General features: G+C 73.5%; 106 protein-coding genes and 1 riboswitch (1 of these 107 running past the window's edge). Of the genes, 81 read left to right on the top strand and 25 right to left on the bottom strand.

Annotated features, from left to right (window positions below; translation table 11 throughout):
* From secF to V6U82_RS17995, 3 genes are all read left to right on the top strand, one after another.
* On the top strand, positions 1–599 hold the 3' portion of the coding sequence (gene secF / locus V6U82_RS18005; RefSeq protein ID WP_334462646.1) for a protein translocase subunit SecF. 589 nt of this gene lie to the left of the window's left edge; the window shows 599 of its 1,188 coding nt (coding positions 590–1,188); its start codon lies beyond the left edge, outside the window; it ends in the stop codon at positions 597–599.
* Positions 600–696: 97 nt separating this feature from the next.
* Positions 697–1,263 carry an adenine phosphoribosyltransferase gene (locus V6U82_RS18000; protein ID WP_128137386.1) on the top strand — a complete coding sequence of 189 codons (567 nt, stop codon included), beginning with the start codon at positions 697–699 and terminating at the stop codon, positions 1,261–1,263.
* Positions 1,264–1,513: 250 nt separating this feature from the next.
* Entirely contained in the window at positions 1,514–3,961 is a 2,448-nt protein-coding gene (locus tag V6U82_RS17995) for a RelA/SpoT family protein (protein ID WP_334462726.1), read from the top strand.
* Positions 3,962–4,033: 72 nt separating this feature from the next.
* On the opposite strand, the gene V6U82_RS17990 is transcribed toward V6U82_RS17995, so the two are convergent.
* Together V6U82_RS17990 and V6U82_RS17985 are read right to left on the bottom strand one after the other, a co-directional pair.
* Entirely contained in the window at positions 4,034–4,873 is an 840-nt protein-coding gene (locus tag V6U82_RS17990) for a peptidylprolyl isomerase (RefSeq protein ID WP_334462643.1), read from the bottom strand.
* Positions 4,874–4,966: 93 nt separating this feature from the next.
* Positions 4,967–5,836 carry a peptidylprolyl isomerase gene (locus V6U82_RS17985; protein ID WP_334462641.1) on the bottom strand — a complete coding sequence of 290 codons (870 nt, stop codon included), beginning with the start codon at positions 5,834–5,836 and terminating at the stop codon, positions 4,967–4,969.
* 235 nt (positions 5,837–6,071) lie between these two features.
* On the opposite strand from V6U82_RS17985, the gene V6U82_RS17980 reads away from it, so the two are divergent.
* The 3 genes from V6U82_RS17980 to V6U82_RS17970 are packed head-to-tail and all read left to right on the top strand — an operon-like array spanning position 6,072 to position 9,159.
* Complete coding sequence (locus V6U82_RS17980) at positions 6,072–6,791, top strand: MBL fold metallo-hydrolase (protein WP_128137384.1); 720 nt, start codon at positions 6,072–6,074, stop codon at positions 6,789–6,791.
* Between the two features lie 40 nt (positions 6,792–6,831).
* Positions 6,832–8,172: a histidine--tRNA ligase gene (hisS, locus tag V6U82_RS17975; protein ID WP_334462638.1), complete on the top strand. Its 1,341-nt coding sequence runs from the start codon at positions 6,832–6,834 to the stop codon at positions 8,170–8,172.
* 51 nt (positions 8,173–8,223) lie between these two features.
* Positions 8,224–9,159 (top strand): acyl-ACP desaturase, encoded by a 936-nt coding sequence (locus V6U82_RS17970; protein WP_334462636.1) that lies wholly within the window; start codon positions 8,224–8,226, stop codon positions 9,157–9,159.
* A gap of 134 nt (positions 9,160–9,293) precedes the next feature.
* On the opposite strand, the gene V6U82_RS17965 is transcribed toward V6U82_RS17970, so the two are convergent.
* A complete protein-coding gene (locus V6U82_RS17965; protein WP_334462635.1) occupies positions 9,294–9,794 on the bottom strand; it encodes a PaaI family thioesterase in 501 nt (166 codons plus the stop codon).
* Between the two features lie 56 nt (positions 9,795–9,850).
* Here V6U82_RS17965 and V6U82_RS17960 point away from each other — a divergent pair, with 56 nt between their 5' ends.
* Together V6U82_RS17960 and V6U82_RS17955 are read left to right on the top strand one after the other, a co-directional pair.
* Entirely contained in the window at positions 9,851–10,327 is a 477-nt protein-coding gene (locus V6U82_RS17960; protein WP_334462632.1) for a winged helix-turn-helix transcriptional regulator, read from the top strand.
* Positions 10,328–10,528: 201 nt separating this feature from the next.
* Complete coding sequence (locus V6U82_RS17955) at positions 10,529–11,578, top strand: S1 family peptidase (RefSeq protein WP_334462629.1); 1,050 nt, start codon at positions 10,529–10,531, stop codon at positions 11,576–11,578.
* A gap of 67 nt (positions 11,579–11,645) precedes the next feature.
* On the opposite strand, the gene V6U82_RS17950 is transcribed toward V6U82_RS17955, so the two are convergent.
* On the bottom strand, positions 11,646–12,344 hold the full coding sequence (locus V6U82_RS17950; protein ID WP_334462627.1) for a DUF998 domain-containing protein: 699 nt from the start codon (positions 12,342–12,344) through the stop codon (positions 11,646–11,648).
* A gap of 149 nt (positions 12,345–12,493) precedes the next feature.
* Here V6U82_RS17950 and aspS point away from each other — a divergent pair, with 149 nt between their 5' ends.
* The 4 genes from aspS (at position 12,494) to V6U82_RS17930 (ending at position 17,201) form a co-directional block, all read left to right on the top strand.
* Positions 12,494–14,299, top strand: coding sequence for an aspartate--tRNA ligase (gene aspS, locus V6U82_RS17945; protein WP_334462724.1), 1,806 nt, complete (start codon positions 12,494–12,496; stop codon positions 14,297–14,299).
* A gap of 64 nt (positions 14,300–14,363) precedes the next feature.
* The gene (locus V6U82_RS17940; RefSeq protein ID WP_334462625.1) at positions 14,364–15,173 is read left to right on the top strand and encodes an SDR family oxidoreductase; all 810 of its coding nucleotides are present in this window, start codon (positions 14,364–14,366) and stop codon (positions 15,171–15,173) included.
* A gap of 61 nt (positions 15,174–15,234) precedes the next feature.
* A complete protein-coding gene (locus V6U82_RS17935; RefSeq protein WP_013474882.1) occupies positions 15,235–15,858 on the top strand; it encodes an ArsR/SmtB family transcription factor in 624 nt (207 codons plus the stop codon).
* Positions 15,855–17,201, top strand: coding sequence for an MFS transporter (locus V6U82_RS17930; protein ID WP_334462621.1), 1,347 nt, complete (start codon positions 15,855–15,857; stop codon positions 17,199–17,201). Before V6U82_RS17935 ends, V6U82_RS17930 begins: the two co-directional genes overlap by 4 nt.
* Positions 17,202–17,312: 111 nt before the next feature.
* On the opposite strand, the gene V6U82_RS17925 is transcribed toward V6U82_RS17930, so the two are convergent.
* Positions 17,313–18,053 (bottom strand): GNAT family N-acetyltransferase, encoded by a 741-nt coding sequence (locus V6U82_RS17925; protein WP_334462619.1) that lies wholly within the window; start codon positions 18,051–18,053, stop codon positions 17,313–17,315.
* A 133-nt stretch (positions 18,054–18,186) separates the two neighbouring features.
* Between V6U82_RS17925 and V6U82_RS17920 the strand changes: the two genes are divergently transcribed.
* From V6U82_RS17920 to V6U82_RS17860, 13 genes are all read left to right on the top strand, one after another.
* A complete protein-coding gene (locus tag V6U82_RS17920; RefSeq protein ID WP_013285485.1) occupies positions 18,187–18,399 on the top strand; it encodes a hypothetical protein in 213 nt (70 codons plus the stop codon).
* A gap of 74 nt (positions 18,400–18,473) precedes the next feature.
* The gene (locus V6U82_RS17915; protein WP_334462612.1) at positions 18,474–19,964 is read left to right on the top strand and encodes a replication-associated recombination protein A; all 1,491 of its coding nucleotides are present in this window, start codon (positions 18,474–18,476) and stop codon (positions 19,962–19,964) included.
* 3,137 nt (positions 19,965–23,101) lie between these two features.
* Positions 23,102–23,752: a hypothetical protein gene (locus V6U82_RS17910; protein WP_334462722.1), complete on the top strand. Its 651-nt coding sequence runs from the start codon at positions 23,102–23,104 to the stop codon at positions 23,750–23,752.
* 146 nt (positions 23,753–23,898) lie between these two features.
* Complete coding sequence (locus V6U82_RS17905) at positions 23,899–24,360, top strand: DUF948 domain-containing protein (RefSeq protein WP_043324962.1); 462 nt, start codon at positions 23,899–23,901, stop codon at positions 24,358–24,360.
* A gap of 32 nt (positions 24,361–24,392) precedes the next feature.
* Entirely contained in the window at positions 24,393–24,698 is a 306-nt protein-coding gene (locus V6U82_RS17900) for a hypothetical protein (protein WP_013285491.1), read from the top strand.
* Positions 24,695–27,376: an alanine--tRNA ligase gene (gene alaS / locus V6U82_RS17895; protein WP_334462606.1), complete on the top strand. Its 2,682-nt coding sequence runs from the start codon at positions 24,695–24,697 to the stop codon at positions 27,374–27,376. Before V6U82_RS17900 ends, alaS begins: the two co-directional genes overlap by 4 nt.
* A 184-nt stretch (positions 27,377–27,560) precedes the next feature.
* Positions 27,561–28,022 carry a Holliday junction resolvase RuvX gene (gene ruvX, locus V6U82_RS17890; protein ID WP_334462604.1) on the top strand — a complete coding sequence of 154 codons (462 nt, stop codon included), beginning with the start codon at positions 27,561–27,563 and terminating at the stop codon, positions 28,020–28,022.
* Positions 28,019–29,218 carry an endolytic transglycosylase MltG gene (mltG, locus tag V6U82_RS17885; RefSeq protein ID WP_334462602.1) on the top strand — a complete coding sequence of 400 codons (1,200 nt, stop codon included), beginning with the start codon at positions 28,019–28,021 and terminating at the stop codon, positions 29,216–29,218. Before ruvX ends, mltG begins: the two co-directional genes overlap by 4 nt.
* The gene (locus tag V6U82_RS17880) at positions 29,218–30,042 is read left to right on the top strand and encodes a shikimate dehydrogenase (protein ID WP_334462600.1); all 825 of its coding nucleotides are present in this window, start codon (positions 29,218–29,220) and stop codon (positions 30,040–30,042) included. The genes mltG and V6U82_RS17880 overlap by 1 nt, the downstream gene beginning before the upstream one ends.
* 234 nt (positions 30,043–30,276) lie before the next feature.
* The gene (locus V6U82_RS17875) at positions 30,277–36,435 is read left to right on the top strand and encodes an RHS repeat-associated core domain-containing protein (RefSeq protein WP_334462599.1); all 6,159 of its coding nucleotides are present in this window, start codon (positions 30,277–30,279) and stop codon (positions 36,433–36,435) included.
* Between the two features lie 30 nt (positions 36,436–36,465).
* Positions 36,466–36,966: a hypothetical protein gene (locus V6U82_RS17870; protein ID WP_334462597.1), complete on the top strand. Its 501-nt coding sequence runs from the start codon at positions 36,466–36,468 to the stop codon at positions 36,964–36,966.
* A gap of 180 nt (positions 36,967–37,146) precedes the next feature.
* Positions 37,147–38,325, top strand: coding sequence for a chorismate synthase (gene aroC, locus V6U82_RS17865; RefSeq protein WP_128136462.1), 1,179 nt, complete (start codon positions 37,147–37,149; stop codon positions 38,323–38,325).
* Entirely contained in the window at positions 38,322–38,831 is a 510-nt protein-coding gene (locus V6U82_RS17860; protein WP_091424298.1) for a shikimate kinase, read from the top strand. The genes aroC and V6U82_RS17860 overlap by 4 nt, the downstream gene beginning before the upstream one ends.
* A gap of 235 nt (positions 38,832–39,066) precedes the next feature.
* On the opposite strand, the gene V6U82_RS17855 is transcribed toward V6U82_RS17860, so the two are convergent.
* Both V6U82_RS17855 and V6U82_RS17850 read right to left on the bottom strand, forming a co-directional pair.
* Positions 39,067–39,888, bottom strand: a complete 822-nt coding sequence (locus V6U82_RS17855; protein WP_128136461.1) for a cytochrome c oxidase assembly protein — start codon at positions 39,886–39,888, stop codon at positions 39,067–39,069.
* Entirely contained in the window at positions 39,885–40,427 is a 543-nt protein-coding gene (locus tag V6U82_RS17850; protein WP_334462594.1) for a DUF2243 domain-containing protein, read from the bottom strand. The genes V6U82_RS17855 and V6U82_RS17850 overlap by 4 nt, the downstream gene beginning before the upstream one ends.
* A gap of 92 nt (positions 40,428–40,519) precedes the next feature.
* On the opposite strand from V6U82_RS17850, the gene aroB reads away from it, so the two are divergent.
* From aroB to nusB, 4 genes are all read left to right on the top strand, one after another.
* Positions 40,520–41,596, top strand: coding sequence for a 3-dehydroquinate synthase (gene aroB / locus V6U82_RS17845; RefSeq protein ID WP_334462592.1), 1,077 nt, complete (start codon positions 40,520–40,522; stop codon positions 41,594–41,596).
* Complete coding sequence (gene aroQ / locus V6U82_RS17840) at positions 41,593–42,033, top strand: type II 3-dehydroquinate dehydratase (RefSeq protein ID WP_128136458.1); 441 nt, start codon at positions 41,593–41,595, stop codon at positions 42,031–42,033. The genes aroB and aroQ overlap by 4 nt, the downstream gene beginning before the upstream one ends.
* Before the next feature lie 112 nt (positions 42,034–42,145).
* A complete protein-coding gene (efp, locus tag V6U82_RS17835; RefSeq protein WP_013285503.1) occupies positions 42,146–42,703 on the top strand; it encodes an elongation factor P in 558 nt (185 codons plus the stop codon).
* 23 nt (positions 42,704–42,726) lie between these two features.
* Positions 42,727–43,137 carry a transcription antitermination factor NusB gene (gene nusB / locus V6U82_RS17830; protein WP_174361785.1) on the top strand — a complete coding sequence of 137 codons (411 nt, stop codon included), beginning with the start codon at positions 42,727–42,729 and terminating at the stop codon, positions 43,135–43,137.
* Between the two features lie 61 nt (positions 43,138–43,198).
* Here the strand turns inward: nusB and bldD are convergent, their stop codons facing one another.
* The gene (bldD, locus tag V6U82_RS17825) at positions 43,199–43,687 is read right to left on the bottom strand and encodes a transcriptional regulator BldD (protein ID WP_013285505.1); all 489 of its coding nucleotides are present in this window, start codon (positions 43,685–43,687) and stop codon (positions 43,199–43,201) included.
* A gap of 286 nt (positions 43,688–43,973) precedes the next feature.
* On the opposite strand from bldD, the gene pyrR reads away from it, so the two are divergent.
* The 20 genes from pyrR (at position 43,974) to V6U82_RS17725 (ending at position 68,324) form a co-directional block, all read left to right on the top strand.
* Entirely contained in the window at positions 43,974–44,555 is a 582-nt protein-coding gene (gene pyrR, locus V6U82_RS17820) for a bifunctional pyr operon transcriptional regulator/uracil phosphoribosyltransferase PyrR (protein ID WP_334462587.1), read from the top strand.
* Between the two features lie 58 nt (positions 44,556–44,613).
* Positions 44,614–45,540 (top strand): aspartate carbamoyltransferase catalytic subunit, encoded by a 927-nt coding sequence (locus tag V6U82_RS17815; RefSeq protein ID WP_091424316.1) that lies wholly within the window; start codon positions 44,614–44,616, stop codon positions 45,538–45,540.
* Complete coding sequence (locus V6U82_RS17810) at positions 45,537–46,814, top strand: dihydroorotase (RefSeq protein ID WP_334462583.1); 1,278 nt, start codon at positions 45,537–45,539, stop codon at positions 46,812–46,814. The genes V6U82_RS17815 and V6U82_RS17810 overlap by 4 nt, the downstream gene beginning before the upstream one ends.
* Complete coding sequence (gene carA, locus V6U82_RS17805) at positions 46,811–47,983, top strand: glutamine-hydrolyzing carbamoyl-phosphate synthase small subunit (RefSeq protein WP_334462580.1); 1,173 nt, start codon at positions 46,811–46,813, stop codon at positions 47,981–47,983. The genes V6U82_RS17810 and carA overlap by 4 nt, the downstream gene beginning before the upstream one ends.
* Positions 47,976–51,323: a carbamoyl-phosphate synthase large subunit gene (carB, locus tag V6U82_RS17800; protein WP_128136455.1), complete on the top strand. Its 3,348-nt coding sequence runs from the start codon at positions 47,976–47,978 to the stop codon at positions 51,321–51,323. Before carA ends, carB begins: the two co-directional genes overlap by 8 nt.
* A 112-nt stretch (positions 51,324–51,435) precedes the next feature.
* Complete coding sequence (locus tag V6U82_RS17795; protein WP_334462576.1) at positions 51,436–52,458, top strand: quinone-dependent dihydroorotate dehydrogenase; 1,023 nt, start codon at positions 51,436–51,438, stop codon at positions 52,456–52,458.
* 118 nt (positions 52,459–52,576) lie between these two features.
* Complete coding sequence (locus tag V6U82_RS17790) at positions 52,577–53,851, top strand: adenosylmethionine--8-amino-7-oxononanoate transaminase (protein ID WP_334462573.1); 1,275 nt, start codon at positions 52,577–52,579, stop codon at positions 53,849–53,851.
* A gap of 87 nt (positions 53,852–53,938) precedes the next feature.
* Positions 53,939–54,778, top strand: coding sequence for an orotidine-5'-phosphate decarboxylase (pyrF, locus tag V6U82_RS17785; protein WP_334462571.1), 840 nt, complete (start codon positions 53,939–53,941; stop codon positions 54,776–54,778).
* 175 nt (positions 54,779–54,953) lie between these two features.
* Positions 54,954–55,271 carry an integration host factor, actinobacterial type gene (gene mihF / locus V6U82_RS17780; protein ID WP_013285515.1) on the top strand — a complete coding sequence of 106 codons (318 nt, stop codon included), beginning with the start codon at positions 54,954–54,956 and terminating at the stop codon, positions 55,269–55,271.
* A gap of 25 nt (positions 55,272–55,296) precedes the next feature.
* The gene (locus tag V6U82_RS17775; protein ID WP_334462569.1) at positions 55,297–55,848 is read left to right on the top strand and encodes a guanylate kinase; all 552 of its coding nucleotides are present in this window, start codon (positions 55,297–55,299) and stop codon (positions 55,846–55,848) included.
* Between the two features lie 3 nt (positions 55,849–55,851).
* Positions 55,852–56,118 carry a DNA-directed RNA polymerase subunit omega gene (gene rpoZ / locus V6U82_RS17770; RefSeq protein ID WP_013285517.1) on the top strand — a complete coding sequence of 89 codons (267 nt, stop codon included), beginning with the start codon at positions 55,852–55,854 and terminating at the stop codon, positions 56,116–56,118.
* 14 nt (positions 56,119–56,132) lie between these two features.
* Positions 56,133–57,347 (top strand): bifunctional phosphopantothenoylcysteine decarboxylase/phosphopantothenate--cysteine ligase CoaBC, encoded by a 1,215-nt coding sequence (gene coaBC, locus V6U82_RS17765; protein WP_334462560.1) that lies wholly within the window; start codon positions 56,133–56,135, stop codon positions 57,345–57,347.
* 97 nt (positions 57,348–57,444) lie between these two features.
* Positions 57,445–58,635, top strand: coding sequence for a methionine adenosyltransferase (gene metK / locus V6U82_RS17760; RefSeq protein WP_334462557.1), 1,191 nt, complete (start codon positions 57,445–57,447; stop codon positions 58,633–58,635).
* Between the two features lie 59 nt (positions 58,636–58,694).
* A complete protein-coding gene (locus V6U82_RS17755; protein WP_334462555.1) occupies positions 58,695–60,686 on the top strand; it encodes a primosomal protein N' in 1,992 nt (663 codons plus the stop codon).
* A gap of 215 nt (positions 60,687–60,901) precedes the next feature.
* Entirely contained in the window at positions 60,902–61,882 is a 981-nt protein-coding gene (locus tag V6U82_RS17750) for an AAA family ATPase (RefSeq protein WP_120570499.1), read from the top strand.
* A gap of 94 nt (positions 61,883–61,976) precedes the next feature.
* Positions 61,977–63,239, top strand: a complete 1,263-nt coding sequence (locus tag V6U82_RS17745; RefSeq protein WP_334462551.1) for a cytochrome P450 — start codon at positions 61,977–61,979, stop codon at positions 63,237–63,239.
* Positions 63,240–63,281: 42 nt separating this feature from the next.
* Positions 63,282–63,842, top strand: coding sequence for a peptide deformylase (gene def, locus V6U82_RS17740; RefSeq protein ID WP_043324943.1), 561 nt, complete (start codon positions 63,282–63,284; stop codon positions 63,840–63,842).
* Between the two features lie 5 nt (positions 63,843–63,847).
* Positions 63,848–64,774 carry a methionyl-tRNA formyltransferase gene (gene fmt, locus V6U82_RS17735; RefSeq protein WP_334462718.1) on the top strand — a complete coding sequence of 309 codons (927 nt, stop codon included), beginning with the start codon at positions 63,848–63,850 and terminating at the stop codon, positions 64,772–64,774.
* Entirely contained in the window at positions 64,771–66,342 is a 1,572-nt protein-coding gene (locus V6U82_RS17730; protein WP_334462548.1) for an RsmB/NOP family class I SAM-dependent RNA methyltransferase, read from the top strand. The genes fmt and V6U82_RS17730 overlap by 4 nt, the downstream gene beginning before the upstream one ends.
* A 233-nt stretch (positions 66,343–66,575) precedes the next feature.
* Positions 66,576–68,324, top strand: coding sequence for a M28 family peptidase (locus tag V6U82_RS17725; RefSeq protein WP_334462546.1), 1,749 nt, complete (start codon positions 66,576–66,578; stop codon positions 68,322–68,324).
* Positions 68,325–68,367: 43 nt separating this feature from the next.
* Here V6U82_RS17725 and V6U82_RS17720 read toward each other — a convergent pair whose 3' ends face one another.
* Together V6U82_RS17720 and V6U82_RS17715 are read right to left on the bottom strand one after the other, a co-directional pair.
* Positions 68,368–69,258, bottom strand: coding sequence for a septum formation family protein (locus tag V6U82_RS17720; RefSeq protein WP_334462544.1), 891 nt, complete (start codon positions 69,256–69,258; stop codon positions 68,368–68,370).
* Between the two features lie 77 nt (positions 69,259–69,335).
* A complete protein-coding gene (locus V6U82_RS17715) occupies positions 69,336–70,223 on the bottom strand; it encodes a septum formation family protein (protein ID WP_128137821.1) in 888 nt (295 codons plus the stop codon).
* A gap of 261 nt (positions 70,224–70,484) precedes the next feature.
* Between V6U82_RS17715 and rpe the strand changes: the two genes are divergently transcribed.
* From rpe to argH, 25 genes are all read left to right on the top strand, one after another.
* A complete protein-coding gene (gene rpe / locus V6U82_RS17710; RefSeq protein ID WP_128137820.1) occupies positions 70,485–71,165 on the top strand; it encodes a ribulose-phosphate 3-epimerase in 681 nt (226 codons plus the stop codon).
* A gap of 1 nt (position 71,166) precedes the next feature.
* Positions 71,167–72,123, top strand: a complete 957-nt coding sequence (locus V6U82_RS17705) for a response regulator (RefSeq protein WP_091424366.1) — start codon at positions 71,167–71,169, stop codon at positions 72,121–72,123.
* Between the two features lie 74 nt (positions 72,124–72,197).
* A riboswitch (FMN riboswitch) is annotated at positions 72,198–72,370 on the top strand.
* A 169-nt stretch (positions 72,371–72,539) separates the two neighbouring features.
* Complete coding sequence (gene ribD / locus V6U82_RS17700; RefSeq protein WP_334462537.1) at positions 72,540–73,601, top strand: bifunctional diaminohydroxyphosphoribosylaminopyrimidine deaminase/5-amino-6-(5-phosphoribosylamino)uracil reductase RibD; 1,062 nt, start codon at positions 72,540–72,542, stop codon at positions 73,599–73,601.
* A 1-nt stretch (position 73,602) separates the two neighbouring features.
* Positions 73,603–74,214, top strand: a complete 612-nt coding sequence (locus V6U82_RS17695) for a riboflavin synthase (protein ID WP_334462535.1) — start codon at positions 73,603–73,605, stop codon at positions 74,212–74,214.
* Positions 74,214–74,909, top strand: coding sequence for a nicotinamide riboside transporter PnuC (pnuC, locus tag V6U82_RS17690; protein WP_334462533.1), 696 nt, complete (start codon positions 74,214–74,216; stop codon positions 74,907–74,909). Before V6U82_RS17695 ends, pnuC begins: the two co-directional genes overlap by 1 nt.
* Positions 74,906–76,171, top strand: a complete 1,266-nt coding sequence (locus V6U82_RS17685) for a bifunctional 3,4-dihydroxy-2-butanone-4-phosphate synthase/GTP cyclohydrolase II (protein ID WP_334462531.1) — start codon at positions 74,906–74,908, stop codon at positions 76,169–76,171. The genes pnuC and V6U82_RS17685 overlap by 4 nt, the downstream gene beginning before the upstream one ends.
* Before the next feature lie 4 nt (positions 76,172–76,175).
* Positions 76,176–76,673 carry a 6,7-dimethyl-8-ribityllumazine synthase gene (gene ribH / locus V6U82_RS17680; protein ID WP_334462528.1) on the top strand — a complete coding sequence of 166 codons (498 nt, stop codon included), beginning with the start codon at positions 76,176–76,178 and terminating at the stop codon, positions 76,671–76,673.
* A gap of 44 nt (positions 76,674–76,717) precedes the next feature.
* Positions 76,718–76,981 carry a phosphoribosyl-ATP diphosphatase gene (locus V6U82_RS17675; protein WP_013285536.1) on the top strand — a complete coding sequence of 88 codons (264 nt, stop codon included), beginning with the start codon at positions 76,718–76,720 and terminating at the stop codon, positions 76,979–76,981.
* A gap of 43 nt (positions 76,982–77,024) precedes the next feature.
* Positions 77,025–77,870, top strand: coding sequence for an ATP phosphoribosyltransferase (hisG, locus tag V6U82_RS17670; protein ID WP_334462526.1), 846 nt, complete (start codon positions 77,025–77,027; stop codon positions 77,868–77,870).
* Positions 77,867–78,829: a DMT family transporter gene (locus V6U82_RS17665; RefSeq protein WP_334462525.1), complete on the top strand. Its 963-nt coding sequence runs from the start codon at positions 77,867–77,869 to the stop codon at positions 78,827–78,829. Before hisG ends, V6U82_RS17665 begins: the two co-directional genes overlap by 4 nt.
* Positions 78,826–79,299: a PH domain-containing protein gene (locus V6U82_RS17660; RefSeq protein ID WP_181726749.1), complete on the top strand. Its 474-nt coding sequence runs from the start codon at positions 78,826–78,828 to the stop codon at positions 79,297–79,299. Before V6U82_RS17665 ends, V6U82_RS17660 begins: the two co-directional genes overlap by 4 nt.
* Before the next feature lie 325 nt (positions 79,300–79,624).
* On the top strand, positions 79,625–80,275 hold the full coding sequence (gene infC, locus V6U82_RS17655; protein ID WP_334462522.1) for a translation initiation factor IF-3: 651 nt from the start codon (positions 79,625–79,627) through the stop codon (positions 80,273–80,275).
* Between the two features lie 19 nt (positions 80,276–80,294).
* On the top strand, positions 80,295–80,489 hold the full coding sequence (gene rpmI, locus V6U82_RS17650) for a 50S ribosomal protein L35 (protein ID WP_007075851.1): 195 nt from the start codon (positions 80,295–80,297) through the stop codon (positions 80,487–80,489).
* Between the two features lie 32 nt (positions 80,490–80,521).
* Positions 80,522–80,914: a 50S ribosomal protein L20 gene (rplT, locus tag V6U82_RS17645; protein ID WP_043324928.1), complete on the top strand. Its 393-nt coding sequence runs from the start codon at positions 80,522–80,524 to the stop codon at positions 80,912–80,914.
* Between the two features lie 32 nt (positions 80,915–80,946).
* The gene (locus tag V6U82_RS17640) at positions 80,947–81,831 is read left to right on the top strand and encodes a TrmH family RNA methyltransferase (protein ID WP_334462513.1); all 885 of its coding nucleotides are present in this window, start codon (positions 80,947–80,949) and stop codon (positions 81,829–81,831) included.
* A gap of 168 nt (positions 81,832–81,999) precedes the next feature.
* A complete protein-coding gene (gene pheS, locus V6U82_RS17635) occupies positions 82,000–83,061 on the top strand; it encodes a phenylalanine--tRNA ligase subunit alpha (RefSeq protein ID WP_334462510.1) in 1,062 nt (353 codons plus the stop codon).
* 26 nt (positions 83,062–83,087) lie between these two features.
* A complete protein-coding gene (gene pheT, locus V6U82_RS17630) occupies positions 83,088–85,634 on the top strand; it encodes a phenylalanine--tRNA ligase subunit beta (protein ID WP_334462508.1) in 2,547 nt (848 codons plus the stop codon).
* A 154-nt stretch (positions 85,635–85,788) separates the two neighbouring features.
* A complete protein-coding gene (gene argC, locus V6U82_RS17625; RefSeq protein WP_334462504.1) occupies positions 85,789–86,790 on the top strand; it encodes an N-acetyl-gamma-glutamyl-phosphate reductase in 1,002 nt (333 codons plus the stop codon).
* Complete coding sequence (argJ, locus tag V6U82_RS17620) at positions 86,787–87,959, top strand: bifunctional glutamate N-acetyltransferase/amino-acid acetyltransferase ArgJ (RefSeq protein ID WP_334462502.1); 1,173 nt, start codon at positions 86,787–86,789, stop codon at positions 87,957–87,959. Before argC ends, argJ begins: the two co-directional genes overlap by 4 nt.
* Positions 87,960–88,016: 57 nt before the next feature.
* Entirely contained in the window at positions 88,017–88,904 is an 888-nt protein-coding gene (gene argB, locus V6U82_RS17615; RefSeq protein ID WP_334462499.1) for an acetylglutamate kinase, read from the top strand.
* Positions 88,901–90,181, top strand: coding sequence for an acetylornithine transaminase (locus V6U82_RS17610; protein WP_334462497.1), 1,281 nt, complete (start codon positions 88,901–88,903; stop codon positions 90,179–90,181). The genes argB and V6U82_RS17610 overlap by 4 nt, the downstream gene beginning before the upstream one ends.
* Positions 90,178–91,104, top strand: a complete 927-nt coding sequence (gene argF, locus V6U82_RS17605) for an ornithine carbamoyltransferase (RefSeq protein WP_334462495.1) — start codon at positions 90,178–90,180, stop codon at positions 91,102–91,104. The genes V6U82_RS17610 and argF overlap by 4 nt, the downstream gene beginning before the upstream one ends.
* Positions 91,101–91,613, top strand: coding sequence for an arginine repressor (locus V6U82_RS17600; RefSeq protein ID WP_334462493.1), 513 nt, complete (start codon positions 91,101–91,103; stop codon positions 91,611–91,613). The genes argF and V6U82_RS17600 overlap by 4 nt, the downstream gene beginning before the upstream one ends.
* Complete coding sequence (locus V6U82_RS17595; protein ID WP_334462490.1) at positions 91,610–92,815, top strand: argininosuccinate synthase; 1,206 nt, start codon at positions 91,610–91,612, stop codon at positions 92,813–92,815. Before V6U82_RS17600 ends, V6U82_RS17595 begins: the two co-directional genes overlap by 4 nt.
* Positions 92,816–92,829: 14 nt before the next feature.
* A complete protein-coding gene (gene argH / locus V6U82_RS17590) occupies positions 92,830–94,293 on the top strand; it encodes an argininosuccinate lyase (RefSeq protein ID WP_030271078.1) in 1,464 nt (487 codons plus the stop codon).
* Positions 94,294–94,528: 235 nt separating this feature from the next.
* On the opposite strand, the gene V6U82_RS17585 is transcribed toward argH, so the two are convergent.
* The 3 genes from V6U82_RS17585 to V6U82_RS17575 form a co-directional block, all read right to left on the bottom strand.
* Positions 94,529–94,882, bottom strand: a complete 354-nt coding sequence (locus tag V6U82_RS17585; RefSeq protein ID WP_120570476.1) for an MmcQ/YjbR family DNA-binding protein — start codon at positions 94,880–94,882, stop codon at positions 94,529–94,531.
* Positions 94,883–94,954: 72 nt separating this feature from the next.
* On the bottom strand, positions 94,955–95,380 hold the full coding sequence (locus V6U82_RS17580) for a hypothetical protein (RefSeq protein ID WP_013285554.1): 426 nt from the start codon (positions 95,378–95,380) through the stop codon (positions 94,955–94,957).
* 155 nt (positions 95,381–95,535) lie between these two features.
* Entirely contained in the window at positions 95,536–96,174 is a 639-nt protein-coding gene (locus tag V6U82_RS17575; protein ID WP_334462485.1) for a DNA-3-methyladenine glycosylase, read from the bottom strand.
* A gap of 138 nt (positions 96,175–96,312) precedes the next feature.
* Here V6U82_RS17575 and V6U82_RS17570 point away from each other — a divergent pair, with 138 nt between their 5' ends.
* Positions 96,313–97,413, top strand: a complete 1,101-nt coding sequence (locus V6U82_RS17570) for an LLM class flavin-dependent oxidoreductase (protein ID WP_334462484.1) — start codon at positions 96,313–96,315, stop codon at positions 97,411–97,413.
* Positions 97,410–98,036: a CE1759 family FMN reductase gene (locus V6U82_RS17565; protein ID WP_334462483.1), complete on the top strand. Its 627-nt coding sequence runs from the start codon at positions 97,410–97,412 to the stop codon at positions 98,034–98,036. The genes V6U82_RS17570 and V6U82_RS17565 overlap by 4 nt, the downstream gene beginning before the upstream one ends.
* Before the next feature lie 46 nt (positions 98,037–98,082).
* On the opposite strand, the gene V6U82_RS17560 is transcribed toward V6U82_RS17565, so the two are convergent.
* Together V6U82_RS17560 and V6U82_RS17555 are read right to left on the bottom strand one after the other, a co-directional pair.
* On the bottom strand, positions 98,083–98,967 hold the full coding sequence (locus V6U82_RS17560; RefSeq protein ID WP_334462482.1) for a universal stress protein: 885 nt from the start codon (positions 98,965–98,967) through the stop codon (positions 98,083–98,085).
* A gap of 70 nt (positions 98,968–99,037) precedes the next feature.
* Entirely contained in the window at positions 99,038–99,946 is a 909-nt protein-coding gene (locus V6U82_RS17555; RefSeq protein ID WP_334462480.1) for a universal stress protein, read from the bottom strand.
* Between the two features lie 157 nt (positions 99,947–100,103).
* Here V6U82_RS17555 and V6U82_RS17550 point away from each other — a divergent pair, with 157 nt between their 5' ends.
* Positions 100,104–100,574, top strand: a complete 471-nt coding sequence (locus tag V6U82_RS17550) for a cyclic nucleotide-binding domain-containing protein (RefSeq protein ID WP_120570470.1) — start codon at positions 100,104–100,106, stop codon at positions 100,572–100,574.
* 3 nt (positions 100,575–100,577) lie between these two features.
* Here the strand turns inward: V6U82_RS17550 and V6U82_RS17545 are convergent, their stop codons facing one another.
* From V6U82_RS17545 to ppdK, 6 genes are all read right to left on the bottom strand, one after another.
* Positions 100,578–100,862, bottom strand: a complete 285-nt coding sequence (locus V6U82_RS17545) for a hypothetical protein (RefSeq protein ID WP_334462476.1) — start codon at positions 100,860–100,862, stop codon at positions 100,578–100,580.
* A gap of 33 nt (positions 100,863–100,895) precedes the next feature.
* A complete protein-coding gene (pflA, locus tag V6U82_RS17540) occupies positions 100,896–101,678 on the bottom strand; it encodes a pyruvate formate-lyase-activating protein (RefSeq protein ID WP_334462474.1) in 783 nt (260 codons plus the stop codon).
* A complete protein-coding gene (gene pflB, locus V6U82_RS17535) occupies positions 101,675–103,918 on the bottom strand; it encodes a formate C-acetyltransferase (RefSeq protein WP_334462473.1) in 2,244 nt (747 codons plus the stop codon). The genes pflA and pflB overlap by 4 nt, the downstream gene beginning before the upstream one ends.
* Positions 103,919–103,982: 64 nt before the next feature.
* Positions 103,983–104,993, bottom strand: coding sequence for an alcohol dehydrogenase AdhP (gene adhP, locus V6U82_RS17530; RefSeq protein WP_334462472.1), 1,011 nt, complete (start codon positions 104,991–104,993; stop codon positions 103,983–103,985).
* 168 nt (positions 104,994–105,161) lie between these two features.
* Entirely contained in the window at positions 105,162–105,605 is a 444-nt protein-coding gene (locus tag V6U82_RS17525) for a hypothetical protein (RefSeq protein ID WP_334462470.1), read from the bottom strand.
* Positions 105,606–105,617: 12 nt separating this feature from the next.
* Positions 105,618–108,278 carry a pyruvate, phosphate dikinase gene (gene ppdK / locus V6U82_RS17520; RefSeq protein WP_334462468.1) on the bottom strand — a complete coding sequence of 887 codons (2,661 nt, stop codon included), beginning with the start codon at positions 108,276–108,278 and terminating at the stop codon, positions 105,618–105,620.
* 133 nt (positions 108,279–108,411) lie between these two features.
* On the opposite strand from ppdK, the gene V6U82_RS17515 reads away from it, so the two are divergent.
* The 3 genes from V6U82_RS17515 (at position 108,412) to V6U82_RS17505 (ending at position 111,052) form a co-directional block, all read left to right on the top strand.
* A complete protein-coding gene (locus tag V6U82_RS17515; protein WP_128139040.1) occupies positions 108,412–108,915 on the top strand; it encodes a GNAT family N-acetyltransferase in 504 nt (167 codons plus the stop codon).
* 9 nt (positions 108,916–108,924) lie between these two features.
* Entirely contained in the window at positions 108,925–109,551 is a 627-nt protein-coding gene (locus V6U82_RS17510) for a hypothetical protein (protein WP_334462465.1), read from the top strand.
* 145 nt (positions 109,552–109,696) lie between these two features.
* Positions 109,697–111,052, top strand: coding sequence for a hemolysin family protein (locus V6U82_RS17505; RefSeq protein ID WP_128136841.1), 1,356 nt, complete (start codon positions 109,697–109,699; stop codon positions 111,050–111,052).
* Between the two features lie 49 nt (positions 111,053–111,101).
* Here the strand turns inward: V6U82_RS17505 and V6U82_RS17500 are convergent, their stop codons facing one another.
* The 4 genes from V6U82_RS17500 to V6U82_RS17485 form a co-directional block, all read right to left on the bottom strand.
* Positions 111,102–111,419, bottom strand: a complete 318-nt coding sequence (locus V6U82_RS17500) for a PRC-barrel domain containing protein (RefSeq protein WP_334462463.1) — start codon at positions 111,417–111,419, stop codon at positions 111,102–111,104.
* Positions 111,406–111,786: a hypothetical protein gene (locus V6U82_RS17495; RefSeq protein WP_128136840.1), complete on the bottom strand. Its 381-nt coding sequence runs from the start codon at positions 111,784–111,786 to the stop codon at positions 111,406–111,408. The genes V6U82_RS17500 and V6U82_RS17495 overlap by 14 nt, the downstream gene beginning before the upstream one ends.
* Positions 111,783–113,009, bottom strand: coding sequence for an NRAMP family divalent metal transporter (locus tag V6U82_RS17490; RefSeq protein WP_334462461.1), 1,227 nt, complete (start codon positions 113,007–113,009; stop codon positions 111,783–111,785). The genes V6U82_RS17495 and V6U82_RS17490 overlap by 4 nt, the downstream gene beginning before the upstream one ends.
* A gap of 71 nt (positions 113,010–113,080) precedes the next feature.
* A complete protein-coding gene (locus tag V6U82_RS17485; RefSeq protein WP_175438812.1) occupies positions 113,081–113,464 on the bottom strand; it encodes a PaaI family thioesterase in 384 nt (127 codons plus the stop codon).
* A 108-nt stretch (positions 113,465–113,572) separates the two neighbouring features.
* On the opposite strand from V6U82_RS17485, the gene tyrS reads away from it, so the two are divergent.
* Entirely contained in the window at positions 113,573–114,856 is a 1,284-nt protein-coding gene (gene tyrS / locus V6U82_RS17480; RefSeq protein WP_128136846.1) for a tyrosine--tRNA ligase, read from the top strand.
* Positions 114,857–115,343: the final 487 nt, after the last annotated feature.

Here is a 115,343-nt window from a genome sequence, read left to right as displayed (position 1 = left end):
TCACCCCGTCGACGATCATCGGCTTCCTCACGATCCTGGGCTTCGCGCTCTACGACGTGGTGGTGGTCTTCGACAAGGTGCAGGAGAACACGCGCGGCATCACCGCGAACAACAACACGACCTACGGCGAGGCGTCCAACCTGGCGCTCAACCAGAGCCTCATGCGGTCGCTGAACACCTCGGTGGTGGCGCTGCTGCCGGTCGGCGGCCTGCTCTTCATCGGCGCCGGCCTGCTCGGCGCGGGCACACTGAAGGACCTCGGCCTGGTGCTGTTCGTCGGTATGGCGGTGGCGTTCCTGACCTCGATCCTGCTGGCCACGCCGCTGCTGGTGCTGCTGAAGAACATGGACCCGCGGATCAGCGCGCACAACAAGCGGGTGCTGTCCCGCCGGGCCGCGCTCGCCCGGGGCGAGATCACGCCGAAGGGCCCGCGTACCGCCGCGCCGGCCGCCGACGCGCCGATCGACCCCGAGGTGGCCGCGCTGGCCGGCGCCGCACCCAAGGTGGGCGCCCGGCCCGCGGGCAAGCGCCCCAGCGGCGCCCGCGGCGGCCGTCCCGCCGGGGGCGGCGGCAACCGCCCCGGCGGCAAGCGCCGCTGACCGCAGGGCCGGACGGAATCGGTCCGACGGCGTCCGTCATGCTGTTGTCACGGCATGACGGACGCCGTCGTCGTTTCGAGAGGACATGGGACGCACCGTGACGGAGACCCACACCGCAGGGGTACGCGGAGACAGCGGCCCGGAGGTCGCCCGGCTCGTCGCCAGCCGGCTGCTGGACGTGCCGGACTTCCCCAAGCCGGGTGTCGTGTTCAAGGACCTGATGCCGCTGTTCGCCGACGGTGAGGCGTTCCGGGCGGTGATCGACGGCATCATCGCGTACCACGGGCGGGACTCGTTCGACACTGTCGCCGGCATCGAGGCGCGCGGGTTCGTGCTGGCGGCGGCGGTCGCGTACGCCACCGGCGTCGGCGTGGTGCCGGTGCGCAAGGCCGGCAAGCTGCCCCGGGCCACCCACTCGGCCTCCTACGCGCTGGAGTACGGCGAGGCGACGCTGGAGGTGCACCAGGACGCCTTCACCGCGGGCCACCGGGTGCTGGTGCTCGACGACGTGCTCGCCACCGGCGGGACCGCCGAGGCCACGCTCGACCTGGTGGAACGGGCCGGCGGGACGGTGGCCGGGTTCACCGTGCTGCTGGAGCTGGGTTTCCTGGAGGGCCGTAAGCGGCTGGCCCAGCGCCCGGTCCATGCCCTGTTGACCGTTTGACCAGGCCGACCCGTCGGGCCGGTCGGCGCCGACCGTCCGGGGGAGCGGTGGCGTACCCTGCGTACGGGTAGCATTGCCCTCTGCCCGGCCCGGCCGAGATCTCCGGGGCGGCGAAGGCGCCGGGGCCCGGCCCCGGCGACCGCGTGGAACAACACCGGCCCCCCGGCCGGTTGAACCAGACGTCGGCCGGACGGCCGGCGCATCCCGGCGAGCGGTGAGGAGGCCGGTGTCCCACGATGTCGTCCCTCCGGTGGAGGGCACGGTGCACCCGACAGGCGACGCGGACGGCTCGGTGACCGAGCGCAGCGGCAACCCGCCGGCCCGGGCGACCGGCGCCACCGGCGGCGCGTCCGACGCGACGGCCGACGGCGGGGCGGTCGTGGTGCCGTTCCCGACCGAGGGTTCCACCGAATCCACGCCCGGCGGCGGTTTCGCCCTCTCCAACGCGCCCACCGGCCGTCGGGTACGCGCCCGGCTGGCCCGGTTCAACGCGCCCTGGCAGACCTCGCAGGTCAGCGAGGTGCTGGAGCCGCTGATCGCGACGCACCGGGAGAACCATCCCAAGGCCGACGCGCGGCTGCTCCAGCGCGCCTTCGACACGGCCGCGCGGTGGCACTCGGGGCAGTACCGCAAGTCCGGCGACCCCTACATCACGCACCCGCTCGCGGTGGCGACCATCCTGGCGAACCTGGGCATGGACACCACCACCCTGGTCGCGGCGCTGCTGCACGACACCATCGAGGACACGGAGTACACGCTCGACCAGATGCGCGCCGACTTCGGCGGTGAGGTCGCGCTGCTCGTCGACGGCGTCACGAAGCTCGACAAGGTCAAGCTCGGCGACGCGGCCAAGGCCGAGACCATCCGCAAGATGGTCGTGGCGATGGCGAAGGACCCCCGGGTCCTGGTGATCAAGCTGGCCGACCGGCTGCACAACATGCGGACCCTGACCTTCCTGCCCCGCCCGAAGCAGGAGCAGAAGGCCAAGGAGACGCTGGAGATCCTGGCCCCGCTGGCGCACCGCCTCGGTATGAACACGATCAAGTGGGAGCTGGAGGATCTCGCCTTCGGCACGCTGTTCCCGAAGCGCTTCGAGGAGATCAACCGGCTGATCGGGGAGCACCAGCCGCAGCGCGAGGCGCTGCTGCGCCAGGTGACCCAGAAGGTGTCCACCGACCTGAAGGCCGCCAAGATCAAGGCGGAGACGACCGGGCGGCCGAAGCACCTCTACTCGATCTACCAGAAGATGATCGTGCGGGGGCGCGACTTCAACGACATCTACGACCTGGTCGGCGTGCGGATCCTGGTCGACACGGTGCGTGACTGCTACGCGGCGCTGGGGGTCATCCACGCCAACTGGCAGCCGGTGCCGGGCCGGTTCAAGGACTACATCGCCATGCCCAAGTTCAATATGTACCAGTCGTTGCACACGACTGTCATCGGGCCCACCGGCAAGCCGGTGGAGATGCAGATCCGCACGTACGCGATGCACCGCACGGCCGAGTTCGGCATCGCCGCGCACTGGAAGTACAAGGAGCACAAGGGCACCCCGGTGGTGGGCCCGCCGGCGCACATCGACGAGATGACCTGGCTGCGGCAGCTGCTGGACTGGCAGCGTGAGGCGGCCGACCCGAGCGAGTTCCTGGACGCGCTGCGGTTCGACCTGTCCAGCCAGGAGGTGTACGTCTTCACGCCCAAGGGCGACGTCATCCCGCTGCCGACCGGGTCGACGCCGGTGGACTTCGCGTACGCGGTGCACACCGAGGTCGGGCACAAGTGCATCGGCGCGCGGGTCAACGGCAAGCTGGTGCCGCTGGAATCGACGCTGTCCAACGGCGACGTGATCGAGATCTTCACGTCGAAGTCGGACACGGCCGGCCCCACGCAGGACTGGCTGGGCTTCGTGAAGAGCCCGCGTGCGCGTACGAAGATCCGCCAGTACTTCAACAAGGAGCGGCGCGAGGAGGCGATCGAGGCCGGCAAGGACGCGATCGTCAAGGCGATGCGCAAGCAGGGCATGCCGTTGCAGCGGATGCTCACCTCGGACGCGCTGATGGCGATCGCGCGGGACCTGCACCTCGCCGACGTGGCCTCGCTGTACGCGGCGGTCGGCGACAGCCAGGTCTCCGCGCAGTCGGTGGTGCAGAAGCTGATGGCGTCCTACGGCGGCGAGGAGGGCGCGGCGGAGGACATCGCCGAGACCGCCGTCGCCACCCGGCCGCCGCGCAGCCGGCAGAGCAGCGCCGACCCGGGCGTGGTGGTCCGCGGCGTCAGCGACGTCTGGATCAAGCTGGCCCGCTGCTGCACCCCAGTGCCGCCGGACTCGGTGTTCGGATTCGTCACCCGCTCCGGCGGGGTCAGCGTGCACCGGGACGACTGCGCCAACGCCGAGGACCTGCGCGCCCAGCCGGAGCGGGTGGTCGAGGTGAGCTGGAAGCTCACCTCCGCCTCCACGTTCCTGGTCGCCATCCAGGTCGAGGCGCTGGACCGGCACAAGCTGCTCGCCGACGTGACGCGGGTGCTGTCCGAGGAGCGGGTGAACATCCTCTCGGCGACCGTCACCACCACCCGCGACCGGGTGGCGGTCAGCCGGTTCAGCTTCGAGATGGCCGACCCGAAGCACCTCGGCCACCTGCTGGCCGCCGTACGGAAGGTCGACGGCGTGTTCGACGCGTACCGGGTCACCTCGGGGGCCTGAACCACCCACGCACGCGAAAGCGCCCGCCGGCTGCGATCAGCCGGCGGGCGCTTCGTCGTCGTGCGGGTGCGGTCAGCCGCCCTCGACCGGGCTCATCGTCACCTTGGTCATGGTGATCTCCTTCTTCGGGTGACCACCGCCGGCCTGCTTGGCGAACGCGCCGTCGTCACCGGCCGCGGCGACCTGCTTCACCACGTCCATGCCACCGGTTATGGTGCCCAGCACGGTGTAGTTCGGGTCGAGCGGCGAGTCGCCGTACACGATGAAGAACTGGCTGCCGGTGCTGCCCGGCTGGCCGGAGTTGGCCATCGCGATGACGCCCTCCGGGTACGGCGGGCGCTTGTCGGTGGGGAGGTTCTCCTCGGCCAGGTTGTACGACGGGCCGCCGGTGCCGTCGGTGTCCCGCCAGCCCTTCCCGGTGGCGCTCGGGTCGCCGCACTGGAGCACCTTGATGCCCTCGGTGACCAGCCGGTGGCACTTGGTGTTGTCGAAGAAGCCCTTGCCGGCCAGGTGCGTGAAGCTGCCGGCGGTGCAGGGCACCTTGGCGCGGTCGATCTTGGCGGTGATCGGGCCCAGGTTGGTGTCGATGGTCATCGTCTGGGTGCCCTTGCCGGACTGCTGGGCCGGCGGCAGGCCGACGTCCTTGATCTGCGCCGGACGGCCCTCCTTGGGCACCTCCGTGTACGCGCACTGGACGGCCCCGGCGGCGGTGGTGCCGCCCTGCTTCTCGTCGTCGTCGCCGAGCGCGGTGACGAGCCAGACCGTGCCGGCCACGACGAGCACCAGCACCGCCGCGGCCCCGACGATCGCCTGGGTCTGCCGGCGCTTGCGGGCCCGGCCGGCCCGCTCCGCCATCTCCCGCTCGAGCTTGGCCCGCGCCGCCGCGCGCTGGCGGTCTCTGGTGGACGTCACGGTCACTCCTCACCTGCTGCGTATGGGGTCGGCGCGCGCGCCGCCGGGTCACGTGTGGTCACCGGCGGCAGGCCGCCGGATCGGGTTGTCGGGTCAGCCCGCGCTGGCGCTGGGCGAGGGCGCGGGGCTTTCGGCCGGCGCCGCGCCGGGCTCGCCGACGGTGACGCTCTGGACCAGCACCTGCGTCTTCGGCTTGACCTTGGCACCGTTGCCATTGTCCACCGTCGGCATGGCGCCGATCTTCTCCACCACGTCGAGCCCGCCGGTGACCTTGCCGACCACCGAGTAGGCCGGCTTGGCCGGGCTGGCGTCCTTGAAGAAGATCAGAAACTGGCTGCCGTTGCTGCCGGGCGGGTTGCCGATCATGGCGACCGTGCCCTTCGGGTACGTCGGGGGCTGCCCGGGCGCCGGCGACGCCGACGGGCTCGGCTCCGGCGCGGTCGGGACGTTCTCGTCGTAGAACGAGTAGGTCGGGCCGCCGAGCCCGGTGCCGGTCGGGTCACCGCAGCGCAGCGCGCCCTCGGCGGTGATCTCGTGGCAGGTGGTGTTGTCGAAGAACGACCGGCCGGCCAGGTAGCTCAGGCTCGCCGCGCCGCACGGCGCGTCGGTCTGGTCCAGCTCGACGGTGATCGGCCCACCCTGGTTGGTGGTGATCGTCATCGGGCGGGTGCCCGAGGTCGGCAGGCCCGTGGTGGGCGGCTGGCCGACGTCCTTGAGGTTGGTGTTGACGGCGCCGTCCTCCGCGGTCCAGAGGCAGACGTCCTCGGCGGCCTTCTTCTCCGGCTCGGAGTCGAACGCGCCGAGTGCCCAGGCGGAGCCGGCCACGATCAGCACGAGCACCACCGCGGCGCCCACACCGGCCCGGATCTGCCGGCGGCGCTTCGCGGCCGCCGCCCGCCGGGCGAGCTGCCGGTCGAGCTTGGCGCGCGCCAGTTTGCGCTGCCGGTCCCTGCTGGAAGCCACGCGCGCTCCCCTTCCTCTGCCTGATCGCCGCCGGCGCCGGGCGCCGTCCGCCGTTCCGATCGGGGTGCGCCACGCCACACGCCCGCCAGAGTGTACGGGTAGCGACTGTGAAAGTGGTGTACGAGGTCCGGTCATCTCAGCCCGACCGGGGCGGACGGGGCCGGTGGCGGACGGAACTCGCTGGCCGCTACGACTAGGCTGCAAGCAGACGACGACGGACGGAAAGGGGAGCGACGTGCTCGTGGCCGGCTTTCCCGCGGACGCCTTCGGCACCAACTGCTACGTGGTGGCGACCGGGCCGGGGGAGCAGTGCGTGGTGGTCGACCCCGGCATCGGGGTGCTCGACCGGCTCGACGCCGTGCTCGCCGAGCACCGCCTGCACCCGGCCGCCGTGCTGCTCACCCACGGCCACCTGGACCACACCTTCTCCGTCGCCCCGGTCTGCGGCGCGCGGGGCATCCCCGCCTACGTCCACCCGGACGACCGGGAACTGCTGGCCGACCCGAGCAAGGCGCTGTCGACGGACCTGACCCAGCTGTTCGGCGGCCGGCTGCCGTACGCCGAGCCGGACGACGTGGCCGAGCTGACCGACGGCGCGACGCTGTCGCTGGCCGGGTTGGAGATCACCGTCGACCACGCCCCCGGCCATACCGGCGGGTCGGTGCTGTTCCGGTTGCCCGGCGCCGGCTCGCCCTGGGAGGCGGAGCAGATCTGCCTCTCCGGTGACGTGCTGTTCGCCGGCTCGATCGGCCGCACCGACCTGCCGGGCGGCAGCATGCCCCGGATGCTGTCCAGCCTGCGGGAGAAGGTGCTCCCGCTGGCCGACGACACGGTCGTCCTGCCCGGCCACGGCCCCGCGACCACGATCGGCCGCGAGCGCGCGACCAACCCGTACCTCGTCGAGGTGGCGGGCACCGGCGGCGCGCGCCCGGCCGCGCCCACCCGAGGCCTCTAGACCCTCACCCGCGCCCGCGCGGGTTCTCAAGGAGTTCGTGATGAGCAAGCCCACGCCCATTTCCGGCTTCCCGGAGTGGACCACCGCCCAGCGGATGATCGAGCAGTTCGTTCTCGATCGCATTCGCACCACGTTCGAGCTGTACGGCTTCGCGCCACTGGAGACCCGCTCGGTGGAGCCGCTGGATCAGTTGCTGCGGAAGGGGGATACCGCAAAGGAGGTCTACCTGCTGCGCCGGTTGCAGGCCGACACCGACGGCCCGGCCGGTGACGACGCGCTCGGCCTGCACTTCGACCTGACCGTGCCGTTCGCCCGCTACGTGCTGGAGAACGCGGGCAAGCTCCAGTTCCCGTTCCGCCGTTACCAGATCCAGAAGGTGTGGCGGGGTGAGCGCCCGCAGGAGGGCCGCTACCGGGAGTTCCTCCAGGCCGACATCGACATCGTCGACCGGGACACCCTGCCGGCCCACTACGAGGCGGAGATGCCGCTGGTCATCGGCGACGCGTTGCGGTCGCTGCCGATCCCGCCGGTGCGCATCCAGGTCAACAACCGCAAGATCTGCGAGGGCTTCTACCGGGGCATCGGGCTGACCGACGCCGAGGCGGCGCTGCGCGCCGTCGACAAGCTCGACAAGATCGGCCCGGCCGGGGTGACGGAGCTGCTGGCGAGCACCGCCGGGGCGAGCGAGGCGCAGGCCAAGGCCGTGCTGTCACTGGCCGAGATCTCCGCGCCGGACGCCTCCTTCGCCGACGCGGTGCGCGGCCTCGGGGTGAGCGACCCGCTGCTGGACGAGGGCGTCGCGGAGCTGACCGCCGTGGTGGAGACCGCCGCCGCGCACGCGCCCGGCCTCTGCGTGGCCGACCTGCGCATCGCGCGGGGCCTGGACTACTACACGGGTACGGTCTACGAGACGCAGATGATCGGCTACGAGCGGTTCGGCTCGATCTGTTCCGGCGGCCGGTACGACAACCTGGCCAGCTCGGGCAACGTCCGGTTCCCCGGGGTGGGCATCTCGATCGGCGTGACCCGGCTGCTCGGCCTGCTGTTCGGCGCCGAGGCGCTGTCGGTGTCCCGTTCGGTGCCGACCTGCGTGCTGGTGGCGGTCACCGCCGAGGAGGACCGGGCGGCCAGCGATGCGGTCGCGGCGGCGCTGCGGTCGCGGGGTGTGCCCACCGAGGTGTCCCCGTCGGCGGCCAAGTTCGGCAAGCAGATCCGGTACGCCGAGCGGCGCGGCATCCCGTACGTCTGGTTCCCCGGCGCGGACGGCGACGAGGTCAAGGACATCCGTTCCGGCGAGCAGGTGCCCGCCGCGGCGGGGGAGTGGACGCCGCCCCGGGCGGACCTGAAGCCGCTGGTCGGCCCGGCCGGCACTGGCGTCTGACGGCGTTTCGACCTACGGTGGCGTAAGTTACGCCACCGTAGGGAGAACGTCGTGACCGTGCTCAGCCAGACCGCTCTGCTCACCGAACTCGAGCCGGTGGTCGAGAAGAACCTCGACCGCCACCTGTCGCTGGCCAAGGAGTGGTTCCCGCACGAGTACGTGCCGTGGAGCGAGGGCCGCACGTTCGACGGTCCGCTGGGCGGCGAGGCGTGGTCGCCGGAGGACTCGACGCTGCCCGAGGTGGCCCGGACCGCGCTGATCGTCAACCTGCTCACCGAGGACAACCTGCCCTCGTACCACCACGAGATCGCCACCCTGTTCGGGCGCGACGGCGCGTGGGGCACCTGGGTGCACCGGTGGACCGCGGAGGAGGGGCGGCACGGCACGGCGATCCGCGACTACCTCACGGTGACCCGGGCGGTGGACCCGGTGGCGCTGGAGCGGGCCCGCATGGTGCACATGTCGGCCGGTTACCAGAACGCGCACGACCAGGAGATGCTGCACTCGCTGGCGTACGTGTCGTTCCAGGAGCTGGCCACCCGCATCTCGCACCGCAACACGGGCCGGGCCACCGGCGACCCGACGTGCGAGGCGCTGCTGGCCCGGGTCGCCGCGGACGAGAACCTGCACATGGTCTTCTACCGCAACCTGCTCGGCGCGGCCTTCGAGCTGGCGCCGTCGCAGGCGATGCGGGCGGTCGCCGACGTGCTGGCCGATTTCCAGATGCCGGGCGTGGGCATCGACGGCTTCGCCCGCAAGTCGGTGGCGATCGCGCTGGCCGGCATCTACGACCTGCGCCAGCACCGCGACGAGGTGGTGATGCCGGTGCTGCGCCAGTGGAACCTGTTCGAGGTGACCGGCCTGAACGCCGACGGCGAGACCGCCCGCGACCAGATCGCCGCCCACCTGGACACCCTGGAGACCCAGGCGTCCCGCTTCGAGGAGCGCCGCGCAGCCCGAGCCGCCCGCACCGCCGCCAAGGCCTGACTGACCCCGCCCTCCCTCTCGCGCCTCCCTCCCTCGCTCTCCCGCGCGATCTTGCACTTACGGCCCCCGCGAATGCCGCGAAACCGGCAGCGCGGGGGCCGTAACTGCAAGATCGCCGAGCACAAGGGGGCGGGTCAGGGGAGGGGGAAGATCAGGCAGGTCGAGGTGGCGTGGGCTACCAGGCGGTCGGCCGGGTCCGTGAGGCGGGCCTCGGCCAGGGCGGTACGGCGTCCCCGCTGCAGCACCGTGCCCTCGCAGCGCAGCAGACCGGTGTCGACGGTGACCGGGCGCAGGAACTTCACGCTGAGGTCCAGCGACGTGTAGCCGATCCCGGCCGGCAGCGTGGTGTGCACGGCGCACGCCGCGGCGGTGTCCAGCAGTGTGGAGATGACGCCGCCGTGCACGGTGCCGAGCGGGTTGTAGTGGAATTCCTGCGGCAGCAGCTCGACCGCGACGCGTCCCTCCTCGGCCTCCATCCGGGACATGTCGACGAGGTGCATGATCGGCGGCGCGGCCAGCTCGCCGGCGATCATCGCCTGCATCAGCTCCAGGCCGCTGCGCCGGCCCAGGTGCGCGGCGCCGGCCGCCGGGTCGGACCAGGTGAACGTGCGGGTGCGCTCCTGCGTCTGTGTCATGGACTCAGCCTTGCAGCGCGTTGCTGAGTCTGTCAATCAGACCTAGCCTGGTCGGCATGAGACCCGCGGCACTGGACTGGTCGGTGGAGAACTGCACCATCGCCCGCGCGATGGAGATCCTCGGTGAACGGTGGACCCTCGTCGTGCTGTGCGAGGTCTTCAACGGCGTCCGCCGCTTCGACGACATGCGGGTGCGGACCGGCATCCCGCGCCAGGTGCTGACCAACCGGCTCGCCATGCTCGTCGAGCGCGGCGTGCTGCGCCGGGAGCCGTACCGCGAGCCGGGCAGCCGGCCGCGCCACGAGTACCGGCTCACCGAGATGGGGCTGGACCTCTGGCCGGTGCTGGTCGCGGTGCTCGGGTGGGGTGACCGCTACCTGGCCGACCCGGAGGGCTCGCCGCTGAGCGTCGCGCACCGCGACTGCGGCGCCGAGGTCCGGGTCGCGTTGCGCTGCGCCGACGGGCACGAGGTCACCGAGGCGCGCGACGTTCTGCCTCGCCCGGGCCCGGGAGCCCACCGCCGTACGCCCTGAACCGCTCTGACAGATGGTGTCGATGTTGTTGCTCCGGCGTTACATCGAGCGCTGGTGCGAATCCGGGCAAAGCCATGTCTTGCTTACGATCTTAAATGTGTGAATACTTTGGGCACCCGGGCGGTTTCCCCAGGTCGCCCGGGTTGTCCTCGGGCGCGCCCCCATGACAGCGCCCGTTCACCCCCATTCGGAGGTTGTTACATGCGACCCACGAGGTCCACGCTCCGCCGCGCCGCCGCAGTCGCCGTCGCCGGCACCCTGGTCACCGGCTCGCTGCTCGGCGCACCCGCGCAGGCCGCCCCCACGGCCCTCTCGCCGGACGCCGCCGCCACCCTCGTCGAGAAGCTCGGCGCCCGCGCGGCCGGCACGTACGCCGACGCCAGCGGCAAGATGGTCGTCACGGTGACCGACACCGCCACCGCCCGTCAGGTGCGCGCCGCCGGCGCCATCCCGAAGATCGTGGCGCGCGGCGCGGACAAGCTCAACGCCGCCACCAGCGAGCTGGAGCGCTCCGCCAAGATCCCGGGCACCGCCTGGTGGACCGACCCGGCCACGAACCAGGTCGTCGTCTCCGTCGACAGCACCATCACCGGCGCCAAGCTGGAGCGGGTCAAGGCCGCCGCCGCCCGCCACAACGGCGCGATCCGCATCGAGGCCGAGGCCGGCGTGCTGAGCACCCGGATCTCCGGCGGCCAGGCGATCTACGCCGGCGGCGGGGGCCGCTGCTCGCTCGGGTTCAACGTCCGCAGCGGCTCGACCTACTACTTCCTCACCGCGGGCCACTGCACCAACATCTCGTCGAGCTGGTACAGCAACTCCGCGCAGACCAGCCTGCTCGGCACCCGGACCGGCACCAGCTTCCCGGGCAACGACTACGGCATCGTCCGGCACAGCAACTCGGCCAACGCGGCCGGCAACGTCTCGCTGTACAACGGCAGCTTCCAGGACATCACCTCGGCCGGCAACGCGTACGTCGGCCAGTCCGTCCGTCGTTCCGGCAGCACCACCGGCCTGCGCAGCGGCAGCGTCACCGCCCTCAACGCGACCGTGAACTACGCCGAGGGCAGCGTCTCCGGCCTCATCCGCACCAACGTCTGCGCCGAGCCGGGCGACAGCGGCGGCTCGCTGTTCGCCGGCACCGTCGCGCTCGGCCTCACCTCCGGTGGTAGCGGCAACTGCCGCACCGGCGGCACCACCTACTTCCAGCCGGTCACCGAGGCGCTCAGCCGCTACGGCGTGAGCGTCTTCTGATCCGCATGATCCACGCACCGTGGTGAACGGGCCGCCGGGTCACCGGCGGCCCGTTCCGCGTACCCGGTCAGGTGCCCGCTCCGAGGCGGCCCGGACCGACCGGCGGGCCGTCCGGCCGGGGCGGCTCCGACGGCCGGGCCGTCCAGTGCCGGTGGGCGCGCCGCGCGGACAGCACCGCCGCCAGCGGCCAGAGCGTCACCGCGAGGGCTGCCACCCGCTCGGCCAGCCCGGTCCGGGAGCCGCCCGTCACCTCCGCCACCGACCAGCCGAACAACGCCAGCAGCACCGCCGTCACGGCCAGCGCCACCGGCCGGCGGAACGCCCACGGCGGCCGGCCCGCCGGGGAGGCGGCCACCGCACGCGGCACCCTGCGGGGCAGGCGCAACGCCGTGCCGGCCGGCCACAGCGCCAGCGCGAGCACCGCCACCGTGGCCACCACCCCGTGCGCCGGGGAACCGCCGACCTGCGGCCGGGGGAACACGATGAGCGCGACGGTGGCCACCCCGCCGACCGCGAGCAGGAAGCGGCTGGGCAGCCCGGCGGCGTGCAGCGCGGCGGCGGTGGCGCAGTAGCAGCAGCCGAGCAGCACCAGCGCGCCGCCCATCAGCCACGGATCGGTGGCGCCCTCACCGGCCAGCTCGCTGATCGTGTCCCGCACCGGGTCGTACCCCGGCCCCTGGCGGGCGCCCGCCACCGTCCAGCCCGCGACCAGCAGCGCGGGCGCGGCAGCCGCGGTGACCACGGCCCAGCTCGGTACGGCACGCACCCGGCCACGGTAGACCGCCGGACCCGGCCCGCACGGCGCTTTCGCCACCGTCGGGGCGGACCGGCTCGACGGGTGCCGGGGAGCGGGCCCGCCCGCCCTGACAGAATGCGGGGGAGCAGTGAGTGGACCAGATTGAGGAGACGCCAGCCGTGATCCGTACCCACAATGCCGGAAGCCTGCGCGCCGCGGACGCCGGCTCGACGGTGATGCTCGCCGGGTGGGTGGCCCGCCGGCGCGACCACGGCGGTGTCATCTTCGTCGACCTGCGCGACGCCTCCGGCGTCGTGCAGGTGGTGTTCCGCGAGGAGGACGCGCACGCGCTGCGCAACGAGTTCTGCGTCAAGGTCACCGGCGAGGTGACCCGCCGCCCGGAGGGCAACGAGAACCCGGACCTGCCCACCGGCGAGGTCGAGGTGACCGCGTCCGAGCTGGAGGTGCTCTCCGAGGCCGCGCCGCTGCCGCTGCCGGTGGACGACCAGATCGAGGCCGGCGACGACATCCGGCTCAAGTACCGCTACCTGGACCTGCGCCGGGGCGGCCCGGCCAAGGCCATGCGGCTGCGCTCGCGGGCCAACCAGATCGCCCGCGGCGTGCTGCACGAGCGGGACTTCCTGGAGATCGAGACGCCGACGCTGACCCGCTCCACCCCGGAGGGCGCCCGCGACTTCCTGGTGCCGGTGCGGCTGCAGCCGGGCAGCTGGTACGCGCTGCCGCAGTCGCCGCAGCTGTTCAAGCAGCTGCTGATGGTCGGCGGCATGGAGCGGTACTACCAGATCGCCCGCTGCTACCGCGACGAGGACTTCCGTGCCGACCGGCAGCCGGAGTTCACCCAGCTCGACATCGAGATGTCGTTCGTCACCGAGGACGACGTGATCGACCTCGGCGAGGCGATCGTCTCGGCGCTGTGGAAGGACCTCGCCGGCTACGAGATCGCCCGGCCGATCCCGCGCATCACCTGGCACGACGCCATGTCCCGCTACGGCTCGGACAAGCCGGACCTGCGCTACGGCGTGGAGCTGACCGAGCTGACCGACTACCTGCGCGGCACCGAGTTCCGGGTGTTCGCCGGCGCGATCGACGCGGGCGGCTACGTCGGCGCGGTGGTCATGCCCGGCGGCGCCTCGCAGACCCGCAAGGAGCTGGACGGCTGGCAGGACTGGGCCAAGGCGCGCGGCGCGCGCGGCCTGGCGTACGTGGTGCTGGACGCCGAGACCGGCGAGGCGCGCGGCCCGGTGGCGAAGAACCTGTCCGAGGCGCACCTGTCCGGCCTGGCCGACGCGGTCGGCGCGAAGCCCGGCGACGCGGTCTTCTTCGCCGCGAGCACGAACACCCGCGAGGCGCAGGAGCTGCTCGGCGCGGCCCGGATCGAGATCGCCAAGCGGGCGAACCTGATCGACGAGAGCGCCTGGGCGTTCTGCTGGGTCGTCGACGCGCCGATGTTCGAGCGCACCGACGAGGGCGGCTGGACCGCCGTGCACCACCCGTTCACCTCGCCGAACGCCGAGTGGGTGGACCGGTTCGAGGAGGCACCGGACCGGGCGCTGGCATACGCGTACGACATCGTCTGCAACGGCAACGAGATCGGCGGCGGCTCGATCCGTATCCACCGCGGCGACGTGCAGCAGCGGGTGTTCGACCTGCTCGGCATCACCGCCGACGAGGCGCAGGACAAGTTCGGCTTCCTGCTGGAGGCGTTCAAGTACGGCGCCCCGCCGCACGGCGGCATCGCGTTCGGCTGGGACCGGGTCTGCATGCTGCTGGCCGGCGCGGACTCGATCCGCGAGGTCATCGCGTTCCCGAAGACCCGGGGCGGCTTCGACCCGCTGACCGGCGCGCCCACCCCGATCACCGGGCAGCAGCGCGCCGAGGCCGGCATCGACGCCAAGCCGAAGGCGCCGGCCGGCCCGCACGCCGGCACCGCCGGCCCGGCCGCGCCGGTGGCCGACCCCACCTGATCCTCGCCTCGTCGAAGGGCCCGCGTCATGATGACGCGGGCCTTTTCGATCTTCAGGGGGACTGATGCGTCTGCTCGTGGTGGGAGCCAGCGGCTTCCTCGGCGCCGAGGTGTGCCGGCAGGCGGTCGCCGCCGGGCACCGGGTGACCGGCACGTACCACTCCGCCACCGTGGCGGTGCCCGGCGTCGCGCCGCACCGGCTCGACGTGACCGACCGCGTCGCCGTGCGTGAGCTGCTGACCCGGGTACGCCCCGACGCGGTCGTCGCCACCCCCTACCGGTACGACGACTGGGCGGTCACGGCGGACGGGGCGGCCCACATCGCGGTCGCCGCCGCCGAGGTGGGCGCCCGGCTGGTGCACCTGTCCAGCGACGCGCTGCACGCCGGGCGGTCCACGCCGTACGCGGACGAGGACGTGCCCACGCCGCTGCACCCGTACGGGGCCGCGAAGGCGGCGGCGGAGACGGCGGTGCGGGCGGTGGATCCGGGCGCGGCGCTGGTGCGGACCTCGCTGATCGTGGGGGAGGGCAGCAAGCAGATCCAGCTCTGCCGGGACGCGCTGGCCGGCCGGGCCACGCTGTTCACCGACGAGCTGCGCTGCCCGGTGCACGTCGCCGACCTCGCCGCCGCGGTGCTGGAGCTGGTGCCGGGCGACTACGCCGGACTGCTGAACGTGGCCGGGCCGGACGCGGTGAGCCGCGCCGAGCTGGGCCTGCTGGTGGCGCGCCACGACGGCGTGGACGCCAGGGATCTGCGCACGACCACCATCGCCGCCGCCGGGCTGCACCGCCCGGGTGAGGTGGTGCTGGACTCCACCCGCGCCGCGGGGCTGCTGCGGACCCGGCTGCGCGGGGTCACCGAGCTGTACGGCTAGTTGCACAGATTCTTTGCAAGCATCTTGTGCATGGAAAGTGTGCACAGATATTGTGCATCTCATGGAGGAGAAGAAGCGGCCCGAGGAACGCGCCGTACGCATCGACCACCGCCAGGTCCGCGCGCTGGCCCAGCCGCTGCGCATGCGGCTGATCGGGGCGCTGCGCGTGGCAGGCCCGTCCACCGCCACCGCCCTGGCCGAGATGCTCGGCACCAACAGCGGCGCGACCAGCTACCACCTGCGCCAGCTCGCCGAGGTCGGTCTCGTGGTCGAGGATCCCAACCTCGGCACCGGCCGGCAGCGCTACTGGCGGGCCGCGCACGACGTCACCAACTGGGAGTCGAGCGACTTCGACGACGACCCCGACTCGCGGGCCGCGATCGAGTGGCTGGAGGCCGACTACGTCCGCTTCTTCGCCGGGCACGCCGAACGCTGGTTCGCCCAGCGGCACCAGTGGGGACCGGCCTGGCGCGACGCGTTCGGCATGGGCGACTTCTTCATGCGGATCCCGGTCTCGCGGCTCGAAGCGATCAAGGAGGAGGTCTTCGCGCTCTTCGAGCGGCACCGCGACGAGACCGACCCCGACGATCCCGACGCCGAGACGGTCCAGCTCTACCTCGCCGCCCTCCCGATGGACGCGGCGTTCCCGCGGCCCGCCCCGCCGTCCACCGAGGAGAAGCCGTGACCGCGCTGTCCGTACGCCAGATCCGGATCCGCTACCTCACGCTGTACGGCCTGCGCTGGCTACCGAGCGGCCTGCTCATGCCGGTGATGATCCTGCTGATGCAGGAGCGCGGGCTCACGCTGTCCCAGATCGGCCTGGTCGCCACCGCCCAGGGCCTGGTGGTGCTGGCGCTGGAACTGCCCACCGGCGGCTTCGCCGACGCGCTCGGCCGCAAACCGGTGCTGGTCGCCGCCTGGGCCATCGGCCTCGGCTCGCTGGCGCTGATGGCGGTGGCCGACTCGTTCTGGATGTTCTTCCTGGTCTGGGCGTTGCAGGGCGTCTACCGGGCGCTCGACAGCGGCCCGATGGAATCCTGGTACGTCGACGCCACGCTCGCCGCCGACCCGAAAGCCGAGTACGAACGCGGCCTCGGCTGGGCCGGCACCGTGATCGGCGTCGCCATCGGCGCGGGCGCCCTGCTCAGCGGCGGCCTGGTCGCGCTCGGCCCGGTCGGCCCGGTCAGCGCGCTGGCGCTGCCGGTGCTCGTCGCGGCCGTGCTCCAGGGTGTCTCCATCGTGGCCCTGCTGGCGTTGATGGCCGAGCGGCGGCCCGCGTCCGGCCCGGCCGCGCTGCGCGCCTCGGTGGTAGACGCGCCCCGCATGGTCGGGCAGGCCGTCGGGCTGCTGCGCCGCAACCGGGTGCTGCTGGCCCTGGTCGCCGTCGAGCTGTTCTGGGGCTTCGGCATGGTGACCTTCGAGTCGCTCCTGCCGGTACGCCTCGCCGACGTGGTCGGTGGCGCCGACCGGGCGGCGGCGCTGCTCGGCCCCGCCGGCACGGCGGCCTGGCTGGCGAACGCCGCCGGCGCCGCGCTCACCCCGTTCCTGCTGCGCCGCCTCGGTGCCGCCCCCGCCGCCGCGCTGATGCGGATCCTCCAGGGCGTCACGGTGGTCGGCATGGGTCTGCTCGCCGGGCCGGTCGGCGTGCTCATCGCGTACCTGGCCTGCTACGCCGTGCACGGCGCGTCGAACCCGCTGCACATGGGACTGCTGCACCGGCAGGTCGACGGCCCGTACCGGACGAGCGTGCTCTCGCTGAACTCGATGGCCGCCCAGCCGGCCGGCGCGCTCGGCGCGGTGACGCTCACCGCGCTGGCCGACGCCACGAGCGTCAGCATCGCCATGATCGTCGGCGCGGTGATGCTCGCCGTGGCCGCGCCGCTCTACCTTCCGGCCTGGCGCGCCGCCCGCCGTACCTCGCCGGACGTCCAGGTGGGACCGGAGGGCACGGCCGGCGGCCCCGGTCAGACCGGCCTGGCCCCCGAGCCGGCACCGGTGGTCGTGCCGGCGTCGACCGGCCGCGACTGATCCCCGCCCGCTCGGGGTGACGCCGGCCGGCTCGGACGCGAGGAGATCTTGGTACGCGAGCGCCCCGATGAGGGCCGTTCCGTACCGAGATCTCGGCGTGGGGACGGTGCGTCAGGCGAGCCGGATCGACGTGCGGCGTTCGGTGGCGGTGAAGCCGAGCCGGCGGTAGAGCCGGATCGCGCCCACGTTGTCCGGGTACACGCCCAGCGCCACGGCGTCGTACCGGTCGAACAGGGCACACGTCATCCCGGCGGTCAGCGCCGCGCCCAGCCCTCGGCCGCGATGCCCGGGCGCGACCGTCAACCCGGCCAGGAAGCCGATGTCTCCCCGGCTGCGGTCGGCGCCGCAGGCGAGCAGGCGGTCACCGTCGCGGATGCCGTACCAGTCGACGATGCCCGGGTCGCCCGGCCGGGAGGTGGTGCTCGGGAACGCCTCCTCGATCAGCGCGGCCAGCGCGGGAAGGTCGGCTCCGGTCAGGCGTACCACCCGCTCCTGCTCCGGCTGCCGCGGCGGCGGGCCGGTGGTCCAGAGGAAGTCCCACTCGATCAGCCGGGCCACCGGCAGCCGCGCGGACACCTCGTCCGGATCCGCCCGGGGCAGGTTGATCGACTGGCCGGCCGACAACGTCCCGTCCGCCCGCTGGGCGGCGAAGACGTCGAGCGCCGGGCCGGGAGCGCCGACCGCGCCGCCCGCCGACCACTCACCCGGCGGGAGCAGCCATCCGACCGCGCCGCCGTGCCGCCATCCCCGCACGGCCTGGTCGCGCCGCAGCGCGTGCCGGGCGTACGGGTGGTTGCCCGTCGCGGCGAGCAGCGCCTCCGGCCCGGTCAGCGCCTCGTCGACCGTGATCATTGAACCAGCCTACGAGCATCCCCGGCCCGTGCCGGAGGCCGGGCCACCGCCTGTTCCACGGTGGAGATTGACGAACAGACCGATTGGGTACATCCGTCGCCGACCTGCTGGGAACCCCCACCGGAGGAACGACATGCTCGCCATTCTCGCGGCCATCGTGTTCGGTTTCGCGCTGCTGCTCGACTTCATGAACACCGACCTCGGCGCGCCCGATCTGTTCAGCACCACGACGCTCATGCTCATCGGCTTCCTGCTGCTCTCGCTCTACCTGGCCGGGGTCGGCTCCGGCCCGCGCGGCGGCGGTGGCGGCCGGTGGTACCGGGGCCGGCGGCCGGGTCGCGGCTGACCGGAAAAGACCACCCGGGTCGGGGCGGCGGCGCGATTCCGGCGTCGTCGGCCCGGCCCGGTACTGTTCTCGTGATGGAATCGGACGCCCTCTTCACCCTCGGCGAGCCGGCCGGCGCACCCGCGGGCGCGGGCGGCGCCGGCGGCTTCACCGACGCCCGGGCGGACTCGCCCCTGCCGGTGCGGATGCGGCCGGCGGGCATCGACGAGCTGGTCGGGCAGGAGCACCTGCTCGCACCGGGAGCGCCGCTGCGTCAGCTGGTCGAGGGCGCGGCGCCGATGTCGGTGATCCTCTGGGGTCCGCCCGGCAGCGGCAAGACCACCATCGCCCACCTCGTGGCCCGGGCCACCGACCGGCGGTTCGTCGCGATGTCCGCGCTGACCGCGGGCGTCAAGGACGTCCGCGCGGTGATCGACACCGCGCGGCGGCAACGCCGGTCCGGCGGCCCGCCGACGGTGCTGTTCATCGACGAGGTGCACCGGTTCAGCAAGACCCAGCAGGACTCGCTTCTCGCCGCCGTCGAGGACCGCACGGTCACGCTGCTGGCGGCGACCACGGAGAACCCGTACTTCTCGGTCATCTCGCCCTTGCTGTCGCGCTGCGTGCTGCTCACCCTCCAGGCCCTGGACGACGACGACGTACGCGGGCTGCTGCGCCGCGCGGTGGCCGACGAGCGCGGGCTCGGCGGCGCGCTGGTGCTGGCCGAGGAGGCGGAGGACCACCTGGTCCGGCTCGCCGGGGGCGACGTGCGCAAGGCGCTCACCGCGCTGGAGGCGGCGGCGGCCACCGCGACCGCGCTGGGCACCGGCCGGATCGACCTGGCCGTGGCCGAGCAGGCGGTCGACGTGGCGGCGGTGCGCTACGACCGGGACGGCGACGCGCACTACGACGTGACGAGCGCGTTCATCAAGAGCATGCGCGGCTCGGACGTGGACGCGGCACTGCACTGGCTGGCCCGGATGCTGATGGCCGGCGAGGACGCCCGGTTCATCGCCCGCCGGCTGGTGATCTTCGCCAGTGAGGACGTCGGCATGGCCGATCCCACCGCGCTGACAGTGGCCACCGCCGCCGCCCACGCGGTCGAGTACGTGGGCCTGCCGGAGGCGCAGCTCAACCTGGCCCAGGCGGTCATCCACCTGGCCACCGCGCCGAAGTCGAACTCGGCCACCACAGCGATCGGCGCCGCCGTCGCCGACGTACGCGCGGGTCGTGGCGGCGCGGTGCCGCGCGGGCTGCGTGACGCCCACTATTCCGGCGCGCGGGGCCTCGGCCACGGGGCCGGCTACCGCTACCCGCACGACGACCACCGTGGGGTGGTCACCCAGCAGTACGCTCCGGACGACCTCGTCGGAACCGACTACTACCGGCCCAGCGGGCACGGCGCGGAGCGGGCGGTGGCCACCCGGCTGCCGCTGCTGCGCCGGATCGTGCGCGGGCTGCCGGCTCCGGTGACCCGGGCGGAGGCCGGCGCCCCGGCCGCCGCGAACGGGGCCCGGGTGGGGGGCGGCGAGCAGGCCAGCGGGGCGAGTGAGGGCGGCAGCGACGTCGCCGAGGGGGGTCAGTAGTGATGGCGCGTGGTCCGGAGCGGCCGGCGGACGGCCCCGACGAGCGGCGCGACCCGCGGGGCAAGGGCCGCCGGTGGGGACGCGGCCGGGCCGAGCCCGAGCTGGACCCGACTGTCGTCGGCGAGGAACTCGGCTGGATCGACGACCTGCGCACCGCCAAGCAGCAGGGCGGTGAACTCGGACCGGACGGAGGCGTTCCCGCGACGCGCCCCGGCGCCGACCCGTCCTGGCCGGACGGCGAACCGGCCCGGCCACCCCGCCCGGCCGCCGCGCCGGGTCCGGGCTCCGCCGCCCGGCAGGCTCCGCGGCCTCCGGCTCCGGGTGCCCAGCCGCCCTCGACCGGTCAGCCGGTTCCGCCGCCCTCACCCGCCGGCCGGCCCGGCACTCCGTCGGCAGGCGCGCCTCAGGCTCCCGGCCGGCCCGTTCCGCCCCCGGCTGCCGCGCCCCAGGCTCCCGGCCGGCCGGTTCCGCCGCAGACTCCGGGCCGGCCGGTTCCGCCCCCGGCCGCCGCGCCCCAGACTCCGGGGCGGCCCGTTCCGCCGCCGGCCGCCGCGCCGCAGACTCCGGGGCGGCCCCGTCCGGGTGGGCCCGCTCCCGTGGGCCGCACCGACCCGGCGATGCCGCCCGTGACCGGCCGCCCCGGCCCGGCTGCGCCCCCGGCCGCCGGGCGTCCCGGCGGACCGGTCACCGGCCGCCCCGGCACCGACCTGCCCCCGGCTCCCGGCCGACCGGGCGTGGAGACGCCTCCGCCGGCCGGACGGTCCCGCGCGGACACCGCCCCGCCGTCCGGCCGGCCCGGCGGGGACCTGCCCCCGGCCCCCGGGCGTCCGGCCGCGGACATGCCGCCGGGAGTCCGCCCGCCGGTCGTGGACGCGCCCTCCGGCGGTGGCCGTCCCGGCCCGGACACGCCGCCCGGTGGTGGCCGGCCCGGTCCGCGTCCGCCGGTCATGCGCCGCCCCGACGCGCCCGGTCCGGCCGCGCCGCCGGTACGCCCCGGCGGTCCCGAGACCGGTGCCCCGCGCCGGGCCGGTGACGGCCCCTGGCCCGGCGGCCCCGAAGCCGGCGCCCCGCGCCGCCCCGTCGACGGTCCCTGGCCCGGCGTGCCCGAGGCGCCCCGCCCGGCCGACGCGCCGTACCGCCGCCGCGTGGACGGACCCACCGGCCAGCAGCCGCCCGTCACCGGCACCCGCGTCCCGCCCGCTCCGCCGACGCCCGGCCGGGCGTCCGCCGACCCGGGCGGGCCGCCCGCCGACGGTGACACCCGCGTACCGCCGACGCCCCGCGGCCGGCACGGAGCCGGACCCGAGGTCCCGCACCAGGCCGATCCGACGATCCCGCCGTCCGGCGGCCGACGTGCCCGGGCGGACGACACCGCCGGCGTCCAGCCGGTCTCCGGTGGAGGACGCCGGGCCCGCGCCGACGACACCGACGCCGTCCAGCCGGTCCCCGGTGGAGCACGCCGGGCGCGGCCCGACGACGTGGCACCCGGCATTCAACCGGTCTCCGGTGCGGGCCGCCGGGCCCGTGCCGAGGACGTGCCGCCCGGCATCCAACCGGTCTCCGGTGCGGGCCGGCGGTCCCGTGCCGAGGACGTTCCGCCCGGTACCCGGCCTGTCTCGGGGGCGGGCCGGCGGTCGCGTGCCGACGTACCGCCCGGCACCCGGCCGGTCTCCGGTGCCGGCCGTCGCGCCGCACCGGAAGGCGTCGCACCCGGCGGACCGGCCGGACGGGCAGTTCCGGACGCCGCCCCGGTCTCCGGTGGCGGGCGACGTGCCCGGCACGACGAGTCCACCGGCGGCCACCACGCGCCCGCGCCCGGCGGCGGATCCGCAGCCGGTCCCACGCCGGGCACCGGCCGCCGGGCCGCCCCGGTCGTACCGCGCAGCGGAAACGCGCCGGACCTGCCGGGCGCGCCCGTGTCCGGCAGTCCGGCGACCGGCCCGACCCCGCCCGGTGAGCCGCGGCCGCAACGGCCCGACCGGCCTGCCGACTGGCTGCGGCAGGCGGGCCGCACGCCGCACACCGACCCCGCCATGCCGGTCACCCGCCGCCCGGCCGGCCCTCCGGCCGACGAGCCGCCCGGCCGTTCCGGTGGTTCCGCCGGCCGCGCCGGCGCCGCCGTCCCGCCGGTGCGTCCCGAGCCGGGTACGCCGTCCCGGCGGCCCGGACAGCCCGGCCCCGAGGTGCCGGCGCGCGCCGAACCGGCGGTCCGTCCCGACCAGCCCGGCCCGGTCGTGCCACCGGCCCGGTCCCAGCCGTCCGTCCCGTCGCCCGGCCGGTCCGGTCCGGCCCGCGGCGCGGCCCGCCCCGGTGTTCCGCCCGTGCCCGGCCCGGCCGGCCCCGGTCCGCGCGGCGACCTCGATCGCACGGGCGGGATGCCCGCGGGCGGTGGCCGCCCCGGTGGTGCCCCGGCTGGCTCGGCCGGCCCTGGTCCGCGTGGCGACGTCGAGCGCACGGGCGGGATGCCCGCGGGCGGTGGCCGCCCCGGTGGTGCCCCGGCTGGCTCGGCCGGCCCTGGTCCGCGTGGCGACGTCGAGCGCACGGGCGGGATGCCCGCGGGCGGTGGCCGCCCCGGTGGTGCCCCGGCTGGCTCGGCCGGCCCTGGTCCGCGTGGCGACGTCGAGCGCACGGGCGGGATGCCCGCGGGCGGTGGCCGCCCCGGTGGTGCCCCGGTCGGCCCGGCCGGCCCTGGTCCGCGTGGCGACGTCGAGCGCACCGGTGGGATGCCGGTCGGTGCGGGCCGCCCCGGCGGCGGTCCGGCCGGACCCGGTGGCGACGGGCGCGGGGTGGCACGCCCCGACGACACCCGGCCCGGTGCCGGGCCTCGTCCGGCGGCGGCACCCGGCCCCCGAGGGCCGGTGGGCGACGGCCCGGTGCCGCCCGGCGCGCCGGTGACCGCCCGCGCGGCAGCCGGTGTGGCCCGTCCGGTCGCGCCGGACGAGCGGAGCGCCGGACGCGCGACGCCACCCGGATCGGAGCCGGACCGGCCCGGACCGGGCACCCCGGTGACACCGGCGGCGGCCCGGGCGGCTGTGGTCGTACCCCCGGGGGAGCCCGCGGGGCCACGGCCCGCAGCGGGCGGCGCGCCGCGGCCCGGCGGTCCCGGACGGGACGACAGCGGTGCGGAGGCCGGTGGCCTGCGCGGCGCCCGGTCCGAGCTGCGGCGGCAGATCCGCGAGCGCAACCGGCTGCGGCTGGGCATCCTCGCCCTGGTCAGCCTCGTGCTGCTCGGTGCGGTGCCGCTCTACTTCGGGATGCGGACGCTCAGCCGCGATCCGGTCTTCGACACCCTCGACGCGCTCGCCGTGCCCGCCTGGGCGCAGAGCAACACGGTCGACAACGTCAGCGGCAGCCGCTGGTGCCTTCAGGACTGCCGGCTGCGTGAACGTTCCGTCGAGTCGGAGCAGGGGTGGAAGGAGACCGTCGCGGTCTACGAGCAGGCGCTGGCCGGGGACGGGTGGCGGCGCTGGAAGGTCGACCGCTGCCCGGACGAGAAGGTCCCCGGCAGCTACACCTGCTGGCGCCGGGACGAACTGACGCTCGACCTGTGGGTACGCGACCGCACCTGCACGCCCCCGCCGATCGACGGGGCGCCCGCGCCGACCGCACCGGCCACGCCCGCAGCGGCGGAGTGCACCGGCTCGTTGGTGTCGGTGAAGGTGCGCAACGCGATCGACGACGAGCGTACCGGCCCGACACCGACCACCGATCCGTCACTCACCGGTGAGGATCCGTACCCGACCCTGACCGACGACCCGCTGGGCGAGGCGACCCCCTCACCGTCGTGAGCCGACTTTCATCACGGACGGTAGGGTCTGGGGCTGGCACGCCCGTCCGTGCCCGGTGACCGGGTCGGCGTGGCGCGAAGTGGGTAGGTACGGTCGCGCGTTCCGGGGCGTCGGGTTCCGGGACACTGCTTGAGGAGGACGTGCGCGTGAACGGTAGCGAGGTCGCTTGGCTGGTCCTGGCCGGCGCGTTCCTGATGCTGGTGCTCGTGCTGGCGGTGCCGATCCTGCGGCTGCGGCACACCGTGGACGCGACGACGCGCATGATCAACGAGCTCAACGACCGCACCGCGCCGCTGCTCGGCGACGTGAACACCACGGTGAAGAACGTGAACGTGGCGCTGGAGCAGGTGCAGACCTCGCTGGACGGGGTGAACCTGCAACTCGCCAAGGTGGACACCATGACCAGCCACGCGCAGAACGTCACCGCGAACGTGGCGAACCTGGCCACCGTGGTCTCCGCCGCCGCCGCGAACCCGCTGGTCAAGGTGGCCGCGTTCGGGTACGGCGTGCGCCGGGCCGCCTCCGCCCGCCGGCACGCCGAGACCGAGCGTGAGGTGCGCGACACGATCAAGCAGCAGCGTCGCGCCGCCAAGCGCGGCAACCGCTGACCCCGACCGGCGTACGCGGGAAGGATGAGAACATGAGGCGGTTGTTCTGGCTGGGCATCGGGCTGGCCGTGGGCGTCCTGGTGGTGCGCAAGGCCACCCGGACCGCGCAGGCGTACACCCCGGCCGGGATCGCCAGCGGGCTGTCCGAGTCCGCCGGCGGTCTGGTCGAGTCGCTACGGGCGTTCGTGGACGACGTCCGGGTCGGCATGGCCGAGCGTGAGCAGGAGATCCACGAGGCCTTCGCCCGCGGCGAGGTGTACGACGACCAGTTCGCCGAGCTGCGGGAGGACCCGCGGATCGGTGACCGAGAGATTTTCCCGGAGGACCACCAGCGATGAAGACGGCGGAGATCAAGCGGCGGTTCCTCGCCCACTTCGAGGCGAACGGGCACACCGTGGTGCCGTCCGCTCCGCTGCCCGCCATCAGCGACCCGAACCTGCTGTTCATCAACGCGGGCATGGTGCAGTTCGTGCCCTACTTCCTGGGCCAGCAGACCCCGCCGTACGCGCGGGCGACGAGCGTGCAGAAGTGCATCCGGACGCCTGACATCGACGAGGTCGGCAAGACCAGCCGGCACGGCACGTTCTTCCAGATGAACGGCAACTTCTCCTTCGGCGACTACTTCAAGTCCGGGGCGATCCCACTCGCCTGGGACCTGGCCACCAAGCCGGTCGAGGCGGGCGGCTTCGGGCTGGACCCGGAGCGGATCTGGGCGACCGTCTACCTGGACGACGACGAGGCGTACGACATCTGGCGCGCCACCGGCGTGCCGGCCGAGCGGATCGTGCGCCGCGGCAAGGCGGACAACTTCTGGTCGATGGGCATCCCCGGCCCGTGCGGCCCGTGCTCCGAGCTGTACTACGACCGCGGCCCGGCCTACGGCCGCGAGGGTGGCCCGGAGGTCGACGAGGACCGCTACCTGGAGTTCTGGAACCTCGTCTTCATGCAGTTCGAGCGCGGTCCCGGCGTCGGCAAGGAGGACTTCCCGATCCTCGGCGACCTGCCGGCGAAGAACATCGACACCGGCATGGGCCTGGAGCGGATGGCCTCGCTGCTGCAGGGCGTGGACAACCTCTACGAGATCGACGAGGTCAAGCCGATCCTGGACCGGGCGGCCGAGCTGACCGGCAAGCGCTACGGCGCGCACTCCGGTCACGCGGCGAACGAGTCGCACCCGGACGACGTGCGGCTGCGGGTGATCGCCGACCACGTGCGCACCTCGCTGATGCTCATCGGCGACGGCGTGACCCCGTCGAACGAGGGCCGGGGCTACGTGCTGCGGCGGATCATGCGCCGGGCGATCCGGGCGGTGCGGCTGCTCGGCTACCAGGACCGGGCGCTGCCGGAGCTGCTGCCGGTGGCCCGCGACTGCATGGCGCCGTCGTACCCGGAGCTGGCCGAGGACTTCGGCCGGATCTCCCAGTACGCGTACGCCGAGGAGGACGCGTTCCTGGCCACGCTGCGCGCCGGCACCACGATCCTGGACACCGCCATCGCCGAGACCAAGTCGGCCGGCAAGCCGGCGCTCTCCGGCGACAAGGCGTTCCAGCTGCACGACACGTACGGCTTCCCGATCGACCTGACCCTGGAGATCGCCGCCGAGCAGGGCCTGCAGGTCGACGCGGAGGGCTTCCGCCGGCTGATGGCCGACCAGCGCAGCCGGGCCAAGGCCGACGCGCAGGCGCGCAAGACCGGGCACACCGACGTGTCGGCGTACCGGTCGGTGCTCGACGGAGGCGGGCCGGTCGAGTTCACCGGCTACACCGAGCTGAGCCGGGAGTCGCGGGTCCGCGCGCTGCTGTCCGGCGGCGCCGCCGTCTCGGCGGCGGTCGAGGGGGACACGATCGAGCTGGTGCTCGACACCACCCCGTTCTACGCCGAGGGCGGCGGCCAGCAGCCCGACCAGGGGCTCATCACCGTCGGCGGCGGCCAGGTCGAGGTCTTCGACGTGCAGCAGCCGGTGCCCGGCCTGATCGTGCACCGGGCCAAGGTCGTGCGCGGCGAGGTGCGCTCCGGCGAGACCGGGTACGCCGAGATCGACGTGTCCCGCCGCCGGGCGATCTCCCGCTCGCACACGGCGACGCACCTGGTGCACCAGACGATGCGCAACTTCCTCGGCGAGTCGGCGACCCAGGCGGGTTCGCTGAACGCGCCGGGCCGGCTGCGGTTCGACTTCAACACCCCGACGGGTGTGGCGCCGAGCGTGCTGCACGACGTCGAGCAGCAGGTCAACGAGGTGCTGCTGGCCGACCTGGAGGTGCACGCGTTCGTCACCAGCCAGGAGGAGGCCCGCCGGATCGGGGCGATGGCCCTGTTCGGCGAGAAGTACGGCGAGCGGGTCCGGGTCGTCGAGGTCGGCGACTACGCCCGTGAGCTGTGCGGCGGCACGCACGTGGCCCGTTCCGCCCAGCTCGGTCTGGTGAAGATCCTCTCCGAGGCGTCGGTGGGTTCCGGCGTACGCCGGATCGAGGCGCTCGTCGGCATGGACGCGTTCGGCTTCCTGGCCCGCGAGCACCTGCTGGTGTCCCGGCTGGCCGAGCTGTTCCGGGTGCCGGGGGAGCAGGTCGCCGACCGGGTGGAGCAGACCGTCACCCAGCTGCGCGACGCGGAGAAGGAGCTGGAGAAGCTGCGCGCCCAGCTCGTGCTCGGCGGGGCCGGCGCCCTGGCGGCGCAGGCGAAGGACGTGCGCGGGGTCGCGTACGTCGGCACCGAGGCGCCGGAGGGCGCTGCGGCGAACGACGTGCGGACCCTCGCCCAGGAGATCCGCGGCCGGATCGACGCGGCCCGCCCGGCGGTGGTCGCGGTGGCCGCCCGGGCCAACGGCAAGGCGTCGCTCGTGGTGGCCGTCAACCAGGCCGCCCGGGGACGGAACCTGAGCGCGAAGGACCTGGTCAAGGCCGCGTTCTCCGGCCGGGGTGGCGGCAGCGACGACCTGGCCCAGGGCGGCGGGCTGCCCGCGACGGAGGCCCCGAACCTGCTGGTCACCGTCGAGCGGGCGGTCGCCGGCACGGCATGAGCGAACGCACCGAGCGAAGCGAGGGCCGTGAGCGTATGCCCGGTCGGTACGGCGTGAGCGAACGCACCGAGCGGAGCGAGGGCCGTGAGCGTATGCCCGGTCGGTACGGCGTGAGCGCACGGATGTACGCCAGGGCGGACCACCCGGTCCGCCCTGGCCCGTACCGGCGGGGAGGTGTCCGCTCGTGACCGACCTGTCCCGTGGCGTCCGGCTGGGTGTCGACGTCGGTCAGGTCCGGGTGGGGGTGGCCCGTTGTGATCCGCACGGCATTCTCGCCACGCCGCTGGTCACGCTGGCCCGCGACCTGACGGCGGAACCGGACGCGGTGCCCGCCGACATGGCCGAGCTGGTCCGGCTCGCCGCCGAGCACGAGGCGGTGGGGATCGTGGTCGGGCTGCCGGTCAACCTCGCCGGAAAACACGGCCCTGCGGCGGCGAACGTATCAGCGTATGCCAGCCGTTTGGCTGATGTAATGAGGCCGATTCCGGTGACGCTGACGGACGAGAGGATGTCTACCGTCGTCGCGAGTCGTAGGCTGGCCGAACGGGGCGTCCGGGGAAAGCGCCAACGAGCGGTGGTCGACCAGGCTGCCGCGGTGGAGATTCTGCAGAGCTGGCTGGACGCACAGCGGAGGCGGACGCAATGATCGACGATCTTGATCTGGGGTTCGACGAGCCGGACAGGGGGGAGAAGGGCCGGCACCGGCGGGGCGCGGTGCGCCGGCGCCAGGGCAAGTCCGGCGGCGGCCGGGGCAAGACCCTTCTCGCGCTCGCGCTCGCGCTGGTCCTGCTGGGCGGCATCGGCGGCGGCGCGTTCTACGGCTTCGACCGGGTCCAGAGCTACTTCGTCACCCCCGACTACGAGGGCTCCGGCACCGGCGAGGTGACCGTCGAGATCAAGCAGGGCGCGCTGATCGCCGACATGGCCGACGCGCTCGTCGCGGCCGACGTGGTGAAGAGCACCAAGGCCTTCATCGAGGCCGCCGAGGAGAACTCGCGCAGCAAGAACATCCAGCCCGGCACGTACAAGCTGCGCAAGCAGATGAGCGGTGACGCGGCGGTCGCGGCGATGCTGGACCTCAAGAACAAGATCGTCAACGGGATCACCATCCCCGAGGGCCTCACCGCGAAGACGGTCTACAAGCGGCTGTCCGAGAAGACCGACATCCCGGTCAAGGACTTCGAGACCGCCGCGAAGGATCCGGAGGCGCTCGGCGTACCGGACTGGTGGTTCAAGCGTTCCGACGGCAAGAAGGTCAACCCGTCGATCGAGGGCTTCCTCTTCCCGGACACCTACGAGATCCCGCCGAAGGCCACCGCCGAGACGATCCTCAAGCTGATGGTGGACAACTTCCTCACCGTCACGTCCGGCATGCAGTACGCCGAGAAGGTGCAGAAGGAACGCGGTGGCATCACCCCGTACGAGGCGCTGATCGTTGCCTCGCTCGCGCAGGCCGAGGCCGGCAACAAGGCCGACCTGGGCAAGGTCGCCCGGGTGGCCTACAACCGGGTCTACGGCGAGTTCCCCTGCAACTGCCTGGAGATGGACGTCACCGTCAACTACTACCTGGAACTGACCGGGCAGAAGACCAAGGCGTCCAAGGACATGACGCCGGCCGAGCTGGACAACCCGAAGAACCCGTACAACCGCAAGCTGCGCGGGCTGGTCCCGTCGCCGATCAACAACCCGGGCAAGGAGGCGCTCGAGGGCGCGCTGACCCCGCCGCCGGGCAAGTGGCTCTACTTCGTGGCGATCAGCAAGGACGGCCGCTCCGCGTTCGCCGAGACCTACGACGAGCAACTGCGCAACGAGCGGAAAGCCAAGGAGGCCGGGATCATCTGATGGCCGATCCCCGCCGCGCCGCGGTGGTCGGCAGGCCGATCGCCCACTCGCTCTCCCCGGTGATCCACACCGCCGGGTACGCGGCGGCCGGGCTGACCGGCTGGTCGTACACCCGGATCGAAGCCGGCGCCGACGACCTGCCCGGCCTGGTCGCGGGCCTCGGCCCGGAGTGGGCCGGGCTGTCGGTGACCATGCCCGGCAAGGAGGCGGCGCTCGCGCTGGCCGACGAGGTCTCGCCGGTCGCCGCCGCGGTCGGCGCCGCCAACACGTTGGTACGCCGGCCCGACGGCACCTGGTACGCCGACAACACCGACGTCACCGGCATGGTCGAGGTGCTCACCGGCGCCGGTTGCGTGGCCGGGGCGGTGGTCACCGTGCTCGGTGCGGGCGGCACCGCCCGGGCCGCGATCGCGGCGGCGGCCCGGATCGGGGCGGCCGAGGTGACAGTGGTGGCCCGCCGCCCGGAGGCGGTCGACGAGCTGCGCCCGGTCGCGGAGGCGGCCGGCGTGCCGCTGGCGGGCGCCGAGTGGGACGGCGCGCCCGCCCACGCCCGCGCCGATCTGGTGATCTCCACGGTTCCCAAGGGCGTCGCGGACGCCCTCGCGGACAACTTCGACTGGCGGCCGGAGTCCGTCTTCTTCGACGTGGTCTACGACCCGTGGCCCACGCCGCTCGCGGCGGCGGCGCTCGCCGCCGGATGCCGGGTCGTTTCCGGGCTGGACCTGCTGCTGGCCCAGGCGTTCGGCCAGTTCGAGCAGTTCACCGGCGTTGCGGCACCGGTGGAGGCGATGCGCGCGGCGTTGGCGACCGGCCGTTGCCACTGAGCCTCGCCGGCTCCGGCAGGCTCACGGATCGTGATCGCCGGGTCCGGCTCGCGAGAGTTGTGGCTGGTCGGAAGTATTGATAACCGTCAGACCGTGGTGACGGAAAATCATGATTGACGGTTATCTCTCACCGACCGTAGCGTTCCCCCCACTATCAGCCCTAGTTCACGGGGGAGGGCCCTGGTGGCTCCTGTGCGCGTGCGAAAAGTCCCACCACTGTCCACATTGGATAGAGTGGTCAGATCCAGGTGGGGACGGGCGGCTGTCGCCGCGCTGGCCGCCACCATGGCGATGACGCTCTCCGACGTTCCGCTCCGGCGGGCGGAGGCGGCGCCCAAGCCCAAACCGGCCGAGGTGCTGGAACGGCCCGACGAGATGGCCGCGCTGATCACCGCCCGGATGACCGGCCGAGACGTCCGCATCACCGGCATGACCACCGAGTCCGCCGAGTACATCGCCCACCCCAACGGGCAGATCGAGGCGACCGTCCACGCGGGCCCGGTGCGGATGCGGCAGAACCAGAAGTGGGTGCCGATCGACCTCAGACTGCAACCCGCCGCCGACGGCTCCGTGCAGGCGGTGGCGCACCCGCTGGATCTGCGGATCTCCGGCAAGCGTTCCGGGGCGGGCGAACTCGCCGCGGTCGGCGCCGGCGACGGCCGGTTCGCCCTCGGCTGGCCGGGTGCCCTGCCCACGCCGGTCCTCGACCAGAACCGCGCCACCTACCCGGAGATCGCGCCCGGGATCGACCTCGTGGTCGAGGCGACCCGGACCGGCTTCTCCCAGTACCTCACCGTCAAGAGCCGCGACGCGGTGGACCGCCTGCCCTCGCTGGCGCTGCCCCTGACCGGCAAGGGGCTGGCCTCGTTCACGCAGGATTCGGCGGGTGGCCTGACGCTGCGCAACGCCAAGGGCAAGCCGTTGGCCACCGTCCCGGCCCCGCAGATGTGGGACGCCCGGCGCGCCCCCGGCTCGGAGGAACCGACCCGGCGCACCATGGTCCGTACCAAGGCGGAACGGCCCGCGGCGGCGAACCGCGGTGCGGCCGCGAACGGGCTCACCATGCGGTTGCAGCCGGACCTGGCCTGGCTGAAGGATCCGGCCACCCAGTACCCGGTCACCATCGACCCGCAGGTCAACCCGCTCTACACCTCCTTCGACACGTACGTGAAGGAGGGCGACAACGTCGACCGCGGCGGGGCGAACGACCTCCACGTCGGCCTGCTGGCCGGGACGCCCAACGTCAAGTCCCGGGCGTTCGTGCACTGGCCGGTCTCCGCCCTCTCCGGCAAGCAGATCACCTCGGCGACCGTCTACTTCTGGAACTTCTGGTCCCACACCTGCACCGCCACCTCCTGGGAGATCTGGAGCACCGGCGCGGCCTCCTCGGCCACGCGCTGGGGCACCCAGCCGACCTGGATCCAGAAGGAGGCGACCTCCACCCAGACCAAGGGCTTCTCGTCGGCCTGCAACGACGGATGGGTGAGCATCAGCGGCACCACCTTCTTCCAGCGGGCCGCCACGGCCGGGCAGTCGACCGCCTACATGGGCGTGCGCGGCACCGACGAGACGACAACCAACAGCTTCAAGCAGTTCCGCTCCCGCAACGCGGCCGACAGCAGCCAGGTTCCGTACGCGGTCGTCACGTACAACTCGTACCCGACGGTCGGCACCCGATCCACGGTGCCGTCGACCGCCTGCGTCACCGGCACCTCGCGGCCCACTGTCAACACCGCCACCCCCCAGCTCAAGTCGGTCGTCTCCGACGGCGAGGGCTCGACCGTGAAGGCCGAGATCGAGTGGTGGACGCTGACCGGCACCGCCAAGCTGGGCAGCGCCGTCACCGCCACCGCCGCCTCCGGCAGCACCTTCAGCGCCACCGTGCCGGCCGGCGTGATGACCAACGGCTCGTCGTACAAGTGGCGGGTCCGCGGCAACGACGGCACCGTCAACGGCAACTGGTCGTCGTTCTGCGAGTTCACAGTGGACACCTCCATCGGCGCGCCGCCGATCGTCAGCTCCACCACCTACCCGGAGAACGCATGGGGCGGTGACGCGAACGTCGCCGGCAACTTCACCTTCGACCCGAACGGTGTCGCCGACGCCGCCGCCTACGAGTACAGCCTCGACGTGTCGCCGCCGAACAAGGTCCTCAACGCCCCGTCCCCGGGTGCTCCGGCAACCGTGAGCATCAAGCCGCTCACTCCCGGCTGGCACAACATCTGGGCACGCACGCGGGACTCGGCCGGCAACGTCACCGCCTTGCGCAGCTACCCGTTCAAGGTCGGCTCCGGCTCACAGGACTCGCCGAAGGCCGGCGACGTCAGCGGTGCGAAGGTCGCGCTCGCCTCGACCGCCGCGCCGTCCTTCGCCGACGTCACCTACCAGTGGCGGCGGGCCGGCTCGGACGCCTGGGTCACCATCCCGGCAGGTCACGTCACCTACGCCGTCGGGGGTGGGCCGGTCACCTGGCCGGTTACCCTTGCCAGCGGCATCGCGCCCAAGCTGAACTGGGACGTCGCCGCCACGCTCGCCTCGGTGGACGCGGCCGGTGTCCCGCGCGACGGGCCCGTTCAGGTCCGGCCCTACTTCAACCTGAACAACTACGGGGCGCCGGCGGACCAGGTGAAGTTCACCTTCGACCGCGACCTCGCCTCCGCCGCCGCCGCCGAGGTGGGCCCCGGCTCGGTCAACCTGATCACCGGTAACTACCAGATCACCACGTCCGACGTCGCGGCCGGCGGACTGGCCGTCTCCCGTACCCTCAACAGCCGCCAGCCACTCGGCCTCGACCCGCTCTTCGGGCCGGGCTGGGTGTCCGGCCTGGTGGTGTCCGACGCGGAAGCCCCCTACACCAGGCTGACCACCCACGGCAGTCTGGCCCAGGTCCATCTGCCGGACGACTCGTCCATCGGCTTCACCAAGGTCGACGGCGCCGGCGTCAACTACGAGCCGCAGGTCGGCGCGGAGTCCTACAAGCTGACGTTCGCCTCGGCCACGAGCACCTTCACCCTCTCCGACGACAAGGGGAACGTGGTCACGTTCACCCGGACCGCGACGGACCCGGCGAACGTCTACACCCCCACCGCGGTCACGCCGCCGGGCTCGGGCAACGCCACCACCTACTCCTGGGAGAAGGTGACGCTGGGAACCAGTGACGTCATGCGTCCGACGCGTCTGCTGGCCCCGGTGCCGGCCGGCGTCAACTGCGCCACGCTGGTGCGCGGCTGCCAGGCCCTGACCTTCACCTACGCGACCGCGACCACGGCCACCGGGCTCGGCGACGGTCAGTGGGGTGACTACCTCGGCCGGGTGAAGCAGATCTCCTACACCGCCTGGGATCCCGACCTGTCCACCCCGGCGATGCGGACCGTCGTGCTGGCCCGGTACACCTACGACAGCAGCGGCCGGCTGCGGAGCTTCGCGGACCCCCGGCTGGACTACACCGACGGAACCGGGTCGCACTCGCTGCGCACCGTGTACTTCTACGACTCGAACGGCATCATCGTCTCGCTGACCCCGCCGGCTCAGCAGCCGTGGCAGTTCTCGTACACCACGACGCCGAGCGACCCCGGCAAGGGCCGGCTGCACAAGATCACCCGGTCGGCGTTGACCGCGGGGACCTCCGTGCAGACGGTCGTCTACCAGGTGCCGACGTCCGGCACGGGTGCGCCGTACGACCTGTCCGGCACGCAGACCGCCCGCTGGGCGCAGAGCGAGCCGCCCACCGACGCCACCGCCGTCTTCCCGGCGGCACAGGTGCCGACCGGTGACCCGGCCACCGGCACGCTGCCGGGCTCCTACGAACGGGCGACGGTCATGTACCTGGACGCGAACGCCCGCATGGTGAACGTGGCCGAGCCGAATGGGCAGATCACCAGCACGTCGTACGACCAGTACGGCAACGTCGTGCAGGAACTGTCCCCGGGCAACCGCCGGCGGGCGCTGGACGCGTCACCCGGCGACGCCGCCGGCGCCGAGGCGCAGATCGCGGCGAAACTCGCCAGCGTCAGCGTCTACTCCACGGACGGGCAGCGGTTGCTGGAGACCTTCGGCCCGGAACACGACGTGATGCTCGCCTCCGGCACGGTCGTCCGCGGCCGGCAGCACACCCGGCGCACCTACGACGAAGGGGCGCCGAGCACCGGTGGGCCGTTCGGCCTGCTGACCACCGAGCGGGTGTCGGTCAGTTACGTGAACGCCGGCCAGACCGTGGACGCGGACGACCGCACGACGACCACCGAGTACGACTGGACCCTGCGTCAACCGGTCAAGTCGACTGTCGACCCGGGCGACCTGGATCTCGTCACGCGCACCGGCTACGACGCTCAAGGCCGCGTGATCAGCACCACGACCCCGGCCGGTGGCAGCGCGGACAACACCCCGGCGACCCGGCTCGTCGTCTACTACACGGCGGCGGCCAACAGCACTCACGCCGAGTGCGGCAACCGGCCGGAGTGGCACGGCCAGGTCTGCCGTACCCAGATCGGCGGCCAGCCGGAGAGCGGTCCGGAGGTGCCGGTCACGGTCACCACCTACGACATGTACGGGCAGTCGCGTGTGCAGTCGACGAAGACCGGATCGGGTGAGCTGCGGCGGACGGAGATCACCTACGACGGCGCCGGCCGCCAGCGGGAGAACTCGGTGACCGCCGCGGGGCTGGGCACCGCCCTCGAGAAGCGGCGCACCGTGTACGACCAGGCCACCGGCCAGGCCGTCCGGACCCAGACGGTGAACGCGTCGGGCGCGGTGACGGCCGAGGTGATCCGGGCGTACGACAGCCTGGGCCGGATGACGTCGTACACCGACACCGACGGCACCGTCACCACCAGCACCTTCGACATCGCCGGCCGGCCGGCCACGGTGAACGACGGCAAGGGGACCCGCACCTACACCTTCGACGGCGGCAGCGAGCGACGTGGCCTGCCGACGTCGGTGGCGGACAGCCAGGCCGGCACCTTCACCAGCACCTACGACCACGACGGGAACCCGGTCAGCCAGACCTGGCCGAACGGGCTGGTGGTCGGCCACGCCACCGACGAGACCGGCGCGGCCAGCGGTATCACCTACACCAAGCCGGGCTGCGGCCAGGCCGACTGCACCCTCTACACCGAAACCGCCATCTCCAGCGTCCACAACCAATGGCGCAGCCGGACCTCGACCCTGTCCGCGCAGACCTACACCTACGACGGCGCCGCCCGGCTCACCGGCGTGGCGGACACCGTGGCCGGACAGTGCACCACCCGGAAGTACGAGTTTGACGCCGCCACCAACCGCACCAACCAGGTGGCGTACGGGCCGGGCGCGGGCGGCGCGTGCCAGGCCGCCACTGTCGGCACCGCCCGCGAGTGGAGCTACGACAGCGCCGACCGCACGAGCGGTGCCGGCTACACCTATGACGCCCTGGGTCGAACCCTGACCGTGCCGGCCGCCGATTCCGCTGTGACCGGCGGTGCCGGCAGCACGATGGCCTACCACGTCAACGACATGGTGCGCAGCATCACCAAGGGCACGCGCACCGCCACCTACACGCTGGACGTCATGTCCTCCCGGATCCGCTCCTGGACGGATACGGGTGACAGCCTCACCAGGATCAACCACTACAGCACCGACGGGGACAGCCCGAGCTGGACCGATGAGGGCGGCGGCAACCACTCCCGTGCCATCGGCGGACTGGCCGGGATCGCCGGCCTGTTCACCAACTCCACCGGTGTCGCGTGGCGGATCACCAACCTGCACGGTGACCTCGTCGCCGGAATGACCGAGACCGGCGCGGGACTGGCCTACACCAGCGAGTACGACGAGCACGGCAACGCCCGCAACCCCGGCGACGCCGGCACCCGGCGTTACGGCTGGCTCGGCAGTCACCAGCGTGCCGCCGACACCCCCGACGGATCGATCCTGATGGGCTCCCGGCTCTACAACCCCGGCACCAGCCGCTTCCTCTCCACCGACTCCGTCTACGGTGGCAACGCCAACCCGTACGAATACGCCACCGGCGACGCGGTGAACAAGGACGACCTCTCCGGGAACCTGTCGTGCTGGCGCACCAGTCTCAGCACCCGCAAGTGGTACTACTGGTGGGGCACGTGGGGCGGGTACCGCGTCGACTGGCGGTTCCAGTGCTACATCTCGAACTGGGACGTGAAGTTCCTGACCAGATGGGGCTTCGCGTACGCCATCATCGGCGCGATCGCGGGCGTCTTCTATCCCCCGGCGGGTGCTGCGTTCGCCGTCGCGGCCGGCGCCATCGCCTGGATCGTGTGGGAGTACTACGAGTCGTGCACCCGGCGCCGCGGGGCGTACATGAGGGGTTACTTCCGCTGGTGGGTGAACCGGAGCTGGAAATTCCAGCACGGTTACGGTTGGCTCACCTCCAAGTACTGTGCCTAGGCCAGGCGCGGGTTCCGGAGAGGCAGGCAGATGGACGCGGTAGTGGATGTCTGGTTGGCCGGCCGTACGGCCGGGCAGTTGACACCTCCGCCACGGTCACTCACCGACGGCAGTGAAACGTTCGCCACGGTGCGCGCCTGCTCCCTGGGGCGGTTCGGACCGGGCCGGGCAGCGGTCAGCCTTCCGGTCGACACGGCAACCGGCAAGCGGCTCGCCCTGACCTGCCGGATGGAGGCGATGTGGAGGCGCGTGGTGTTCCCGGCGGTTCTCGTCGCGGCGGCCGTGCTCGTCGTCCTGTTCGTCGTCGACTCCGTGCGCGGCGACGGGCGGAACGCGAGCCCGCTCCTGCTGGTCGCGCTCGTTCTGGCGGTCGCGGTGCTCAGCGGAAGGTTGGTGCTGAACCGGCTGCGCTCACGGCATCATCCGGAAGAGGTGAGGGGAGACGTCTACATTCGTGGCGTCGACCGCCAGGCGGCCGAGATCTGGGCCGGCCTCAACCCCGCAGGTGCCGTGAAGATCATCGACGGATGACCGTCAAAGTGGTTCGGAAATGACACAGCCCTGGGTGGGCGCCGCACCGGCGCCCACCCAGGGCGTGTTCGACTGCGATCGGCTCGCCGGGGCGGGCTGGGCGACGACACCGATGTCCGCAGGGCGGGACGCGGTGGGCGCAGCACCGGTGAGGCCACGGCGCGTGACAGACTGACCGTCGTGTTGCGCTGGCTGACTGCAGGTGAATCGCACGGACCCGCCCTCGTCGCGATGCTGGAGGGCGTACCCGCCGGCATCGAGGTGACCACCGGGGAGATCTCCGGCGAGCTGGCCCGGCGCCGGCTCGGCTACGGCCGGGGTGCGCGGATGTCGTTCGAGCAGGACGAGGTCGAGATCATCGGCGGGCTCCGGCACGGCGTGACGCTCGGCAGCCCGGTGGCGATCCGGGTCGGCAACTCCGAGTGGCCCAAGTGGCGCACCGTGATGGCCGCCGACCCGGTCGACCCGGAGGAGCTGGCGAGCCAGGCCCGCAACGCGCCGCTGACCCGTCCCCGCCCGGGTCACGCCGACCTGGCCGGCATGCAGAAGTACGGGCACACCGACGCCCGGCCGATCCTGGAGCGCGCCAGCGCCCGGGAGACCGCCGCCCGGGTCGCCGTGGGCACCGTCGCCAAGGCGCTCGTACGTCAGGCGCTCGGCGTGGAGATCGTCTCGCACGTGGTCGAGCTGGGTCCGGTGGCGGTCAAGCCGGGCCTGCGGCCCACGCCGGAGGACGCCGCGCGCATCGACGCCGACCCGCTGCGCTGCCTCGACGCCGAGGCCAGCGCCCGGATGGTCGCCGAGGTCGACGCCGCGAAGAAGGCCGCCGACACGCTCGGCGGCGTGGTCGAGGTGCTCGCGTACGGCGTACCGCCGGGCCTGGGCAGCCACGTGCAGTGGGACCGCAAGCTCGACGCCCGCCTGGCCACCGCGCTCATGTCGATCCAGGCGATCAAGGGCGTGGAGATCGGCGACGGCTGGCAGCAGGCGCGTTCCCGCGGCTCGGAGGCACACGACGAGATCGTGCCCACCGCGACCGGCGTGCGGCGGATCACCGACCGGGCCGGTGGCCTGGAGGGTGGCATCACCACGGGTGAGCCGCTGCGGGTGAAGGCGGCGATGAAGCCGATCTCGTCGCTGAACCGGGCCCTCGCGACGATCGACGTGACGACCGGTGAGCCGGCCACCGCGATCAACCAGCGCTCGGACGTGTGCGCGGTGCCGGCGGCGGCGGTGGTGGCCGAGGCGATGGTCGCGCTGGTGCTGGCCGAGGCGGCGGTGGAGAAGTTCGGCGGCGACTCAGTCGCCGAGATGCGCCGCAACCTGAACGGTTACCTCGACAGCCTGGTGATCAAATGAGTACCCGGCCGGTCTGCGTGCTGGTCGGGGCACCCGGCTCCGGCAAGACCACAGTCGGCACGGCGCTCGCCGAGGCGCTCGGCGTCGGCTTCCGGGACACCGACGCCGACATCGAGAACCTCGCCGGCAAGCCGATCCCGGAGATCTTCGTGGACGAGGGGGAGGAGCACTTCCGTACCCTCGAACGGGCCGCCGTTGCGGCGGCTCTCGCGTCGCACGCGGGCGTGCTCGCGCTCGGCGGCGGCGCGGTCCTGGCCGAGGAGAACCGGGCCGCGCTGATCGGCCACACGGTGGTGCACCTGTCGGTGGAGCTGCCCGACGCGCTCAAGCGGGTCGGTCTCGGCGCCGGCCGGCCGCTGCTCGCGCTGAACCCGCGCGCCACGCTCAAGCACCTGATGGACCAGCGCCGACCGCTCTACGCCGAGGTGGCGACCGCGACCGTGGTCACCGACGGGCGTACCCCGCAGGAGTTGGCCGCGGAGATCGCCGCGCTGCTCAAGCCCTGACCCGCCCCGCTCGGCTGCGCCCGGCTCCCGGCTCCCTCGGTGGAACGCCGTGGGTGTCTCCCGGGGCGTTATGCACCCATGGTGTTCCAGTCGGCGTGCATGACGCCGGTGGGTGGAACGGTGTGGGTGTCTCTTGGGCGTTGTGGCACCCGTGGTGTTCCAGTCGGCGCGCGTGACGTCGGTGGGTGGAACGTCATGGGCGAGTGAGAAGGCGTGCCGACGCGAGGGTGGACGGTCAGGCGTTGGCCGCAGCGGTCCCGGCCGTCCGGCGTCCGGCCCGGCGGCGAGGGCTCCGCGCCCGGCGGCGAGGGCTCCGCTCCGGTCGCCAGGTGGCGAGCAGCGCCAGCGCCAGCGCGATCTCGGCGAAGTCGCCGAGGTAGTACATGAGCGTGGCGCCGGCCCGCAGTTCGGCGGCGGTGGCGGGCACGTCGACGAACAGCCCGGCGTAGAGCAGCTGGGCGATGGTGGCGTGCGCGGCCACGCCGAACCCGATCACCACCAGCCGCACCGGTACGCGCGGGCGGTGCGGTCCCGGGTCCGGACCGGCGATCGACCAGGCGAACAGGCAGCCGCTGAGCAGGAAGTGCAGGTTCACCAGCATGTGCAGGGCCGGGCTGTCCAGGGTGGCCCGGTACAGCGGGGTGAGGTAGAGCAGCCAGAGCCCGCCCGCGGTCAGCAGCAGGCCGGTCACCGGGTGGCCGAGCACCCGCGCGACCGGATGCCGCAGCAGGTGGACCAGCCTGCGGCCGGTACGCCGGTCCAGCGTGCGCAGCAGCAGCGTGACCGGGGCGCCGAGCACCAGCGCCAGCGGCGCGAGCATGCCGATCAGCAGGTGCTGCCACATGTGCCCGACGAAGTCCCCGGCCGGCCACAGCAGCCCGGCAGTCAGCAGCAGCGCGCCCAGCCCGAAGCTCGCCGTACGGGCGTACGCCCAGCCCGGCCCGCCCGGGTCACGCAGCCGCAGCGCGGCGGCCAGGTACGCCCAGAACAGCGCCACCGGGATCAGCGCGGTAACCGGGAAGCCGCCGTCGGCGTGCCCGGCGTGGGCCACTGTCACCGGCGCTCCGGCGCGCAGAGGTCCACGTCGCGGGCCCGGCGCTGGATCGCCCAGCCCACCGCGATCAGCACCACGCCCAGGGCCAGGAACCCGAGGTCCCACCAGAGCTGGTTCGGGCCGCTGCGCACGTGGTGGATGCCGAGCAGGTGGTGGTCGATGACGCCCTCGACCAGGTTGAACAGGCCCCAGCCGATCAGCGCCCAGCCCCACAGCATCGGCGAGCGCCACAGCCGGCCCCGGGAGTGTGTGACACGGGAGTGGAGCAGGGCCAGGCCGGTCAGCACCGCCACCCAGGTGACCACGTGGAACAGGCCGTCCCAGAGCGTGTTCATCTGCAACCCGGGCACCGTGTCCACCGGGTACTCCCGGACGCCGATCCGGTCACTGCCGGTGCTGCTGAGCAGGTGGTGCCACTGGAGGACCTGGTGCAGGACGATGCCGTCGACGAAGCCGCCGAGCCCGACGCCGAGGATCGTGGCGGGCAGCCGGATGCTCGTCGCGGACTCGGGTCGGGTCGTGTGTGCCGTCGTCTCACTCATTCCGGCCGCCGTACCCGCCGTGCGGCCGGGCAAACACCCAGCCAGTGGACAACGGCCGCGCGGGGGCGGCGCGCTGGACTAGGCTGCCCGCGATGGACGAGGTGACCCGGATCCCGGTCGGCGGCGAACGGCCGTACGACGTGCTCGTGGGACGTGACCTGCTGGACCCGCCGCCCCGGCTGCTACCCGGCGCCGAGCGGGTGGCCTTCCTGCACGCGCCGCCGCTCAAGGCGCTCGCCGACCGGCTCGCCGACGGCGTCCGCGAGCGCGGCGTGACGCCGCTGCTGATCGAGGTGCCGGACGCGGAGGCGGGCAAGCACGTCGACGTGGCGGCGGCCTGCTGGGACCGGCTCGGCGACGCCGGGTTCACCCGTACCGACGCGGTGGTCGGCGTGGGCGGCGGCGCCGTCACCGACCTCGCCGGGTTCGTCGCTGCCACCTGGCTGCGCGGCGTGCGCTGGGTGCCGGTCGCCACGTCGCTGCTCGGCATGGTCGACGCCGCCGTGGGCGGCAAGACCGGCATCAACACGGCCGCCGGCAAGAACCTGGTCGGCGCGTTCCACCCGCCGGCCGGCGTGCTGGCCGACCTGGCGACGCTGGACAGCCTGCCCCGGGCCGACCTGGCCGCCGGGATGGCCGAGGTGGTCAAGTGCGGGTTCATCGCGGACCCGGTCATCCTCGACCTGGTCGAGCGGGATCCGGCCGCCGCGCTGGACCCGGCCGGGCCGGTGCTGCGGGAACTGGTCGAGCGCGCGGTCCGCGTGAAGGCCGACGTGGTCGCCGGGGACCTGCGCGAATCCGGGGTACGCGAGGTGCTCAACTACGGGCACACGCTGGCGCACGCGATCGAGAAGGTGGAGGGCTACCGCTGGCGGCACGGTCACGCGGTGGCGGTCGGCCTGGTCTACGCCGCCACGCTGGCCCGGCTCGCCGGCCGGCTCGACGCGGCCGACGCGGAGCGGCACCGCCGGGTGCTGACCGCGCTCGACCTGCCCACCGGCTACCGGGCCGACGCCTGGCCGGAGCTGCTGGCCGCGATGCGGGTGGACAAGAAGGCCCGGGGCAGCCGGCTGCGGTTCGTGGTGCTCGACGGGCTCACCCGCCCGGCGATCCTGGAGGCGCCGTCGGACGACCTGCTCGCCGCCGCGTACGAGGAGATCAGCTCGTGAGGGTGTACGTGCTGAACGGGCCGAACCTGGGCCGGCTCGGCACCCGCCAGGTCGACGTGTACGGGGTGACCAGCTACGCCCAGCTCGTGGCCGACTGCGAGCGGCACGGCCGGGAGCTGGGCCTGGACGTGGTGGTCCGGCAGACCGACGCCGAGCACGAGATGCTCGCCTGGCTGCACGAGGCGGCCGACGAGGCGGCGGCGGTGGTGCTCAATCCGGCCGCCTGGTCGCACTACTCGGTCGCGGTGCGGGACGCCTGCGCCATGCTGCGCGGCCCGTTGGTCGAGGTGCACATCTCCAACATCCACGCCCGGGAGGAGTTCCGGCACCACTCGGTGGTCTCCGCGGTGGCCACCGGGGTGATCTGCGGGCTGGGCGTGGACGGCTACCGGCTGGCGCTGCACCACCTGGCCGCCCGGCCGGCCGCAGGCGCCTGAGCCGGTCCCACCCGGCGGCGCTCGCGCCGGGTCCGTTCCGTGGCGCGAGTCCGATTCGACAGAGCGAGTAGACTTGGACGGTCTGTCCGCCAATTGATGATCAAGGCAGGAAATGGCCACCACCAACGACCTGAAGAACGGCCTGGTACTCAACCTGGACGGCGAGCTGTGGGCCGTCGTCGAGTTCCAGCACGTCAAGCCCGGTAAGGGTGGTGCCTTCGTGCGCACCACGCTGAAGAACGTGCTGTCCGGCAAGGTGGTCGACAAGACCTTCAACGCGGGCACCAAGGTCGAGACCGCGACCGTCGACAAGCGCACCATGCAATACCTGTACGCCGACGGCGAGGACTACGTCTTCATGGATCTGGAGACGTTCGACCAGATCACCGTCCCCGGCGGCACCGTCGGCGAGGCCGCCAACTACCTCCTCCCCGAGGCCGAGGCGACCGTCGCCACCCACGAGAGCGTGCCGCTGTACATCGAGCTGCCGACCTCGGTCGTGCTCGAGGTCACCTACACCGAGCCGGGTCTGCAGGGCGACCGGTCGACCGGCGGCAACAAGCCGGCCACCGTCGAGACCGGCGCGACCGTGCAGGTGCCGCTGTTCATCACCACCGGTGAGAAGATCAAGGTCGACACCCGCGACGGCCGTTACCTCGGCCGAGCCTGATGGCCGAGGGCCCCAAGCAGCAGATGCCGGCGCGCCGCAAGGCGCGTAAGCGGGCGCTGGACGTGCTCTTCGAGGCCGACCTGCGGGACCGCCCGCCGGTCGAGGTGCTCGCCGGTTACCTGGAACGGATCGAACAGCCTCGCCCCGACCACCTCGGCTACGCGGTCGGGCTGGTCGAGGGCGTGGCGGCGCACCTCGACCGGATCGACGAGACGATCGCCAGCTACGCCGAGGGGTGGACGCTGGAGCGCATGCCGGTGGTCGACCGCAACCTGGCCCGGATCGCCGTGTACGAGCTGCTCTACGTCGACGAGATCGACGACGCGGTGGCGATCAGTGAGGCCGTGGAGCTGGCCCGGCAGATGTCGACCGACGACTCGCCCCGCTTCCTCAACGGCATCCTCGGCCGGATCGCCGAGTACGCCACGCGCTGACGCGCCGCGACGACGAAGGGCCCGTGCCGGTCGGCACGGGCCCTTTCGGTCGTACGGGGTGTCAGGACGCGAAGAACGCCCGCGGGTCGGCGACCAGCACGCCGTGCTCGGTCAGCCGCTCGATCAGGCCCGACGGCGAGGCGTCGTAGACGATCGCGAGGGCGCGCAGGTCGTCGGCGCGGATCGAGAGCACGCGGCCGTTGTAGTCGCCGCGCTGCTGCTGGATGGCGCGCGCGTAGCGGGCCACGTACGCGAGGTCCTCGGAGGCCTCGTCGTACAGCCGCTCCAGGTCCAGGACGATCTTGCTGGTGGGCTCGTGACGCACCCCGCTGCCGTCGGGCAGCAGCTCCGAGACGGGAACGCGGTAGAAGTCGGCCAGCTCCGCCAGGCGGGACACGGTGACGGCGCGGTCGCCGCGCTCGTACGAGCCGACCACCACGGCCTTCCACCGCCCGTTCGACTTCTCCTCCACCCCCTGCAGGGACAGACCCTGCTGCTGGCGGATGGAGCGCAGGCGGGCGCCCAGCGACTTGGCGTATTCAGAGGGCATTCGGACACTCCCAGTGCTGTTCGGGTTTCCCGAGCTATCGCTACGGAGCGTGACGGTACGGGGATTGCGACATGTGGTCAAGTGTTGCCGTCCACCGGGTCCGGCACCCGCGTGTGGCTTGTCCCCATTTCTCCGGGCTGACCAGCAGGTCAGGACCGGCGGCGGGCGGCCCGGTGACCGCTGGTAACGTGGCGTGAAGCCCCGGTCCGGGCCCTGCGCGGGCCTGCCGGAGCCGACCAGACGTCCTTTAACGACCCGTCCCGTGAGGCGGGGAAGGAGGTCCGCCGTGGCCTACCCACCGGCTGCCCATTCGTCGCCGCCGCGACAACCCTCGGTGAAGGTGATCCTCGCCGCAGCGGACGTGTCGCGGGTGGTCGACCGCATCGCCCACCAGATCCTGGAGAAGACCCAGGGCGCCGCCGACACGGTGCTGCTCGGCATCCCCACCCGGGGTGTGCCGCTGGCCCACCGCCTCGCGGACCGGATCAGCACCTTCGAGGACGTCACAGTCCCGGTCGGCGTGCTCGACATCACGCTCTACCGCGACGACCTGCGCCGGCACGCCACCCGCGCGGTCGGCCCGACCGACCTGCCCACCGGCGGGATCGACGGCAAGCGGGTGATCCTCGTCGACGACGTGCTGTTCTCCGGCCGCACCGTACGGGCCGCGCTCGACGCGCTCAGCGACGTGGGCCGGCCGGCGTCCGTGCAGCTCGCGGTCCTGGTCGACCGTGGTCACCGCCAGCTGCCGATCCGCGCCGACTACGTCGGCAAGAACATCCCCACCGCGCTGGCCGAGAACGTCAAGGTCACCCTCGCCGAGACCGACGGCGCCGACGAGGTACGGCTGTACGGAGGCTCACTGTGAGCGCGAGGAGCGCAGCGAAGCGGAGCCCCGCAGTCGCGAACGAAAGGCGGCGACGCGCATGATCCGGCACCTGCTCTCCGGCGCCGACCTGGACGCCGGCACCGCCACCCTGGTCCTGGACACCGCCGCGGAGATGGCGACGGTGGCCGGTCGCGAGGTCAAGAAGCTGCCCGCGCTGCGCGGGCGCACCGTGGTCAACCTCTTCTACGAGGACTCCACCCGCACCCGGATCTCGTTCGAGGCGGCCGCCAAGCGGCTCAGCGCCGACGTGATCAACTTTTCCGCCAAGGGATCCAGCGTGGCCAAGGGGGAGAGCCTGAAGGACACCGCGCTCACGCTCCAGGCGATGGGCGCGGACGCGGTGGTCGTCCGGCACCCCGCCTCCGGCGCACCGCACCGGCTCGCCGAGTGGGTGGACGGGTCGGTGGTCAACGCCGGTGACGGCACCCACGAGCACCCGACCCAGGCGCTGCTCGACGCGTACACGATGCGGTCCCGGCTGGGCCGGCTCGACGGCCTGCACGTGGCGATCGTCGGCGACGTGCTGCACTCCCGGGTGGCCCGCTCCAACGTGCTGCTGCTGTCCACGCTCGGTGCGAAGGTCACACTCGTCGGCCCGCCCACGCTCATCCCGGTCGACATCGCCGCCGCCCTGGCCCCCGGCACCGACGTCTGTTACGACCTCGACGCCGTTCTCCCAGACGTGGACGTGGTGATGATGCTGCGGGTGCAGCGCGAGCGGATGGGTGACTCCTACTTTCCGTCGGCCCGCGAGTACGCCCGCCGCTACGGACTCGACGGCCCGCGGATGCGCCGACTGCCCGGGCACGCGATCGTCATGCACCCCGGCCCGATGAACCGGGGCATGGAGATCACGCCCGAGGTGGCCGACTCGCCCCGCTCCACCATCGTCGAACAGGTCGCCAACGGGGTCTCCGTGCGGATGGCCGTGCTCTACCTGCTGCTCGGAGGGAACAACCGGTGACCGCGTACCTCATCACAGGCGTCAGCATCGTCGGCGGCGAGCCGACCGACTTGCTCATCCGCGACGGCGTGGTGGCCGGGACGGGCCGCGGGCTCGCCGCGGACGACGCCACAGTCGTCGACGCGACCGGCCTGGTCGCGCTGCCCGGCCTGGTCGACCTGCACACCCACCTGCGCGAGCCCGGCCGGGAGGACGCCGAGACGGTCGAGTCCGGCTCCCGGGCGGCGGCGCTCGGCGGCTACACGGCGGTGTGCGCGATGGCGAACACCTCCCCGGTCGCGGACACCGCGGGAGTGGTGGAGCAGGTCTGGCGCCTCGGCCGGGAGGCCGGCCTGGTCGACGTGCAGCCGATCGGCGCGGTCACGGTCGGGCTGGCCGGCGAGCGTCTGGCCGAGCTGGGCGCGATGGCCGACTCGGCGGCCGGGGTCCGGATCTTCTCCGACGACGGGCACTGCGTGTCGGACCCGCGGCTGATGCGCCGGGCGCTGGAGTACGTCAAGGCGTTCGACGGCGTGATCGCCCAGCACGCCGAGGAGCCCCGGCTGACCGAGGGCGCGCAGATGCACGAGGGCGAGGTGTCCACCCGCCTCGGCCTGACCGGCTGGCCGGCCGTCGCCGAGGAGGCGATCATCGCCCGGGACGTGCTGCTGGCCGAGCACGTCGGCAGCCGCCTGCACGTCTGCCACGTCTCCACCGCCGGCAGCGTCGAGGTGCTGCGCCAGGCCAAGGCGCGCGGGGTACGCGTCACCGCCGAGGTGACGCCGCACCACCTGCTGCTGACCGACGCCAAGGCGGAGAGCTACGACCCGGTCTTCAAGGTCAACCCGCCGCTGCGTACCGCCGCCGACATCGCCGCGCTGCGGGAGGCGCTGGCCGAGGGCGTGATCGACATCATCGCCACCGACCACGCGCCGCACGCCGTGGAGGACAAGGAGTGCGAGTGGGCGTACGCCCGGCCGGGCATGCTCGGCCTGGAGACGGCGCTGTCGATCGCGCTCGACGTGTTCGGCCCTCGCTGGGACCTGATCGCCGAGCGGATGTCCCGCACGCCGGCCCGGATCGCCGGGCTCGCCGGGCACGGCCTCGACCCGGCACCCGGCGTACCGGCCAACCTGACCCTGGTCGACCCGGCCGCCCGCCGCGTCATCGAACCGGCGGAGCTGGCCAGCCGTAGTCGCAACACCCCGTACGCCCGCATGACGCTGCCGGGTCGCATCGTGGCGACCTTCCTGCGCGGCGAGCCGACGGTCCTGGACGGAAAGGCAGTTAAGTGAAGAGACGTCCTGCGATTCTCGTCCTGGAGGACGGGCGCACGTTCCACGGCGAGGCGTACGGCAGCGTCGGGGAGACCTTCGGCGAGGCGGTCTTCAACACCGGCATGACCGGCTACCAGGAGACGCTCACCGACCCCTCGTACCACCGGCAGGTGGTGGTGCAGACCGCGCCGCACATCGGCAACACCGGCGTCAACGGCGAGGACGACGAGTCCGACCGGATCTGGGTGGCCGGGTACGTGGTGCGCGACCCGGCCCGGATCAGCTCCAACTGGCGGGCCGGCGGCGGCCTGGAGGACCGGCTCGCCGCCGAGGGCGTCGTCGGCATCAGCGGGGTGGACACCCGGGCGCTGACCCGGCACCTGCGCGAGCGCGGCGCGATGCGGGTCGGCATCTCCAGCGTCGAGGACGACCCGGCGGCCCTGCTGGAGCGGGTGCGCCGCTCGCCGCAGATGGTCGGCGCGAACCTGTCCGACGAGGTGACCACCGCCAAGCCGTACGTCGTGCAGGCGCAGGGCGAGCACCGGTTCACGGTGGCCGCGGTGGACCTGGGCATCAAGCGCAACGTGCCGCGGCGGCTCGCCGCCCGCGGCGTCACCACCCACGTGCTGCCCGCCGGGTCGACGATCGAGGACCTGCTCGCCACCGGCGCGGTCGCGGTCTTCTTCTCGCCCGGCCCGGGCGACCCGGCGACCGCCGACGGCCCGGTGGCACTGGCCCGGGAGGTGCTGACCCGGCGGATCCCGCTGTTCGGCATCTGCTTCGGCAGCCAGATCCTCGGCCGGGCGCTCGGCTTCGGTACCTACAAGCTCGGGTACGGCCACCGTGGTATCAACCAGCCGGTGCTCGACCGGGCTACCGGCAAGGTCGAGGTGACCAGCCACAACCACGGCTTCGCGGTGCAGGTGCCGGGTGCCGGGGACGGCGCCGTGGTGCCGGATCAGGTGATTGAGACCGAGTTCGGCGGTGTCCAGGTTTCTCACGTCTGCCTCAATGACAACGTGGTCGAGGGGCTGCGGGCCGTGGACGTGCCCGCCTTCACCGTCCAGTACCACCCGGAGGCGGCGGCCGGCCCGCACGACGCGGACTACCTCTTCGACCGTTTCGCCGAGTTGATCGAAGGCCGTGGCTTCGACCGGCAGCAGAGTGAAGGCGGCAAGAATGCCTAAGCGGACCGACCTCAAGCACGTCCTGGTGATCGGCTCCGGGCCGATCGTGATCGGACAGGCCTGCGAGTTCGACTACTCCGGCACCCAGGCCTGCCGGGTGCTGCGCAGCGAGGGGATCCGGGTCAGCCTGGTCAACTCCAACCCGGCGACGATCATGACGGACCCGGAGTTCGCCGACGCCACGTACGTCGAGCCGATCACGCCTGAGTTCGTCGAGCTGGTCATCGCCAAGGAGCGCCCCGACGCGCTGCTGCCGACGCTCGGCGGGCAGACCGCGCTGAACACCGCCGTCGCCCTGCACGAGGCGGGCGTGCTGGACAAGTACGGCGTCGAGCTGATCGGCGCGAACATCGAGGCGATCAACCGGGGCGAGGACCGGCAGCTGTTCAAGGAGATCGTCGCGAAGGCCGGCGTACGGCTGGGCCTGGCGGATCCGTCCGCGCTGGTGCCGCGGTCGCGGGTCTGCCACTCGATGGACGAGGTCCGCGAGACGGTCGCCGAGCTGGGCCTGCCGGTGGTCATCCGGCCGTCGTTCACCATGGGCGGCCTCGGTTCCGGCATGGCGCACACCGACGAGGACCTGGAGCGCATCGCCGGCGCCGGCCTGGCGGCCAGCCCGGTGCACGAGGTGCTCATCGAGGAGAGCGTGCTCGGCTGGAAGGAGTACGAGCTCGAACTGATGCGCGACCGCCACGACAACGTGGTGGTGGTCTGCTCGATCGAGAACGTCGACCCGATGGGTGTGCACACCGGCGACAGCGTCACAGTCGCCCCGTCGATGACGCTCACCGACCGGGAGTACCAGCGGCTGCGTGACCTCGGCATCGCGGTGCTGCGCGAGGTCGGTGTGGACACCGGCGGCTGCAACATCCAGTTCGCGGTGAACCCGGCCGACGGCCGGATCGTCGTGATCGAGATGAACCCGCGGGTGTCGCGCTCCTCGGCGCTGGCGTCGAAGGCCACCGGCTTCCCGATCGCGAAGATCGCCGCGAAGCTCGCCATCGGTTACACGCTCGACGAGATCCCGAACGACATCACGCTGAAGACACCGGCCGCGTTCGAGCCGACGCTCGACTACGTGGTGGTGAAGATCCCCCGGTTCGCGTTCGAGAAGTTCCCCGGCGCCGACCCGGAGCTGACCACCACGATGAAGTCGGTGGGCGAGGCGATGAGCCTGGGCCGCAACTTCACCGAGGCGCTGAACAAGGCGATGCGCTCGATGGAAACCAAGTCGTCCGGTTTCTGGACCACTCCGGACCCGGCGGGCGCCACGAAGGAGAACACCCTGGCGGCGCTGCGGACGCCGCACGACGGCCGGCTCTACACCGTCGAGCGGGCGCTGCGCCTCGGCGCGTCGATCGCCGAGGTGTCCGAGGCGTCCGGCGGCATGGACCCGTGGTTCCTGGACCAGATCGCCTCGCTGGTGGAGCTGCGCGCCGAGATCGTGGACGCGCCGGTGCTGGACGCCGGCCTGCTGCGCCGGGCCAAGCGGGCCGGCCTGTCCGACCGGCAGCTCGCCGCGCTGCGCCCGGAGCTGGCCGCCGAGGACGGCGTCCGCACGCTGCGGCACCGGCTCGGCGTCCGGCCGGTCTACAAGACGGTGGACACCTGCGCGGCCGAGTTCGAGGCGACCACGCCGTACCACTACTCGACGTACGACTCGGAGACCGAGGTGGCGCCCTCGGCCCGGCCGAAGGTGCTCATCCTGGGCTCCGGGCCGAACCGGATCGGGCAGGGCATCGAGTTCGACTACTCGTGCGTGCACGCGGTCCAGGCGTTGCGGGCCGTGGACTACGAGACCGTCATGGTCAACTGCAACCCGGAGACCGTCTCCACCGACTACGACACCGCGGACCGGCTCTACTTCGAGCCGCTGACGTTCGAGGACGTGCTGGAGGTCTGGCACGCCGAGGACACCTCCGGCAAGGAGGCGGGCGGCCCCGGCGTCATCGGGGTGGTCGTGCAGCTCGGCGGCCAGACCCCGCTCGGCCTGGCGCAGCGGCTCAAGAACGCCGGCGTGCCGATCGTCGGCACCTCCCCGGAGTCGATCCACCTGGCCGAGGAGCGCGGCGCGTTCGGCGCGGTGCTGGCCCGGGCCGGGCTGCGCGCGCCCGCGCACGGCATGGCCACCTCGTACGACGAGGCGAAGACGATCGCCGACGAGATCGGGTACCCGGTGCTGGTCCGCCCCTCGTACGTGCTCGGCGGGCGCGGCATGGAGATCGTGTACGACGACGCCACGCTGCGCGACTACATCGGCCGGGCCACCGCCATCTCGCCGGACCGCCCGGTGCTGGTGGACCGGTTCCTGGACGACGCCATCGAGATCGACGTGGACGCGCTCGTGGACGCCGACGGCGACGTCTACCTGGGCGGCGTGATGGAACACATCGAGGAGGCCGGCATCCACTCCGGCGACTCGTCCTGCGCGCTGCCGCCGATCACCCTGGCCGGGTCGCACCTGGCCCAGGTGCGGCACTACACCGAGCAGATCGCCCGCGGCATCGGGGTGCGTGGCCTGCTCAACGTCCAGTACGCGTTGCAGGGCGACATGCTCTACGTGCTGGAGGCCAACCCGCGCGCCTCCCGGACCGTACCGTTCGTCTCGAAGGCCACGGCGGTGCCGCTGGCCAAGGCGGCGGCCCGGATCGCGCTCGGCGCCACCGTCGCGCAGTTGCGCGCCGAGGGGATGCTGCCGCCCACCGGTGACGGCGGCACCATGCCGGCCGACGCGCCGATCGCGGTCAAGGAGGCGGTGCTGCCGTTCAAGCGGTTCCGCACCCCGTCCGGCAAGGGCATCGACGTGCTGCTCGGCCCGGAGATGAAGTCCACCGGCGAGGTGATGGGCATCGACACCGGCTTCGGCCAGGCGTTCGCCAAGTCGCAGGCCGCCGCGTACGGTTCGCTGCCCACCGCCGGGAAGATCTTCGTCTCGGTCGCCAACCGGGACAAGCGGGGCATGATCTTCCCGATCAAGCGCCTGGCCGACCTGGGCTTCGAGATCGTGGCCACCACCGGCACGGCCGAGGTGCTGCGCCGGCACGGCATCGCCTGCGAGCAGATCCGCAAGCACTACGAGTCGGGTGAGGGCGCGGACGCGGTCTCGCTGATCCTCGGCGGGGACGTGGCGCTGGTGGTGAACACGCCGCAGGGCTCCGGGGCGAGCGCCCGGTCCGACGGGTACGAGATCCGAAGCGCGGCGGTGAGCGCCGACATTCCGTGCGTCACCACGGTCCCGGGCGCGGCCGCCGCCGTCATGGGCATCGAGGCCCGGATCAACGGCGACCTGAAGGTCCGCCCGCTGCAGGACCTCCACGCCGCCCTCCGGGCGGGCGAGTGACCCCCCGCCCCACTGCGTCGATCATGAGGTTGGCGGCGGAAATGGAGATCCACATCGCCGCCAACCTCATGATCAACGGGGAGGTCGGGCGGACCGGGCAGGGGGCCGGGGCGTGATCTTCGAGAAGGTGGTGCGGCCCCGGTTGTTCTCGCTCGCGGGCGGGGACGCGGAGGGGGCGCACGAGTGGACGCTGGCGCGGCTCGCCGCGGTGTCCCGGCAGCCGGCGGTCCTCGCGGCGCTGCGCGCGGCGTACTTCCGGGCGGCGCCGCGGACGGTGTTCGGGGTGCGCTTCCCCAACCCGGTCGGGCTGGCGGCCGGCATGGACAAGAACGGACTCGCGTTGCCGGCCTGGCCGGCGCTGGGCTTCGGTTTCGTCGAGGTCGGCACCGTGACCGCGCACGCCCAGCCGGGCAACCCCCGGCCCCGGCTGTTCCGGCTGCGCGACAGCGAAGCGGTGATCAACCGGATGGGCTTCAACAACGCGGGCGCGGCGGCGCTCGCGGACCGGCTGGCCGCGTTGCCGCGCCCGCTCGGCGTGCCGCTGGGCATCTCGCTCGGCAAGTCCAAGGTGACCCCGCTGGACGAGGCGGTCGAGGACTACCTCGCCTCCTACCGGGCGCTCAAGGAGCACGGCGACTACTTCGCGGTGAACGTGTCCTCACCGAACACTCCCGGACTGCGGTCGCTTCAGGACCGGTCCCATCTGGACGCGCTGCTCGCCGCGCTGGTGGGAGAGAAGCCGGTGCTGGTGAAGATCGCCCCGGACCTGACCGAGCCGGCCGTGGCCGAGCTGCTGGAGGTGTGCCTCGACCGGGGCGCGGCCGGGGTCATCGCCACCAACACCACGCTCGCCCGCGACGGGCTCGCCCCGGCCGACGCGGCACGCGCCGCCGAGGCCGGCGGGCTGTCCGGCCGGCCGCTGACCGCCCGGGCCCGGGAGATGGTCGCCTTCGTGCACCGGGAGACCGGCGGCCGGCTGCCGGTGATCGGTGTGGGCGGCATCCTGCACCCCGACGACGCCACCCGCATGTTCGACGCCGGCGCCGCCCTGCTCCAGCTCTACACCGGCTTCATCTACCGTGGCCCCGCCCTGACCCGGGCCATCACCCGAACAGCCACCCGACCCCGACCCTGACCCTGCCCCCGACCCTGCGCGATCTTGCACATCCGGCCCCGGCATACCACCGCGTTCCGGGCGCGGCGGGGGCGGCAACTGCAAGATCAGCGGGGGAGGAGGACAAGGAGGAGGAGACGTGACGCCTGAGGAGATCCTGGAGGCCGACCGGCGGCACGTGTGGCATCCGTACACCGCCATGCCGTCCGCCAGTGCGCCGTACGTCGTCGACAGCGCGGAAGGCGTGCGGCTGCGGCTCGCCGACGGGCGGGAGCTGGTCGACGGCATGTCGTCGTGGTGGGCGGCGATCCACGGCTACCGGCACCCGGTGCTCGACGCCGCGGTGACCGGTCAGCTCGGGCGGATGAGCCACGTGATGTTCGGCGGGCTCACCCACGAGCCCGCCGTACGCCTGGCGCGCACACTCGTCGAGCTGACCCCGGACGGCCTGGAACACGTCTTCCTGGCCGACTCCGGCTCGGTGAGCGTCGAGGTGGCGGTGAAGATGTGCCTGCAGTACCAGCGGGCGCTGGGACGCCCGCAGCGCCGCCGGCTGGGCACCTGGCGGGGCGGCTACCACGGCGACACGTTCCACCCGATGAGCGTGTGCGACCCGGAGGGCGGCATGCACCACCTCTGGGGCGACGTGCTGCCCCGGCAGGTGTTCGCGCCGGTGCCGCCGCCCGGCTTCGACGCGGCGCCGGATCCGGCGTACGAGGCGGCGCTGGTGGAGGCGGTCGAGCGGCACGCCGACGAGCTGGCCGCGGTGATCGTGGAGCCGGTGGTCCAGGGCGCCGGCGGGATGCGGTTCCACCACCCGCACTACCTGCGCGTGCTGCGCGAGGTGACCCGGCGGCACGGCATCCTGCTGGTGTTCGACGAGATCGCCACCGGCTTCGGCCGGACCGGCCGGATGTTCGCCGCGGAGCACGCCGCTGTCACCCCGGACGTGCTCTGCGTCGGCAAGGCGCTCACCGGCGGGTACCTGACGCTCGCCGCGGCGCTGTGCACGCCCGAGGTGGCGCGGGCCATCTCCGCCGGCGGGGTGCTGGCGCACGGGCCGACGTTCATGGGCAACCCGCTCGCCTGCGCCGTCGCCAACGCCTCCCTGGAGCTGCTGCGGGCCGGGGACTGGGCGGGACGGGTGACGGGCGTCGCCGAGGGCCTGCGGGCCGGCCTGGAGCCGTTGCGGGACGCGCCCGGCGTGGCCGACGTACGCGTGCTCGGCGCGATCGGGGTGGTGCAGCTCGACCACGAGGTGGACCTGCCCCGGGCGACCGCCGCCGCGGTGGCCGAGGGGGTGTGGCTGCGCCCGTTCCGGGATCTCGTCTACACGATGCCGCCGTACGTCTGCGACGCCGCGGACGTGGCGCGGATCGCGGCCGGAGTGGCCGCGGCGGTGAAGGCCGGCTGAGCCCGGCCGAGTTCGACAGGGCGCGACGGGAGGCCCGTCGCCGGACACGCCAGGCGGCCCGGAGCCGCCGGGAGAGGGAGAGACGCGATGGAGACGTTCGGCGCCCGTCTGCACCGGGCCGTGGCGGAACGAGGGCCGCTCTGCGTGGGGATCGACCCGCACCCCGGGCTGCTGACCGCCTGGGGCCTGTCCGACGACGTGGCGGGCCTGGAGCGGTTCTGCGCCACGGTGGTGGAGGCGATCGGCGACCGGGTCGCCGTGGTCAAGCCGCAGTCGGCGTTCTTCGAGCGCTTCGGCGCTCGGGGCGTGGGTGTGCTTGAGTCAACTATCCGACAGTTGCGAGATTTGGGAGCGCTCACTCTGCTTGACGTGAAGCGTGGTGACATCGGCTCGACCGTCGCCGCGTACGCCTCGGCGTACCTCGATCCATCCAGCCCGCTGTATGTCGATGCGGTGACCGCGAGCCCCTACCTGGGAGTAGGTTCGCTCGCCCCGATGTTCTCCACCGCCGCCGAGCACGGTGGCGGGGTGTTCGTCCTGGCGCTCACCTCCAACCCGGAGGGCGCCTCCGTGCAGCGCGCCGTCGGTGCCGACGGACGCACCGTCGCGCAGACCGTGATCGACGAGATTTCCCAGCTCAACCGGGGTGCGGAGCCGCTCGGCAGCTTCGGTCTGGTGGTCGGCGCGACGGTTGGTGAGACGGGTCACGATCTGGACTCGGTCAACGGTCCGCTGCTCGCGCCGGGGCTGGGCGCGCAGGGCGGAACGCCCGCCGGGTTGCGTACCGTGTTCGGCGCCGCGCTGCCGTCGGTGCTTCCCTCGTACTCCCGGGAGGTGCTCGGCGCGGGCCCCGACCCGGCCGGCCTGCGGGCCGCCACTGAGCGCGTGCTGGCCGACTGCCGGGCCGCCCTGAGCACGGCGGACTGACTGACGGCTCGGTCACTTTGGGTTGATCATGGCGCGTCCACGTTGCCGAAATCTCCGTTGACCGCTAGTTTTCCCCGCGCTGGGAACCACGGACCCCTTTGGTTGCCAGCGACACCACGTTTCACAGATGCGGTGGGGCGCTCAGCCCGCCGTACTAGGGACCTGAGGAGAACTGGTGCCGCTCCCGTCACTGACCCCCGAGCAGCGCGCTGCCGCGCTGGAGAAGGCCGCGGAGATCCGCAAGGCCCGCGCTGAGCTGAAGGAGCAGCTCAAGCAGGGCAAGACCACCCTCGCCACCGTCCTCGAGCGGGCCGAGTCCGACGACGTCGTGGGCAAGCTGAAGGTTTCGGCCGTGCTCCAGGCGATGCCGGGCATCGGCAAGATCCGGGCCACCCAGATCATGGAGAAGCTCAAGATCGCGGACAGCCGTCGCCTGCGCGGCCTCGGCGAGCAGCAGCGCAAGGCTCTGCTCGGAGAGTTCGCCGCCAACTGAACGGCCCGCCGTGTAGAAACAAGCGGTGAGCACGGATGACGAGGCGCGCTCGGCGGCTCGGCTCACTGTCCTGTCCGGTCCCTCCGGGGCCGGCCGGAGCAGTGTCGTCGAGGCGGTCCGGGCGCGCCTTGCGTCTGTCTGGGTGCCGGTGGTCGCCACCACCCGCCCACCCCGTCCGGACGAGCGCGACGGCGTCGACCGCGTCTTCCTCGACGCGCCCGGCTTCGACCGGCTGGTCGCCGCCGGGGAGCTGCTGGAGTGGTGCCGGATCGGGCCGTACCGCCGGGGGGTGCCCCGGGCCGAGGTGCGGGCGCGGCTCGCCGAGGGACGGCCGGTGCTGCTGCCGCTGGACCTGGCCGGCGCGCTGGCCGTGCGGGCGGCGGCGCCCGGCGCCCGGCTGGTGCTGCTCGCGCCGCCGGCGTACCGGGCCGACCCGGACGTGGCGGCCGTCTTCGCCCACGCCGTGGCACACGACCACACCGAACGCGCCGCGGCGGAGCTGGTAGGATTGCTCGGTTCGTCCTTCCTGGCTCCGGCCCGACCGCCCGCGGGCGGCGCACGAGACGCAGAGGTTTAATTCGTGGGATCCATCGCCACCAACCCCGAGGGCATCACCAACCCGCCGATCGACGAGCTGCTCGAGAAGACCACCTCGAAGTACGCGCTGGTCATCTTCGCCGCCAAGCGCGCCCGTCAGGTCAACGCCTACTACAGCCAGCTCGGTGAGGGCCTCCTGGAGTACGTCGGCCCGCTGGTGGAGACCACCCCGCAGGAGAAGCCGCTCTCCATCGCCATGCGCGAGATCAACGCGGGCCTGCTCACCGCCGAGCCGACCGACCAGCCGTAACCGCGCCCGCGCCGATGCCCGCCGAGATCGTCCTCGGGGTCGGCGGCGGCATCGCCGCCTACAAGGCGTGTGAGCTGCTCCGGCTCTTCACCGAGTCGGGTCACCGGGTCCGCGTGGTGCCGACCGCCTCGGCGCTCCGTTTCGTCGGGGCGCCGACCTGGGCGGCCCTGTCCGGCCGGCCGGTCGCCGACGACGTCTGGTCCGACGTGCACGAGGTGCCGCACGTGCGGCTCGGGCAGCACGCCGACCTGGTCGTGGTCGCCCCGGCCACCGCGGACCTGCTCGCCAAGGCCGCCCACGGCCTCGCCGACGACCTGCTCACCAACACGCTGCTGACCGCGCGCTGCCCGGTGCTGCTGGCCCCGGCCATGCACACCGAGATGTGGGAGCACCCGGCCACTGTCGCGAACGTGGCCACCCTGCGCTCGCGGGGCGTCCGCGTGATCGAGCCGGCCGTGGGCCGGCTGACCGGGCGGGACACCGGCAAGGGCCGCCTGCCCGACCCGGCGGAGATCTTCGCGGTGGCCCGCCGGGCGCTGGCCCGGGGTGCCGAGGCCGAGGCCGAGGCCGACCTGGCTGGCCGGCACGTCGTGGTCACCGCCGGGGGCACCCGCGAGCCGCTGGACCCGGTCCGGTTCCTGGGCAACCGGTCGTCCGGCAAGCAGGGGTACGCGTTCGCCCGCGCCGCCGTGGCCCGCGGCGCCCGGGTCACGCTCGTCGCGGCCAACGTGGCGCTGCCCGACCCGGCCGGGGCGGACCTGGTCCGGGTGGGCACCACCGAGGAGCTGCGTGACGCCACGCTCGCGGCGGCCGCCGGCGCGGACGCCGTGGTGATGGCCGCCGCGCCCGCCGACTTCCGGCCGGCCAGCTACGCCACCGGGAAGATCAAGAAGTCCGACGACGGTGTCGCGCCGACCATCGAGCTGGTCACCAACCCGGACATCGCCGTGGAGCTGGGGCGGCGTCGCCGGCCCGGGCAGGTGCTGGTGATCTTCGCGGCGGAGACCGACGACGCGGAGGCCAACGGCCGGGCCAAGCTGGCCCGCAAGGGGGCCGACATGATCGTGGTCAACGAGGTCGGCGTGGACAAGGTCTTCGGCGCCGACACCAACGCGGCCACCGTGATCGGTGCCGACGGCGCCGTGCACCGGTTGCCCGAGCAACCCAAGGAGGCCCTGGCCGACGCCGTCTGGGACCTCGTGTGTCAGCGGTTGCCGTCGCGTTCCTGACGGTTGGTCGACCCGCGTTCATCGGGTCGCGGCGGAACGATGGTGACTAAACTGCCGCCGAGCGACCTTTAAAAGTCTTCACATGCTTAGGAGTGCCGTGACACGTCTCTTCACGTCCGAATCGGTCACGGAGGGCCACCCGGACAAGATCGCCGACCAGATCAGTGACGGCATTCTCGACGCGCTGCTCGCCCAGGACCCGCACAGCCGGGTCGCGGTGGAGACGTTGATCACCACCGGTCAGGTGCACGTGGCCGGCGAGGTGACCACCAAGGCGTACGCCGACATCCCGACGATCGTCCGGGAGACCATCCTCGGCATCGGCTACGACTCGTCGAAGAAGGGCTTCGACGGCGCGTCCTGCGGCGTCAGCGTGTCCATCGGCGCCCAGTCGCCGGACATCGCCCAGGGTGTCGACAACGCCTTCGAGCTGCGTACCGGTGGGTCGGAGAGCGCACTGGACGCGCAGGGCGCCGGTGACCAGGGCATGATGTTCGGCTTCGCCTGCTCCGAGACGCCCGAGCTGATGCCGCTGCCGATCGCGCTGGCGCACCGGCTGGCCCGCCGGCTCGCCGCGGTCCGCAAGGACGGCACGATCCCGTACCTGCGGCCGGACGGCAAGACCCAGGTCACCATCGAGTACGACGGGCTGCGCCCGGTCCGGCTCGACACCGTCGTCGTGTCCAGCCAGCACGCGGCGGACATCTCGCTGGAGTCGCTGCTCACCCCGGACATCCGGGACCACGTCATCACCCCGGAGCTGGAGGGCCTCGGCCTGGAGACCGAGGGCTACCGGCTGCTGGTCAACCCGACCGGGCGGTTCGAGATCGGCGGCCCGATGGGTGACGCCGGCCTGACCGGCCGGAAGATCATCGTGGACACGTACGGCGGGTACGCCCGGCACGGCGGCGGCGCGTTCTCCGGCAAGGATCCGTCGAAGGTCGACCGGTCGGCCGCGTACGCGATGCGCTGGGTGGCCAAGAACGTGGTGGCCGCCGGGCTGGCCGAGCGGTGCGAGGCGCAGGTCGCGTACGCGATCGGCAAGGCGCACCCGGTGAGCCTGTTCATCGAGACGTTCGGCACCGAGACCGTGCCGGTCGCCTCGATCGAGAAGGCCGTGGCCGAGGTGTTCGACCTGCGTCCGGCCGCCATCATCCGGGACCTGCACCTGCTGCGCCCGATCTACCAGCAGACCGCCGCGTACGGCCACTTCGGCCGGGAGCTGCCGGAGCTGACCTGGGAGGGCACCGACCGGGCCGCCGACCTCAAGTCGGCCGCGGGAGCCTGACCGCCACCACGCGCCGCGACCGGCGACCCGCGCAGGGGTCGCCGGTCGCGCGCGTCTGCGTGGACGTGCCGCTGCCCCACCTCGACCGCCCTTTCGACTACCTGGTGCCGGAGGCGCTCGACGCCGACGCCCGGCCGGGGGTACGCGTGAAGGTGCGGTTCGCCGGGCAGCTCGTCGACGGCTGGCTGCTGGAGCGCGCCGAGTCGTCCGAGCACCCGAAGCTGGCGTACCTGGAGAAGGTCGTGTCCCCGGTGCCGGTGCTCTCCCCGGAGGTGGCCCGGCTGGCCCGCGCGGTCGCCGACCGGTACGCCGGCAGCCTCGCCGACGTGCTCCGGCTGGCGGTGCCGCCCCGGCACGCCCGCGCCGAGAAGGCCGTCACGGCCGCGGACGCGCCACCGCCCGAGAACGCCGACGCCAGCGCCAGCGCCGACGCCGACGCCAGCGCCAGCGCGGACGCGGACGTCGACGCGGACGGCCGGTCGGGCGGCCGGGCGGAGGTGGACCCGCGCGGCTGGCGGGACTACCCGGCCGGGCCGGCACTGCTGCGCGCGCTCACCGACGGCAAGCCCGCCCGCGCGGTCTGGTCGGCGCTGCCGGGCGAGGACTGGGCCGACCGGTACGCCGACGCGGTCGCCGCCACGGTGGCCGGCGGCCGGGGCGCCGTGGTCGTGGTGGCCGACGCCCGTGACCTGGACCGCCTCGACGCCGCCCTGACCGCCGTGCTCGGCGCGGGACGGCACGTCCGGCTCACCGCCGCCGACGGCCCGGCCCGCCGCTACCGGGCCTTCCTCACCGCCCGGACGGGCGAGGCGGACGTGGTGATCGGCACCCGGGCCGCGATGTTCGCCCCGGTGCGGCGGCTCGGCCTGGTGGCGATCTGGGACGACGGCGACGACCTGCACGCCGAACCCCGCGCGCCCTACCCGCACGCGCGGGACGTGCTGCTCACCCGGGCGCAGCTCGGCGACGTCGCCGCGCTGGTCGGCGGCTACGCGCGTACCGCCGAGGCGCAGTTGCTGGTGGAGACCGGCTGGGCCCGCGAGGTGGTGGCCGACCGGGCGGTGGTGCGTGCGCGTACCCCGGCCATGGCCCCGACCGGCGACGATCCGCAACTGGCCCGCGACCCCGGCGCGGCCTCGGCGCGGCTGCCGAGCCTGGCCTGGACCACCGCCCGGGACGCGCTGCGTGCGGACCTGCCGGTGCTGGTGCAGGTGCCGCGCCGGGGTTACGTGCCGTCGGTGGCCTGCGCCGACTGCCGCGCCCCGGCCCGCTGCCCGCACTGCGCCGGCCCGCTCGCGCTGCCGTCGGCGCAGGGCACGCCCGCCTGCCGCTGGTGCGGCCGGGTGGCCGCCGCGTACGCCTGCCCGGAGTGCGGCGGGCGGCGGCTGCGCGCCTCGGTGACCGGCGCCCGGCGGACCGCCGAGGAACTGGGCCGGGCGTTCCCGGGCGTGCCGGTGCGCACGTCGGGGCGGGAGGAGGTGCTGGCGGGCGTGCCCGGCGGGGCCGGGCTGGTGATCGCCACGCCGGGCGCCGAGCCGGTCGCCGAGGGCGGTTACGGCGCGGTGCTGCTGCTCGACTCGTGGGCGCTGCTGACCCGGGCCGACCTGCGGGCGGGCGAGGAGGCGCTGCGGCGGTGGATGGCCGCCGCCGCGCTGGCCCGGCCCGGTACGGCCGGCGGCCGGGTGGTGGTGGTCGCCGACGGCGCGCTGGCCCCGGTGCAGGCGTTGCTGCGCTGGGACTCCGCCTGGTTCGCCGCGCGGGAACTGGCCGAGCGGCGGGAGCTGGGCTTCCCGCCGGCGGTACGGATGGCGAGCGTCACCGGCGTGGCCGAGGCGGTGGCCGACCTGCTCGCCGGAGCCCGGCTGCCGGGCGACGCCGAGGTGCTCGGCCCGGTGCCGGCCGAGGAGGGCCGGGAGCGGATGCTGGTGCGCGTGCCCCGGTCCCGGGCCGCCGCGATGGCCGAGGCGCTGCACGCCGCCGCCGGGCAGCGCAGCGCCCGCAAGGCGGCCGACCCGGTACGGCTCCAGGTCGATCCGCTCACGCTGTTCTGATCGGCGTGACGGTGCGCACGCGGGCCCTCGCGCACGGTCGTGAGCTGGGGTTTGCCGCACACCTGGTCCGGCAATCGAGTAGCGGGCGGTGATAGCATCGCCCGTCATGCCCAGCCGCGCGGTTTCCCGCGCGGGACGCGGCGCGGCGGGTGCCAGAGCACGTCGGGCCGACACTCGATGTCGTCAGTCAGCCGGTGAGCAGGGGTGGACCAGTCGTGACCGTTCGTCAGTCGATCGTCTTCAACGGTGACCTCGGCAGTGGCAAGAGCACCGTCTCGGTCGAGATTGCCAAGCGGCTCGGGCTGCGCCGGGTCAGCGTCGGCGACCTCTACCGCCAGATGGCCCAGGAGCGGCAGATGACCGCCCTCCAGCTCAACCTGCACGCCGAGCTGGACCAGGCCGTCGACGGCTACGTCGACCAGCTCCAGCGCGACATCGCCGCCTCCGGCGAGTCCCTGGTCATGGACTCCCGCCTGGCCTGGCACTTCTTCACCGACGCGCTCAAGGTGCACATGATCACCGAGCCGACCGAGGCGGCCCGGCGGGTGCTGGCCCGTCCGTCCGGCCCGGCGGAGAGCTACACCTCGCTGGAGGAGGCGCGGGCCAAGCTGCGCGAGCGCAGCGAGAGCGAGCGCGGCCGGTTCATCGTCCGGTACGGCGTGGACAAGGCCCGCCTGCGCAACTACGACCTGGTCTGCGACACCACCCGGGCCAACCCGGAGCAGGTCATCCAGCACGTCATCGACGTCTACGAGGGCCGCCTCGGCGCGGACGTGCTGCGTGCCGGCCAGCCGCTGCTGCTGCTCGACCCGACCCGGGTGTACCCCACCGAGGACGTGTCGACGCTGCGCGGCCTCTGGGACGCCGACGCCGCCGCCGAGGCGGCCGGCAGCGGCGAGGAGCCGGAGCCGCTGAGCATCGGCTACACCGGCGAGTACTTCTTCGTCGTGGACGGGCACCGGCGGCTCAGCGCGGCGGTGCGTGCCGGGTTGCCGATGGTCCCGGCCCGGCTGGTCGCCGAGGTGGAGGAGCCGGTGGTCGGCGGCATCAGCGCGCTCGACTTCTTCACCGCGCAGGCCCGCCCGGGGCTGATCCACGACTGGGAGGACGCGCACGGCATCACGCTGCCGCTGCCGGAGCACGCGCTGCTCGGCGGCGGCCCGGTGCTCGCCGGGGAGCCGGGCGCCGGCGCCTGACCGCCGGGGATACCGCCACCTCGCCGTCACGGGTTCACCCGGTCCGGCGGGCCGGAGCATGATGAAGGCCTCCGATGCCTGGGGAGGCGGAATCGTGGATCCGACCGACGCGCTCGCGCTGCTGATGTCCCCCGAGGGTCGTCTCGACCCCTATCCGACGTACGAGCGGCTGCGCGCCCACGGTCCGGTGGTCCAGGCCGGGCCGGTCTTCTACGTGGTCACCGGCTACGCGGAGGCCGACGCGATCCTGCGTGACGCCCGGTTCGGTGTGATGGACGACGCGCTGCGCGACCAGTTCATGCCCGGCTGGCGGGAGAGCCCGGCGGTGCTGTCGATCTCCCGGTCGATGCTGCGCACCAACCCGCCCGACCACAGCCGGATGCGGCGGCTGGCCGCGGGCGCGTTCACCCCGCGCCGCATCGCCGCCATGCGCGACGTGGTGCGGGCACAGGCCGACGAGCTGGTCGGCGCGATGCTCGCCGCCGACGAGCCGGTCGACTTCATGGCCGCGTTCGCGTACCCCCTGCCGGTCGGGGTGATCTGCGCGCTGCTCGGCGTGCCGGCGGCGGACCGGCCGCTGTTCCGGCGCTGGGCCACCGACCTGACCGGCGTGCTCGAACCGGAGATCACCGCCGACGAGCTGGCGGTGGCCGACCGGGGCGCGGCCGAGCTGCGCAGCTACTTCACCGAGCTGGTGGCGGCCCGCCGCCGGTCCCCGGCCGACGACCTCACCACCGCGCTGGTCCAGGCCCACGACGGCGGCGACCGGCTCTCCGGCGACGAGCTGCTGGCCAACCTGATCGTGCTGCTGGTGGCCGGTTTCGAGACCACCACCAACCTGCTCGGCAACGGCCTGGTGGCGCTGCTGGACCATCCGCGCGCCGCGGCGGCGCTGCGCGAGCGGCCCGACCTCGCCCCCGCCTACGTCGACGAGCTGCTGCGCTACGACTCGCCGGTGCAGCTCACCTCGCGGATGAGCACCGCGCCGTCCCGGTACGGCGACGTCGACCTGCCGCCGGAGAGCTGGGTCATCGTGCTGCTCGGCGCGGCCAACCGCGATCCCCGCCGCTACCCGGATCCGGCCCGCTTCGACCCGTGGCGGGCGCAGATCGCGCCGCTGTCCTTCGGCGCCGGGCCGCACTACTGCCTCGGGGCGGCGCTGGCCCGGCTGGAGGCGCAGGTGGCGTTCCCGCTGCTGCTGCGCCGGCTGCCCGGTCTGGCGGTGGCGGGCCGGCCCGAGCGGCGGGTCCGGCTCACCCTGCGTGGTCACGCCACACTGCCGGTGAGGGTGGGGCGTCAGGCGGCCCCGGTCACCGTTCCCGGTACGCCACCCGGGGCGGCCGGGCCGACTCCGTAGACTGGACGCGCATCGTTCGACCCAGACAAGGAGCCACGCCGAGTGACCGTCCAGCCCATCCGTCTGTTCGGCGATCCGGTGCTGCGCACGCCGGCCGACCCGGTCGTCGACTTCGACGCCGAGCTGCGCAAGCTGATCGCCGACCTGACCGACACGATGCGCGAGCAGAGCGGCGCCGGCCTGGCCGCGCCGCAGCTCGGGGTGGGCCTGCGGGTGTTCACCTTCGACGTCGACGACGTCCTCGGCCACCTGGTCAACCCGGTGCTGGAGTTCCCCGACGAGGAGGAACAGGACGGCCCGGAGGGCTGCCTGTCCATCCCCGGGCTCTACTTCGACACCAAGCGCCGGCAGAACGTGATCGCCAAGGGCTTCAACGGCTACGGCGACCCGCTGCAGATCGTCGGCACCGGCCTGATGGCCCGCTGCGTGCAGCACGAGACCGACCACCTCGACGGCGTGCTCTTCGTCGACCGGCTCGACCCGGCCGGCCGCAAGGAGGCCATGAAGGCGATCCGCCAGGCCGAGTGGTACGACCAGGCCGCCCCGCCCACCGTCAAGCTCAGCCCGCACGCCGCCGGCAACCCGTTCGGCCTGGGGCGGTGACCCGGATGCGCCTGGTCTTCGCCGGCACGCCGGCTGTCGCCGTACCGGCCCTGGACGCGATCGCCGCCTCCGGGCACGAACTGCTCGCCGTGGTCACCCGCCCCGACGCCCCGGCCGGCCGGGGCCGGGGACTGGTCCGCTCGCCGGTCGGCGCGTGGGCCGACGCGCACGGCGTCGAGGTGCTCACCCCGGCCCGCCCGCGTGAGCCGGAGTTCCTCGACCGGCTGCGCGAGCTGGCGCCGGACTGCGTACCGGTGGTCGCCTACGGCGCGCTGGTGCCGCCGGTGGCGCTGGAGATCCCCCGGCACGGCTGGATCAACCTGCACTTCTCGCTGCTGCCCGCCTGGCGCGGCGCCGCGCCGGTGCAGCACGCCGTGCTGCACGGCGACGAGCTGACCGGGGCCAGTGTCTTCGAGCTGGAGGAAGGGCTGGACACCGGCCCGGTCTACGGCACCGTCACCGACGAGATCCGGCCCACCGACACCTCCGGTGACCTGCTGGAGCGGCTCGCGCACTCCGGCGCCGGGCTGCTGGTCGCGGTCCTCGACGCGATCGGTGCCGGCAGCGCCCGGGCCGTGCCGCAGCCCGCCGACGGTGTCTCGCTCGCCCCGAAGCTCACCGTCGAGGACGCCCGCGTCCGCTGGGGCGACCCCGCCTTCGCGGTGGACCGGCGCATCCGCGCCTGCACGCCCGCGCCCGGCCCGTGGACCACGTTCCGTGACGACCGGGTCAAGCTCGGCCCGGTCACCCCGCTGGCCGACGGTCCGGACCTGAAGCCGGGGGAGCTGCACGTGGAGAAGTCCGGCGTGCTCGTCGGTACCGCCACCACGCCGGTGCGCCTCGGCGAGGTGCGCGCCGCCGGCAAGAAGGCCATGCCCGCCGGCGACTGGGCACGCGGCGCCCGGGTCACCGCCGGCGAGGTGTTCGCGTGACGCGCCCGGACCGGCCCGTCGAGGGCGAGCGTCCCCGGGGGTACGCGCGTGAGCACGCCGACCGGCCCGCCGCGGACCGGCGTGCCGGTGACCGTTTCGGCGGTGACCGTGAGCGCGCCGATCGGCGTGGCGGAGACCGTTCCGGCGCGGATCGGCGTGGCGGAGACCGGTTCGGTGGGGACCGGCGCGGTGGGCGCCGCCCGGTCCGTCCGGCCGTGGACCTGCCCCGGCAGATCGCGTACGAGGCGATCGCGGCGGTGCACCGCGACGACGCGTACGCCAACCTGGTGCTCCCGGCGATGCTGCGCGAGGCCGGGCTGACCGGCCGGGACGCCGCGTTCGCCACCGAGCTGACCTACGGCACGCTGCGGTACACGGGCACGCTCGACGCGATCGTCACCGACGCGGCCGGGCGGGACGTGCAGCGCATCGACCCGCCGGTGCGCGACGCGCTGCGGCTCGGGGCGTACCAGATCCTGCACACCCGGGTGCCCGCGCACGCCGCGGTGTCCTCGACGGTGGATCTGGTCCGGTCCGTGGGGCCGGGCGCCACCGGGTTCGCCAACGCGGTGCTGCGCGAGATCACCAGCCGGGACGCCGACGCCTGGGTGGCGAAGCTCGCCCCGGCCGAGGAGACCGACCCGATCGGGCACCTCGCGCTGGCGTACAGCCATCCGCAGTGGATCGTGCGGTCGTTCGCCGAGGCGCTCGGCGGCGACGTGGGCGAGACGACCCGGCTGCTCATCGAGGACAACGAGCGCCCGCCGGTGCACCTGTGCGCCCGGCCGGGCCGGGCCGATGCGGTGGCGCTCGCCGACGAGGTGGGCGGCGCCCCCGGCGCGTTCTCGCCGTACGCGGTGTACCTGCCGGGCGGCGCGCCGGGTGACCTGCCGGCGGTGGCCGACGGCCGCGCGCACGTGCAGGACGAGGGTTCCCAGCTGGTGGCGGACGCGCTGGCGGCGGCACCGCTGGACGGGCCGGACGGCCGGTGGCTGGACCTGTGCGCCGGCCCGGGCGGCAAGTCCGGCCTGCTCGGCGCGCTCGCCGCGACCCGTGGCGCCCGGCTGACAGCGGTCGAGGTGGCCGAGCACCGGGCGCGGCTGGTCGAACAGGCCACCCGCGGGTTGCCGGTGACGGTGCTGAACACCGACGGGCGCAGCGTGGGCAGCGACCCGAAGCTGCCGGAGGAGCACTTCGACCGGGTGCTCGTGGACGCGCCGTGCACCGGGCTGGGCGCGCTGCGCCGCCGCCCGGAGTCGCGGTGGCGCCGCCAGCCGTCGGATCTGCCGCCGCTGACCCGGTTGCAGCGGGAACTGCTCACCGCGGCGTTGCGGGCGGCCCGGCCGGGTGGCCTGGTCGCGTACGTGACGTGCTCGCCGCACGTGGTGGAGACGCACGTGACGGTGACCGAGGCGGCCCGGCGGTGCGGCTTCGGCGTCGACTTCGTCGACGCGCGACCGCTGCTGCCGGCCGGCATGCCGGGCCTGGGTGACGGCCCCACGGTGCAGCTCTGGCCGCACCGCCACGGCACCGACGCCATGTTCCTGGCGGTCCTCCGCCGGGTCTGACCCCCCTCTCCTCCAGTCGATCAAGGAGTTCGTGTCGCGGGCCGCCGTGCCCGGACACGAACTCCTTGCTCGTCATGCGGGCGAAATGGGGAGGGATGGAGCGTGTGCGGCATCCCGGTGGGGGGAGGGGGCCGGTGGGATGTGACAGCCCGTTGACTGTTAGATCGATGCATGTAACTGTTTCGACCACCGGTCCCGGCACCCCGCCCGCCGAACCCCCACGAGGAGTCTCCATGAGACGCAGAACGCCGACCACGAGCCTCGCGCTCGCCCTCGTCGCCACCCTGACGACGGCGAGCCTGGCCGGCACCGCCTCCGCCGCGCCCGCTCCGGCCCCCGCCCCCGCCCCGGCCGCCGCCGCGCTCGCCGCGCCGGACGTCTCCCTGAGCAACATCCAGGCCCACCTCACCCAGTTCAACTCCATCGCCACCAGCAACGGCGGCAACCGGCGCTCCGGCTCGGCCGGCTACACGGCATCGGTCAACTACGTCAAGGGCAAGCTCCAGGCCGCCGGCTACACGGTCACCGAGCAGAACTGCACCACCTGCACCTACCCGGGCAACAACCTGATCGCCGAGTGGCCGCAGGGCCCCTCCGACCAGGTCGTCATGTTCGGCGCGCACCTGGACGGCGTCGCCGCCGGCCCCGGCATCAACGACAACGCCTCCGGCTCGTCGGTGCTGCTGGAGAACGCGCTGGTGCTGGCCGCGCAGAACCCGACCATGACCAAGCGGGTCCGGTTCGCCTGGTGGAACGGCGAGGAGCAGGGCCTCCAGGGCTCCAAGCACTACGTCAACCAGCTCAGCTCCACCCAGCGCGGCTACATCAAGGGCTACTACAACTTCGACATGGTGGGCTCGCCCAACGGCGGCTACTTCATCAACCGGATCACCTCGGCCACCGCCGCGCCGCTGAAGGCGTACTGGGACTCGTTGGGCATCTCGCCGGAGGAGAACACCGAGGGGCAGGGCCGGTCGGACGACTACTCGTTCGCCAACGCCGGCATCCAGACCTCCGGGTACGCGGCGGGTGCCAGCTACACCAAGAGCTCGGCGCAGGCCAGCAAGTGGGGCGGCACCGCGGGCGCGGCGTACGACGGGTGCTACCACCGCTCCTGCGACAACACCAGCAACATCAACACGACCATCCTGAACCGCAGCGCGGACGGCGTCGCGTACGCGATCTGGCAGCTCGCGGTCGGCGGCGGCACCCCGGCCAACGACTTCTCCGTCTCGGTGAGCCCCACCTCCGGCACCGTCGCCCGGGGCGGCTCCACCACCGCCACCGTCAGCACCGCCACCACCGCCGGCAGCGCGCAGACCGTGACGCTGTCCGCCAGCGGCGCACCGAGCGGCGTCTCGGTGAGCTTCAGCCCGTCGTCGGTCACCTCGGGCGGCTCGGCCACCATGACCGTCACCGCCTCGTCGACGGCCACCACCGGCACGTTCACGCTCACCGTGACCGGCACCGGCTCGGCCACCCGCACGGCCGGCTACACGCTCACCGTGACCGGCGGCAGCGGCGGCTGCACCGGCGGCCAGCTCATCGGCAACAGCAGCTTCGAGTCCGGCACCACGCCGTGGACGGCCAGCTCCGGCGTGATCACCAACAGCTCCAGCCAGGCGGCCCGCACCGGGTCGTACAAGGCGTGGATGAACGGGTACGGCACCTCGCGTACCGACACGCTGTCCCAGTCGGTCACGCTGCCGGCCGGGTGCAGCAGCTACACGTTCTCGTTCTGGCTGCACATCGACACGGCCGAGACGACCAGCTCGACCGCGTACGACAAGCTGACCGTGCAGGTCGGCTCGACCACGCTGGCCACGTACTCGAACCTGAACAAGGCCACCGGCTACACCCAGCGCACCTTCAACCTGGCCGCGTACGCGGGTCAGACGGTCACGCTGAAGTGGACCGGGGTCGAGGACTCCTCGTTGCAGACCAGCTTCGTCGTGGACGACGTGACGCTGCAGGTCGGCTGAGTGGCCCCGGGCGGGGCGGGCGCCGGCCCGCCCCGCCCGGGCCTCAGGTGATCGGCAGCGCCTTGGCGCCCGCGCCCTTGACCGACCGGGTCAGCGAACGCTCGGAGACCCACAGGAAGCACTGCACGCCCCGGTCGCCGTCGCGCCACTGCTCCTCGAACGGGTGGTAGATGATCGTGCCGGCGCGGTACTGCATGTTGCCGTCGTTCGGCAGCTTCGCGTACTTGGCGATCAGGCCCCGGCACGCCTTGTGCGTGCGCAGCGGCGTGCGCTCGAACTCCGCGTAGGTGATGTCCGGCGCCTGGTAGACGCCGACGAACTCGGCGTGGTGCCGGGAGGTGCAGGCCACCGGCCGCATCGACTGCACCTCGTCCTTGCTCAGCTTCGGGTTGAAACAGCCGAGCGCGAGCTTCGAGCCGGGCTTCAACGCGCCCCGCAGGCTGCCGGTGCGCTGGGCCACGGCGCCCTCGTCCAGGTCGGTGATCTCGGCGACGTCGCAGCGGTACCAGCGGGCCCCGCCGGACCACGCGAGAGCCGAGGGGAAGACCACCGCCAGGCGCAGCCGCCCGCCGCGCCAGTCCGCGCCGACGGCCCGGGTGACCTGCCGGGCGCACTCGGCGTGCGCGGCGCGCATCCCGGCCGAGCCGGTACGCGGCGGCGCCGAGCGCTCCGCCTCCGCGCCGGTCATCGTGCCCACGTGCAGCGTCTCGGTGCGGTGCGGGGTGGCGCAGTCGACCGGCTGGTAGCCGCTGAGGTAGCCGACGTCGGCGACCGTGGGGTGACAGGCGCCGGACTTCGGCACGAAACCGACCGGCGCGGCGAACGCGGGCCAGTCGTCGACCAGGTCGCGGTCCACTCCGGCCGGCGCGGCACAGCCGCCGAGCGCCAGCGCCACCGCGGCGCCCACGGTGACCGCCACCCGCCATCGCCGCATCCCGACCGACCTCCCCCGTGCATCCGGCGCCGCCCGGTCGACCGGTACGCCTCGGCGGTGCAGCATACGGCAGCCGCTCAGGTGACCGGGAGTCCCTCGGGCCCGGCGCCGCGCACCGAGCGGTTCAGCTTGCGGTCGTCACTCCACAGAAAACACCGCACGCCCCGGTCGCCCTCCTCCCACTCCCGCTGCGACGGCGGGTAGAAGATGGACCCGGCCCGGTACGGCAGTTCGGCGTTGTCCGGCACCTCGGCGAACGCGGCGATGAGCGTCATGCAGCGCCGGTGCGTGGCGGGCGCGCCCCGGGTGAACTCCGCCCAGCTCATGTCGCGTTCCTCGTACACGCCGACGAACTCGGCCCGGTGCGGCTCGGTGCACAGCACCGGGGCCATGTAGTTGAGGTTCTGGCCGATCAGCTTCGGGTCGAAGCACCTGTGTACCAGCGGGTTGTCGCCGACGAGCGCGCCGCGCAGGCTGCCGACCCGGTTGACCGGGCGGGTGTTGTCGATGCTGTCGGTCTCGGCCAGGTCGCAGCGGAACCAGCGGGCGCCGGACGTCCAGGCGGTGACGGTGGGCAGCGCGATGTTCAGGGTCAGCCGGGCGGCGTGCCAGTCCCCGCCGATCATCTCCCGGGCCCGCTGGTCGCACTCGGCGCGCGCGGTCCGCAGCGCCGGCGAGCCGGGTTCCGGGCGTACGCCCTGCGCCGCCGGCCCGCTGAACCGGCCGACGTGCACGGTCTCGGCCAGGTGGCTGCCCGCGCAGTTCACCGTCTCGTACGTGGCGGCGGCCACCACTGTGCTCAGCCGGGGCAGGCACGCCTCGGTCGCGGGGACGAACAGTTGCGGCACCGGCAGCGCCGCCCAGTCGTCGATCAGGTCGCCGTCGGCCCGGTGCGTCTGAGCGCATCCGGCGAGCACCGCAGTCGCGGCGCCGGCCAGCGCGAGCACGTGGAGCCACCGTCGCATCGTCCGCCCCTTCCGGGAGAGATGACAGCCGGTCGCCGCAGGCCCGACCGGCGTCCCCCGCGCCCGGGCGTGCAGCATACGTGACCGTCCCTGTAGGAGTTTCGTCATCTTTCAATCGATCGGCCAGTCACCGGCGACTATTCGTGCCGATTTTCTCTCCGGACGGCCGGATGGTGCACCGGCGGTGCGTGAGGCATCACCGCCTGTCACTCCGGGAGACGTGCCGCGACCTCCGGATCACCGCGTTCGTACACTGGCCCGGTGACCGTACCGCCGCCGATCGTCGCGCCGAGCATCCTGGCCGCCGATTTCGCCCGCCTCGCCGACGAGGTCCGTGCCGTGGAGCCCGCCGCCGACTGGCTGCACGTCGACGTCATGGACAACCACTTCGTGCCCAACCTGACCATCGGGCTGCCGGTGGTGCAGAGCCTGCGCGCCGTCACCGGGATCCCGTTCGACGTGCACCTGATGATCGAGGATCCGCGGCGCTGGGCGCCCGGGTACGCCGACGCCGGGGCGTACAACGTCACGTTCCACGCCGAGGCGTGCGACGACCCGGTCGCGCTGGCCAAGGACCTGCGCTCGGCCGGGGCGAAGGCGGGGCTGGCGATCGACCGGGACACCCCGATCGAGCCGTACCTGGAACTGCTGCCGAGTTTCGACACGTTGCTGATCATGACGATCAAGGCCGGCTTCGGCGGCCAGCGGTTCCTGCCGCAACTGCTGGACAAGGTGCGCGCGGCCCGCCGGCACGTCGACAGCGGGCACCTGGAGCTGCGCATCGAGGTCGACGGCGGCATCGCCGCGGACACCATCGAGCAGGCCGCCGCGGCCGGCGCCGACGCGTTCGTCGCGGGCACCGCCGTCTACGGCGCCGACGATCCCGCGGAGGCGGTACGCCGCCTGCGGGGCCTGGCGGAACGCGCGATGACCGGCGCCTGAGATGGACCCGGCCGGCGAGCGACCCGACGTGATCCTCGTCGTCGACGACGACGAGGACATCGCCCGTTTCGTCGAGTTCAACCTGCGCCTGCACGGGTTCGAGGTGCTGCACGCCGCCGACGGTCAGGAGGCGCTGGAGATCATCGAGCGGCAGCGGCCCGACCTCGCGGTGGTCGACCTGATGATGCCGCGCATCGACGGGCTGGAGCTGACCCGGCGGCTGCGCGCCGACCCGATGACCTCGGCCCTGCCGGTGATCATGCTCACCGCCAAGGGGATGACCCAGGACAAGGTCAACGGGCTCAGCGTCGGCGCGGACGACTACCTGGTCAAGCCGTTCGACACGCTGGAACTGGTGGCCCGGGTCAATTCCACGCTGCGGCGCAACAAGGAGTTCCGGGAGGTCTCGCCGCTGACCGGGCTGCCCGGCAACAGCCGCATCCGGCGGGAGATCAGCGACCGGGTACGCAACGGCGTCGACTACGCCGTGGGCTACATCGACATCGACCGGTTCAAGAGCGTCAACGACCGGTACGGCTTCGTGCGCGGCGACGAGTTCATCTCGGCGCTGGCCCGCAGCCTGCACCGGGCGGTGGTGTCGATCGGGCTGCCGCCGGCGTTCCTCGGCCACGTCGGCGGCGACGACTTCGTCATCGTCTGCACGCCCGGTCAGGTCCGGCCGCTGACCAGCCGGGCCGTCGTCGACTTCGAGAAGGCCGCGGACGCGCTCTACGACGCGACCGACCGGGAACGCGGCTTCGTGGAGCTGAAGGACCGGCGCGGCAACATCCGCCGCGCCGCGCTCGTGACGCTCTCCATCGGCGTGTCGCTGTCCGATTCCGGCAAGCGGTTCACCGACCCGCTGGAGGCGATCGCGGTGGCCTCGGAGATGAAGACGGTGGCCAAGAGCCAGCCCGGCTCGTACGTGGCGGTGGACCGCCGGCGCGGCGTCACCTGAGGCGGTCCTGTGAGGTAGCTCGCCTCTGTGGCGCGCGGCCGGGCGGAACGTGTAAGACTTCCCGTATACCCACCACGCGCTGGCGGGGCTCGGTGAAATTCCGAACCGGCGGTGATCCACGGTCCGACCGTGGTAAGCCCGCGACCCGGACGGCTTCGGCCGGACGGTGGACCTGGTGAGAATCCGGGGCCGACGGTTGGGGTGCGGCTCGTCCGCCCCCAGAAAGTCCGGATGGGAGACAGCGCGCGGAACGGGGGAGGCCCCTGCCGGCCGCTGAGCACCCTCAGCCGCCGCGTGGGCTCCCCGGGGTCGGCGTCGCCGTCCCCGGGTTCTCCGCCGCCGCGTGTCCGCGGCTTTCGTGGCCGTTGCTCCCGAACCCGCCCGCGCGCGACCGGCGAGCGGGAGGACAGGCGGCCATGGCGAGCGTCTCCGTCGACGAGGCGATGCGTCGTGCCATCGAACTGGCCGCGCGCGGCCTCGGCGCCACGAGCCCCAACCCGGTGGTCGGCTGTGTGCTGCTCGACGCCGACGGCGAGGTCGTCGGCGAGGGCTTCCACGCGTACGCCGGCGGCCCGCACGCGGAGATCGTCGCGCTGGCCCAGGCCGGTACGCGCGCCCGCGGCGGCACCGCGGTCGTCACCCTGGAACCCTGCGACCACACCGGCCGCACCGGCCCGTGCAGCCACGCGCTCATCGCCGCCGGGGTGTCCCGCGTGGTGATCGCCGTGCCCGACCCCAACCCGGTCGCCTCCGGCGGCGCGGCCACGCTGCGCGCCGCCGGGGTCCAGGTCGCCCTGGGGGTACGCGCGGAGGAGGCCGAGGCCGGCAACGTGGCCTGGCTGACCTCGATGCGCCGCGGCTGGCCGCACGTGATCTGGAAGTACGCGGCCACGCTCGACGGGCGTTCCGCCGCCGCCGACGGCACCAGCATGTGGATCACCTCCGAGGCGGCCCGGATCGACGTGCACGCGCTGCGCGGCACCGTCGACGCGGTGCTCGCCGGGGTGGGCACCGTGCTCACCGACGACCCCCGGCTGACCGCCCGCAACCTGCGCGACGGCACGCTCGCCATCCGGCAGCCGCTGCGGGTCGTGGTGGACAGCTCGGGGCGTACCCCGGCCGAGGCCCGGGTCCGCGACGGCGCCGCCCGCACCTGGGTGGCCACCGCCGCGGAGGTCGGCGCCGGGCCGGACGGCCGGGTCGACCTGCCGGCGCTGCTCGCGGAGCTGCACCACCGGGGCGTGCGGGCCGCGCTGCTGGAGGGCGGGCCGACGCTGGCCGGCGCGTTCCTCGCCGCCGGCCTGGTCGACAAGATCGTCGGGTACGTCGCGCCGAAGCTGCTCGGCGCCGGCCCGACCGCGCTGCTCGACGCCGGCGTGAGCACCATCGCCGACGCCATCGAACTGGAGATCACCGACGTTACGCGGATCGGTCCCGACCTGCGGATCACCGCGCTGCCCCGGAAGAGGGAGGGCTGACATGTTCACCGGCATCGTCGAGGAACTGGGCGAGATCGTCCGGAGCACCGAGACCGGCGACGACTCGGCGCTGGTCGCCATCCGCGGCCCGCTCGTCACCTCGGACGCCCGGCACGGCGACTCGATCGCCGTCAACGGCGTCTGCCTCACCGTGGTCGACGTCGACGGCGGCGTGTTCACCGCCGACGTGATGGGCGAGACGCTGCGCCGCACCGCGCTCGGCGCGCTGCGCCCCGGCGACCCGGTCAACCTGGAACGGGCCGCCGCGCTCAACAGCCGCCTCGGCGGGCACCTGGTGCAGGGCCACGTCGACGGCGTCGGCGAGATCGTCGCCCGGGAGCCCGCGGCGCAGTGGGAGACGGTGCGGTTCCGGCTGCCCGCCGGGCTGGCCCGGTACGTGGTGGAGAAGGGCTCGATCACCGTCGACGGAGTGTCCCTGACCGTCGCCGAGGTGGGCGACGACTGGTTCTCCGTCGGCCTGATCCCGACCACGCTGAAGCTCACCGTGCTCGGCACGAAGCGGATCGGCGACCCGGTCAACCTGGAGGTGGACGTGCTGGCCAAGTACGTCGAGCGGCTGCTCGGCGGCCGGAGCGCGGGGGGTGCGCGGTGATGGGCCCGCTCGGCTGGCTGCTCGACGCCCAGGTGGACGTGGCCGGCTCGCCGGTGCTGGTCCGGGAGATCGTCGGCAACGTCTTCGGGCTCGCCTCGGCGCTGCTCGGGCTGCGCCGGGTGGTCTGGGCCTGGCCGGTCGGCATGATCGGCAACGCGCTGCTGCTCACCGTGTTCCTCGGCGGCGTCTTCGTCACCCCGCAGGCGCACGACCTCTACGGCCAGGCCGGCCGGCAGGTCTTCTTCTTCGCGGTCAGCGTGTACGGCTGGTGGCGCTGGTCGCGCAACCGGCGTGCCGGTGGCGGGGACGAGCCGGCCGTGGTGCCGCGCTGGGCCACCTGGCCGGAGCGGCTCGGCCTGCTCGTGGCCGCCGCCGTCGGCACGGCCGCCGCGTATCCGGTGCTCGCCGCGCTGGGCTCCTGGGGGCCCCTGCCGGACGCCTGGATCCTGGTCGGCAGCCTGCTCGCCACGTACGGCATGGCGCGCGGCTGGGTGGAGTTCTGGCTGATCTGGATCGCCGTCGACGCGGTCGGCGTTCCGCTGCTGCTGCGCGGCGGCTTCTACCCGTCGGCCGCCATGTACCTGGTCTACGGCGCGTTCTGCGCGGCCGGCCTGTACAGCTGGTGGCGCACCTCCCGGGCCGTCGCTACCGCGCCCGCCCCGATCCCGGCGACGTACTCGGAGGCCGTGGCATGAGCACCTTCGGTTCGATCGAGCAGGCGGTGGCGGACATCGCCGCCGGGCGTCCGGTGGTCGTGGTCGACGACGAGGACCGGGAGAACGAGGGCGACCTGATCTTCGCGGCCGAGCTGGCCACGCCGGAGCTGGTCGCGTTCATGGTCCGCTACACCTCCGGCTACATCTGCGTGCCGCTCACCGAGGACGAGTGCGACCGGCTGGACCTGCCGCCGATGCACCACACGAACCAGGACCGGCGCGGCACCGCGTACACGGTGACTGTGGACGCCCGGGAGGGCGTCAGCACCGGCATCTCGGCCGCCGACCGGTCGCACACCATCCGGCTGCTCGCCGACGCCGCGACCGGCCCGACCGACCTGGCCCGGCCCGGTCACGTGGTGCCGCTGCGCGCCCGCACCGGCGGGGTGCTGCGCCGCCCCGGGCACACCGAGGCGGCGGTGGACCTGACCCGGCTGGCCGGGCTGCGCCCGGCCGGGGTGCTCTGCGAGCTGGTGAACGACGACGGCAGCATGATGCGCCTGCCGGACCTGGAGAAGTTCTGCGCCGAGCACGGGCTGACGCTGGTGACCATCGCGGACCTGATCGCCCACCGGCGGCGTACCGAGAAGCAGGTCGAGCTGGCCGCCGAGGCCCGGATGCCCACCCCGTACGGCGTGTTCCGGGCGCTCGGCTACCGCGCCGAGCACGACCCGGCCGAGCACGTCGCGCTGGTCATGGGCGACCTCGGCGACGGGCGGGACGTGCTGGTGCGGGTGCACTCCGAGTGCCTCACCGGCGACGTGTTCGGCTCGCTGCGCTGCGACTGCGGGCCGCAGTTGCAGGCCGCGCTGGCCCGGGTCGCCGCGGAGGGACGCGGCGTTGTCCTCTACGTGCGCGGGCACGAGGGCCGGGGCATCGGCCTGCTGCACAAGCTCCAGGCGTACCAGCTCCAGGACCAGGGCCGCGACACCGTGGACGCGAACCTCGACCTGGGGCTGCCGGCCGACGCCCGCGACTACGGCACCGGCGCGCAGATCCTCTACGACCTGGGCGTCCGGACGATGCGGCTGCTGACGAACAACCCGGCCAAGCGGGCCGGCCTTGAGGGGTACGGCCTCACCGTGACCGGCCGGGAGGGGCTGCCCGTGCGGTCCAACCCGGAGAACGTGCGCTACCTGCGCACCAAGCGGGACCGGATGGGTCACCTGCTGGACGGACTGGACGAGGTGACCGAGGCGCCGATGGGCCGCCCGGTCGCCGGTGACGAGATCGGAGCGTAGGGCGATGGCGGGTTTCGGTGAGCCGGGCGTGACCGCGGTGGACGCCGCCGGGATGACGGTCGGCGTGGTGGCCGCCCGGTGGCACGGCGACCTGACCGACCACATGACCGAGCGGGCCGTGGCCGCCGCGCAGGCGTGCGGGGCGCGGGCCGTGGTGGCCCGGGTGGCGGGTTCGGTGGAGCTGCCGGTGGTGGCCCAGGCGATGGCCCGCCGCTTCGACGTGGTGGTCGCGCTCGGCGTGGTGGTCCGCGGCGCGACGGCGCACTTCGACTACGTGTGCCAGTCGGTCACCGAGGGGCTGACCCGGGTGGCGCTGGACGAGGGCAAGCCGGTGGCGCACGGTGTGCTGACCGTGGACACCATCGAGCAGGCCCGGGACCGGGCCGGGCTGCCCGGCTCGGCCGAGGACAAGGGCTGGTCGGCGACGGTCGCGGCGCTGGACGCGGCGCTCGCGATTCGCGGCCTGGACGCCACCAACGCCCACCGGGTCGGCTTCGCCTGACCCACCCGGCCCGTCACCGGGAGCGGCTGGAAGAATCGCCTTCCGTGAAGACGTTCGAGGAGTTGTTCGCCGAGCTGCAGGCCAAGGCCGCCGCCGGCACCCCGGGCTCGGGCACGGTCGAGGCGCTCGCCAAGGGCGTGCACTTCATCGGCAAGAAGGTCGTCGAGGAGGCGGCCGAGTCGTGGATGGCCGCCGAGCACGAGGGCCCGGAGCGGGCCGCCGAGGAGATCTCCCAGCTGCTCTACCAGGCGCAGGTGCTGATGCTCGCCACCGGCCTGGAACTGAAGGACGTCTACCGACATCTGTGAGTGCCCGTCCGCTGATCATCCGATCGAACGAAGGAGCACTCCCATGCTGCGTGTCGCAGTACCCAACAAGGGCGCCCTGGCCGAGTCGGCCGCCGGGATGCTGCGCGAGGCGGGCTACCGCCAGCGCACCGACCCGAAGGACCTGGTCTGCCGGGACGAGCAGAACGACATCGAGTTCTTCTACCTGCGCCCCAAGGACATCGCCACCTACGTCGGCTCCGGTGACCTGGACGTCGGCATCACCGGCCGCGACCTGCTGATCGACTCCGGCGCGCCGGCCGAGGAGGTGGTCGACCTCAACTTCGGGCGGGCCACGTTCCGGTTCGCCGCCCGGCCCGACGACGTCGCCTCCGTCCAGCAGCTCGGCGGGCACCGCATCGCCACCGCGTACCCGGGTCTGGTCGAGCGGCACCTGGCCGAGCTGGGCGTCAAGGCCGACGTGATCCGCCTGGACGGCGCGGTGGAGAACGCCATCCGCCTCGGCGTGGCCGACGTGGTCGCCGACGTGGTGGAGACCGGCGCGACGCTGCGCCAGGCCGGCCTGGTGGTCTTCGGCGAGCCGCTGCTGCGCTCCTCGGCGGTGCTGGTCCGCCGGGCCGGCGCGCCCGGCGGCGCCCAGCAGGAGCAGTTGCAGCGCCGGCTGCACGGCGTCCTGGTCGCCCGCCGGTACGTGATGCTCGCCTACGACGTGCCGGCCGGTCTGCTCGACCGGGCCAGCTCGCTGACCCCGGGCATCGAGTCGCCGACGGTCTCGCCGCTGCACCGGGAGGGCTGGGTCGCGGTGCAGGCGATGGTGCTCCGCGACGACGTCCACCGGATCATGGACGAGCTGTACGAGCTGGGCGCCCGCGCGATCCTGGTCACCAACATCCACGCCTGCCGGCTGTGAGGCCGCTGCCGCTCCCGGCCGCGCTGACCGTGGTCGTGCTGGGCGGCGTGGCCTCGGCCGCCCAGGGCGCGGTCAACGCCGAGATGGGGGAGCGGACCGGTGCCCCCGTCCTCGGCGCGGTCGTCAACAACCTCGGCGGCTGCCTGCTGGTGCTGGCCGCGATCGTGGCGCTGCCCTCGATGCGCGCCGGTCTGGCCGGGCTGCGTCGTTCCGGACTGCCGTGGTGGGCGTACCTCGGCGGGGTGGGCGGCGCGGTGATCGTGCTGGTCGCGCCGGTGGTGGTGCCGGTGCTCGGGGTGGCGGTGTTCACGATCGCCCAGGTGGCCGGCGGCAGCCTCGGCGGCCTCGCGGTGGACCGGGCCGGGCTGGCCGCCACCGGCCGGATGCCGCTCACAGTGCCCCGGGTCGGCGGGGCGGTGCTCGGCGTCGGCGCTGTCGCGCTGGCGCAGCTCGGCCGCCCGATCGGCGACCTGGCCGTCGGGCTGGTGCTGCTCTGCGTCCTGGGCGGGCTCGCGGTGGCCGGGCAGTCCGCGCTCAACGGCCGGGTCGCCGCCTCGGTCGGCCCGGCCGCCGGCCTCGCCGTCAACTTCGCGGTCAGCACCGTGGTGATCGGCGCGGTCGCGGCGCTCACCGGCGCGCTCGCCGGCCAGCCCCGCTGGCCCACTCAGTGGTGGCTCTACCTCGGCGGCCTGCTCGGCGTCGGCATCGTGCTCGCCCTGCTGGTCGGGGTACGCGCCGCCGGGGTGCTGCGGACCGGCCTGGCGCTGGTGGCCGGGCAGCTCGGCGGCGCGCTGCTGCTGGACCTGGTGCTGCCCGGCGGCCCCGGTGTCCGGCTGCCGGTGCTGGCCGGCGCCCTGCTCACGCTGCTCGCCGTGGTGGTCACCGGGCTGCGCCGGCGCGGCCCGGACCGTGTGGCGGCCGAAGGCGTACGCGAACCGGATGGCAGACTGGTCGGGTGAGCGATTCCGTGGTGACCGTGCGACCCCGCCGCGTCCGGGTCGTCTGCTGGGCGTCGGCCGTCACGCTGATCGTGGTGTTCAGTCTCGTCGCGACGTCGCTGACCGGCGCCACCGGCAACGGCTACGGCACGTTCCAGCGCGGCGACCAGTTCGCCATGATCGGCCTGGGCGTCTTCGGCGCGCTCGGCTTCCTGCTGTTCACCCGCCCCCGCGTGATCGCCGACGCCAGGGGCGTACGGGTGCGCAACGTGTTCAGCTCGTACGAGCTGCCGTGGGAGGTCGTCCGTGGTGTCCGGTTCGACCGGGGCGCCCCGTGGGCCAGCCTGGAGCTGCACGACGACGACCTGCTGCCGATGGTCGCGTTGCAGGCCGCCGACAAGGAGAGCGCCGTCGAGGCGGTCCGCGCGCTGCGCCGCCTGCACCAGGCGCACCTGGCGGCGCTGTCCGCCGGCCAGTCCGCACCCCGTTGACCAGCGAGCCCGGTTTGGGCGGGCCTGGGCCGAGGGTGTAGTGTTGCGGAGTCGACCAGACTGCCCCCGTCCCTGACGAGCGGGCGGTCGTGAAGCGGAGCGCCCGCTCCCACCCGAGTCGCCGCCACGGTGGCCGGGTCCGGTCCCCGGTTTCGGGCACGTCCCGACGCCGGATGCGCGATCCTGTGATCGTGCCGACCGGTCGAGTGGGCCCTGGCATACGCCGGGGCCTTCTGCTTTCCGGGTCGGCTCCCACCCGGGAGCCCACGGAGTCGGCACCGTAGGAGACTCGACTCGAGGAGGCCCCATCAGCGTCGAACCACGCGTGAACGAGCAGATCCGGGCACGTGAGGTCCGACTGGTCGGTCCTGAGGGTGAGCAGGTGGGCATCGTCCCGCTTGAGCGCGCCCTGCAGCTGGCCGCGGACGTCGACCTGGACCTGGTCGAGGTTGCGCCGATGGCGCGCCCGCCGGTGTGCAAGCTCATGGACTTCGGCAAGTTCAAGTACGAGAGCGCACTGAAGGCGCGCGAAGCGCGGCGTAACCAGCAGCAGACCGTCATCAAGGAGATGAAGCTCCGGCCGAAGATCGACCCGCACGACTACGAGACCAAGAAGGGTCACGTGGTGCGGTTCCTCAAGGCCGGCGACAAGGTCAAGGTGACGATCATGTTCCGCGGTCGGGAGCAGAGCCGCCCGGAGCTGGGTTACCGGCTCCTGCGCCGGCTCGAGTCCGAGATCACGGACCTGGGATACGTCGAGGCCGCGCCGAAGCAGGACGGCCGAAACATGATCATGGTTCTCGCTCCGCACCGGGCCGTCAAGGCCTCCGCGGTCGCCGCCACGGCGTCCCGCGGTGGACCGCGCGACCGGGCTGCGGAGGAATCGGTCGCTCCGGCGACCGGCGAGACCCCGGCGGCCGGCGAGACCGCAGCAGCCGGTGAGACCGGCACGACCGCTGAGACCAGCGGCCAGTAACAGGGGAGAAGACGTTCCAATGCCGAAGATGAAGAGCCACACGGGTATGGGCAAGCGGGTCAAGGTGACCGGCAAGGGCAAGATCGTTGCCCAGCAGGCCGGCCTTCGCCACAACCTGGAGAAGAAGCCCAGCACCCAGACCCGTCGGCTGACCGGCACCGTCGAGCTGGCCAAGGCCGACACCAAGCGCATCAAGAAGCTGCTCGGCCGCTGACGCGAGCCACCTGAACCGAAGAAGGAGTTGAGATGGCACGCGTCAAGCGGGCTGTGAACGCCCAGAAGAAGCGTCGTACCCTGCTGGAGACCGCGAGTGGTTACCGCGGTCAGCGCTCCCGGCTGTACCGCAAGGCCAAGGAGCAGGTGCTGCACTCGATGCAGTACTCCTACCGGGACCGTCGCGACCGCAAGGGCGACTTCCGGCAGCTCTGGATCCAGCGGATCAACGCCGGCGCCCGGGCCAACGGCCTGACCTACAACCGGCTGATCCAGGGCCTGCGCCTGGCCGGCATCGAGGTCGACCGGAAGATCCTGGCCGACATGGCCGTCAACGACGCCGCGTCGTTCGCGGCGATCGTCGAGCTGGCCCGCGCCGCCGTGGCGGCCGAGGGCACCGGTGGCGCCGCGGCTCAGGCCGCCTGACCCACCCCGTACGGCAGATCGAGGCGTCTCCCATGCAGTCACAGTCGCAGGGGAGGCGCCTCGACGCCGTTCCCGGACCGTTCACCCCCCGTACCCCGAGGGTCGTGGCGGCCCGGCGGCTGCAGCGCCGCCGCGACCGCGACCAGGCCGGCCGGTTCCTGGCCGAGGGGCCGCAGGCGGTCCGGGAGGCACTCGCCCGCACCGGCACCGTGGTCGAGCTGTTCGGCACCCCGGCGGCGCTCGACCGGTACGCCGACCTCGCCGCCGCGGCCGCCCGGGCCGACGTGCCGGTCTCCGAGGTGACCGACGACGCGCTCGCCGCGCTCACCGAGACGGTGGCCCCACAGGGCCTGGTGGCGGTCTGCCGGCACCTGGACGTACCCCTGGAGCAGGCCGTGGCGCGCGGGCCGCGACTGGTCGCGGTGCTCGCCGGGATCCGCGACCCGGGCAACGCCGGGACGGTGCTGCGCACCGCCGACGCGGCGGGCGCGGGCGCCGTGGTCTTCGCCGGCGAGGCGGTCGACCCCTACAACGGCAAGTGCGTGCGGGCCTCCGCCGGCAGCCTCTTCCACGTCGACGTGGTGCGCGCCGCCGACCCGCTCGCCGCCGTCGGGGCGCTGCGGGCCGCCGGCCTCACGATCTTCGCCACCACCGGGTACGGCGACAGCGACCTGGACGACCTCGCCGACGCAGGAAGGCTGGCCACCCCGGCCGCCTGGCTGTTCGGCTCGGAGGCGCACGGCCTGCCCGAGGAGCTGACCGGCGCGGCCGACGCCCGCGTGCGGGTGCCGCTGCACGGGCGCGCGGAGAGCCTGAACCTGGCTGCGGCGGCGGCCGTCTGCCTGTATTCTTCCGCCAGAGCACTGCGTGCCCCCAGGGCCACGCACGACACAGCAGGGGAGTCCGCCTCGTCATGAACGCGCCACGGCGTTCGTTTAGCCAGCCCGCCGGTGTCGGCGGGCGGCGGGCCTGACCCTTCCCCCTGCACGACTCCCCACCGGCGGGCTGCGGCGAAGCCGCGCGTCCGTAGACTCGCCTAGCCACCCGCGAGGGTCGGCGCCGCCGTGAGGGAGTGCCCGTTCACCATGAGCTACCGCAACGATCCGTACGACCCGAAGCAGGTCGCCCTGCTCGACCCGGACGCCCTGGCTGAGGCAGTGGCCGACGCCGAGAAGGCGTTCGCCGAGGCCGCCGACCCGGACGCGCTCGCCGCGCTGCGCCCCGCGCACCTCGGTGACCGGTCCCCGGTGTCGCTGGCCCGCCGGGAGATCGGCGCGCTGCCGCCGGCCGCGAAGGCCGACGCCGGCAAGCGGGTCAACGAGGCCCGCCGGGCGATCGAGTCCGCGTACGCCGCCCGGCAGGAGATCCTGGACCGGGAACGGGCCGCGCGGGTGCTGGTCGAGGAGCGGGTCGACGTGACCCTGCCGTACGACCGCCGGCCGCGCGGCGCCCGCCACCCGCTCAGCGTGCTGATGGAGCAGATCAGCGACCTGTTCATCGGCATGGGCTACGAGGTGGCCGAGGGCCCCGAGGTCGAGCTGGAGTGGACCAACTTCGACGCGCTGAACATCCCGGCCGACCACCCGGCGCGCGGCCTGATGGACACGTTCCACATCGCCCCCCAGGGCAGTGGCCTCGTGCTGCGCACCCACACCTCGCCGGTGCAGGCGCGCACCATGCTCAGCCGCAAGCCGCCGATCTACGTGGTGGTGCCCGGCCGGGTCTACCGCACCGACGAACTGGACGCCACCCACGCGCCCGTCTTCCACCAGGTCGAGGGCCTGGTGGTGGACAAGGGCATCACCATGGCGCACCTGCGCGGCACGCTCGACCACTTCGCCCGCGCGATGTTCGGCGAGGGCGCGAAGACGCGCTGGCGGCCGCACTACTTCCCGTTCACCGAGCCGTCGGCGGAGTTCGACGTCTGGTTCCCGGAGCACCGGGACGGTCCGCAGTGGGTCGAGTGGGGCGGCTGCGGCATGGTCAACCCGCGGGTGCTGCGCGCCTGCGGCATCGACCCGGAGGTCTACTCCGGATTCGCGTTCGGCATGGGCATCGACCGGACCGTGATGGTCCGGCACGGCGTCAGTGACATGCGGGACATGGCCGAGGGCGACGTGCGGTTCACCCGCGCGTTCGGCGCCTGAGCTACGGGAACGGTGGTTTAACAGTCATGCGAGTCTCTGTCAGTTGGCTGCGGGAGTACGTGGACCTGCCGGCCGACCTGCCCATCGGCGACCTGGAGCAGGCGCTGGTCGACCTCGGCATCGAGGTCGAGTCCGTGGTGGACCTGCGCGAGTCCGTCACCGGCCCGCTGGTCGTCGGCGAGGTCCTGGAGATCGAGGAGCTGACCGGCTTCAAGAAGCCGATCCGCTTCTGCCGGGTGGACGTCGGCGCCGCGAACGGCACCGGCGAGCCGCAGGAGATCGTCTGCGGGGCGCGCAACTTCGCCGTGGGCGACAAGGTCGTGGTGATCCTCCCCGGCGGCGTGCTGCCGGGCGGGTTCGCCATCGGCGCGCGCAAGACGTACGGGCGCAACTCCCACGGCATGATCTGCTCGGCGCAGGAGCTGGGGCTCGGCGACGACCACTCGGGCATCGTCGTGCTGCCCGAGGACGTCAAGGCCCAGCCCGGCGACGACGCCCGGCCCGTCGTCGGCCTGGACGACGTCGTGGTCGAGATGGAGATCACCCCGGACCGCGGGTACGCGCTCAGCGTCCGCGGCATCGCCCGGGAGCTGTCGCACGCGCTCGGTGTGCCGTTCCGCGACCCGGCCGACGCGCCCGCGCCCGGCGCGACCGCCGAGCCGGCGTACCCGGTGGAGGTCCAGGACCCGGTCGGCTGCGACCGGTTCGCGGCGCGGATGGTGCGCGGCGTCGACCCGACCGTCGAGACGCCCGGCTGGATGCGGCAGCGGCTCACGGTGGCCGGGGTGCGCAGCATCTCGCTCGCCGTCGACATCACCAACTACCTGATGCTCGAACTCGGCCAGCCGATGCACGCCTTCGACGCGGACCGGATCGCCGGGACGCTCGTGGTGCGCCGCGCCGAGGCGGGGGAGAAGCTGACCACGCTGGACGGGGTGAGCCGCACGCTGTCCGCCGAGGATCTGGTCATCTGCGACGAGACCGGTCCGATCTCGCTGGCGGCGGTGATGGGCGGCGAGACCAGCGAGGTGCTCGCCTCCACCACGAACGTGCTGTTCGAGGCGGCGCACTGGGATCCGGCCACCGTCGGCCGTACCGCGCGGCGGCACAAGCTGTTCAGCGAGGCCGCGAAGCGGTGGGAGCGGGGCGTGGACCCGGCGCTGCCGCTGGTCGCGCTGGAGAAGGCGGTCCGGCTGCTCACCGACCTCGCCGGCGGCACGGCCGGCGAGGAGGTGCTCGACATCGACCACGTCGCGCCGCGCACGCCCGTCACGCTGCCGGTGGACCTGCCGTCGCGGCGCGTCGGTGTGGCCTACTCGCCGGACCGGGTGGTGGAGCTGCTGGAGCAGGTCGGCTGCACCGTCACCCGCGGCGCCGACCGGCTCGCCGAGGATCCGGGCACTGTCGGCACGGCCGCCGGTGGCGGCGAGGTGCTGTCAGTGACGCCGCCGAGCTGGCGGCCCGACCTGACCGACCCGGCGGACCTGGTGGAGGAGGTGGTACGCCTCGACGGCTACGACCGCGTGCCGTCGGTGCTGCCCACCGCGCCGCCCGGCCGGGGCCTGACCTGGCAGCAGCAGCGCCGCCGGGCCGTCGCCCGCTCGCTCGCCGAGCGCGGCTACGTCGAGGTGCTGGCGCAGCCGTTCGTCGCGCCGGAGCTGGTCGACCAGCTCGGCCTGCCCGCCGACGACCCGCGCCGCCCCGCGGTACGGCTGGCGAACCCGCTGTCGGAGGAGGAGCCGCTGCTGCGCACCACGCTGCTCGGCCCGCTGCTCGGCATCGTCAAGCGCAACGTCGGCCGGGGCCAGCGGGATGTGGCGATCTACGAGATCGGCACGGTCTTCCACCCGCGTCCCGGCGCCGGCACCCCGCCCGCGATGGGCGTGGACCGGCGGCCCACCGACGAGGAGTTCGCCGCCGCCGACGCCGTCGTGCCCGCCCAGCCGCGGCACGTCGCGGTGGCGCTCACCGGTGAGATCGAACCGGCCGGCTGGTGGGGCGCGGGCCGCACGGCCGGCTGGGCGGACGCGATCGAGGCAGGCCGGGCGGTGCTCGACGCCGCCGGGATCCCCGCCGACCGGGTAACGGTACGGGCGGGGGAGCGGGCGCCCTGGCACCCGGGCCGCTGCGCCGAACTGGTGGTGGACGACGTGGTCGTCGGCCACGCCGGTGAGCTGCACCCGGCCGTGCTGGCCGCGCTGGAGCTGCCGCGGCGCACCAGTGCCATGGAACTGGACCTGGACGCGCTGCCAGCCGCCCCGCTGGCGACCGGCCCGACCATCTCCACGTTCCCGCCGGCCCTGATCGACGTGGCGCTGGTGGTGGACGACTCGGTGCCGGCTGCCGAGGTGCGGGCGGCCCTGGTCGAGGGCGCGGGTCCGCTGCTGGAGGACGTGCGGCTGTTCGACGTCTACACCTCCGAGCAGCTCGGCGAGGGACGCAAGTCGCTCGCGTACAAGCTGACGTTCCGCGCCCCGGACCGGACTCTCGCGGGCGAGGAGGCGGTGGCCGCGCGCGACGCGGCGGTCGCGGTCGCCGCCGAGCGCTTCGGCGCCACGCTGCGCGGCGCCTGACGCCCCGCCCGTCGTGGAGTTGCGGCCCGGTTCCGGGGCCGCAACTCCACGGCGGGCGAGAGCCCCGCCTCATTCCTATGCACTCGACTGTATGACGTTGCGATGGCATGGCCCCGACGGGTAACCTTCTCTGCATAGTCATGCGGAGGTGGGTATGGGCATTCGGGTTGCTGTTGCCGGGGCGAGTGGGTACGCCGGGGGCGAACTGCTGCGCCTGCTCGCCGGTCACCCCGAGTTCGAGCTGATCGCCGCCACCGCGCACAGCCAGGCCGGTCAGCCCGTCACCGCCGTACACCCGCACCTCGCCGGCCTGGACCTGGTGTTCGCCGCCACCGAACCGGCGACCCTGGCCGACGCGGACCTGGTCTTCCTGGCCCTGCCGCACGGCCAGTCCGCGGCGCTCGCCGCGGCGTTGCCCGGCACGGTCAAGGTGGTCGACCTCGGCGCGGACCATCGGCTCCGTGACGCCGGCGCCTGGTCCCGCTACTACGGCGGGGAGCACGCCGGTGCCTGGACCTATGGGCTGCCCGAGCTGCCCGGCGGGCGGACGGAGATCGCCGCCGCGACGCGGGTCGCCAGCACCGGCTGCTACGCGGTGGCGACCACGCTGGCGCTCGCACCGCTGATCGCCGCCGGCGCGGTACGCCCCGACGACGTGGTGGTGGTCGCCGCCTCCGGCACCTCCGGCGCGGGCCGGGCCGCCAAGGCCCACTTGCTCGGCAGCGAGGTGATGGGCGACCTGACGCCCTACAAGGTGGGCGCGCACCAGCACGTACCGGAGATCAAGCAGGCCACCGGCGCGACCGGCCTCTCCTTCACCCCGGTGCTCGCGCCGATGCCCCGGGGCATCCTGGCCACAGTCACCGCCGTGCCCACCGGCGGCGCCGACCCGCGCGCGGTGCTGGCCGCCGCGTACGCCGACGCGCCGTTCGTGCACGTGCTGCCCGAGGGGGCGTGGCCGCACACCGCCGCGACCGCCGGGTCGAACTCCTGCCACCTCCAGGCGACTGTGGACGTCGACTCGGGGCGGGTGATCGTGGTCAGCGCGATCGACAACCTCGGCAAGGGCGCGGCCGGCCAGGCCGTGCAGAACGCCAACCTGATGGTGGGTCTCCCGGAGACCACCGGTCTGTCCGTGTTTGGAGTGGCCCCGTGAGCGTCACCGTCCCCCGTGGGTTCCGCGCCGCAGGCGTGGCCGCCGGCCTGAAGTCCTCCGGCGCCGCCGACGTCGCCCTTGTGATCAACGACGGCCCGGACGCCGGTGTGGCCGGTGTGTTCACCGCCAACCGGGTCAAGGCCGCGCCGGTGCTGTGGAGCCAGCAGGTCGTACACGGCGGCGTCGTGCGCGCCGTGGTGCTCAACTCCGGCGGCGCGAACGCCTGCACCGGACCGGGCGGCTTCCAGGACACCCACGCCACCGCCGAGCACACCGCCGCCGCGATCACCGCCGCGAACGCCCGGCTCATCGTCGGCGCGGGCGAGGTCGCGGTCTGCTCGACCGGCCTGATCGGCGAGCGGCTGCCGATGGACAAGCTGCTTCCCGGCGTACGCGATGCGGTGCGCGGCCTGTCCCGCGACGGCGGCCGGGCCGCCGCCGAGGCGATCATGACCACCGACACGCGGCCCAAGACGACGGTGGCGCAGGGTACGGGCTGGACCGTCGGCGGGATGGCCAAGGGCGCGGGCATGCTCGCCCCGGCCATGGCCACCATGCTCTGCGTGCTCACCACCGACGCGGTGGCCGGGCCGGACGCCCTGGACGCCGCGCTGCGCGCCGCCACCCGGATCACGTTCGACCGGATCGACTCCGACGGCTGCATGTCCACGAACGACACGGTGCTGCTGCTGGCCAGCGGCACCTCCGGGATCGAGCCGACCGAGGCCGAGCTGACCGCCGCGGTCACCGCCGCCTGCCACGATCTGGCCCAGCAGCTCCTGGCCGACGCGGAGGGCGCGACCAAGGAGGTCGCGATCGAGGTGGTCGGCGCGGCGAGCGAGGACGACGCGGTCGAGGTGGGCCGCACGGTGGCCCGCAACAACCTGGTGAAGACCGCGCTGTTCGGCAACGACCCGAACTGGGGCCGGATCCTCGCCGCGGTCGGCACCACCGCCGCCGTTTTCGAACCGGACGGCGTGGACGTCGCGGTCAACGGCGTCTGGGTGTGCCGGGGCGGCGCCGCCGCCGAGGACCGCGCCAAGGTGGACCTCACCGGCCGCGGCGTGACGGTCCGGATCGACCTGCACGCCGGCGCCGACGCCGCCACCATCTGGACCAACGACCTGTCCCACGCGTACGTCCACGAGAACTCGGCTTACTCGACGTGAGCGCGAGGAACGCAGCGAAGCGGAGTCCCGCAGTCGCGAACGAAAGGCGGGCTCGGCATGAACCTCTCCGCTGACCTCACCCGGGCCCAGGCCAAGGCCGCCACGCTGATCGAGGCGCTGCCCTGGCTGGCCCGTTTCTCCGGCGCCACGGTCGTGGTCAAGTACGGCGGAAACGCCATGGTCGACCCCGAACTCCAGCGGGCGTTCGCCGCCGACATGGTGTTCCTGCGCTACGCGGGCCTGAAGCCGGTCGTGGTGCACGGCGGTGGCCCGCAGATCTCCGCCATGCTCGGCCGGCTCGGCATCGCCAGCGAGTTCCGCGGCGGCCTGCGGGTCACCACCCCGGAGGCGATGGACGTGGTCCGGATGGTGCTCGTCGGTCAGGTCGGCCGGGAACTGGTCGGCCTGATCAACGCGCACGGCCCGTACGCGGTCGGCCTCTCCGGCGAGGACGCCGGGCTGTTCACGGCGGTGCGCCGCCCCGCGTACGTGGACGGGGAAGCGGTCGACGTGGGGCAGGTCGGCGACGTGGAGTCGGTGAACGTCTCGGCGGTCACCGACCTGATCGCCGCCGGCCGGATCCCGGTCATCTCGACCGTCGCGCCGGACGCCGACGGGGTGCTGCACAACCTCAACGCGGACACCGCCGCCGCCGCGCTGGCGATCGCGCTGGACGCCCGCAAGCTGGTCGTGCTGACCGACGTGCCCGGCCTGTACGCCGACTGGCCGGACACGTCCAGCCTGGTCAGCGAGATCAGCGCGGACGACCTGGCGAAGCTGCTGCCGTCCCTGGAGTCGGGCATGGTCCCGAAGATGGAGGCCTGCCTGCGGGCGGTGCGCGGGGGCGTACCGGCCGCGCACGTCGTCGACGGCCGGGTCGCCCACTCCACGCTGCTGGAAGTGTTCACGTCGGAGGGCTTCGGAACCATGGTGATCGACTCATGAGCACACTGGTGCAGCGGTGGAACGCCACCATGATGGACAACTACGGCACGCCGCCGCTGGCGCTCGTCTCCGGCTCCGGCGCCGTCGTGGTCGACGAGACCGGCCGGGAGTACGTCGACCTGCTCGGCGGCATCGCCGTCAACGCGCTCGGCCACGCCCACCCGGCGGTGGTGGCCGCCGTCAGCAAGCAGGTCGCGACGCTCGGGCACGTGTCGAACCTGTTCGTCGCCGAGCCGCCGGTGGCGCTGGCCGAGCTGCTGCTCGCGCTGGCCGGCCGGCCGGGCCGGGTGTTCTTCGCCAACTCCGGGGCGGAGGCCAACGAGGCCGCGTTCAAGCTGTCCCGGCTCACCGGCCGCCGGCACGTGGTCGCCACCCACGGCGGCTTCCACGGCCGGACCATGGGCGCGCTGGCGCTGACCGGGCAGCCCGCCAAGGCCGACCCGTTCCGCCCGCTGCCCGGCGACGTGACCCACGTGCCGTTCGGCGACGCCGACGCGCTGGCCGAGGCGGTCACCGACGACACCGCCATGCTGATCATCGAGCCGATCCAGGGCGAGAACGGCGTGGTCGTCCCGCCGCCCGGCTACCTGGCCGCGGCCCGGCGGATCACCGCCGCGCACGGCGCGCTGCTGGTGCTCGACGAGGTGCAGACCGGCATCGGCCGGACCGGCCACTGGTTCGCCCACCAGGCCGAGGGCGTCGAGCCGGACGTGATCACGCTCGCCAAGGGCCTCGGCGGCGGCCTGCCGCTGGGCGCCTGCCTGGCCTTCGGCCGGGCCGCCGACCTGCTCACCCCCGGCTCGCACGGCACCACGTTCGGCGGCAACCCGGTCAGCTGCGCCGCCGCGCTCGCGGTCGTCTCCACGATCGCGCACGAGGGCCTGCTCGACCACGTCAAGCGCGTCGGCGAGCGGCTGCGGCGCGGCGTCGAGGCGCTCGGGCACCCGCTGGTCCGCGAGGTGCGCGGCGCCGGGCTGCTGCTCGGCATCATGCTCGACCAGCCGGTCTCCGCCGCGGCCGCGGCGGCGCTGCGCGAGGCGGGCTTCCTGGTCAACCCGGTGCAGCCGGACGTGGTCCGGCTCGCCCCGCCGCTGATCCTCACCGCGGGGCAGGCCGACGCGTTCCTCGCCGCGCTGCCGGCCGCGCTGTCCGCCGCCGTTCCCACCGGCACCGCCGCGCCCGCCCAGGCCGCCGCGCCCGGCCTTCCCGCCGGCACCACCGCGCCCGCCGATGCCGCCGCGACCGACACCACGACCCCGACGGAGGCTCCCGCATGATCCGCCACTTCCTGCGCGACGACGACCTCACGCCCGCCGAGCAGGCCGCGGTGCTCGACCTCGCCGCCCGGATGAAGGCCGACCGGTACGGGCACCAGCCGCTGGCCGGGCCGAAGTCGGTGGCGGTGCTGTTCGACAAGCAGAGCCTGCGTACCCGGATCTCGTTCGACGTGGGCATCGCCGAGCTGGGCGGGCACCCGCTCGTGGTGGACACCCAGGTCACCCACTTCGGCCGGGGCGAGACGCTCGGCGACGCCGGCCGGGTGCTGTCCCGCTACGTCGCCGCGATCGTGCTGCGCACCCACGGCGACGACCGGATCGCCGAGGTCGCCGAGCACGCCACGGTGCCCGTGGTCAACGCGCTCACCGACACGTACCACCCCTGCCAGATGCTGGCCGACCTGCTCACCGTGCGGGAGCGCTTCGGCGGCACCGCCGGGCGGATCCTCACGTACGTGGGCGACGCGGCGAACAACATGGCCCACTCGTACCTGCTGGCCGGCGCGACCGCCGGGATGCACGTGCGGATCGCCGGCCCGGCCGGGTTCCAGCCGGACCCGGAGATCGTGGCCCGCGCCGAGAAGATCGCCGCCACCACCGGCGGATCAGTCCAGGTGCTCACCGACCCGGCCGAGGCGGTGCGCGGCGCTCACGTGGTCGCCACCGACACGTGGACGTCGATGGGGCAGGAGTCCGACGGGCTGGACCGGATCACCCCGTTCCTGCCGTACCAGGTCAACGCCGCGCTGCTCGGCCACGCCGACGCCGACGTGATCGTGCTGCACTGCCTGCCCGCCCACCGCGGCGAGGAGATCACCGACGAGGCGCTCGACGGCCCGCACAGCGCGGTGTTCGACCAGGCGGAGAATCGGCTGCACGCCCAGAAGGCGCTGCTGACGTTTCTCCTGGAGGAATCCGCATGACCGCTCCGCTGACCCGCGCCGCGCGGCACGCCCGCATCGTCGAGCTGATCCGCGACACCCCCATCCACTCGCAGACCGAGCTGGCCGACCTGCTCGCCGGCGACGGCATCCAGGTCACCCAGGCCACCCTGTCGCGGGACCTGAAGGAACTGGGAGCGGTGACCGCGCGCGGCGGTGACGGGCGGGGCGTCTACCTGATCCCGGAGGACGGGCACCGGCCGCTGCGCGACGCCGAGGGCGCGCCGGCCCGGCTGGTCCGGCTGCTGCGTGAGCTGCTCAACGGCGTCGACTCCAGCGGCAACATCGCGGTGCTGCGCACCCCGCCGGGCGCGGCCCATTACCTCGCCAGCGCGCTGGACCGGGCCGGCCTGTCCGAGATCGTCGGCACCATCGCCGGCGACGACACCATCCTCGTCGTGGCCCGCGAGGCCGACGGCGGCGCCGCGCTGGGTGAGCGGCTCGCCGCCTGGGCCCGCCGGGACGACACAGTCGAAGGGGGCACCTCGTGACCGAGCGGGTCGTGCTGGCGTACTCCGGGGGCCTGGACACCTCGGTCGCCATCCCGTACCTGGCCGAGCGGACCGGCGCGGAGGTCGTCGCGGTCGCTGTCGACGTCGGCCAGGGCGGCGAGGACATGACAGTGATCCGGCAGCGCGCGCTGGACTGCGGCGCCGTCGAGTCCGAGGTGGTCGACGCCCGCGACGAGTTCGCCGCCGACTACTGCCTGCCCGCGATCCGGGCCAACGCCCTCTACATGGACCGGTACCCGCTGGTGTCCGCGCTGTCCCGGCCGCTGATCGTCAAGCACCTGGTCGCGGCGGCGCGTGCCCACGGCGGCACGATCGTGTCGCACGGCTGCACCGGCAAGGGCAACGACCAGGTCCGGTTCGAGGTCGGCCTGGCCGCGCTCGCGCCCGACCTGAAGGTCGTCGCCCCGGCCCGGGACTTCGCCTGGACCCGGGACAAGGCGATCGCGTTCGCCGAGGAGAAAGGGCTTCCGATCGACGTGTCGGCGAAGTCGCCGTACTCGATCGACCAGAACCTGTGGGGTCGGGCCGTGGAGACGGGTTTCCTGGAGGACATCTGGAACGCGCCGGTCGAGAACCTCTACGCGTACACCGAGGACCCGGCGTCGGAACGCGACCCGGACGACGTGGTGATCACCTTCGACGGCGGTGTCCCGGTCGCGATCGACGGCGAGACGGTCACCCCGTACCAGGCGATCCGGGAGCTGAACCGGCGGGCCGGGGCGCACGGCGTGGGCCGGCTGGACATGGTCGAGGACCGGCTGGTCGGCATCAAGAGCCGCGAGGTGTACGAGGCGCCAGGCGCGCTCGCCCTGATCACCGCCCACCAGGAGCTGGAGGCGGTGACAGTCGAGCGGGACCTGGCCCGGTTCAAGCGCGGCGTCGACCAGCGCTGGGGCGAACTGGTCTACGACGGGCTCTGGTTCTCGCCGCTGAAGCGGTCGCTGGACGCGTTCATCGACGACGCCCAGCGTCATGTCACGGGTGAGGTACGGCTGCGCCTGCACGGCGGCCGGGCGGTGGTGAGCGGCCGGCGCTCCGAGGCGAGCCTGTACGACTTCGGCCTGGCCACCTACGACACCGGCGACACGTTCGACCAGTCGCTGGCGAAGGGATTCGTGCAACTGTGGGGACTGCCCAGCAAGATGGCCGCGCAACGGGACGCCCGGATGGGAGGGGCCTGATGGTTGGCACCACAATGGGTGGGGTGGACGACAAGAGCCTGACCGAGAACAGCGCCCCCGCCAACCGGACGAGCCTCTGGGGTGGCCGGTTCGCCGGCGGTCCCGCCGAGGCGCTCGCGCGGCTGTCGGTGAGCGTCCAGTTCGACTGGCGCCTCGCCCCGTACGACATCGCCGGTTCCCGCGCGCACGCCCGGGTCCTCGCCGGCGCCGGCCTGCTCGACCCGGACGAGCTGGGCCGGATGCTGGCCGCGCTGGACGACCTCGAAGCGGCGTGCGCCTCCGGCGCGTTCCGCCCGACCGTGGACGACGAGGACGTGCACACCGCGCTGGAGCGCGGCCTGCTGGAACGCCTCGGCAGCCTCGGCGGCAAGCTGCGCGCCGGCCGGTCCCGCAACGACCAGGTCGCCACCGACCTGCGGCTCTACCTGCGCGACCACGCCCGCGGCGTGGCGGCCCGGCTGGTCGAGCTGGCCGAAGCCCTGGTCGAGCAGGCGGAGCGGCACGTGGACACCGCCGCGCCGGGCATGACGCACCTGCAGCACGCGCAGCCGGTGACGTTCGGCCACTGGCTGCTGGCCCACGTGCAGCCGCTGCTGCGCGACCTGGAGCGGATGCGCGACTGGGACGAGCGGACCGCGATCAGCCCGCTCGGCGCGGGCGCGCTGGCCGGGTCGGGGCTGCCGCTGGACCCGGTGGCGGTCGCCAAGGAGCTGGGATTCCGCACCTCGTTCGCCAACTCCATGGACGCGGTCGCGGACCGCGACTTCGTGGCCGAGTTCCTGTTCGTCACCGCCATGATCGGCGTGCACCTGTCCCGCCTCGGCGAGGAGGTGGTGCTCTGGACGTCGCAGGAGTTCGGCTGGGTCGAGCTGGACGACGCCTTCGCCACCGGCTCGTCGATCATGCCGCAGAAGAAGAACGCGGACATCGCCGAGCTGGCCCGGGGCAAGTCGGGCCGGCTGGTCGGCGGCCTGATGAGCGTGCTCACCATGCTCAAGGGCCTGCCCATGACGTACGACCGGGACATGCAGGAGGACAAGGAACCGGCGTTCGACGCGGTCGACACGCTGGAGCTGCTGCTGCCCGCGCTGGCCGGGATGATCTCCACGATGACGGTCCGGGTGGACCGGCTGGTCGCGAGCGCCCCGTCGGGCTTCTCGCTCGCCACCGAGGTCGCCGACTGGCTGGTCCGGCGCAACGTGCCGTTCCGCGACGCGCACGAGATCACCGGCAAGCTGGTGGCGCTCTGCGCGGCCCGCGACTGCGCGCTGGACGAGGTGTCCGACGCCGACCTGGCCGCCGTCAGCGAGCACCTGGACCCGTCGGTGCGCGACGTGCTCTCGGTGCGCTCGGCGCTGGCCGCCCGCATCACGCCCGGCTCCACCGGCCCCGGTCCGGTCGCCGACCAGCTCGCCGCCGCGGCGGACAAGCTGACCGGCTGGCGCGAGTGGGCCGCCGAGCGGGTCGTCCCCCGCTGAGCTTCACGGCTGGTCCGGGGCGGGCGCTCGCCCACCCCGGACCAGCCTCGCGCCTCGCGATCTTGGTACGAAATGGCCCCCATAGGGGCGCTAAGCTTCCAAGATCTACAACGGTCCTGCTTTGTGGATCTGCTGCACACTGAGCGGCGCTGGTCGGTCTGCGCGAGTTCGGCCGGCCCAGGCGGTCGGTGCCGTCCGATCCGGCGCTGTTCGGTGCTCCGTCCGCGTTCCCCGGTCAGCCGGTGGGGCGCTCGCGTTTCGGGAGCTTGGCCACCACCGCGTCGTACGAGCCGTCGACCGCCTCGATCAGCTCGTCGTCGGGGATACCGCCGGAGAGCCGCAGCGTGTTCCAGCCCGACCGGCCGATGTAGGGGGAGGGGCGCGCGTCGTCGGGGAACCGGTGCAGCCACTCGTCGGCCACCTCCCGGGACGGCCCGCACTTCACCCCGAGCCGCGCCTCACCCTCGGGGGACCCGAGGAACGCGAAGATCCGGCTGCCCACCTTCACCACCTCGTCGCCCTCCCACGGCCGGTCGAGCCAGGCTCCCGGCTTGGCCAGGCAGTAGGCCAGCATCTCCTCGCGCGTCATCGTGTCCTCCCGTGCCGTCGTGCGGCACAGTCTCGCCCGCCGCTGTGACAGCCCGCGTCGCCCGGCCGCCGGTCAGTCGCCGGTGCCGGTGCGGACGGTGAGCCGCTCGTAGCGCTGCCGGGCCGCCTGGGCGCTGCCCAGCCCCAGCCCGAAGGCGATCGCCTGCCAGGTCATGCCCCGGCCGCGGGCCACCTGCAGCAGGCCGGCCTCCAGCGCGTCCACCTCGGCCCGCACGTGCGGGATCAGCGTCAGCGCCGCCATCAGGTCGGCCTGGTCGACGGGCTCCTCGCCCTCGTCCAGCTCGGCGCCACCGGCGAGCGCCATCACCAGCGTGGCCGCCTCGTAGGCGTCGGGCACGTCGGGGTGGGCATAACGCCTGCGGCGGGAGTTGGTGCCGGCGTGCCGCTCGGCGATCCGCAGCAGCGCCGCGTAGTTGCGGTGGGCCCGGGCCTGGGCAGCATCCGGAGCGGTGAACGGGTCGTTGTCCACGGTGACCATGCCGTCCATCCCACACCCAAGAATGGCCTGTTGTCAACACCCCGTTGAAAGCCCTTCGTGTAAAACACCGTGCCCTCAACATGTGGTGAAGAGTCGGCGCGTCATGCCACCACAGACGCGCCGCGGGGTGTTCCGGGTTGCCCGGAACGGCCGATTCAGGCCGGTGAGTTCCGCACCGAGGCGGCCGGGCCGGGCCGGCGGCGTGGGACGTGCCGCCGGTAGACGCTGACGCTCGGCTCGTCCGCCAGCCAGAACCGCCACGGCAGGTCGTGCGCGGCGGCCACCCCGACGCGCGGCCCGGCGACGATCCGCGCCGGATCGACCGGGCTCGCCGGTGGCGTCAGCAGCAGCGGGCCGCTGCCGTCGATCGCCGAGGTGCCGTTCGCCTCCCGCCCGAGCCCGAGCGCGGTGACCAGCCGGGCCGGCCCGCGGGCCAGCTCCCGGTCGGTCGCGCGCGGCCGGCGCTCGCGGGCGATCTCGACGCCGTCGACCACCTCGCCCGCGCGCAGCAGCACCGCCGCCGCCTCGCCGTCGCGACCGCAGACGATGTTCGCGCACCAGTGCATGCCGAACACGAAGTACACGTACACGTGCCCGGCGGGCCCGAACATGACCCTGTTGCGCGGCGTCGGCCCGCGGTGGGCGTGCGACGCCGGGTCCTCGCCGGTGCCCGCGTACGCCTCGACCTCGGTGAGCCGGACGGTGACGCCGCCGGCCGACACGGTCCAGCCCAGCAGCGTCCGCGCGGTGTCGGCGATCTGGGCGGCCGGTGCGTCGAGCCAGGGGTACGTCATCGCGGCAAGGGTAGTCGGTGGGTGGCGCGTGATCCGGGCCACGCCGGGGCGGGCGGCAACCGGAATAGTTGACTCGTCAAATATGTTGTGAGGAGCGATCCCGGGCGACCGGTCCGGACCCCACGCGAGGAGCTGGTCATGCAGTTCGGAGTCTTCACCGTCGGTGACGTCACCGTCGACCCCACGAACGGGCGGCTGCCGTCCGAGCGTGAGCGGATCAAGGCCATGACCGCCATCGCGCTCAAGGCCGAGGAGGTCGGCCTGGACGTCTTCGCCACCGGCGAGCACCACAACCCGCCGTTCGTGCCGTCGTCGCCGACCACCATGCTCGGCTGGATCGCCGCGCGCACCGAACGGCTGCTGCTGTCGACCTCGACCACGCTGATCACCACGAACGACCCGGTGAAGATCGCCGAGGACTACGCGATGCTCCAGCACCTGGCCGACGGCCGGGTGGACCTGATGATGGGCCGCGGCAACACCGGCCCGGTCTACCCCTGGTTCGGACAGGACATCCGCAACGGCATCCCGCTGGCCATCGAGAACTACGACCTGCTGCACCGGCTGTGGCGGGAGGACGTGGTCGACTGGAAGGGCCGGTTCCGTACGCCGCTGCAGTCGTTCACCTCGACACCGCGCCCGCTCGACGGCGTACCGCCGTTCGTCTGGCACGGCTCGATCCGCAGCCCCGAGATCGCCGAGCAGGCCGCGTACTACGGTGACGGCTTCTTCGCCAACCACATCTTCTGGCCCAAGGAGCACACCCAGCGGATGGTCGGCCTCTACCGGGAGCGGTTCGCGCACTACGGCCACGGCTCGCCGGACCAGGCCATCGTCGGCCTCGGCGGGCAGGTGTTCATGCGCCGCAACTCCCAGGACGCGGTACGCGAGTTCCGCCCCTACTTCGACAACGCCCCGGTCTACGGGCACGGCCCGTCGCTGGAGGAGTTCACCCGCGAGACGCCGCTGACCGTGGGCAGCCCGCAGCAGGTCATCGACCGCACGCTGGGCTTCCGCGAGTACGTCGGCGACTACCAGCGGCAGCTGTTCCTCATGGACCACGCCGGACTGCCGCTGAAGACCGTGCTGGAGCAGCTCGACCTGCTGGGCGAGGAGGTGGTCCCGGTGCTGCGCAAGGAGTTCGACTCGCTGCGTCCCGCGCACGTGCCCGAGGCGCCCACCCACGCGAGCCTGCTGGCCGCCCGCGACGCCGCCCCGGCCGCCGGGGAGCAGCGATGACCAGCCGTACCCTGGCGGTCGTCTCGGCCGGGCTCGCTCAGCCGTCGTCCACCCGCCTGCTCGCCGACCAGCTCGCCGCGGCCGCCCGCGACGAGCTGGCCGGCCGCGGCGCGACAGTGGAGCTGCGCGTGGTCGAGCTGCGCGAGCACGCCCACGACGTGGTGAACCACCTGCTCACCGGCTTCGCGCCGGCCGCGTTGCGGCGGACGCTCGACGAGGTGGCGGGCGCCGACGGACTGATCGCGGTGACGCCGATCTTCAACGCGTCGTACAACGGACTGTTCAAGTCGTTCTTCGACGTGGTCGACCGGGACGCGCTGGCCGGTAAGCCGGTGCTGCTCGGGGCGACCGGCGGCACCGCCCGGCACTCGCTGGCCCTGGAGCACGCGGTCCGGCCGATGTTCACGTACCTGCGGGCGGCGACGCTGCCCACGGCGGTGTTCGCCGCGCCCGAGGACTGGGCCGGCGACGACGGCGACAGCGCGCTGCGGTCCCGGATCCGCCGGGCCGGGGCCGAGCTGGCCGAGCAGGTGGACCGCCGTCCGCCGGCGACCGGCCCGGCCGACCCGTTCGCGCTCACCACCGACTTCGCCGACCTGCTCGCCCGCCGCGACCCGTCCTGACGCCGGGGCGGGCCGGCCCGAGCGGGGCCGCCAGCCGCACGGAGCGTCAGTCGTCGGCCGGCTCGGGCCGGTGGGCGACGAGCACCGGGCAGTGGGAGTGCTGCACCAGCGCCTGGCTGACCGAGCCGAGCAGCAGCCCGGCGAAGCCGCCCCGGCCCCGGGAACCGACCACCACGAGCGACGCCTCGCCGCTGGCATCCCGGAGCGCGGTCTCCGGCGAGGCGGCGGTCACCGACCGCTCCGTCACCCGCAGGCCGGGGTGCGCCGTCCGGACCCGGTCCGCGGCCTCGGCCAGCAGCCCGGCCGCCTCGGCCCGCTCGGCGGTGGACGCCTCGGCCGCGACCTCCGGCGCCACCGCGCCGCGTTCCGGCGACCGGACGTGCATCAGCACCAGCTCCGCGTCGCGCCGCTCGGCCTCGTCCGCCGCCAGCTCGATCGCGTACGCGGCCGAGTCGGAACCGTCCACGCCGACCAGCACCGGACCGTCCACCGGGATCGGCTGCTCCTCGGGCCGGACGATCAGCACCGGGCAGTGCCCGTGCTGCGCGAGCTGCCCGCTGACCGAGCCGAGCAGCAGGCCGGCGAAACCGCCCACGCCCCGGCTGCCCACCACGACCAGCTCGGCGCGGCGGGACTCCTCGACCATCGTGGCGCCCGGGCCGCCGGCGACCTGGCGCACCTGCACCCGCAGCCCCGGGTGCCGCTCGGTCAGGTCGGCGGCGACCGACTCCAGCATCTTCTCCGACTCCGCGGTGGGCGCCGGCACCCCCAGGTCGTACGGGTTGAGCGGCACGCCGTAGCCGAGCGGGTGCAGGTAGCCGTGCACCAGCAGCAGCGGCCGGGAACGGGCGACGGCGGTCGCGGCGGCCAGGTCGGCGGCGGCCAGGCTGGACGGCGATCCGTCCACTCCCGCCACGACGGGTCGGTTCATCTGGTGCTTTCCCTCCGGTCGGTTCAGGCCATTGTGGCGGTACCGGCCCGGCCCGGGCCGGGGAACCGGCTCAGTGGGTCCGGTCGCCCCGGTGCCGGACGACGGCCAGCGGGCTGTGGCAGTGGTGCAGCACGGCGTGGCTGACCGAGCCGAGCAGCAGCGCACCGAGGCTACCGCGCCCGTGCGCGCCGACCACCGTCAGCTGCGCGCCGACGGACTCCTCGACGAGCACCCGGGCCGGGGTGGCGGCGGCGACCAGCTTCGGCCGTACCGTCACCTCCGGGTAGCGCTCGGACCATCCGGCGACCGCCTCGGCCAGCACCCGCTGCTCGTCGGCGCGCAGCTCCTGCGGGTCGTACGCCAGCGGCACGACGTCGCCGAACGCCTCCCGGTAGGTCACCGGCTGCGGGTAGAGCCAGGTGTGCACCACGACCAGTTCGGCGCCGCGCGCCGCGGCCTCGGCGAACGCGAAGCCGACCGCCTCGTCCGACAGCGCCGAGCCGTCCACGCCGACCACCACCGGGCCGTCGGCGCGGGCCTCACCCCGGGCCACGAGCACCGGGCAGTCCGCGCGGGCGGAGAGCTGCACCGCGGCGGAGCCGACGAGGAGTTCGGCGAAGCCGCCCAGTCCTCGGTGGCCCAGCACGAGCAGCGCGGCCTCGCGGCTCTCCCGCAGCAGCACCGCGACCGGCCCGCCGTCGACCACCGCGCCGGTGACCGCCAGGTCCGCGTCGACCTTGCGGGCCTCGTCCACCGCCTCCTCGACCAGCTTCTCCGCCTCCTGCCGCAGCTCGACGTCGGGCAGCACCGGGGCGACCATGCCCAGCGGCGTGCCGACCAGCGGCCACAGGAAGGCGTTGACCACCCGCAGCGGCCGGTGCCGCAGCACCGCCTCGCGTGCGGCCAGCCGTACCGCGTCCAGCGCGGACGGGGAGCCGTCCACACCCACCACGACGGGGGCACCGGTTCTGTCGGTCATCACGTCCTCCTTCGGTTCCCCCTCAGCCTGCGCCGACGGCTTCCACCTGGGCAGAGGCGATCCGCCCGGCCCGGCCGGGACCATCGGCCCCTACCGGCCGAGGCGACGGCGGGGTGGAATGGGACCAGTGCTCCCTCCTGTCGACCCTGGAGGCGCGATGACCCCGCTGGAGATGCTCCGCGTCCACCCGTTCCTGGCCGGGCTGCCCGACGAGTGGCTGCCCCGGCTCACCGGTTACGCCCGTCCGGTGGTCTGGCACCCCGGGCACCGGCTGTTCCGCGCCGGCCAGCAGGCCGACCGGTTCTGGCTGGTCCGCGGCGGCCAGGTGGCGCTCGACTTCCCGGTGCCGGGCCGCGGCGACGTGGGCATCGAGACGATCGGGCCGGGCGGGGTGCTCGGCTGGTCCTGGCTGTTCCCGCCGTACCGCTGGCAGTTCGGCGCGGTCGCCACCCAGCGCAGCACCGCTGTCGAACTCGACGCGGACGGGGTACGCCGGCTGATGGAGTCCGACGACACGCTCGGCCGTCAGCTCACCACCCGGTTCATGAGCGTGGTGGTGGACCGGCTCCAGGCGTCCCGGGTGCGGCTGCTCGACCTCTACGGCTACCCGACGGCGGCGGCCAGCTAGAGCTCAGCGGTCGCGGACGACCAGCTCGTCCACCTCGAGCCGGCCGATGCGCAGCTCGCGGATCACCGCGCGGCGCACGGCGAGCCGGCCGACCACGAGCGAGCCCACCGCCACCGCGCCGAGCGCGAACGCGCCGAAGGCCAGCGCGCCGATCGCGGTCGCGCCCAGCGCTCGCGCACCGGTCGCGCCCGCGCCGGTGGCCTGCGCGCCGACGGCCCGCGCCCCGGTGGCCTGCGCGCCCGTCGCGGTCAGGGCGCGGACACGGGCGGCCGGGCGCAGAAAAGACATACGCCGATCGTAGTGCGCCGTGCGGCGTGCCGCTCAGGTGACGGTGAGGCCGCGGGCGGCGAACTGGCCGCGCACCCGGGTCAGCAGGGCGGCACCAGGCGGCTCGGTGTCCGCCAGCGGGAAGGTCAGCCCCAGCTCGGCGTACTTGTGCGCGCCGAGCCGGTGGAACGGCAGCACCTCCACGCGCTGCACCGTGGCCAGCCCGGCGGCGACGTCGGCCACCCGTTCCACCTCGTCGACCGCGTCGGTCAGGCCGGGCACCAGCACGTACCGGATCCAGATCGGCGTACCCCGGTCGGCCAGCCGTTGCGCGAAGCGCAGCGTCGGCGCGAGCCGGCCGGTGCCGGTGACCCGGCGGTACGTCTGCGGGTTGCCCGCCTTGACGTCGAGCAGCACCAGGTCGGTGGCGTCCAGCAGCGCGTCGTCGGCGCGGACGCCGAGGAAGCCGGAGGTGTCCAGCGCGGTGTGCAGGCCGAGGTCGTGGCAGCGGCGCAGCAGCTCGCCGGTGAACGCCGGTTGCAGCAGCGGCTCCCCGCCGCTCACAGTGACGCCGCCGCCGGCGACCTGGATGAACCGGCGGTACCGGCCGGCGAGCGTGACCATCTCGTCCACCGTGCGGCGTCGGCCGCTGCGGCCGTACCAGGTGTCCGGGCTGTGGCAGTAGCGGCAGCGCAGCGGGCAGCCCGCCAGGAAGACCACGAACCGGGTGCCCGGCCCGTCCACCCCGACCGAGGTGTCCCACGAGTGCACCGCGCCCGTGACGGCACCCGGCGCCGCCGCAGTCGCCTGCGGCGGCGCGGGCGGGCGGCCGGTCACAGCGACCCGTGGAAGGTCCGGGACACCACGTCGCGCTGCTGCTCCGGCGTGAGCCGGACGAAGTTCACCGCGTACCCGGACACCCGGACGGTGAGCTGCGGGTACCGCTCCGGGTGCGCCATCGCGTCCAGCAGCGTGGCCCGGTCCAGCACGTTGACGTTGAGGTGGAACCCGCCGGCGTCGGCGTAGCCGTCGAGCACCCCGGCCAGGTTCGCGATCCGCTCGTCGCGGGTGTGGCCCAGGCCGTCCGGCGTGACCGTGCCGGTCAGCGAGATGCCGTCACGGGCCGCGTCGTACGGCAGCTTCGCCACCGACAGCGCCGAGGCGACCAGGCCGTGCGTGTCCCGCCCGTTCATCGGATTCGCCCCCGGCGCGAACGGCTCACCGGCGCGCCGGCCGTCCGGCGTGTTGCCGGTGTGCTTGCCGTACACCACGTTCGAGGTGATGGTCAGCACCGACATGGTCAGCTCCGCGTCGCGGTACGTGCGCTGCCGGCGCAGCTTCTCCGCGAACGCCTCGACCAGCCACACCGCGATCTCGTCGGCCCGGTCGTCGTCGTTGCCGTACGTCGGGAACTCGCCCTCGACCGCGAAGTCGACGGCCAGGCCGGTGGAGTCCCGCAGCACCTTCACCCGGCCGTACCGGATGGCGGACAGGCTGTCCACGGCGACCGACAGGCCGGCGATGCCGGTGGCCATGAACCGGCGCACCGGGTGGTCGTGCAGCGCCATCTCCAGCCGCTCGTAGGCGTACCTGTCGTGCTGGTGGTGGATCACGTTCAGCGCGTCCACGTACGTCTCGGCGAGCCAGTCCAGCGTCCGGTCGTACGCGGCCAGCACCTCGTCGTAGTCGAGCGTCTCGCCGCCGACCGGCGCGGCCGGCGGTGCCACCTGGGTGCCGGTCAGCTCGTCCCGGCCGCCGTTGATCGCGTACAGCAGCGCCTTCGCCAGGTTCGCCCGGGCGCCGAAGAACTGCATGTCCCGCCCGACCCGCATGGCGGACACGCAGCAGGCGATCGCGGTGTCGTCGTCGTACGCGGGGCGGATCAGCTCGTCGTTCTCGTACTGGATGGCGCTGGTGTCCAGCGACACCTGGGCGCAGAACCGCTTGAACCCCTCGGGCAGGCGCGGCGACCAGAGCACCGTGAGGTTCGGCTCCGGCGCCGGGCCGAGGTTGTAGAGCGTCTGGAGGTAGCGGAACGCGGTACGGGTGACCAGCGGCCGACCGTCCGCCCCCATCCCGCCGAGCGACTCGGTGACCCAGGTGGGGTCGCCGGAGAACAGCTGGTCGTACTCGGGGGTGCGCAGGAAGCGGACGATCCGCAGCTTGATCACGAAGTCGTCGATCAGCTCCTGCGCGCCGCTCTCGTCCAGCCGCCCCTCGGCGATGTCCCGCCGCAGGTACGCGTCGACGAACCCGGCGGTGCGGCCCAGCGACATCGCGGCGCCGTTCTGCTCCTTCGTGGCCGCCAGGTAGGCGAAGTAGAGCCACTGGACCGCCTGCGCGCCGGTGGCCGCCGGGCGGGAGATGTCGAAGCCGTACGAGGCGGCCATCTCCCTCAGCTCACCGAGCGCGCGGATCTGCTCGGCCAACTCCTCCCGGTCACGGATCACGTCGTCGGTGCTGCGCCGCTCGTCCAGCGCCGCCTTGAGCGCGCGGCGCTCCTCGACCAGCCGGTCCACGCCGTACAGCGCCACCCGCCGGTAGTCGCCGATGATCCGCCCGCGCCCGTACGCGTCGGGCAGCCCGGTGATGACGTGCGAGCGCCGCGCCGCGAGCACCCGCTCCGGGTACGCGTCGAAGACCGCGTCGTTGTGCGTACGCCGGTACCGGGTGAAGATCTCGTGCACGCGCGGGTCCGGTTCGCGCCCGTACGCGCGCAGCGCCGTCTCCACCATCCGCAGCCCGCCGGCCGGCATGATCGCCCGCCGCAGCGGCGCGTCGGTCTGCAACCCGACGATCAGCTCCCGCTCCCGGTCGATGTAGCCCGGGGCGTGCGAGGTGATGGTCGACGGGGTGGCGGCGTCGACGTCGTACACGCCGCGCCGCCGCTCCTCCGGAAACATCTCCCGCAGCCGGTCCCACACCGCGAGCGTGCGCGGCGTCGGCCCGGCGAGGAACGACGCGTCCCCGGTGTACGGCTCGTGGTTGTGGCGGACGAAGTCGGCCACGTCGATCGTCTCCTGCCACGCTCCGGCGTGGAATCCGCGCCAGGGGGCCAGGGGTTCGGTGGCGGTCATGTCGGTCCCTCTCCGGGCGTCGGCGGTGGCCCGGTCCCCGCGGGTGCGGGGACCGGGGCGGGGGTCAGGGCTGGAGCACGAGCCGGGCGGCGACCCGGCCGGCGAGGACGTCGTCCACCGCGTCGTTGATGTCGTCGAGCTTGCGGGTCTCGTAGACGACCCGGGTGCGGCCGGCGGCGTGCAGCGCGAAGACCTCGGCCAGGTCGGCGCGGGTTCCGACGATCGAGCCGAGCACCGTGATGCCCTTGAGCACCGTCTCGAAGACGGGCAGGGTGATCGCGTTGTCGGCGGGCAGCGACACCAGCACCAGCCGGCCGCCGCGGCGCAGCGAGCGGTGGGCCTGCTCGATCACCCGAGGGCTCGCGGCCAGCACGATCGCCACGTCCACGCCGCCCAGCGCGGTGATCCGCTCGACCGGGTCGGTGGTGGCGGCGTCGACCGTGTGCGCCGCGCCCAGGGACGTGGCCAGCTCCAGCTTCTCGGCGGTCACGTCCACCGCGACCGTCTCGGCGCCGAAGATCTGCGCGTACTGCTGGGCGAGGTGGCCCAGGCCGCCGATGCCGAAGATCGCGACCCGCTCACCCGGCCGTACCCCGGCGACCTTGACCGCCTTGTACGTGGTGACGCCCGCGCAGGTCAGCGGCGCGGCCTCGAACGGGTCCACGTCGTCGGGCACGCGTACCGCGTAGCGGGCGGCGGCGACCGCGTACTCGGCGTGCGCGCCGTCGATGCTGTAGCCGGTGTTGCGCTGCGACTCGCACAGCGTCTCCCAGCCGGTCACGCAGTACGCGCAGGTGCCGCAGGCCCAGCCGAGCCAGGGCAGCGCGACCCGGTCGCCGACGGCGTGCTCGGTGACGCCGGGGCCGACCTTCTCGACCAGGCCGACGCCCTCGTGACCGGGCACGAACGGCGGGGTGGGCTTCACCGGCCACTCGCCGCGGGCGGCGTGGATGTCGGTGTGGCAGAGTCCGCTGGCTTCGATGCGGACCAGGATCTCGCCCGGGCCGACCTCCGGCACGGGACGCTCGGTGATCTCCATCGGACGGTCGAACGCGGTGACGACACTGGCGCGCATCGGGGGCCTCCCTCGGTCTCGTTCTCACCCTCAGCGTCGTCGGTCCGGGCGCTGCCGGGCAGGGGCGCAGGACCGCGGTGACCCGGGACCAACGGCCCCTCCCGGGCGGGCGGGGGAACGGGGGTACGGCCGCCGGTGACGTACCGGCGGCCGTACCCCCGTGGGTGGTCAGCGGTCGACGACCAGTCGGCGGGCCCGCAGCAGGCGCGCCCACCAGGGCCGGTCGTCCGGGCGCAGCCGCGGCGCCGGCACGCCGCGCAGGCTGACCCAGCCGCCCGGCCCCATGGTGACGGTGCCGACCGACGGCGGGCGGCGCCGCGACCACACCGCCACGGCGGCGGTGAACGCGGCCACCGCGAACGCGCCGGTGGCGGCGGCGACGAGCTGGTCGGGTTCGACCACGCGCCGGTAGCGGACCCGGCCGCCGGCCGCGACGAACACTCCGACCGGGCGGCCGTCGCGGTTCACCGGCACCAGCGCGGCGTCCCCCGGCAGCTCCAGCACCGGGCCGACCGGTCCGGCCGGGGCGGGGGCGGGCGTCGCGGCCTTCGGCGGCGCCGGGCGGGGGACCGGCGCGACAGCCGGTCCGGTCGGGTTGAAGATGGCGGTCATGACGCTGCCCTCCTAGCGGGAGTCGGACTTCTCGGTACGGGCCTCGACCGCGGCGCGGCCGGCGGCCAGCCGCGCCACCGGCACCCGGTACGGCGAGCAGGAGACGTAGTCGAGCCCGGCCGCGGCGAAGAACCCGATCGAGTCCGGGTCGCCGCCGTGCTCACCGCAGACCCCGACGGTCAGGTCCGGCCGGGCCGCCCGCCCCTCGGCGACGGCGAGGCGGACCAGCCGGCCCACCCCGGTGGCGTCGATGCTCTCGAACGGCGACACCGGGAAGATGCCCCGTTCCAGGTACGTGGAGAAGAACGCCCCCTCCACGTCGTCCCGGGAGAACGCCCAGGTCATCTGCGTCAGGTCGTTGGTGCCGAAGGAGAAGAACCGCGCCTCGGCCGCGATCTCCCCGGCCGTCAGCGCCGCCCGGGGCGTCTCGACCATGGTGCCGACCGGGATCTCCGGTGCGTCCGGCACCTCGGCCAGCACCCGCCGCGCCTCGTCCGCCACCGCGGCGAGTTCCCGCACGTCACCGACCAGCGGCACCATGATCTCCGGGCGCGGGTCGCCGCCGGCCCGGACCCGCTGCGCGGCCGCCTCGGCCAGCGCCCGCACCTGCATCCCGAACAGGCCCGGCACCACCAGCCCGAGCCGTACGCCCCGCAGCCCCAGCATCGGGTTCGTCTCGTGCATCCGGCGCACCGCAGCCAGCAGCACGCCGTCGTGGCCCGGCTCCTCGCCCCGCGCCTGCGCGCCCGCCACCCGGGCGGTCAGCTCGGCCAGCGGAGGCAGGAACTCGTGCAGCGGCGGGTCGAGCAGCCGGACCGTGACCGGCAGCCCGTCCATCGCGGTGAGCAGCCCGAGGAAGTCGGCCCGCTGCAACGGCAGCAGCTCGTCCAGCGCCGCGCCCACCTCGGCCGGGCCGTCGGCCAGGATCAGCCGCTCGACCAGTTCGCGGCGCTCGCCGAGGAACATGTGCTCGGTGCGGCACAGCCCGATCCCGGCGGCGCCCAGCTCGCGGGCCCGGCGGGCGTCGTCCGGGGTGTCCGCGTTGGCGCGGACGCCGAGCGTGCGCACCGCGTCGGCGTGCCCGAGCAGCCGGTGCACGGCGGCGACCAGCGGGTCGGCCTCCGGCCGCAGCTCGCCGGTCAGGTATCGGGCCACCGGGGACGGCTGCACCGGCACCTCGCCGAGCCAGATCCGCCCGCTGGTGCCGTCGATCGAGATCAGGTCGCCGGCGCGGACCACCCGATCGCCCACGGCGAACTCGCCGCGCTCGACGTCGATGCGCAGCGCCTCGGCCCCGCACACGCAGGTCCGGCCCATGCCCCGGGCCACCACCGCGGCGTGCGAGGTCTTCCCGCCGCGCGACGTCAGCACCCCGGTCGCGGCGATCATGCCGGGCAGGTCGTCCGGGTTGGTCTCCGGCCGGACCAGGATCACCGGCCCGTCGGCCGCCGCCGCGGCGGCGGAGTCGAACACCACCCGCCCGACCGCGGCGCCGGGCGAGGCGCCGACGCCGACCGCGAGCGGCTCGGGCGCGCCGGCGGCGTCGAAGGCCGGGAACATGAGGTGGGCGAGCTGCGCCCCGGTGACCCGGGTCAGCGCCTCGTCGGCCGTGATCAGGCCCTCCTCGGCGAGCTGCGCGGCGATCACGAACGCCGCCGCCGCGGTGCGCTTGCCGACCCGCGTCTGGAGCATCCACAGCCGGCCGCGCTCGATGGTGAACTCGACGTCGCACAGGTCGCGGTAGTGCCGCTCCAGCGTCGCCATGATCTCCCGCAGCCGGTGGAAGCTCGCCGGGTCCAGCTCCGCCAGCTCGGTCAGCGGCACCGTGTTGCGGATGCCCGCCACCACGTCCTCGCCCTGCGCGTCGGTCAGGTAGTCGCCGTACACGCCGGGGGCGCCGGTGGCCGGGTCGCGGGTGAACGCGACCCCGGTGCCGGAGTCCGGGCCGAGGTTGCCGAACACCATCGCCATCACGTTGACGGCGGTGCCCAGGTCGTCCGGGATGCGCTCCTGCCGCCGGTAGATCCGGGCCCGCTCCGAGTGCCAGGACTCGAACACCGCGCGCACGGCCAGGAACAGCTGCTCGTGCGGGGCCTGCGGGAAGTCGTGCCCGACGTGCCGGGCGAAGATCTTCTTGTACGTCTCGACCAGGTCGCGCAACTGCCCGGCGCCCGGCCCGTCCGGCCCGGCGGTGGCCCGCAGCGCGGCCAGCTCGTGCTCGAACTCCTCGGCCGGGATGCCGTGCACGGTCCGGCCGAACATCTGGATCAGCCGCCGGTACGAGTCCCACGCGAACCGCTCGTCGCCGGTGCGGGCGGCCAGCCCGGCCACCGTGGTGTCGTTGAGCCCGATGTCGAGGATCGTCTCCATCATCCCCGGCATCGAGTACCGCCCGCCGGAGCGCACCGCCAGCAGCAGCGGGTCACGCGGGTCGCCCAGCCACCGGTCCAGCCGCGCCTCCACCTCCCGCAGATGCGCGTTGATCTCCTCGTACAGGCCGTCCGGCGGAGCGCCGGTGGCCAGGTACGCCCGGCACGCGTCGGTGGTGACGGTGAACCCGGGCGGCACCGGCAACCCGAGCCGGGTCATCTCGGCGAGGTTCGCGCCCTTGCCGCCGAGCAGGTCGGCCCGGCTGCGGTCACCCTCGATGAAGTCGTAGACGTACTTCGACATGGTCCGGCCTCCTCGACTGCGTCGTTCCACCTCCTTGGTAACCGGGCCGGCCGGCGGCGCGGCAGGGCCGGACGGGACACACACCGGGCCGGAGGTCCCGACCGTGTCGGGGGGTGCCCGTATCGTTCCGGCCGTGACCAACGAGGTGCTGCTCCGCCCGGTGCGCGACGACGACCTGCCCGCCTTCTTCGCCCACGAGCAGGATCCGCAGGCGAACTGGATGGCCGCGTTCGGCCCGAAGGACCCGTCCGACCGGGCCGCGTTCGACGCGCACTGGACCCGCATCCGCGCCGACGAGCGGATCGTGAACCGCGCCGTCACCGTCGACGGCCGGCTGGTCGGGCGGGTGGCGGCGTTCCCGGTCGGCGAGCAGACCGAGGTCAGCTACTGGATCGACGCGGCGCACTGGGGGCGCGGCCACGCCACCGCCGCGCTGCGCGCGCTGCTGCGCGAGGTGCCGCACCGGCCGCTGCACGCCCGCGCCGCCAAGGACAACGCCGCCTCGCTCGCGGTGCTGCGCAAGTGCGGCTTCGTCGTGGTCGGCGAGGACTCGGGGTACGCCCCGGCGCGCGGCACCGAGGTCGAGGAGTACGTGCTGGAGCTGCCCGCCGAGGGGTCTGACCAGGCAGACCGCTAGTCTCCCTGGGTGAACTGGCTGGAACTCGTCGGCTGGGCCGGCTCCGCGCTGCTGGTCTGGTCGCTGCTGCAGACCCGGATCCTGCGGCTGCGGGCGCTCAACCTGGTCGGCTGCCTCATCCTGATCGGCTACAACACCGCCGTGCAGGTCTGGCCGATGGTCGGGCTGAACGTCGTGCTCGCCGTGATCAACGTGTGGTACCTGCGCAAGCTGCTGGCCACCCGGCACGACGAGCAGACCTACCAGGTGGTCGAGGTGGGCACCGGCGACGCGTTCCTGGCGCACACGCTGCGGGTGCACGCCGCCGACATCGCCCGGTTCAACCCGGGCTTCCACTGGGATCCGGCCGCCGCCGACCGCTCGGCGTTCCTGGTGGTACGCGCCGACGAGGTGGTCGGTGTGATGCTCTCGCACGCCGAACCGGGCGGGGTGGCCCAGGTCGACCTGGACTACGTGACCCCGCCGTTCCGCGACTTCACGCCGGGGGAGTTCGTCTACCGGCGCAGCCGACTGTTCACCGACCGGGGTTTCCGCCGGGTGGTCAGCCCGCCCGGCATGATCGCCCCCTACTACCACCGGCTCGGTTTCCGCCCCGAGGGCGGCGCGTACGTGCTCGACCTGCCCGTACCGGCCTGAGACCCGGCGCCGGCGGGCCACGCCGGGGCCGGTCATGATTCGGCGGCGGTCCCGCGGGGCAACAGAGGGGCCACGCCGACCGGATCTGCCGGCCGGCGAGTCGGCCATCGGCCGACCCGGATCGGGCCGAGGGAGATAACCGGTCGTGCAGAGCTACTGGAGCCAGCTTGCTTTGGTCGGTGTGCTGGTGATCCTCAACGCGGCGTTCGCCGGCAGCGAGATGGCCCTGGTGTCACTGCGCGACAGCCAGGTGCAGCGGCTGGAGCGCAGCAGCCGCGGCGGACGGACCCTCGCCCGCCTCGCGAAGGACCCGAACCGCTTCCTGGCCACGATCCAGATCGGCATCACGCTCGCCGGGTTCCTCGCCTCCGCCGCCGCCGCGGTGTCCCTGGCCCGGCCGCTCGTGCCGCTGCTCAGCGCGTTCGGCAACGCCGCCGAGACCGTCGCCATCGTCGCGGTCACGCTGGTGCTCACGTTCGTCACGCTCGTCTTCGGCGAGCTGGCCCCGAAGCGGATCGCCATGCAGTCGGCCGAGCGGTGGGCGCTGCTGGTGGCCCGCCCGCTGGACGTGCTGTCCAGCATCACCCGGCCCGCCGTCTGGTTGCTGGGCGCGACCACCGACCTGGTGGTGCGCCTGTTCGGCCTGGACCCGAAGGCCGAGCCGGACGAGATCGGCCCGGACGAGCTGCGTGACATCGTGGCAGGCAACCACGGCTTCACCAAGGAACAGCGCACGATCATCGCCGGTGCGGTGGAGATCGCCGACCGGCAGTTGCGGGCGGTGCTCGTACCCCGGTTGCAGGTCTTCACGCTCGACAGCGGCACCACCGCGGAGGCCGCCCGGCTCGTCCTCGCGGCGACCGGCCACTCCCGGGCGCCGGTGGTGCGCCACGGCGGCCTGGACGAGGCGGTGGGCGTCATCCACCTGCGGGACCTGGTCGGCGTCTCCGACGACCGGCCGGTCGACGAGATCGCCCGCCCGCCGATGCTGCTGCCCGACTCGCTGCCGGTGGTCGACGCGCTGCGCCAGTTCAAGGCCGAACGCCAGCACATCGCGCTCGTGGTCGACGAGCGCGGCGCGGTCGACGGAATCGTGACGCTGGAGGACATCCTGGAGGAGATCGTCGGCGAGATCTACGACGAGACCGACCGGGACCTGCGCGCCGTGCGCACCGAGGCCGACGGCACGCTGGTGCTGCCCGGCACGTTCCCGGTGCACGACCTGACCGACCTCGGCGTGGAATTGCCGAACCGGCCCGCGGGCGACTACACCACAGTCGCCGGGCTGGTGCTGATCTGCCTCGGGCACATCCCGACCGTGGCGGGGGAGCAGGTGACCGTGGACGGCTGGGAGCTGTCGGTGGCCGACGTCGACCAGCGGGCCATCACCGAGGTGCACGTCCGCCGCCGCGGCCGCCACGACGGCTCCCCGGACGGCGACACCACAGACGACGCCGCCGACCCGGCCGACGCTCCGGAACTGGACGACGCCCGCCGCTGACCGGCGCCCGGCGCTCGGTTCGCCGGAGTCCGGCTCAGCGGGGCTCGGCTCAGCGGTGCCCGGCGGGCGGGCCGAACGGGAAACCGGGCACCGGCGGGAGCAACTGCACCGCGTCGGCGGGCAGCTGACGGGTGCTCCGCCCGACCAGCCGGGCGATGATCCGCAGTAGCCACGGCCCGGAGGGGTGCAGCTCCGGGCCGATCAACCGGCTGATCACCCGGGTCCACCAGTGCCCGGCGACGATCACGTCGGTGATCCGCAGCCGGTCCGGCGGCCACCCGCCGCGCACCACCACGTCCACCACCCGGCCCAGCCGCCGCCCGTGCAGGTCGTACGCGGTGCGGCCGAGCAGCTCACCCGCTCGCACGGCCGGATCCCGGGATCCGCTCGATCAGGTGCCGGCGCAGCCACGCCTCCACCGGTGACGGCGGCAGGTCCGCCGCCGGGCAGCGCAGCCGCACCGCACTGTCCACGCGGGCGACCTCGGACAGCGGTACGCGCAACGGCGGCACCGGCGGGTCGTCGGTGAACCGGTCCGCCACCGCCACGAGCAGCCGCCCGACCCGCCCGCCGATCCGCTCGCCGAGCGCGCCCTGCCCGGTGAGCAGGGCGTCCACGTACGGGAATCCCTCGTCGTCGACCGCGAACGCGATGTCGTCGACGCGCCCGACCAGGAGCCCGTCCACGTCGACGATCTGCCGGTCGAGCAGCCGCTTGGCGAGCTGAACCCTCATCGCCCCATCCCCGTCATGATCGCCAGTGGGATCGCCGCCACCGAGGCCGCCACGATGAGCAGCAGGAACACCGCGCCGAGCAGGTTCGTCCACCGCCCGTTGACCCGGTCGCCGAGATACCCGCGGTCGTTGGCGACGACCAGGATCGGCAGGTACGTCAGCGGCAGCACCACCGCGCTCAGCACCAGCATGTACTCGGTCAGCCGCACCGGGTCCACGGTCGTCATCAGCATCACCACACCGAGCAGCAGACCGACGAGCAGCACGCTGTGGAACCGGGCCGCCTCCCGGGGGCGGACCCGTTTGCCCCACTGCCACCCGAAGTACTGCGCCGCCGCGTACGCCGCCGACAGCCCGGTCTCCAGCGCCGCGCCGAACGTCACCGCGAAGAACGCCAGCACCGCGGCGGCCAGGCCGGCACCGCCGAGCGCCGTGGCCACCGGCCGCGCCACCTCGTCCAGCGTGCTCAACGACGCCTCGGACGGGTGGTAGGCCACCGTCGCCACGGCGATCAGCGACAACGCCAGGAACCCGCCCACCGGGAAGCCGATCAGCACGTTCGAGCGGGCCCGCGCCAGGTCCGCCGCGCTCCACCGCTCCTCGACGCCGCCGGAGGAGAAGAAGAACACCTCGTACGGGCTGACCGTCGAGGCGAACAGCGCCACCGCCACGAACCAGTACAGCGGCCAGCCGTGCCCGGCCGTGCCGACCTGCCACACGCCCTGCCCGAGTTCCGGCCAGTCGGTCGGCAGCGCCACCAGCGCGACCGCGAACACCAGCAGCGACAGCCCGGCCAGGCCGAAGATCCGCTCCATCAACTCGAACCGCAGCCGCCACAGCACCAGCCAGACGGCCAGCGCGGCGAGCGGCACCCAGAACAGGTGGCTCAGCCGGGTCGCCAGCTGCAGCGCCAGCGCCACCCCACCCAGCTCCGCGGCGAGCGTGACGACGGTGACCAGCCACGACGCGACCAGGTTGAGCAGCGCCACGCGCGGCCCGAGCCGCTCCCGGACCAGGTCGAACACCGCCCGCCCGCTCACCGCCGCGATCCGGCCGGCCATTTCCGCGTACGCGCAGATGCCGACCACCCCGGCCAGCAGCACCCAGGTGTGAGCCATGCCGAACAGCGCGCCGGCCTGACTGGCCGCCACCAGGTCACCGATGTCGACGAAGCCGCCGACCGCCGACAGCACGCCGAGCGTGGCGGCGAACAGCTTCCTCACGTCGGGCCGGGAGCGGACGATCTCACCGAGGCGACGATATCGGCGTCAGCGCCCGGTTTCGGGCGAATGCGTCAGGCGGCGGTGAGGTTCTGGAGCCGCACCTGACCGCGGGCCACCAGCCGCCCGTCGGCGTCGGTGATCTCCACCAGCCAGAGCTGCTGGCTGCGGCCCCGGTGCACGGGCGTGCCGACAGCGGTCAGCTCGCCGTCACGCACCGCGCGCAGGAAGTCGGTCTGGTTCGACACCCCGACGACGTTGCCCTTGTCGCCCAGCCAGAGCGCACCGCCGATGCTCGCCGCCGTCTCCACCACCGAGCAGTAGACGCCGCCGTGCTGGATCCCGTACGGCTGGTGCAGCTCCGGGCGGACCTTCCAGCGGATCACCACCCGGTCCCCGCTGACCTCGTCGAACGTCAGGCCCAGCAGGGCCACGAAGCCACCGGTCAGGTTCGGCATGTCCACCGCGGTTCCTCCTCGCGTTCGACGGGCGCCGCCAGCCTAGTCGCCGCCACGTCGGCAAACCCGGTACGGGCCGGGCCGGGCAATGGGGGAGAATCGGTGACCGTGACCGACAGCAACCTCCCGCAGGGGCGGGACTCCCTGACCGAAGACCTGCTGTGGCGGGGCCTGATCCAGGACTCGACCGGCCTCGACGAGCTGCGCGAGCTGCTCGACGGCGGGAGCACCACCTTCTACGTGGGCTTCGACCCCACCGCGCCGAGCCTGCACATCGGCAACCTGATGCAGGTCGTCATGGCCCGCCGGCTCCAGCAGGCCGGTCACCGGCCGCTGCTGCTGGTCGGTGGCGCCACCGGGCAGATCGGCGACCCGAAGGAGAGCGCGGAACGGACGCTGAACCCGCCCGAGGTGATCGCCGGCTGGGTGGAGCGCATCCGCGAGCAGCTCTCGCCGTTCGTCACGTACTCCGGGGAGAACGCGGCGCAACTCGTCAACAACCTGGACTGGACCGGCGAGATGTCGGTGGTCGAGTTCCTCCGCGACGTCGGCAAGCACTTCCCGGTGAACAAGATGCTCGCCCGCGAGGTGGTCAGGGCGCGGCTGGAGACGGGCATCAGCTACACCGAGTTCAGCTACCAGCTCCTCCAGGCCAACGACTACTTCGAGCTGCACCGCCGGCACGGCTGCCGGCTCCAGTACGGCGGCTCCGACCAGTGGGGCAACATCACCGCCGGGGTGGACTACATCCGGCGGCGCGGCGCCGGGCCGGTGGAGGCGTTCACCACGCCGCTGGTGACCAAGGCCGACGGCACCAAGTTCGGCAAGAGCGAGACCGGTACGGTCTGGCTCGACCCGCAGATGACCAGCCCGTACGCGTTCTACCAGTTCTGGGTCAACGCCGACGACCGGGACGTCAGCCGCTACCTGCGCTACTTCAGCTTCCGCTCCCGGGAGGAGCTGGAGGAGCTGGAGAAGGCCACCGCGGAACGGCCGCAGGCGCGCCTGGCCCAGCGGGCGCTGGCCGAGGAGCTGACCACGCTCGTGCACGGCGAGCGGGAGATGGCCCAGGCGGTGGCCGCGAGTCAGGCGCTGTTCGGCCGGGGCTCGCTCGACGAGTTGGCCCCGGAGACGCTGCGCGCGGCGCTCACGGAGGCGGGTCTGGTGCACCTCGACGAGCTGCCGGACGTGGCCGGCCTGCTCAAGGAGTCGGGTCTGGTGCCGAGCATGAAGGAGGCACGGCGGGTGATCGCCGAGGGCGGCGCGTACGTCAACAACACCCGGATCTCCGAGGTGGACGCCACCGTCTCGGCGGACGACCTGCTGCACGGCCGGTACCTCGTGCTGCGCCGGGGGAAGCGCTCGTTCGCGGGCGTCGAGCTGCGCGGATAGCCGCCTGTCGACTGTGTGACGCGGGACGCGCCCAGCGGATTTGACGATCACTCCGCTGGGCGCGTAACTTTCTCTCTGCCAGCGCGGAACGGACGAAACAGGGCGGAAGCCCTGAAGGCCGGAGCGCAGGACCTGAGAACCGGGTGGTGCCCCGGATTCGCCGGGAGGCGGATTTGGCGAGGCGGAACCGACCGGGTAAGGTTGTCGGCCGGTAGGGAAACGGACGAGCCAGCGGGAAACCGCGGGCGGCCGGCCTACCGAATTCCTCGGAACGACCGGCGGAAGCCGGTGGAATCGGGGTGCCCGGTAAAGGGTGATGCACGACAAACCGGGAAACACCGGTTTGACACGGCAGAAACCACCGGGTAACGTAGTAAAAGTGCCTGGCGCGAGAGCGGTGGGCAGCTGAACGAAATGCCCCGGTCGGGGGTTCCGCGGATGTGGGGCTTCTGGTTGGTGTGTGGTTGTTCTTTGAGAACTCAACAGG

Source organism: Micromonospora sp. CPCC 205554 (assembly GCF_036902745.1).
GTDB lineage: Bacteria > Actinomycetota > Actinomycetes > Mycobacteriales > Micromonosporaceae > Micromonospora > Micromonospora tulbaghiae.
The sequence above is the reverse complement of the archived record's forward strand: the minus strand, read 5'-3'. Positions and strand labels throughout refer to the sequence as shown.

Coding starts and splice junctions, on each gene's coding strand:
- hisS (WP_334462638.1), top strand. CDS start 6,832: ATGAGCAAGCCCACGCCCATTTCCGGCTTCCCGGAGTGGACCACCGCC.
- V6U82_RS17965 (WP_334462635.1), bottom strand. CDS start 9,794: ATGACACAGACGCAGGAGCGCACCCGCACGTTCACCTGGTCCGACCCG.
- V6U82_RS17960 (WP_334462632.1), top strand. CDS start 9,851: ATGAGACCCGCGGCACTGGACTGGTCGGTGGAGAACTGCACCATCGCC.
- V6U82_RS17955 (WP_334462629.1), top strand. CDS start 10,529: ATGCGACCCACGAGGTCCACGCTCCGCCGCGCCGCCGCAGTCGCCGTC.
- V6U82_RS17940 (WP_334462625.1), top strand. CDS start 14,364: ATGCGTCTGCTCGTGGTGGGAGCCAGCGGCTTCCTCGGCGCCGAGGTG.
- V6U82_RS17935 (WP_013474882.1), top strand. CDS start 15,235: ATGGAGGAGAAGAAGCGGCCCGAGGAACGCGCCGTACGCATCGACCAC.
- V6U82_RS17925 (WP_334462619.1), bottom strand. CDS start 18,053: ATGATCACGGTCGACGAGGCGCTGACCGGGCCGGAGGCGCTGCTCGCC.
- V6U82_RS17920 (WP_013285485.1), top strand. CDS start 18,187: ATGCTCGCCATTCTCGCGGCCATCGTGTTCGGTTTCGCGCTGCTGCTC.
- V6U82_RS17915 (WP_334462612.1), top strand. CDS start 18,474: ATGGAATCGGACGCCCTCTTCACCCTCGGCGAGCCGGCCGGCGCACCC.
- V6U82_RS17900 (WP_013285491.1), top strand. CDS start 24,393: ATGAGGCGGTTGTTCTGGCTGGGCATCGGGCTGGCCGTGGGCGTCCTG.
- alaS (WP_334462606.1), top strand. CDS start 24,695: ATGAAGACGGCGGAGATCAAGCGGCGGTTCCTCGCCCACTTCGAGGCG.
- mltG (WP_334462602.1), top strand. CDS start 28,019: ATGATCGACGATCTTGATCTGGGGTTCGACGAGCCGGACAGGGGGGAG.
- V6U82_RS17880 (WP_334462600.1), top strand. CDS start 29,218: ATGGCCGATCCCCGCCGCGCCGCGGTGGTCGGCAGGCCGATCGCCCAC.
- V6U82_RS17870 (WP_334462597.1), top strand. CDS start 36,466: ATGGACGCGGTAGTGGATGTCTGGTTGGCCGGCCGTACGGCCGGGCAG.
- V6U82_RS17860 (WP_091424298.1), top strand. CDS start 38,322: ATGAGTACCCGGCCGGTCTGCGTGCTGGTCGGGGCACCCGGCTCCGGC.
- V6U82_RS17850 (WP_334462594.1), bottom strand. CDS start 40,427: ATGAGTGAGACGACGGCACACACGACCCGACCCGAGTCCGCGACGAGC.
- aroB (WP_334462592.1), top strand. CDS start 40,520: ATGGACGAGGTGACCCGGATCCCGGTCGGCGGCGAACGGCCGTACGAC.
- efp (WP_013285503.1), top strand. CDS start 42,146: ATGGCCACCACCAACGACCTGAAGAACGGCCTGGTACTCAACCTGGAC.
- nusB (WP_174361785.1), top strand. CDS start 42,727: ATGCCGGCGCGCCGCAAGGCGCGTAAGCGGGCGCTGGACGTGCTCTTC.
- bldD (WP_013285505.1), bottom strand. CDS start 43,687: ATGCCCTCTGAATACGCCAAGTCGCTGGGCGCCCGCCTGCGCTCCATC.
- V6U82_RS17815 (WP_091424316.1), top strand. CDS start 44,614: ATGATCCGGCACCTGCTCTCCGGCGCCGACCTGGACGCCGGCACCGCC.
- carB (WP_128136455.1), top strand. CDS start 47,976: ATGCCTAAGCGGACCGACCTCAAGCACGTCCTGGTGATCGGCTCCGGG.
- pyrF (WP_334462571.1), top strand. CDS start 53,939: ATGGAGACGTTCGGCGCCCGTCTGCACCGGGCCGTGGCGGAACGAGGG.
- coaBC (WP_334462560.1), top strand. CDS start 56,133: ATGCCCGCCGAGATCGTCCTCGGGGTCGGCGGCGGCATCGCCGCCTAC.
- fmt (WP_334462718.1), top strand. CDS start 63,848: ATGCGCCTGGTCTTCGCCGGCACGCCGGCTGTCGCCGTACCGGCCCTG.
- V6U82_RS17725 (WP_334462546.1), top strand. CDS start 66,576: ATGAGACGCAGAACGCCGACCACGAGCCTCGCGCTCGCCCTCGTCGCC.
- V6U82_RS17720 (WP_334462544.1), bottom strand. CDS start 69,258: ATGCGGCGATGGCGGGTGGCGGTCACCGTGGGCGCCGCGGTGGCGCTG.
- V6U82_RS17715 (WP_128137821.1), bottom strand. CDS start 70,223: ATGCGACGGTGGCTCCACGTGCTCGCGCTGGCCGGCGCCGCGACTGCG.
- V6U82_RS17705 (WP_091424366.1), top strand. CDS start 71,167: ATGGACCCGGCCGGCGAGCGACCCGACGTGATCCTCGTCGTCGACGAC.
- ribD (WP_334462537.1), top strand. CDS start 72,540: ATGGCGAGCGTCTCCGTCGACGAGGCGATGCGTCGTGCCATCGAACTG.
- V6U82_RS17695 (WP_334462535.1), top strand. CDS start 73,603: ATGTTCACCGGCATCGTCGAGGAACTGGGCGAGATCGTCCGGAGCACC.
- pnuC (WP_334462533.1), top strand. CDS start 74,214: ATGGGCCCGCTCGGCTGGCTGCTCGACGCCCAGGTGGACGTGGCCGGC.
- V6U82_RS17685 (WP_334462531.1), top strand. CDS start 74,906: ATGAGCACCTTCGGTTCGATCGAGCAGGCGGTGGCGGACATCGCCGCC.
- ribH (WP_334462528.1), top strand. CDS start 76,176: ATGGCGGGTTTCGGTGAGCCGGGCGTGACCGCGGTGGACGCCGCCGGG.
- hisG (WP_334462526.1), top strand. CDS start 77,025: ATGCTGCGTGTCGCAGTACCCAACAAGGGCGCCCTGGCCGAGTCGGCC.
- rpmI (WP_007075851.1), top strand. CDS start 80,295: ATGCCGAAGATGAAGAGCCACACGGGTATGGGCAAGCGGGTCAAGGTG.
- rplT (WP_043324928.1), top strand. CDS start 80,522: ATGGCACGCGTCAAGCGGGCTGTGAACGCCCAGAAGAAGCGTCGTACC.
- V6U82_RS17640 (WP_334462513.1), top strand. CDS start 80,947: ATGCAGTCACAGTCGCAGGGGAGGCGCCTCGACGCCGTTCCCGGACCG.
- pheS (WP_334462510.1), top strand. CDS start 82,000: ATGAGCTACCGCAACGATCCGTACGACCCGAAGCAGGTCGCCCTGCTC.
- pheT (WP_334462508.1), top strand. CDS start 83,088: ATGCGAGTCTCTGTCAGTTGGCTGCGGGAGTACGTGGACCTGCCGGCC.
- argC (WP_334462504.1), top strand. CDS start 85,789: ATGGGCATTCGGGTTGCTGTTGCCGGGGCGAGTGGGTACGCCGGGGGC.
- argB (WP_334462499.1), top strand. CDS start 88,017: ATGAACCTCTCCGCTGACCTCACCCGGGCCCAGGCCAAGGCCGCCACG.
- V6U82_RS17610 (WP_334462497.1), top strand. CDS start 88,901: ATGAGCACACTGGTGCAGCGGTGGAACGCCACCATGATGGACAACTAC.
- argF (WP_334462495.1), top strand. CDS start 90,178: ATGATCCGCCACTTCCTGCGCGACGACGACCTCACGCCCGCCGAGCAG.
- V6U82_RS17600 (WP_334462493.1), top strand. CDS start 91,101: ATGACCGCTCCGCTGACCCGCGCCGCGCGGCACGCCCGCATCGTCGAG.
- argH (WP_030271078.1), top strand. CDS start 92,830: ATGGGTGGGGTGGACGACAAGAGCCTGACCGAGAACAGCGCCCCCGCC.
- V6U82_RS17585 (WP_120570476.1), bottom strand. CDS start 94,882: ATGACGCGCGAGGAGATGCTGGCCTACTGCCTGGCCAAGCCGGGAGCC.
- V6U82_RS17580 (WP_013285554.1), bottom strand. CDS start 95,380: ATGGTCACCGTGGACAACGACCCGTTCACCGCTCCGGATGCTGCCCAG.
- V6U82_RS17575 (WP_334462485.1), bottom strand. CDS start 96,174: ATGACGTACCCCTGGCTCGACGCACCGGCCGCCCAGATCGCCGACACC.
- V6U82_RS17570 (WP_334462484.1), top strand. CDS start 96,313: ATGCAGTTCGGAGTCTTCACCGTCGGTGACGTCACCGTCGACCCCACG.
- V6U82_RS17565 (WP_334462483.1), top strand. CDS start 97,410: ATGACCAGCCGTACCCTGGCGGTCGTCTCGGCCGGGCTCGCTCAGCCG.
- V6U82_RS17560 (WP_334462482.1), bottom strand. CDS start 98,967: ATGAACCGACCCGTCGTGGCGGGAGTGGACGGATCGCCGTCCAGCCTG.
- V6U82_RS17555 (WP_334462480.1), bottom strand. CDS start 99,946: ATGACCGACAGAACCGGTGCCCCCGTCGTGGTGGGTGTGGACGGCTCC.
- V6U82_RS17550 (WP_120570470.1), top strand. CDS start 100,104: ATGACCCCGCTGGAGATGCTCCGCGTCCACCCGTTCCTGGCCGGGCTG.
- V6U82_RS17545 (WP_334462476.1), bottom strand. CDS start 100,862: ATGTCTTTTCTGCGCCCGGCCGCCCGTGTCCGCGCCCTGACCGCGACG.
- pflB (WP_334462473.1), bottom strand. CDS start 103,918: ATGACCGCCACCGAACCCCTGGCCCCCTGGCGCGGATTCCACGCCGGA.
- adhP (WP_334462472.1), bottom strand. CDS start 104,993: ATGCGCGCCAGTGTCGTCACCGCGTTCGACCGTCCGATGGAGATCACC.
- V6U82_RS17525 (WP_334462470.1), bottom strand. CDS start 105,605: ATGACCGCCATCTTCAACCCGACCGGACCGGCTGTCGCGCCGGTCCCC.
- ppdK (WP_334462468.1), bottom strand. CDS start 108,278: ATGTCGAAGTACGTCTACGACTTCATCGAGGGTGACCGCAGCCGGGCC.
- V6U82_RS17495 (WP_128136840.1), bottom strand. CDS start 111,786: ATGAGGGTTCAGCTCGCCAAGCGGCTGCTCGACCGGCAGATCGTCGAC.
- V6U82_RS17485 (WP_175438812.1), bottom strand. CDS start 113,464: ATGCCGAACCTGACCGGTGGCTTCGTGGCCCTGCTGGGCCTGACGTTC.